The 81,469-nt window shown below is 61.5% G+C and carries 49 protein-coding genes; 32 read left to right on the top strand and 17 right to left on the bottom strand.

Features of this window, described 5'->3' with window-relative positions; all coding sequences use genetic code 11:
- The first annotated feature begins 685 nt into the window (after positions 1-685).
- From QRN22_RS09205 to QRN22_RS09185, 5 genes are all read left to right on the top strand, one after another.
- On the top strand, positions 686-2,827 hold the full coding sequence (locus QRN22_RS09205; protein ID WP_042556469.1) for a TonB-dependent receptor: 2,142 nt from the start codon (positions 686-688) through the stop codon (positions 2,825-2,827).
- A gap of 34 nt (positions 2,828-2,861) precedes the next feature.
- Entirely contained in the window at positions 2,862-4,445 is a 1,584-nt protein-coding gene (locus tag QRN22_RS09200; protein ID WP_042556468.1) for a flavin monoamine oxidase family protein, read from the top strand.
- 11 nt (positions 4,446-4,456) lie between these two features.
- Positions 4,457-4,954, top strand: a complete 498-nt coding sequence (locus QRN22_RS09195; protein ID WP_042556467.1) for a RidA family protein — start codon at positions 4,457-4,459, stop codon at positions 4,952-4,954.
- Positions 4,955-5,060: 106 nt separating this feature from the next.
- The gene (locus QRN22_RS09190) at positions 5,061-7,526 is read left to right on the top strand and encodes a TonB-dependent receptor plug domain-containing protein (protein ID WP_082045912.1); all 2,466 of its coding nucleotides are present in this window, start codon (positions 5,061-5,063) and stop codon (positions 7,524-7,526) included.
- Positions 7,527-7,591: 65 nt separating this feature from the next.
- Positions 7,592-8,209 carry a histidine phosphatase family protein gene (locus QRN22_RS09185; RefSeq protein ID WP_042556466.1) on the top strand — a complete coding sequence of 206 codons (618 nt, stop codon included), beginning with the start codon at positions 7,592-7,594 and terminating at the stop codon, positions 8,207-8,209.
- Here the strand turns inward: QRN22_RS09185 and QRN22_RS09180 are convergent.
- Positions 8,190-8,411 (bottom strand): hypothetical protein, encoded by a 222-nt coding sequence (locus tag QRN22_RS09180; protein ID WP_156152804.1) that lies wholly within the window; start codon positions 8,409-8,411, stop codon positions 8,190-8,192. The genes QRN22_RS09185 and QRN22_RS09180 overlap by 20 nt on opposite strands.
- Positions 8,412-9,060: 649 nt before the next feature.
- Here QRN22_RS09180 and QRN22_RS26460 point away from each other — a divergent pair.
- Positions 9,061-9,309, top strand: a complete 249-nt coding sequence (locus QRN22_RS26460) for a helix-turn-helix domain-containing protein (RefSeq protein WP_197077066.1) — start codon at positions 9,061-9,063, stop codon at positions 9,307-9,309.
- Here QRN22_RS26460 and QRN22_RS26585 read toward each other — a convergent pair.
- From QRN22_RS26585 to QRN22_RS09165, 3 genes are all read right to left on the bottom strand, one after another.
- Entirely contained in the window at positions 9,242-9,661 is a 420-nt protein-coding gene (locus QRN22_RS26585; RefSeq protein WP_042556464.1) for a bifunctional diaminohydroxyphosphoribosylaminopyrimidine deaminase/5-amino-6-(5-phosphoribosylamino)uracil reductase RibD, read from the bottom strand. The genes QRN22_RS26460 and QRN22_RS26585 overlap by 68 nt on opposite strands.
- Positions 9,662-10,082: 421 nt before the next feature.
- Positions 10,083-10,625, bottom strand: a complete 543-nt coding sequence (locus QRN22_RS09170; protein WP_042556463.1) for a nucleotidyltransferase family protein — start codon at positions 10,623-10,625, stop codon at positions 10,083-10,085.
- Between the two features lie 172 nt (positions 10,626-10,797).
- Positions 10,798-12,129 (bottom strand): LLM class flavin-dependent oxidoreductase, encoded by a 1,332-nt coding sequence (locus tag QRN22_RS09165; RefSeq protein WP_042556462.1) that lies wholly within the window; start codon positions 12,127-12,129, stop codon positions 10,798-10,800.
- A 387-nt stretch (positions 12,130-12,516) separates the two neighbouring features.
- Here QRN22_RS09165 and QRN22_RS09160 point away from each other — a divergent pair, with 387 nt between their 5' ends.
- The 22 genes from QRN22_RS09160 to QRN22_RS09055 all read left to right on the top strand — a co-directional run bounded on the left by QRN22_RS09160 (position 12,517) and on the right by QRN22_RS09055 (position 41,007).
- Positions 12,517-13,500 carry an ABC transporter substrate-binding protein gene (locus QRN22_RS09160; protein ID WP_042556461.1) on the top strand — a complete coding sequence of 328 codons (984 nt, stop codon included), beginning with the start codon at positions 12,517-12,519 and terminating at the stop codon, positions 13,498-13,500.
- Positions 13,501-13,519: 19 nt separating this feature from the next.
- Positions 13,520-14,854, top strand: a complete 1,335-nt coding sequence (locus QRN22_RS09155) for an LLM class flavin-dependent oxidoreductase (RefSeq protein WP_042556460.1) — start codon at positions 13,520-13,522, stop codon at positions 14,852-14,854.
- Entirely contained in the window at positions 14,851-15,537 is a 687-nt protein-coding gene (locus QRN22_RS09150) for a peroxiredoxin-like family protein (RefSeq protein ID WP_042556459.1), read from the top strand. Before QRN22_RS09155 ends, QRN22_RS09150 begins: the two co-directional genes overlap by 4 nt.
- A gap of 80 nt (positions 15,538-15,617) precedes the next feature.
- Complete coding sequence (locus QRN22_RS09145) at positions 15,618-18,170, top strand: TonB-dependent receptor plug domain-containing protein (protein ID WP_042556458.1); 2,553 nt, start codon at positions 15,618-15,620, stop codon at positions 18,168-18,170.
- An 18-nt stretch (positions 18,171-18,188) separates the two neighbouring features.
- On the top strand, positions 18,189-19,049 hold the full coding sequence (locus QRN22_RS09140) for a TauD/TfdA dioxygenase family protein (RefSeq protein WP_042556457.1): 861 nt from the start codon (positions 18,189-18,191) through the stop codon (positions 19,047-19,049).
- On the top strand, positions 19,049-20,383 hold the full coding sequence (locus QRN22_RS09135) for an LLM class flavin-dependent oxidoreductase (RefSeq protein WP_042556456.1): 1,335 nt from the start codon (positions 19,049-19,051) through the stop codon (positions 20,381-20,383). The genes QRN22_RS09140 and QRN22_RS09135 overlap by 1 nt, the downstream gene beginning before the upstream one ends.
- Before the next feature lie 131 nt (positions 20,384-20,514).
- Positions 20,515-21,621 (top strand): LLM class flavin-dependent oxidoreductase, encoded by a 1,107-nt coding sequence (locus tag QRN22_RS09130; protein WP_042556455.1) that lies wholly within the window; start codon positions 20,515-20,517, stop codon positions 21,619-21,621.
- Between the two features lie 15 nt (positions 21,622-21,636).
- Entirely contained in the window at positions 21,637-22,833 is a 1,197-nt protein-coding gene (locus QRN22_RS09125; protein ID WP_052493869.1) for an alpha-hydroxy acid oxidase, read from the top strand.
- 81 nt (positions 22,834-22,914) lie between these two features.
- Positions 22,915-24,273: an LLM class flavin-dependent oxidoreductase gene (locus QRN22_RS09120; RefSeq protein ID WP_042556454.1), complete on the top strand. Its 1,359-nt coding sequence runs from the start codon at positions 22,915-22,917 to the stop codon at positions 24,271-24,273.
- 459 nt (positions 24,274-24,732) lie between these two features.
- Positions 24,733-25,569 (top strand): class II aldolase/adducin family protein, encoded by an 837-nt coding sequence (locus tag QRN22_RS09115; RefSeq protein WP_042556453.1) that lies wholly within the window; start codon positions 24,733-24,735, stop codon positions 25,567-25,569.
- A 14-nt stretch (positions 25,570-25,583) separates the two neighbouring features.
- Positions 25,584-26,552, top strand: a complete 969-nt coding sequence (locus tag QRN22_RS09110; RefSeq protein WP_042556452.1) for an ABC transporter substrate-binding protein — start codon at positions 25,584-25,586, stop codon at positions 26,550-26,552.
- A 302-nt stretch (positions 26,553-26,854) separates the two neighbouring features.
- Positions 26,855-29,314: a TonB-dependent receptor plug domain-containing protein gene (locus QRN22_RS09105; protein WP_042556451.1), complete on the top strand. Its 2,460-nt coding sequence runs from the start codon at positions 26,855-26,857 to the stop codon at positions 29,312-29,314.
- A 49-nt stretch (positions 29,315-29,363) separates the two neighbouring features.
- Positions 29,364-30,692: an LLM class flavin-dependent oxidoreductase gene (locus QRN22_RS09100; protein WP_042556450.1), complete on the top strand. Its 1,329-nt coding sequence runs from the start codon at positions 29,364-29,366 to the stop codon at positions 30,690-30,692.
- A gap of 17 nt (positions 30,693-30,709) precedes the next feature.
- Complete coding sequence (locus QRN22_RS09095) at positions 30,710-32,308, top strand: ABC transporter substrate-binding protein (protein ID WP_042556449.1); 1,599 nt, start codon at positions 30,710-30,712, stop codon at positions 32,306-32,308.
- Positions 32,305-33,306 (top strand): ABC transporter permease, encoded by a 1,002-nt coding sequence (locus QRN22_RS09090; RefSeq protein ID WP_042556448.1) that lies wholly within the window; start codon positions 32,305-32,307, stop codon positions 33,304-33,306. The genes QRN22_RS09095 and QRN22_RS09090 overlap by 4 nt, the downstream gene beginning before the upstream one ends.
- A complete protein-coding gene (locus QRN22_RS09085; RefSeq protein WP_042556447.1) occupies positions 33,303-34,154 on the top strand; it encodes an ABC transporter permease in 852 nt (283 codons plus the stop codon). The genes QRN22_RS09090 and QRN22_RS09085 overlap by 4 nt, the downstream gene beginning before the upstream one ends.
- On the top strand, positions 34,151-35,776 hold the full coding sequence (locus QRN22_RS09080; protein ID WP_042556446.1) for a dipeptide ABC transporter ATP-binding protein: 1,626 nt from the start codon (positions 34,151-34,153) through the stop codon (positions 35,774-35,776). Before QRN22_RS09085 ends, QRN22_RS09080 begins: the two co-directional genes overlap by 4 nt.
- 134 nt (positions 35,777-35,910) lie before the next feature.
- Positions 35,911-36,735: an NADPH-dependent oxidoreductase gene (locus QRN22_RS09075; RefSeq protein ID WP_042556445.1), complete on the top strand. Its 825-nt coding sequence runs from the start codon at positions 35,911-35,913 to the stop codon at positions 36,733-36,735.
- A 157-nt stretch (positions 36,736-36,892) separates the two neighbouring features.
- Entirely contained in the window at positions 36,893-37,402 is a 510-nt protein-coding gene (locus tag QRN22_RS09070; protein WP_042556444.1) for a flavin reductase family protein, read from the top strand.
- A 113-nt stretch (positions 37,403-37,515) separates the two neighbouring features.
- On the top strand, positions 37,516-38,874 hold the full coding sequence (locus QRN22_RS09065) for an MFS transporter (RefSeq protein WP_082045909.1): 1,359 nt from the start codon (positions 37,516-37,518) through the stop codon (positions 38,872-38,874).
- A 73-nt stretch (positions 38,875-38,947) separates the two neighbouring features.
- Positions 38,948-39,949 carry an aldo/keto reductase gene (locus tag QRN22_RS09060; RefSeq protein WP_042556442.1) on the top strand — a complete coding sequence of 334 codons (1,002 nt, stop codon included), beginning with the start codon at positions 38,948-38,950 and terminating at the stop codon, positions 39,947-39,949.
- Between the two features lie 20 nt (positions 39,950-39,969).
- The gene (locus tag QRN22_RS09055; RefSeq protein ID WP_042556441.1) at positions 39,970-41,007 is read left to right on the top strand and encodes an NADP(H)-dependent aldo-keto reductase; all 1,038 of its coding nucleotides are present in this window, start codon (positions 39,970-39,972) and stop codon (positions 41,005-41,007) included.
- A gap of 51 nt (positions 41,008-41,058) precedes the next feature.
- On the opposite strand, the gene mntP is transcribed toward QRN22_RS09055, so the two are convergent.
- From mntP to QRN22_RS09030, 5 genes are all read right to left on the bottom strand, one after another.
- Positions 41,059-41,625, bottom strand: a complete 567-nt coding sequence (mntP, locus tag QRN22_RS09050) for a manganese efflux pump MntP (RefSeq protein ID WP_042556440.1) — start codon at positions 41,623-41,625, stop codon at positions 41,059-41,061.
- Between the two features lie 348 nt (positions 41,626-41,973).
- Entirely contained in the window at positions 41,974-42,930 is a 957-nt protein-coding gene (locus tag QRN22_RS09045; RefSeq protein ID WP_042556439.1) for a 2-hydroxyacid dehydrogenase, read from the bottom strand.
- A 44-nt stretch (positions 42,931-42,974) separates the two neighbouring features.
- Positions 42,975-43,739: an SDR family oxidoreductase gene (locus QRN22_RS09040; RefSeq protein ID WP_042556438.1), complete on the bottom strand. Its 765-nt coding sequence runs from the start codon at positions 43,737-43,739 to the stop codon at positions 42,975-42,977.
- 632 nt (positions 43,740-44,371) lie between these two features.
- A complete protein-coding gene (locus QRN22_RS09035) occupies positions 44,372-45,067 on the bottom strand; it encodes a fumarylacetoacetate hydrolase family protein (protein ID WP_042556437.1) in 696 nt (231 codons plus the stop codon).
- A 138-nt stretch (positions 45,068-45,205) separates the two neighbouring features.
- A complete protein-coding gene (locus QRN22_RS09030) occupies positions 45,206-46,552 on the bottom strand; it encodes an MFS transporter (RefSeq protein WP_042556436.1) in 1,347 nt (448 codons plus the stop codon).
- Positions 46,553-47,128: 576 nt separating this feature from the next.
- Between QRN22_RS09030 and QRN22_RS09025 the strand changes: the two genes are divergently transcribed.
- Positions 47,129-48,061, top strand: a complete 933-nt coding sequence (locus QRN22_RS09025; protein ID WP_042556435.1) for a helix-turn-helix transcriptional regulator — start codon at positions 47,129-47,131, stop codon at positions 48,059-48,061.
- On the opposite strand, the gene nhaA is transcribed toward QRN22_RS09025, so the two are convergent.
- A complete protein-coding gene (gene nhaA / locus QRN22_RS09020) occupies positions 48,058-49,425 on the bottom strand; it encodes a Na+/H+ antiporter NhaA (protein WP_042556434.1) in 1,368 nt (455 codons plus the stop codon). The genes QRN22_RS09025 and nhaA overlap by 4 nt on opposite strands.
- A 410-nt stretch (positions 49,426-49,835) precedes the next feature.
- On the opposite strand from nhaA, the gene QRN22_RS09015 reads away from it, so the two are divergent.
- Both QRN22_RS09015 and QRN22_RS09010 read left to right on the top strand, forming a co-directional pair.
- Positions 49,836-51,053: a glycosyltransferase family 4 protein gene (locus tag QRN22_RS09015; RefSeq protein WP_042556433.1), complete on the top strand. Its 1,218-nt coding sequence runs from the start codon at positions 49,836-49,838 to the stop codon at positions 51,051-51,053.
- 113 nt (positions 51,054-51,166) lie between these two features.
- On the top strand, positions 51,167-57,361 hold the full coding sequence (locus tag QRN22_RS09010; RefSeq protein ID WP_042556432.1) for a calcium-binding protein: 6,195 nt from the start codon (positions 51,167-51,169) through the stop codon (positions 57,359-57,361).
- 144 nt (positions 57,362-57,505) lie between these two features.
- Here QRN22_RS09010 and QRN22_RS09005 read toward each other — a convergent pair whose 3' ends face one another.
- The 4 genes from QRN22_RS09005 to QRN22_RS08990 form a co-directional block, all read right to left on the bottom strand.
- Complete coding sequence (locus QRN22_RS09005; RefSeq protein ID WP_156152803.1) at positions 57,506-66,136, bottom strand: calcium-binding protein; 8,631 nt, start codon at positions 66,134-66,136, stop codon at positions 57,506-57,508.
- Between the two features lie 582 nt (positions 66,137-66,718).
- Positions 66,719-68,134 (bottom strand): HlyD family type I secretion periplasmic adaptor subunit, encoded by a 1,416-nt coding sequence (locus QRN22_RS09000; protein WP_042556429.1) that lies wholly within the window; start codon positions 68,132-68,134, stop codon positions 66,719-66,721.
- Positions 68,135-68,191: 57 nt separating this feature from the next.
- The gene (locus tag QRN22_RS08995) at positions 68,192-70,342 is read right to left on the bottom strand and encodes a type I secretion system permease/ATPase (protein ID WP_042556428.1); all 2,151 of its coding nucleotides are present in this window, start codon (positions 70,340-70,342) and stop codon (positions 68,192-68,194) included.
- A gap of 205 nt (positions 70,343-70,547) precedes the next feature.
- The gene (locus QRN22_RS08990; protein WP_419761295.1) at positions 70,548-71,975 is read right to left on the bottom strand and encodes a TolC family outer membrane protein; all 1,428 of its coding nucleotides are present in this window, start codon (positions 71,973-71,975) and stop codon (positions 70,548-70,550) included.
- A gap of 369 nt (positions 71,976-72,344) precedes the next feature.
- Here QRN22_RS08990 and QRN22_RS08985 point away from each other — a divergent pair, with 369 nt between their 5' ends.
- Positions 72,345-72,986 (top strand): helix-turn-helix transcriptional regulator, encoded by a 642-nt coding sequence (locus QRN22_RS08985; RefSeq protein WP_042556427.1) that lies wholly within the window; start codon positions 72,345-72,347, stop codon positions 72,984-72,986.
- A gap of 28 nt (positions 72,987-73,014) precedes the next feature.
- Here QRN22_RS08985 and QRN22_RS08980 read toward each other — a convergent pair whose 3' ends face one another.
- From QRN22_RS08980 to QRN22_RS08970, 3 genes are all read right to left on the bottom strand, one after another.
- Positions 73,015-75,012: a MacB family efflux pump subunit gene (locus QRN22_RS08980; protein ID WP_042556426.1), complete on the bottom strand. Its 1,998-nt coding sequence runs from the start codon at positions 75,010-75,012 to the stop codon at positions 73,015-73,017.
- A gap of 2 nt (positions 75,013-75,014) precedes the next feature.
- Positions 75,015-76,163 carry a macrolide transporter subunit MacA gene (gene macA, locus QRN22_RS08975; RefSeq protein ID WP_042556425.1) on the bottom strand — a complete coding sequence of 383 codons (1,149 nt, stop codon included), beginning with the start codon at positions 76,161-76,163 and terminating at the stop codon, positions 75,015-75,017.
- 146 nt (positions 76,164-76,309) lie between these two features.
- Positions 76,310-81,469 (bottom strand): non-ribosomal peptide synthetase (locus QRN22_RS08970; protein ID WP_285402279.1); only part of this gene is annotated, 5,160 nt, incomplete at its 5' end.

Genomic DNA, 81,469 nt, shown 5'->3' with positions numbered 1-81,469 from the left:
GCCCGCGAGCGGGCTCCTACGGGTTAGAACTCCGGCCGTGTAGGAGCCCGCTTGCGGGCGATTGGTGATTGCACAGCTAGTCCTGCTGAATGGCCACGATCGATTTCGCGTTACGTGGGCGAGGCCACTGGTATGGGACCGGCAAATGGACACCACGCCTTCTGGGTGAAGTTAGTCCGCTGGTGGCGAATCGATTCGACGAGGCTTTCGGCGCGTTGTTCGTATACGCCAGCGTCGAGCCAGTCATTCGCTTGGCAGAAGATGAGTTATCACCCCATGGAGGCTTTCTCTTCGATGGCGACTGCCGTCCGGCACCGCCGACGTGGCGTCATTAAGAACGCCTCACCACACCCAGCTCGAGCCCGGGTGCCCGTCTTGCCCCCAGCACTACACAGGTTCATGCCCGTGATCATGCACCGATCCGCAGCAATCAGCGCACCCATTAAAATCAATTAATTTGATATTTTAAAAACCACTAAATAAGACAAATAAATAATTAGTTTAGAAGTAAATGTGCTTTCACAGACATTTTTAAAACGAATATCGTTTATGCAACCCGACCCCGACACGGTGGAGGCAATGGATTCCCGCTGCACTGTGTCCTGACGACGGGGTTGCTCCCTTGCCCGCAGGCGGCCGGTTTCCGACATCACGATCCTATCGATGACTGCCAGGAAAGCCTGCGATGCCAACCCTCCTCCACCCGTTGCACCCACTCGTGTTATCCATCGCGTTGAGTATCCCGGCACTGGCCGGTGCAGCTGATAACGATCGCCTGCCGACCGTCACCGTGACCGCCGAACACCGCTCGGAAAACCTGCAGAAAACCCCACTGGCGATCAGCGCCTTCGACGAGAACGCCCTGCGCGACGCGCAGATCAACAACGTACGTGACCTCTCGGGTCGGGTGCCGAACCTGACCCTCAATCGCCAGTCGATTTCCTACAGCGCGCAGACCTACGGCATCCGGGGTATCGGTGAAACCGACCCGATCCAGGAGGCTGCGGTGGCCGTGTATGCCGATGACCTGTACATCCCCCGGGCGATTTCCTCGATGATCGACTTCAACGATGTCGAGCGCGTGGAAGTACTGCGCGGCCCACAGGGCACGCTCTATGGGCGCAACAGTGCCGCCGGTGCGGTACGTGTCATCACCCGTGATCCGGATCAGCAGACGCGCGGTTTCTTCGAACTCGGTGCCGGCACCTACAACGCCCGCAACGGCCGCTTGCTGATCAGCGGCCCGTTGGTCGACAACACCCTGTTCGGCAGCTTCTCGGCGATCCGCCTGACCCGTGACGGCACGGTTCGCAACCGTACCCGCAACAAGGACGTCAACAACGTCGACATCCAGTCCTATCGCGGCAAGCTGCGCCTCGCGCCGGAGGATTCGCCCTGGGATGTACAACTGACCCTGGCCGGCACTTTCGACCGTGGCGATACCACCAGCTACTCGCCCTTCGATCCAGCGACCGGTCGCTACGACAAGTTCAAGACCTACAGCAGCCTCGACCCGAAGAACAAACTCGACCAGGGCAGCGCGGTGCTGCGTGCGATCTACACCCTGAACGACAACCTCAGTTTCAAGTCGGTCACCGCCTGGTCTGAGTTCGATCAGCCGGTGGACTACGACAACTCCGGTCAGGCCAACAGCGGCAACGCCGCACCGATCCAGAACAACCTGATCCTCTACAAGCAGCGTTACGCCACCCAGGAATTCCAGCTAAACGGCAGCCATGACGACTTCACCTATACCCTCGGACTGTACCTCTACAAGGAGCGCTTCCGCGCCGAACGCGACAGCCTGACCTACTCGGTGGCCGCCGACCGGGTCAACGCTTCCGGCCAGTACAGCACCACCGATACCGAAAGCTATGCGCTGTACGGCCAGAGCAACTACAAGCTGACCCCGCGCCTGTCGCTGACTACCGGCCTGCGTTATACCAGCGAGCACAAGAACTTCCGTTACAGCAATTACGCCATCACCCCGGACAGACAGATAACCGGCACCAACTTCAGTGCCGAAACCAGCGAATCCTGGGCTTCGTTCAGCCCCAAGGTCGGCCTCGAATACGCCTGGAGCGATGACCTGGTGCAGTACGGCTACGTGGCCAAGGGCTTCAAGGCAGGCGGTTTCGACAACCGCGCGCCGACCCGGCTGGCGGCCGAACAGGGGTTCGATCCGGAAAACGTGACCACCTACGAGGTCGGCTTCAAGGGCGACTTCGCCGCTGGCCGGCTGCGTAGCAACATCGCCCTGTTCTACAACGATTACGACGACCTGCAGACCAACGCCTGGGATCCGGCCATCAGCGCCAACCTGCGTACCAACGTCGGCAGCGCCCATACCTACGGCCTGGAGCTGGAGAACACCGCGCTGCTAACCCGCGACCTGCGCCTGACCGCCAACATTGGCTACCTGAAGAGCAAGTATGACGACTTCCAGAACGCCAGCGGCCCGGGGGTCAGCGCGGACGGCAAGGAAATGATCTTCGCCCCCCGCTGGAATGCCAGCCTGGGCCTCAACTGGACGGTGCCGGTCGCCCTGCCCGGCGCGCTGATCGCTGCTACCGACTACCAGTACCAGACCCGCTCCTACGCCAACGCCCTGAACGCCGACATCTACGAAGTCCCGGCTCAGGGTTTCTGGAACGCCAGCACCAGCTATGCCAGCGGCGACGGCCACTGGACGACCACGCTGTCGGTCAAGAACCTGCTGGACCGCGCCTACCCGCAAAGCGTCGCCTATTCGGCCGCCAGTCGCACCGCCTACTACTCGGTCAATGACCCACGCACCGTTCTGCTGAGCGTGCGTTACGACCTTTGAGCGAGCGCCCTTTTACCTTCAAGGAGAGATAGAAATGGGACTTACCCGCAGAGACCTGATTTCCCGCATCGCCGCCGTAGGCGGCTATTCCGCCGCCATGGGCGCCATGAGCGGCCTGGGCCTGATGCCGGGCCACCTGCAGGCGGCGGCGTTCGAGCCGCTGAACATCGCGGGCAGTGCCGGCAATGGCAAGCGCGTGCTGATCGTTGGCGGCGGCATCGCCGGCCTGGTGTCGGCCTACGAGCTGGCCAAGGCCGGCTTCTCGGTCAAGCTGCTGGAGGCCCGCGAGCGTATTGGTGGTCGTGTCTGGACCCTGCGCAACGGCGATCGCATCGAGCATAACGATGGTTCTCGGCAAACCGTGGAATTCGACAAGGGTTTGTTCTTCAACGCCGGCGCCGGCCGCATTCCCAGCCATCACCTGACCATTCTCGGTTACTGCCGGGAGTTCGGTGTCGAGCTGCAACCGCTGGTCAACAGCAGCCGCAGTGCCCTGGTGCAGCCGGATCTTGGCCGCCCGCCGTTGCAGCTTCGCCAGGTAGTCAACGACACCCGCGGCTGGCTCAGCGAACTGCTGTCTCGCAGTGTCAGCAGCCATGCCCTGGATCAGCAGCTCTCTGCGGATGAGCGCAAGGGGCTGCTGGATTTCCTGCGGGTATATGGCGATCTCGACGCCGAACACCATTACAAGGGTTCGGTGCGTGCCGGCTATAGCCGCTTCGCCGGCGCTGGCGACCAGACACCAATCACCCGGCAACCCGAAAAACTGACACGCCTGCTCGACAGCAATCTGCTGCTGCCGCAGATATTCGAGGAGATCCCGGAGTTCTCCGCCACCATGATGCAACCGGTCGGCGGCATGGATCGTATTCCCTATGCGTTCTATGAGCGGGTCAAACAGCACGTGCAGCTCAATGCCGAAGTGCTTGGCGTTGAAACCTCGGAACGCGGTAGCAAAGTGCTCTGGAAGGATCGCCTCAGCGGCAGGCAGCACAGCGAGGAAGCCGACTACGCCATCGTCACCCTGCCGACGCCCCTGCTGGCCAAACTACCGAGCAACTTCAGCAAGGACTTCAAGGCCGCACTGGGCAGAACCGAGGGCGACTACAGCAACAAGGTCGCCTGGCAGTCACCGCGCTTCTGGGAAACCGAGTACCAGATATACGGTGGGCTTTCCTACATCAACCACGAAGCGCGCACGCTCTGGTACCCCAGCGAGGGCCTCAACAGCGCCCAGGGCGTGCTGGTGGGCACCTACAACAATGGCGAGGTAGCCAAGACCTTCGCCGCCAAAACCCTGGAGCAGCAGATCGCCTCCTCGCGGCAGGCCGTGGAATCCCTGCACCCGGGGCACAGCAGCAAGCTCGGGCGGCCGCTGGCGGTCAACTGGTCGAAGATCGCCTTCAGTGAAAGCCCGTGGATCGTCCACGGTGCCGGTACCTCCAGCCCGTCCTACGACGAACTCAATCAGCCCCAGGGGCGTACCTGGCTGGCCAGCGACTCACTGGCCCATGGCGGCGTCGGCATCTGGCAGAACACCGCAGCCGAGTCGGCGCGCCGCGTGGTCGGGCTGATCGCCACCCATGCCCTCCAACAACGATCCGGCGTTGCCGCCTGAAAGGAATGACGATGAAAAACCCTGCCTTGCTACTCGGAGCCCTCATGACCCTGACCGCTATCAATGCCCAGGCCGATGCCATCAAGCGTATCGACCCACCAGGCTCCAACTTCCCCATCTCGCAACTGGTCACCGTACCTGCCGGTAGCTCGCTGACTTTCGTCAGCGGCACCTTGCCCGATGTCGCCGACCCCAAGGCCAAGCCACAGACCATCGCGGCCTACGGCAATACCGAGACCCAGACCCTCTCGGTACTCAACAAGATTCGCACGGCATTGCAGAGCCAGGGCCTGGATCTCGGTGACATCGTGCAGTTGCGGGTGTTCCTGGTTGGAGACCCGGCCCACGACGGCAAGCTCGACTTCGCCGGCCTGCAAGCTGCCTACACCCAGTTCTTCGCTACCGCGCAACAGCCCAACAAGCCCACCCGTACGGCATTGCAAGTCGTTGCATTGCCGCTGCCAGGCGCTCTGGTAGAGATCGAAGCGATCGCAGCCAAAGCGCCTTAGATACCCGTTCAACACCTGATAAGCCTTTTCCGCCGGGCCAGCCCGGCGGAGAGGCGGCGTGCACCCGAAAAAAGCTGCACGTTCGACTGCCTCATGGAGAGAGCACATGCCTTCATCACCCTTCGATCTGCCCACTGCCCGTTTCACACCCGCCCTGCTTGCCCTGGCAATCGCCGCTGCTGGTCTGGGTTCAGCGAGCGCCCAGGCGCAAACCCATGGCGGCCAGCCGGCTGCTTCGTCGCAACTCGGCACCGTGATCGTCACCGGCAACCGCGGTAGCGAAGCTCGCACGGTAACCAGCAGCCCGGTCCCCATCGACGTGATCAGCGCCGCTCAGTTACAGGAAACCGGCAAGCCCGGTCTGATGGAAGCGCTCAGTGCCAGCGTCCCCTCGCTGACCCTGCCGGAAAAAACCGGCTGGGATGCCAGCGGTATCGCCCGCGCGCCCAACCTGCGCGGCCTGAATGCCAGCCAGGTACTGGTGCTGGTCAACGGCAAGCGCCGCCACACCAGCGCCACGCTGAACATCAACGGCATCAACGCCGGTGCTGCGCCCACGGATCTCGACCTGATCCCCATCGGCGCCATCGATCGCGTCGAGGTGCTGCGTGACGGCGCAGCGGCGCAGTACGGCTCGGATGCCATCGCCGGGGTGATCAACGTCATCCTCAAGGCCGACACCAGCGGCGCTGCGGTGACCAACCTGGGTCAAGGTTACGACGGCAAGAAACAGACCGTGCAGCAGAGCCTCAACAAGGGGTTCGAGATCGGTGATGGCGGCGTCCTGCAATTCGCTCTGGATGCACGCAGCCAGAACGACGACAACAAGGCACGCGCCAACGGCTACACCTATGAACAGGCCTATGATCTGGCAGGCAAATCCACCTACGGCGGTTACGGTACACCCAAGATCAACCTGCTGACCCTGGGCTACAACGCCGGGCTGCCGATCAACGACAATCTGGAGCTGTACTCCTTCACCACCTGGTCGTATCGCAAGGGCGAACAGGGCCAGAACTTCCGCTTGCCGACCATCGTCAACACCATCACCACCGGGCCCAACGGACGCCCTGCCGGTTACACGCCAACCTGGTATATCGAAGAAGACGACCTGCAGGCAGCCTTTGGCGGGCGCGGCGAGGTGGGTGAATGGGGCTGGGATCTCTCCAGCACTTACGGACGCAACGCCGCCGAACAGGGCACCTGGAACAACCAGAATCCCTCCCTGGGCGAAGCCACCCCCAACTCGTTCGAGTCCGGTACCTGGATCGCCACCCAGTTGACCAGCAACCTCGACTTCAGCCGCAACTTCGAGGTTGGCCTCAGCAAGCCGCTGGACCTGTCCTGGGGCCTGGAGCACCGCAAGGAAACCTACCAGGTGCGTGCTGGCGACTGGGCTTCGTGGGCGGATGGCGGTTACTGCCGAGCCAACCCGGTCAGTGGCGCCCAGGAATGCGCATCCTCGGGCGCCCAGGTCACCAACGGCATCTCCCCGGCCGAAGCCACCAGCGCCAGCCGCAACAGCGTTGCCAGCTACGTCGACGTTGGCTTCAGCCCGAGCGAAAAGTGGTACCTGGGCACCGCCCTGCGCTATGAGCACTACAATCAGGGCGTAGGTGCCACGCGCAGCGGCAAACTGACGACCCGCTATGACTTCACGCCCGAGTTCGCCGTGCGCGCCACCGTCAGCAACGGCTTCCGTGCGCCGTCGCTGGCCAACGACCTGTTCAGTGCGCGCTCGACCAGCTACGCGGTGATCGACGGTGTGTATCAGTCATTCAACTTTGGCGTATTGCCGGTAGAGTCCGCCGCCGCCCGGGCGCTTGGTGCCAAGGCGCTGAAACCGGAAAAATCCACCAACTTCAGCCTGGGCCTGACCTACACGCCGACGCCCGAGCTGTCGCTTACCGCCGACGCCTATCTGATCGACATACGCGATCGCATCACCCTCACCGGCCGCCTGCTGGGCGAAGAGGTGCGCCAGACGCTGATCGATAACGGCATTACCTCGACCTCGGGTGGCCAGTACTTCGTCAATGGTGCCGACACCCGCACCAAAGGCCTGGACATCGTCGCCAGCTACAACCAGAACCTGCAACGCTTCGGCTCGCTGAAATGGACGGCGGCCTTCAACTGGAACGACACCGAGATCCGCAGCTACCAGCAGAGCACCGAGATTCTCGGCACCGCTTACGAGTTGATGAACCGCGAGGCCCGTAACCTGCTGACCAACGTACAGCCCAACACCAAGCTGATCCTCGGTACCACCTGGAGCCTCGACGACTGGACGGTCAACCTCGGCCTGACGCGCTATGGCTCTTATCGGGAGGTCAACGACGCCAATGACCGCAGCCTTGACCGTGTCTACAAGGCCAACTGGATCACCGACCTCGATGTCGGCTACAGCCTTACCGAGAACCTCGATCTGGCCATCGGTGCGAAGAACCTGTTCGACGTCTATCCGAAACGTCAGGGCATCGCCAGCGCGACCATGGGCTCCGGCTACGGCACCTATTCGCCATTCGGCTTCACCGGTGGCTACTACTACACCCGACTGAGCTACGCGTTCTGACGCAGCGATGCCCGCCAGCCCTCCACAGGCCTGGCGAGCATCGCCTTGGATGATGAGGAGAAGGCATGAACCTGTTGCTGGTACGTCACGGACAAACGGCTTTCAACCTCGAGCAGCGCTACCTCGGCGCCCTCGATCCCCCCTTGAACGACACCGGCATCGCCCAAGCGCAAAGGCTGCGGGCTCGGTTGCCCGAGGGCATCGACGTGCTGATCAGTTCGCCGCTGCTGCGCGCCCGCCAGACAGCGGAGATTCTGCGTGGTGAAAGCGGACCTGCAGTGGTTGTGAACGACGCGTTCCGCGAGCGCAACGTAGGCGTTTTCGAAGGGCTTACCCAGCGCGAGGCGCGCCTGGCGTTTCCCGGCCTGTGGGCGAGAAACATCACCCGCCAGTGGTCCGCAGCGCCCGACGAAGGTGAAACCATCGCCGCGGTATTCGCCCGCGTTCATGCAGGCCTGGCAGAACTGCTCCAGCACAATGCCGACGCGACCGTACTGCTGGTCGCCCACGGCTTCGTGGCCAAGGTCATCCGTGCCATCGCGCGGGGCGATCACCACGACCTGTTCGACTGGCAACTGGACAACGCCGCGATCTGTGAACTGCAAGTGAGCCCGCCATTGACATCCTTCACCGCCGAATACGGCAGTAACACACTGCCGCAGGTCACGCCAAACCTGGCATAGCCCCCTGCTCTCGCCCCTTCACCACGCCGATCGCACGGATATCGGAGAGGTGCACCTCGTAAGGGTCGCGGCGCTCGTCGCAGTCCAGCGCCACGATCAGGAAGTAGGCATGCGGGTTGATGCCGGCCTTGGGCAAGACCACAGCGATGATATGGGCGAGGTGCCCGTAGGACTCCGCCTCACCCTCCCAGTACAGTTCCATGAGGACGCTTTTGCCGAGATAGGAGATCGCGCTGGCGGCGTCCAGCCATGGAACGCTCCGCCCCATGCAGCCATTGCACGCATGTAGGAGCCCGCTTGCGGGCGATTGGTGGTTGCACCGCAAGTCCTGCTGGATGGCTGCAATCGATTCGCCCGCGAGCGGGCTCCTACGGGGTAGAACTTCATCGTTTGCGGGCGATTGGTGGTTGCACCGCAGGTGTTCTGGATGGCTGCAATCGATTCGCCCGCGAGCGGGCTCCTACGGGGTAGAACTTTATCGCTTGTGGGCGGTTGGTGGTTGCATCGCAAGTCCTGCTGGATGGCCACGATCGATTCGCCCGCGAGCGGGCTCCTACGGGGTAGAGCTCCGTCGCTTGTGGGTGATTGGTGGTTGCACCGCAAGTCCTGCTGGATGGCCACGATCGATTCGCCCGCGAGCGGGCTCCTACGGGGTAGAGCTCCGTCGCTTGTGGGTGATTGGTGGTTGCACCGCAAGTCCTGCTGGATGGCCACGATCGATTCGCCCGCAAGCGGGCTCCTACGGGGTAGAACTTCATCGGTTGTGGGTGATTGGTGGTTGCATCGCAGGTCCTGCTGGATGGCTGCAATCGATTCGCCCGCGAGCGGGCTCCTACGGTTAGAACTCCTTGGTGGCCAGCGGCAACTGGCAAAGCGCAGCCGAGCACCTGGGCATCAGCACCACCACGCTGTGGCGCAGGATGAAGAGAGGACCGGGGCTGCTTCGATGCCGCACGCTACGGCTGAGCAGGCGCCACCTCGTCATAGGGGTAGATGCGGCAGCAGTCCCATCCGGGTGCTGCCCTGAGCCACTCAAGCGCCGCCAGGCAGAAGATAGCCCCGCAGATCGCGTTCAGCTTCTTCACTACCTGTCCCGATGATCACCTCAATGCCGGCATCGACAAGAATCCGTGCGCCGGCACCTGCATTTCTCGGATCGGGATCCAGTATGGCGATGAACACCCGTTCGATGCCCTGCCTGACCAGGGCGTGAGCGCATGATGGCGTGCGCCCATGAAACGAGCAGGGTTCCAGGGTGACGTAAGCCGTCAGGCCCTGCTGACTTCCCGATGGCAGTTGGGCCAGAGCCATCGCTTCGGCATGATGCTGACCAGGCGCCTGGGTGTGGCCTCGGCTGACGACCCTGCCCTCTCGGACCAGCACGCAACCGACCGGTGGATTCGGCAAGCACGCCGGTAAAGCTCGTTTACCTTCCGCCAAGGCGAGCGACATGAAGTACTCAGGGTCTGTTGACGTTTCAGCACGACCGCGCCGGAGCCAGTTTTTGCGCGAGGCAAGGCACGAGGTGCGAAGTTTGGCTGGCCAAATGAGCCACCGAGAAACGCAGCATCGCGCTAAAACTGGCCCGGCCCTACGGGTTGCGCGGGAAATCTCGCCATGCGTCGTTGGAGGACTTGAAAAGGGAATGCCATTCCCTGCGCCCTCCGCCTCGCCTGGCGAGATTTCTCGCAGCAACGCGGCTCGCGCTGAGACGTCAACAGACCCTGGGCCTGCAGACTCTTCGAAAAACAGACTCTCCGCTGCAGGCGTCGATTGCGCGCCATCGCCAAGCCCAGGCTCTGGCGTAACCTGCTGCGTTCGTACCCGTTTGAACGACGCGCTTATCGCCCAAGTACGGAACCTGCCAACCCAGTTACCCGGCATCGATCACAGTGACCAACGGCCAGCGCTCCTGGTAGCGCTTCTGCTCGATCCGCTGACGGTAGGTCTGCTCGCTGACACGCGCCGGGTTGCGCTGCACGCGCATATCGAAGAGGTCATCCAGCCCATGTGGGGCAATGATGCGCAAAGCGCCATCGGCGTCCAGACTCACGGCAACCGAAGTGGCGAACTCGGGCCAGCTCGCCACCGCCTCATGGAGCGACTGCAACGGCTCGACGGCATGGCCGAAACATGACTCGAACCACAAGTGCACTGCCGCCTGGTTGGTCACCTCCCAGGGAAAGCGAGGAGCGAGAACACCCAGCATCGCCTGCAACTCGGTATCCGTCGCCGCAGACGACTCCAGCGGTTCGAAATAAGCCAGATCGATGTCCGCCAGGAACGACGGTTCGGTATGACCGTGCAGGTGATCCCAAACCAGATTGCGCACTGCCCCGGCGCCGATGCACCAATCGCTCAACTCCAGCTGGCGAGCCCCTTGCAACGCATCCATGAACCAGGAAGACTGCCGCATGATCGCTTCCAGCCGCTGCGTTAGCAGCCAGGTGCGACTCTGCTGCGCGGTTCGGCATAAACAATGGTTCATTGCCATGTGCTGCTTACCTATACGTCCTGGCGTGGAAGTCTTACCGGTGCAATCCCGTTTTTCTACGGCGCATTGAAAACCAACGTAGTGTATCTGCCGATCAGACGGGTAGCCGCCGATTGCGCGGAATCTCCAGCCCCAATCTCTCACGCAAGGTGCTGCCTTCGTACTGCCGACGATAGACACCGCGCGCCTGCAGGATCGGCACCACCTGTTCGGTGAAACGGCGAAATTGCTCCGGGTGACCCACGTAGATATTGAAGCCATCCAGCGCCCGCGCCTCGAACCAGCGAATCATCTCATCGGCAACGGTTTGCGCTGAACCGACGAACGCGTTGGGCCGCAGCGTGAGGCCGTTGGCGACCGCCTGGCGTAGCGTCCAGCCCTTGCTGACGGCCATGTCGGTGGCCGCCTTGGCGGCGGTGTAGAAACTGCTGCGCGCATGCTCCAGCGCCTCGACCGGGAATGGCGCATCGAGGTCGTATTGGCGGAAGTCATGCCAGCCGAAGGAGCGGCCGAACTCGGCCAGAGCTTGCTCGAAGCTGTGATCCGCTTCGTGATAGCGCCGCTCGATTTCTCGCGCCTGCTGGTCGGTGTCGCCGATGAAGATCTGCGCACCTGGGAGGATAAGCACTTCGTCCGGGTCACGACCCTGCTGCTGCGCACGACGCTTGATGTCCTGATAGAAGGCCTGCCCCTTCTCCACGCTTGGCGCGTGGGTAAACACCACATCAGCGATGCGCGCACCCAGTTCGCGGCCTTGCTGCGAATCACCGGCCTGGAAAATCACGGGCTGCCCCTGGGGCGAGCGCTGGATATTCAGCGGCCCGACCACCGAGAAATACTCACCTTTGTGGTGCGTGGCATGCAGCTTGGAGCGGTCAAGAAACTGCCCGGTCTCACGGTTGCGCGGCAGCGCATCGTCCTCGTAGGACTGCCAAAGCTTCTGCACCACCTGCACGTGCTCCAGGGCACGCCCGTAGCGAGTGTCGTAATCGTAATGCTCGTCGCGCCCGTAATTGCCGGCGGTACCGGCATCGCCACTGGTGACCACGTTCCAACCGGCGCGCCCCTTGCTGATCAAATCCAGCGAGGCCAGGCGGCGAGCCACGTTGAAGGGCTCGTTGTAGGACGTGGTCAGGGTGCCAACCAAACCGATATTACGGGTCGTCACCGCCAGAGCCGAAAGCAGCGTCAACGGCTCCAGCCGGTTGAGGTAATGGGGTGGCGAGTCAGGGGTGATGAATTGGCTGTCGACGATGAAGATCAGGTCGAACAGCGCCGCTTCGGCCTGTCGCGCCAGGTCGATGAACCAGTCGATATTGACGCTGGCATCACTTGGAATCTCGGGGTCGTGCCAGAGATTGTGCCGGCCCGGGCCACCGACGCCCATGGCCACCGCGCCCAGCTTGATCTGCCTTTTACCGCTCATATGAAAATCCGCAACGATCTACTCGTGGCAGGCATTAAATACTCATTTCTGATATTTAAAAACAGTTTAAATAATGAAATTACATAATTAGCTTAGAACCATAAAGACTTTCACAGCTGTTTATTAGAGGGATAAGGTCAGTTCCAGACCGACCCCTTTCCTGGTGGAGGCCGTCCCCACGAGCCATCCCAGGAGCGCAACGTCATGACATCCCACCATCATCTGCCAACGCTTATCGGGGCTGTATTGCCCGATAGCGCTCGGCCGCACGCTGCGCTCACCGCGACCGTGCCCTCTCTGCGCTCACGACCGCCACACGGCGAGCCCTTGGCACCCCACAAACACTCACCTTCCATCGGCCGATGAAGCCGAACCAGGAGCCATCACATGCTGATTCGTACCCTTATCGCCACCTTGTTGGGCAGCAGCCTGTTGCTGGGTGGCCAAGCTAGCGCTGCCGACCTCGAACCGCTACGCGTCGCCAATCAGAAATCCGGCATCAAGTTGCTGCTGCAGGCTGCCGGTGAACTCGACGACGTGCCCTACCGCATCGACTTCTCCGAGTTCCCTGCAGCGGCGCCACTGGGCGAAGCGCTGAATGCTGGCGCCGTAGACATCGGTGGTCTTGGCGATGCCCCTTACGTGTTCGCGCTGGGTGCCGGGGCGCCGCTCAAGGTGGTGGAAATCATCAAGCGAGATGGCCGTTACACCACCTCGATTCTGGTGCCCAAGGACTCGCCACTGAAAACCGTGGCCGATCTCAAGGGCCAGCGCATCGTCACCAACCGCGGCTCGATCGGCCACTTCCTGGTCATCCGGGCGCTGCGCGAAGCCGGTCTGAAAACCTCCGACGTGACCTTCGTCAACCTGCTGCCCACCGATGCCCGCAGCGCCCTGGAAAGCGGTGCCGCGGATGCCTGGTCGACCTGGGATCCCTACACCACCATCGCCATCACCCAGAACGGCGCACGCATCCTGCGTGACAGCGACGACCTGCTGACCAACCACTTCTACCTGGCTGCCACCCAGGACGCCGTAGACGGCAAACGCGTGCAGCTCGAGGATTTCGTCAAACGTGTCGAGCGCGCCTTCCTGTGGGCCAACGACCATCACCAGGCCTATGCAGAAGCCCAGGCTCGGGTCACCGGCCTGCCGGTCGCGGTGCACCTGGAGTCGGTCAAGGAAACCACCCACTCCCGCGCCGAGATCACCGACAAGGTGATCAGCGACCTGCAGCAGGTCTCGGACATCTATCTCGAAGAGGGCGTGCTGACCCGCGCCGTGGACGTATCCCAGGGGTTCGATCCGAGTTTCAACGCTGCCCGTGCCGAGCAGCCGGGCAAGGCGGTTGCCCAGGCGCAACCTCAGTAAATCGACAGGAGCATTTTCCATGAGCAAACGACAGATCAAACTTGGCGCGATGATTCACGGCGTCGGCCACGGATGGGGCGAGTGGCGCCATCCGAACGCCCTGGCCGATGCCAGCGTCAATTTCGGTTTCTACAAGCAGCAGGCACAGCTGGCCGAAGGCGCCAAGTTCGACTTCGCCTTCATCGCCGACAGCCTGCATATCCACGCCAAATCGAGCCCGCACTATCTCAACCGCTTCGAGCCGCTGACCGTGCTCTCGGCGCTGGCTGCGGTCACCGAGAACATTGGCCTGGTGGCGACCGTGACGGTGAGCTACACCGAGCCGTTCCAGGTCGCTCGCCAGTTCGCCTCGCTGGATCACATCAGCGGAGGGCGTGCTGGCTGGAACGTGGTCACCTCCTGGCTCTCCGGCACCGCCGACAACTTCGGCAAGGCCGAGCACCCGCCGCACGCCACGCGCTACCGCATCGCCCGGGAGCACGTGAACGTGGTCAAGGGGTTGTGGGATTCCTGGGAAGACGATGCCTTCACCCGCGACAAGCAGAGCGGCGAATTCTTCGATCCGGAAAAACTCCATGCCCTCAATCACCAGGGCGAGTTCTTCAAGGTCAAGGGCCCACTGAACATCCAGCGTTCGCGCCAGGGCCAACCACTGATCTTCCAGGCCGGCACCTCCGAGGATGGCCGCAACTTCGCCGCGCAGAACGCCGATGCGATCTTCGTCAGCCCGGAATCCTTCAGCGAGGCCCGCGCCTATTACGCGGACCTCAAGCAGCGTGCGGCCAAGGCCGGCCGCAATCCGGACGAGCTGTTCATCCTGCCGGGCATCCGCCCGATCATCGGCCGCGATGCCGAAGAGGTGGAAAGCCGTTACCAGCAGGCCGTCGAACTGGTGAGCATCGAGGATGCCATCGTCGCCCTGGGGCGCCCGTTCAATGATTACGACTTCTCCACACACGATCTCGACGCGCCCTTCCCCGACCTTGGTGACCTGGGCAGCAACAGCCAGAAAGGCGGCTCCGACCGCATCAAGCAGCAGGCCCGCGAAGAGAACCTGACCCTGCGCGAAGTCGCCCTGCACTTCTCGCGCCCACGCCGCGATTTCGTCGGCACACCGGAAGAAGTCGCCAACACCCTGCAGGACTGGTTCGAAGACGGCGCCGCCGACGGTTTCATCGTCAACTCGCTGCTGCCTGACGGCCTGGCCTATTTCACCGAGCACGTGGTGCCGCTGCTGCAAACCCGCGGCCTGCTGCGCCGTGAATACGAGGGCAATACCCTGCGTGACAACTTCGGCCTGGCCGTACCCACCAACCGCAACACGCTGCAACGCGCACAAGGAGAAGTGGCATGAGCGATTCCCTGAACGATCTGCTGGCCGAACTGCACGCCGAGCGCGAGCGCACCTGGGCCCCCGAGGCGCTGAAGGTCAATATCGAGCAACGCCAGAAGTTGGTGGACGAGGCGCGTCACGACGCCTTCATCAAGGTCGGCGACAACGTCGCCTCCTTCGAACTGGAGAACGTCGACGGCAGCACCCTGAGCCTCGAAAGCCTGGTCGCCGACGGCCCGGCGGTGCTGGTGTTCTTTCGCTTCGCCGGCTGCCCGGCCTGCAATATCGCCATCCCCCATTACCAACGCCATCTGCAGCCGGCCTTGCAGCAGCGCGGGGTACCGCTGGTGGCCGTCAGCCCGCAGGTGCCGGAGCGCCTGGTGGAGATCCGCGACAGGCATCGGTTGACCCTGCAGGTCGCCAGCGATCGGGACAACGCCCTGGCTCGGCGCTTCGGCATTCTCTACGAATTCGACGAGCCGTCGCGCCAGGCCGCACTCAGCAAGGGCCCGGGCATCGGCGCCGTGACCGGTACCGGCACCTGGGAGCTGCCGCAACCGACCGTGGTGGTGATCGGCAGCGACCACCGCGTGCACTTCGCCGAGGTCAGCCCGGACTGGCTGGTGCGCAGCGAAGCGCAACCGATCATCGATGCGGTGGATGAGGTGCTTGGGGTCACCGACAAGGTGGCGAGAAGCGCCTGATGTAGTTCGTCCCGGTCCACCCTACAAAAGCCGAAGCCGCCCTACAACACGACTCTTTCTCTCTAAAAAGGATGCGGCCCATGCACGCGCCAGGATTCGTTCGTCCCGAAAAACGCCTGCCTTATGCCCTGTCGCTACTCTGCCTGGCGTTACCGGGGGCGACCTGGGCCGCGGAAAAGGACACGGCCCTCGGTACGGTTTCGGTGATATCCACCGGCAACCGCAGCAATACCCTGACCGTGGCCGACAGCCCCTCGCCGATCGACATCATCAGCGGCGAGCAGATTCGCAAGACCGGCAAGGCCAGCCTGCGTGAGGCCCTGGGTCGCATCGTGCCGTCATTCAGCGCGCCCGCCCAGGCCGGTGGCGGCACCTCTTCCTCGGTACGCCCGGTGTCGATCCGTGGCTTGAGTGGCGATCACCTGCTGGTACTGGTCAACGGCAAGCGTCGCCACAACACGGCGGTCTACAACAACTTCGCGCGTATCGCCAGCGGCAGCGTGCCGGTGGATCTCGACCTGGTCCCCACCTCGGCCATCGAGCGCATCGAACTGCTGCGCGACGGCGCCTCGGCGCAGTACGGCTCGGACGCCATCGCCGGAGTACTGAACATCATCCTCAAGAGTCAGGACAATGGCGGCAGCGCCAGCGTGACCAGCGGCCAGCAGGAAGACAAACCCGGCGACCTGACCCAGACCGGACTCAATGGCGGCTTCGCGCTTGGCGACAACGGCGGCTTCTTCAACAGTTCGCTGGATATCCGCCTGCAGGGCCCCTCCTATGCGGCCGGCGATGCCCAGGGCGCCTGGTACTACCCGGTGCAAGGCGGTCAGTCGGTGCCGTTCGGCACCCCCGGCGCACAGCCTGACCCACGCGAGGGCTCGGTGGATCGGCTGCTGGAAAAGGGATATGGCCGGTCCAACCGCGACAAGGTCTACAACCTCTCCTACAACGCCGAACTGCCGCTGCGCGACGATCTGACGCTGTACTCGTTCGCCACCTACAGCGACCGGGAAATCGTCGACACCCGTGGCAGCTTCCGCGCCACCAGCCTGGCGTCGATACCCGAGATCTATCCGGATGGATTTCATGCCCAGCGCCTGATCGACGAGCGCGACTTCCAGGTGGCATTTGGCGGCAAGGGCGACCTGGCCGGCTGGGCCTATGACCTGAGCACCACCTACGGCAAGGACGACGTACGCCTGGGGGCACAGAACACGCTGAATGCCTCCCTGGGGCCGGCAAGCAAGACCTCGTTCTACCTGGGCGCGCTGGAGTTCGAACAATGGACCAGCAACCTCGATATCACCCGGCCTTTCGAAATCGGCCTGCCGAAACCGCTGCAACTGTCGGCCGGCATCGAGCATCGCTGGGAAAAATACCTGCAGACCGAAGGCGAACCCGACTCGTACCGCGACGGCGGCTATGTCTACCCGGTTGGCCACCCACGTGCCGGGCAACGACCCAGCGCCGGCCTGCAGTCGTTCACCGGCACGTCGGTGGCCGATGCCGGCTCGCTGGACCGTGACAGCTACGCCGTCTACCTCGACGCCGGCAGCAACCTGACCGAGCGCTGGTACACCAGCGCCGCCGTGCGCTTCGAGCACTACGACGACAGTTCCGGCAACACCGCCAGCGGCAAGCTCTCGACCCGTTACGAGCTGGCCCCGGGATTGGCCTTGCGCGGTACCTTCAACACCGGTTTTCGCGCGCCCTCGCTGGCTCAGCAGACCTTTTCCGTCACCCAGAACACCGCCGTGCGGCTGCCGGACGGCAGCTATCAGTTGCTGCTGGCGCGCTACCTGCCACCTGGCAGCACCGCGGCCCAGGCATTGGGTGGCCAGGATCTGGAACCGGAAAAATCGACCAATTTCAGCGTGGGCATCTCCTGGGAACCGACGCGCAACGCGCGCATCACGCTCGACGCCTACCGCATCGAGATCAAGGACCGCATCGTCAAGAGCGAGATCATCCGCGACAGCGGCTCTTCCACGGTGATCCGCGACACCCTCGCTTCGCTCGGCATCAACGACCTGTACTCGGCGCAATACAACATGAACGGCGTCGACACTCGCACCGACGGCGTCGATCTGGTCAGCGAAATGAACAGCGATTACGGGCGCTTCGGCCAGGTGCGCTGGTCGGCGCTGTACAGCTACAACCACACGACCATTCGCGACATCAAGCAGAACGGCACGGTCAGCAATCTGCTCGGCAGCGACTACGTGATCTTCGGCCACCAGGCACAGACCGATCTGACCCGCGGAACGCCACGCGACAAACTGGTTTTCGGCAGCAATTGGCGCATTGGCGACTTCATCACCGATGTGCAACTGACCCGCTACGGCACGTACACCGAAGCGGGCATCAGTGCAGCAGCCGACCGCGAGTTCGGCGCCCGCTGGATCACCGACCTCGACCTGACCTACCTGGTCAACGACAACCTCTCCGCCTCCATCGGCGCCAACAACCTGTTCGGCATACGCCCGGACAAGCAGGCCGCCAACCCCAGCGTCACCGGGCTGGGCGCAGCGAACCCGAGCGAAATCAACAACCCTGATGAATACGGCGGCTTCAGCCCCTACGGGCTAAACGGCGCGTTCTATTACGCGCGCCTTTCCTACGACTGGTAACGACAAGAGGACAGCCCCATGCCCGCAGAGAACGTCGTCGCGCTCACCGAAACCCTCGTGGTCACGCCACTGGAGCCCACCGTGGGCGCCGAGATAAGCGGCATCGACCTGAGCAAGCCACTCAACGCGCGACAGCGTGACGAGATTCACGGGCTGCTGCTGCGCCACAAGGTGATTTTCTTCCGCGACCAGCACATCAGCAGCGAACAGCAGATCGCCTTCGCCAGCCAGTTCGGCGAGCTGTACGTGCACCCCACCACCAGCCAGGAAGACCGCAACAAACCCCAGGCCCACCTGATTCTCGCCAGCCAGGCCAAGGAGGCTTACGGCGATGCACGCAAGGGGCGCTGGCACACCGATACCAGCTGGATGCTCAAGCCAACCTGGGGCGCGGTGCTGCGTGCGGTAGCGCTGCCGGAGCTGGGTGGCGACACCGTGTGGGCAGATGCCGGCCTGGTCTATCGAGGCCTTTCGGATGAACTGAAAGCGCGTATAGACAACCTCTACGTCACCCACAATTTCAAATCGTCGCTGGACAGGGTCGGCTACAGCTACCCGATCCTCGCCCATCCGCTGGTGCGCACCCATCCGCAAACCGGCGAGGACGCACTGTTCATCAACTTCTCGATGTCGCCACAGGTGATCGGCTGGTCCGTCGAGGAAAGCCGCGCACTGGTCGCCGAGCTGCTCAGGGAAGTCGGCAATCCGGAATATCAGGTGCGCTTCAAATGGACGCCAGGCACCGTGGCGTTCTGGGACAACCGCGCGCTGCTGCATTACCCGGTCTACAACTACGGCGACTTCGACCGGGTGATGGAACGGGTGCTGATCGCCGACGACGACATCCCCCACCGCGTGCGCGCGCAGGTAGCCGGTTGATGGCCCGGCAACTGCACCTGGCGCTGTTCGTCAGCCATGCCGGCAGCCACCTTGCGGGCTGGCGCCTGCCCGAAGCGGAAGTCGGCAATGCGCTGGACATCCGCTATTACCAGCGCCTGGCCGAACAGGCCGAAGCCGCCAAACTGGACATGCTGTTCGTGGCCGACAAGCTGGCCCTGGACGACATCCATGGCGGCTCCTTCGATGCCGCCGTGACCTGGCGACCGAGCGGTTCGCCCGAGCCCCTGGCGCTGCTCTCGGCGCTCAGCGTGCTGACATCGCACATCGGCCTCGGTGCGACCATTTCCACCAGCTATCACCAGCCGTTCCATGTCGCCCGTCAGTTCGCCACGCTGGATCATTTCAGCGGCGGCCGCGCGGCCTGGAATGCGGTGACCTCGGTGAACGATGGCGAGGCCCGCAACTTCGGTCTGGATGAGCATCTCGGCCACGCCGAGCGCTACACCAAGGCCAGCGAGTTTCTCGATGTGGTGCGCACCCTCTGGGACACCTGGGAAAACGATGCGCTGCTGGTCGACAAGGCCAGTGGCCGCTATGCCGATGCCAGCAAGCTGCATTACGCCAACCACCAGGGTGACTGGTTCAAGGTACGCGGCCCGCTCAATCTGCCGCGCCCGCCCCAGGGGCACCCGGTGCTGATCCAGGCCGGCGTGTCGCCGGCCTTTCAGTCGCTGGCGGCACGCAACGCCGAGGTGGTCTTCCCGGTGCAGTCGACGCTGGAAAAGGCCAGAGCGTTCTACCGCGAATTCAAGGAGCAGGTGGTCGCCGCCGGCCGCCAGCCCGATGACGTCAAGGTGCTGCCCGGCCTCTACCCGATCATCGCCGACAGCGATGAACAGGCCCACGCCCTGGCCGCCGAGCTGGACGAGCAGATCCTGCCCATCGCCGGCCTGGCATTCATGTCGGCGAGCATGAACTACGACCTGGCGAGGCATGACCCCAAGGCGCCGGTACCGGATATCCGCGAGCACATCCGCGGCAGCAAGGGGCGCTTCGACGTGGTGATCGGCAACGCCATCGAAGCCGGCTGGACGCTCGAACAGTTGGGCCGCTGGTACGCATCGAGCCTGGCGTTCGCCAAGTTCATCGGTTCACCGCAGACGGTCGCCGAGCAGATCCAGCAGTGGTTCGAACTGGAGGCTGCGGACGGTTTCGTGGTGATGCCGCCCTACATGCCAGGCGGCGCCGAGCGCTTTCTCGATCAGGTGGTGCCCGAGCTGCAGCGGCGTGGAATCTTCCGTATCGACTACCAGGGCAGCACCCTGCGCGAGCACCTCGGATTGCGCACCCCGGTTAATAGATTTAGAAAATAACATAAGCATATTTTTATACGTTCTTTGCATATTCAAAAAGCCTTTCCTAGTATCCGTCCATTGCCTTGACGTGCATCCAGAGGCCGCGCCAATCAACGCGGCACCCACCGAACAGACAGGAGTTCCCCGCAATGAGTCTCGAATTTATCGGCCTGATCGGCCCGCAGGAAGGCAGTGAATCGCAAGCGGCCCGTGGCCCCGCCGTCGACATCGAGTTCATCAAGGCATTCGCCCAGGCTCAGGAGTACGGTGGCTTCGACAAGGCGCTGCTGGCGGTCAACACCAGCGCGGCGGATTCGATGATTCTGGCCAGCTATGTCGCCGCCGTGACCGACAAGCTCGGCCTGCTGGTCGCGCACCGCCCGGGCTTCCAGGCGCCAACCTTCGCCGCCCGGCAGTTCGCCACCCTCGACCACCTCAGCCGTGGCCGTGCCTCGATCAACGTGATCACCGGTGGCGACAGCGGTGACCTGCAGCGCGATGGTGACTTCCTCGACAAGGACGCCCGCTATGCGCGCACCGAGGAGTATCTGGATATCTTGCGCAAGGTCTGGACGAGCACCGAGCCCTTCGATCATCAGGGCGAGCACTACCGTATCGAAGACAATCTGACGCTGGTCAAGCCGGTCCAGAAGCCTCACGTCCCGGTCTACTTTTCCGGCGCATCCGACGCTGCGGTGGAAGTCGCCGCCAAGCACGCCGACGTGTACATGATGTGGGGCGAGCCACTGGAACAGGTCCGCGAGCGCATCGCCAAGGTGCGCAAGGCCGCGGCCAAATACGGCCGCGAAAAGCATATCCGCTTCAGCCTGTCGCTACGGCCGATCCTCGGTGCCACCGAAGATGAAGCCTGGGCCCGCGCCGAGCGCATCCTGGCAGATGCCCGTGAACTGATTCATCTGCGCCAGGGCAAACGTCGCGACAAGAACTTCGGCACCAGCAACTCGGGCTCTTCACGGCTGGTCGAGCTGGCGAGCCAACGCAAGGTGCACGACAAGCGCCTGTGGACCGAGATCGCCGCCCTGAGCGGCGGCGCCGGCAACTCCACCTCGCTGGTGGGCACACCGGATCAGGTCGCCGATGCCGCACTGGACTACTACAACGCGGGCATCACCACCTTTCTGTTCCGTGGCTTCGAGCAACTGCGCGATGCGGCGGAATACGGCCAGGATCTGCTGCCACGCATTCGCGCCCTGGTCGAGCAGCAAGGCAGTGCGAAGAAAGTCCAGAACGCCTGAGCAGGAATCACCACGATGCCGCCAAGCAGACGCGACACCCTGGGGATGCTCACTGGAGGTGCCGCCCTGCTGGCGGCACAGTCGGCACTGGGCTCCGAGCACTCGCCACTCAAAGAAAGCCCACGCCGCGTGAAAGAATCATCGACTCCCCGGCAAGCGCCGAAAACCTACAACCTTTTGGAGCTGGAAGCGCTCGCATCAGAGGTCATTCCTCGCCCGGCCTTCGATTACATCGCACGTGGCGCCGGTGACGAGCAGACCTTGCGGGAGAACCGTACGGCATTTTCCCGAGCCTTCCTCGACCAGCGCATCCTGACCGGCAAGACGGTCAAGAGCCTGGAGACGAAAATCCTCGGCAGCCCACTACGTGCACCTGTCGTAGTGTCCGCGATGGCAGCGCACGGTCTGGCGCACCCATCGGCAGAATCCGGCACGGCAAAAGGCGCCGCTGCCTACGGAACACTGCTGGGTGTCAGCACCGTCTCGACCCAGAACCTCGAGCAAGTTGCTTCGGCCAGCAACGGTGACAAGTGGTTCCAGTGCTACCTGACGCGCGACAGCGGCTTCAACCGCGAACTGCTGCAGCGCGCGCACGCGGCGGGTTACAAAGCCATCGTCCTGACTGCAGACGTGACGGTCGGCGGTAACCGCGAGCAGGACCGGCGCAATAACCTGCGCATGCCAACCCCCGGCAACTTTCTAGATACCAGTAATCGACCTCGTAAGATCGAGTTCGCGTTCGACAGCAGTATTGGCCTGGACAGCCTGGATTTCGTGCGCGAGCACAGTGGTGGTCTGCCGTTGATCGTCAAGGGCGTGACCACTGCGCTGGATGCGCGAGCGCTGCTGCAACACGGTGTCGATGCCATCCAGGTTTCCAACCACGGCGGCCGCCAACTGGACGGCTCTCCGGCAGCATTCGACTCATTGCAACGAGTGGCCGCCGAGGTAAAGGGTCGCGTCCCGCTCATCTTCGACAGCGGCATCCGGCGCGGCCTCGATGTGTTCAAGGCCATCGCCGCCGGCGCTGATCTGGTCGCAGTCGGTCGTCCCGTGCTCTACGGCCTGGCCCTCAATGGCTCGCAAGGGGTGCAGTGGGTGCTCGAACAGCTCGAGCAGGAACTGCGCATCGTCATGCAACTTTCCGGCGCTGCCACGGTTGCCGACATCCGCACCACGCCTTTGCTGCACAAGCCGTTCTTCGACGCATGAAGCGCAGCGCTGAGCGACTGCGCCAGCGCTATGCACCGTGGCAACCCTCACTCGCGACTGGCATGACCAGGGGATAACAGCATGACTCAACGACAACTGCATTTCGGCGCCATTCTCACGGGCGTTGGCACCAGCCAGCAGGAATGGCTGAACCCGGAAATTCCCGGCAACGCCAGCATCGACATCGACTGGTACAAGCAGCAGGCACGCGCTACCGAGGCGGCCAGGTTCGATTTCGTGTTCATCGTCGACAGCCCCTACATCACGCCGGAATCGGCACCGCACTTTCTCAATCGCCTGGAGCCGCTGACGCTGCTCTCCGCCCTGGCCGGCGCCACCGAGCGGATCGGCCTGGTGGCCACGCTGACCACCTCCTACACCGAACCCTTCAACGTTGCGCGCCAGTTCGCCTCGCTGGACCAGATCAGCCATGGCCGCGCCGGCTGGAACGTGGTGACCACCGGCCTGGAGGGTGCGGCGGGCAACTTTGGCCGCGAGCAGCATATCGACCACGGCGAGCGTTACCGGCGTGCCCACGAGCACGTTGCGGTAGTACAGGGTTTGTGGGACTCATACGAAGACGATGCCTTCCCACGCGACAAGGCCAGCAGGCGCTTTCTCGACCCGGCCAAACAGCACCGCCTGGATCATCAAGGCGAGTTCTTTTCGGTTACCGGCCCACTGAACATCTCCCGCTCCCCTCAGGGGCAGCCGGTGATCTTCCAGGCGGGCGTGTCCGAATCCGGCCGCGGCCTGGCTGCCGCCATCGCCGAAGGCATCTTTGCTGGCGTGGACAACTTCGAGGATGCCCTCGAGTACTATGCGGACATCAAGCGGCGTACCGCCGAAGCCGGACGCAACCCCGATCATGTGCTGCTGTTCCCGGGTATCGAGCCGATCATCGCCGACACCGATGAGCAGGCCCAGGCCATCGAGCGTGAGCGCAAGGGCGAGCTGGACCTGCACAAGGCCCTGGTGCAACTGGGCCGCCCGTTCAACTACCACGATTTCAGCCAATACGAGCTGGACGCGCCCTTCCCCGATCTCGGCGACCTGGGCAGCAATGGCTATCGCGGCCACGCCGAACGCATCAAGCGGGTGGCCCGTGAACAGCACCTGACGCTGCGCCAGACCGCGCTGCGCTTCGGCCAGCCCTACTCCAGCTTCGTCGGTTCGCCGCTCACGGTGGCCAACGAAATAGAGCGCTGGTTCCGCGAAGGCGCCGTGGACGGTTTCAACATCCATGTTGGCGCCCCCAGCGAATTCGCCCGTTTCACCGACGAAGTACTGCCTATCCTGCGTGAGCGCGGTCTGTTCCGTGCCGATTACACGGCGCGCACGCTGCGTGGTCATCTCGGACTACCGGTACCCGGCAACCGCCATACCGCCAAGGACGCCAGCATCCAGCAGGCGCCGCGAGCGCAGGCCGTACCGGCCTGACAGCACGCCTTGGTCGACACGCTCCAGGCGCTGCTGTGGGCGTGTCGACAAGGCCTTCATCGGCCTCGCGCAGCCCCACACTGCGATTCGATCACCTGCAACTCGATGGCGCTCTTCGAGGCTATTACCGTGCGCGCGAATTAATTCCTGGCGCTATTTCTGAACCAGGACCAGTGCACATATAAAATTCAAAATAAACATAACTATCCATAATAGTAATTAATTAAAAGAATAATATGTTTAGACCAAAACAGTATTTATCAAGCCTGTTTAATTTCCGTAGATTTTAACCATTCCGACCCCTCACCCGGTGGAGGCTATCGACACGCATGACGTGACGACGAAGTCGGATAGTAACGTTGTACGCTCCGCTTCCCGTTATTGCTCTGCGTTCGATATAAGGCGAGACGTTGAATGATCAACGCCCGCATAACCTGATCGAGCCTGAGACCCACCGAAATGACCCGTCGCGAGATATTCCCGCCCGTTCACAGCATCCGCTCACTGCCCCACGACAATAACCGCCTGCTGTCCACCGAAGTGCCCAGGCTGTCCGATCCACACGCCGAGCGCCTGCACCGCAAACAGCGCCTCGCGGCCTCGTACCGGCTGTTCGCCGAGCTGGGTTTCGAAGTGGGAGTGGCCGGGCATTTCACGGCCCGCGACCCGATCGAAACCGACCATTACTGGATCAACCCACTGGGCGTACCGTTCTCGCAGATTCGTGTTTCCGACCTGCTGCGGGTCGATGGCGCAGGCCAGGTGGTAGAGGGTGACGGCCTGCTCAACACCAGCGCGCTGGATCTGCACTACGAGCTGCAGCGGGCGCGCCCCGAGGTGGTCGGCATCGCCCACCTGCATGGCTTTCATAGCCGCGTCTGGTCATCGTTCGGACGCCTGTTCGAGCCGATCACCGCCGAGTCTTCGGCGTTCATCGATGATCAGGTGATCTTCGCACGCAATGCCCTGCGCAGTGCCGATGGAGCGCTGGAGCAGGATCGCCAGATCGTCACCCGGTCATTCGTCGAGCACTTCGCCGCGAATAACCTGCTGGTGTGGCAGAACCATGGCCTGTGGGCCACCGGCGAAACCGTCGAGAGCGCCGCGTGGCGCTTCATCCAGGCCGATGACAGCGCCCGGGCACACCTGCTGGCCTATGCCGCCGGGCAGCCGGTGGTGCCAGAAATAGACCCTGCCGACCGTGCCCCCAAGGCACGCCGCGAGTTCTTCGCCTGGGTGAACTTCCTGCCGCTATGGGATCGCATCATCCGCCAGCAACCAGACCTTCTGGACTGAGCGAGAGCCAGCACATGCCTACCATCAACCGTCGCTCCCTGCTGCGCAATGGCGCCATTCTGGCTGCCGGCGGGCTGCTACCCGGCTGGGCTGCAGCCGATGACAGCCAGCCGCTGCGGGTCTGGCGCTACAAGGGCACCATCGCCTATTTCCTCGACGATGCCGGCCAGGCACAGGCGCCCTACCCTCTGGAGTGGGTCGATATCGCCGGTGGCAACCTGGTGCTCGAAGCACTGACCAGCAACAGCCTCGACTACGCCTTCATGAGCGAAATCCCGCCGATCTTCGCCAGCATCGCCAAGGCTCCGCTGGCCCTGATCGCCAGCTACAGCGGCGACAACAACAAGACCGGCATCGTGGTGAAGAAGAACAGCGGCATTGCCCAGGTCAGTGACCTGCGTGGCAAACGTATCAGCTACGTGCGTGCCACCAACACGCACTATCTGGTACTCAACATGCTGCGCCAGAACGGCCTAGCGCTGTCCGATGTACAGGCCATCCCGCTACCGGCCCAGGACGGCCTGAGTGCCTTCCAGAACGGCCATATCGATGCACTGGTGACCGGTGGCATCAGCGCGATTCATGCCGAGGCCAACCTCGACGGCGTATTGCTGCAAAGCGCCGAGGGCTATTACTCGGGCAACTACCTGATCTCCACGACCCGAACCGCCTTGGCCAAACCCGGTAAACGGGCAGCCATCGGTGATTTTCTGCTGCGTGAAAAAGCCGCCTGGGACTGGATCGAAAGCCACCCCGAACAGTGGGCATTGCGCAGTGAAACGCTCACCGGCATTCCCCGGGAGCTCTATTTGCAGCAATTCGAACAACGCAGCCAGCCGGCGCGAATAAGGCCTGTGGAAGATGCCGCCATAGAGGCCCAGCAGCAAGTTGCCGATGTGTTCTACGAGAGCGGCCTCATACGTCAGAAAGTCGATGTCCGCCCACTGTGGGACAAACAGTTCAGCGAACTATTGAGCGGCTGAACATGAATAACGAACCCTACTCAACAGCATGAAAGAGCACCTGTTCTAACGATACCGAGCCACCCATCAGACACAACTGCCCATTCATTGAACGGCAACGCGTCAACGTTGCCGCGACGGCAGCCCTGCTGCCTGCAAACAGCAACTAACAGTGCGCCAGCACGTGCACCAGAACTATCAGGCAAGACCCTCAGGGCAAACCCGGGATTGTCTCCATCAGGACGAAACACGCCGTGCAGCGGAAAGCACGAATACCGGGCTCCCAGATGCCTGAACAATTATCGAGAATGAGGGGCAAATGGATGAAATCCACATTGAATTACCCTGTGCTGTCATTGGCGCCTGCCCTGCTGGCCGGCTATCTGATCAGCCCGATCGCTGCCGTCGCCGCACAGACCGACGACAAGCTGGACACCGTGATCGTCACCGGATCACGCGGTAGCGAAGCACGCACGGTGACCACCAGCCCATCGCCGATCGACGTGATCGACAGCACGCAGCTGGAAAAGACCGGCGAAACCAACCTGAAGACCGCCCTGCAGAAAGCCTTGCCGTCGTATCAGGTGCGCTCGGTACGCAGCAACTCCAACGACTCCGTGCACCGTCCCGCCAAGCTGCGCGGCCTGGGTGCGGCCGATGTGCTGGTGCTGGTCAACGGCAAGCGCCGCCACACCAGTTCATCGGTACACCTGGGCGGCCTGGAGTCCAACGGCGCGACCTCGGTGGACCTGGAGCTGATTCCGGTCAGCGCCATTCACCACGTCGAAGTGCTGCGCGATGGCGCTGCGGCGCAATACGGATCGGACGCGGTTGCCGGGGTGATCAACATCATCCTCAAGGAGACCGACCACGGCGGCTCTGCCAGTGCCTACTGGGGCGAGTACTTCGAGGGCGATGGCGAGAACCTCAAGCTGGCTGCCAACAAGGGCTTCGCCCTGCCCAACGACGGCTTCATCAACCTGGCCATCGACGGGCGCTCGGAGCAAACGTCAGTCAAGTCGCTGGACGCCACCGGCGCCTTCTACCACCCGGTCAATGGCCAGCCGGACCCACGCGAAGCCACCGTCAGCCGCAAGGTCTCGAAGAACGGCAAGCCCAAGGTCAAGGGCTTCAACGGCTCCTACAACCTGGAGCTGCCGGTCAACGACGAGGTGTCGCTGTACTCCTTCTCCACCTATACCGAACGCGACTCAAGGGTCGGCCAGAATTTCAGGCGGCCCAACTCGACCAACATCATCGAGTCCATCTACCCCGACGGCACCGCCCCCTTCGTGACCTTCGAGGAAACCGACTGGCAGGTCGCGGGTGGCGTGAAGGGGCTGGCCGCCGGTTGGGACTGGGATCTGAGCACCACCTACGGGCGCAACGAGATCGACCACGGCTCGCGCGAGAGCCTCAATGCATCCCTCGGCCCGTCCAGCCCGACGAGTTTCTGGACCTACACCTCGGAATCCGAACAGTGGACCACCAACCTCGACTTCTCCCGCGCCTTCGAGGTCGGCCTGAGCAAGCCCCTGCAATTTTCCTGGGGTGCGGAATACCGCGAGGATGGCTTCAAGACCATTTCCGGTGACCCAGCCTCCTACGCGGCGGGTACCTATCAGTACCCGGTGGGCAACCCGCTCAACCCAAGCACCGGCTCGATCGGTGCCCAGGGTGCGATCACCCTGCTCCCGGAAGACGAAGCGGACGTGCAGCGCAGCAACTACGCCGGCTACGTGGACGTCGGTTTCTACCCGACCGAGAAGCTTTACGTCGGCCTGGCCGGGCGCTACGAGGAATACGATGACGCCGCGGGCGACACCACCAGCGGCAAGCTCTCGCTGCGCTACGAATTCACCCCTGACTTCGCCCTGCGCGGCACCATCAACAATGGCTTCCGCGCCCCGTCGCTGTCGCAGACCTCGTTTGCACGCAGCCAGAACGCCTACACCAGCGTCGGCGGCCAGGCGGTCTACGCGCAAACCAAGACGGCTGCCGTCGACAGCGAACTGGCGCGCGCCCTGGGCGCTACCGACCTGAAGCCGGAGAAGTCCACCAACATCAGTGTCGGCTTCACCTGGAAACCGGTTCAGGCCGCCAACGTGACGCTCGACGTCTATCAGGTGGAGGTCAAGGATCGCATCAGCGGCAGTACCTATTTCTCCGGCAGCGCGGTGAACGCCCTGCTGGCGAACCTCGGCTATGCACCGGGCTACCGCGTGCAGTACTTCACCAATGCCGCCGACACCACCACCACGGGGCTGGATCTGGTCGCCGATTACCGTTCCGACTTCGGCCGCTACGGCCAGGTCAAATGGAGCCTGGGCTACAACTACAACAAGACCGAGATCGACAAGCTGGCCTCCACACCGGGCGTGCTGGCGGCCATCGGCGTCAACCAGCCGCTGGTCGATCACGTTTCTCAGGGCTACCTGACCGACTCCTACCCACGCAGCAAACTGATCCTCGGCAGCGACTGGCGGATCGGCGATTTCAGCGCCGCGCTAACCCTCACCCGTCACGACAAGGTGACCGAGCGCGATACCGGCGGCCCGCAGTTCGACCAGACCTACGGCGCCAAGTGGATCACCGATGTGGAGTTCGGTTACGACCTCAGCGACAACCTCAATGTCGTGCTGGGCGCCAGCAACCTGTTCGACGTCAAACCGGACGAGCACAAGTACCCAAGCGGCAACACCAACGGCTTCCCGCCCTACGCCAACGCGCCCTTCGATGACAACGGCGCCTACTGGTACACCCGCGTCGCCTACAACTTCTGACCCTTCGAACGCCTCCGGCAGCGCCGCAGGCCAACCCGTGGAAAACGCCATGAGCACAGCAGACAAGAAAATCATTCTCGGGGCCTTCGTACCCGGGGTATTGACCGGTTCGGCCTGGCGCCTGCCGGAAGCGCCGAAAGACACCTTTCTGGACTTCGACCATTACCGCTACATCGCCGAGAAGCTGGAAGCCGGGCGCTTTCATGCGCTGTTCTTCAACGACGGCGTCAAGGTCGACCTCGATCCGGGCCTGGAGAAAGGCGCCAACAGCGTGCGCTGGGATCCGTTGATCCTGGCCCCGGCACTGGCCCTGGTCACCAGGCATATCGGCCTGATCACCACCGGCAGCACCACCTACAACGAGCCCTACAACCTGGCACGCAAATACGCGTCGCTGGATCACATCAGCAAGGGTCGAGCGGGCTGGAACCTGGTGACATCGCTGGGCGGTGGCGAGAACTTCAATCGCGCCGAGCACAGCCAGCACAGTGATCGTCACGAGCGCGCCGAAGAGTTCTTCGACGTGATCAGCGGCCTGTGGGACAGCTGGGGGGATGGTGCCTTCGTGCAGGACAAGGCATCCGGCACCTGGCTGGATCTCGACAAACTGCATGTGCTCGACCATCAGGGCAAGCACTTCCAGGTCAAGGGGCCGCTCAACGTGGCCAGGCCGATCCAGGGTCACCCGGTGATCGCCCAGGCGGGCTCCTCGGAGGCTGGCATCCGCCTCGGTGCTCGGGTTGGCGAACTGATCTTCACGGCGCAGCAGACGGTCGAGGAAAGCCTGGCGTTCTACCGCACCATCAAGGATCAGGCGGCAACCGAGTTCGGTCGCTCGGCCGAGCAACTCATCGTGCTGCCAGGCATTTCGCCGGTGGTCGGCAAGACGCTGGCCGAGGCCGAAGCCAAGTACGAGCGCCTGCAGGAGTTGCTCGACCCGAAATCCTTCCTGAGTCGCATCTCGCGTTTCGCCAGCCTGGATTACGACCTCTCCGAACTGCCCTTCGATGAGGTGGTGCCCCTGCCGCCCGAGCAGTTCAGCACCGACAGCCACCCCAGCCGGCAGAAGCTGGTCTACGACCTGATCCGCCGCGAACGGCCCACGGTCCGGCAACTGTTCAACAAACTCACCGCAGGCGGCCACCGCGTACTGATCGGCACCCCGCAGAGCATCGCCGACGACCTGCAGCACTGGTTCGACAGTGGCGCCGCCGACGGTTTCAACGTGATGTTCTCCGGCCTGCACGCCGGCATCGACGATTTCGTCGACGGGGTCGTGCCCGAGCTGCAGCGCCGCGGCCTGTTCCAGCGTGAATACGCCGGCACCACCCTGCGCGAAAACCTCGGCTTGCCCTATCGGCAGAACCGCCACCGCTGACCTGACTGGAGACCTCCATGACACGCCGCCCTCTCTTCTGGACGACGACCCTGGCATTGGCCATCGGCCTGGCTGGCTGCGGCGACCCGGCGCCGCCGAGCGACACCCGCTCGACGGCCAAGGCACCGGCACACGGCGGGATACTCAAGGTCGCCTTCGACGGTGACCCGCTGTGCATCGACCCGCACCAGGCCGGCAACAACACGGCGCTCAATGTGGGTCGGCAACTGACCGACTCGCTCACCGATCAGGATCCGCAATCCAGCGAGATCGTGCCCTGGCTGGCCGAGCGCTGGGAAATCAGCGAAGACTCGCGGCGGTTCACCTTCCACCTGCGCGAGGGGGTGACCTTCAGTGACGGCACACCGCTCGACGCCGCCGCGGTCAAGGCCAACTTCGAGGCGATCATCGGCCTCGGCGCCCTGGCCACCCTCGGCGGTACCTATCTGTCCGGGCTGGAAAGCATCGAAGTACCCGAGCCGTTGACCCTGGTGGTCAGTTTCAAGCAGCCCAACGCCCAGTTCCTGCAGGCCACCTCGACCATGAGTCTGGGCCTGTTCGCCACCAGCACGCTGCAACGCTCCAGCGAGGAACGCTGCCAGGGTGCTCTGGTCGGCTCGGGCCCTTTCGTACTGGACAGCTTTACCCATAACCAGAGCGTGAAGCTTTCACACCGCGCCGATTACACCTGGCCATCATCCCTGGCAGGCCATCAGGGTCGTGCCTGGCTCGATGGCATCGAGTTCGTGATCATTCCGGAGTCGGGGGTGCGCCTGGGCAGCCTGCTGTCACGGCAGATCGACGTGAATACCGGTGTGGCGGTGCAGGACGAAGGCATTCTCGAGGCGCAGGGCATCCCGTTCATCGCTCGTCCCAACCCGGGCATCGTCTTCAACCTGGCGCCGAACGAATCCCGCGAACTGCTCAAGGAAACCGCCGTTCGCCAGGCCCTCAACAAGGCCATCGACCGCAGCGAACTGCAGGGCATCATCTCCCGCTATCAGAAGCCCGCGACTTCGGCTCTGGCCAGCAGCACGCCGCTGTATCACGACCTGTCCGGGGCGCTGCAGCACGACGCGCAAGGCGCCGCACGGCTGCTCGACGAGGCCGGCTGGCAACTCGGCGCCGATGGTATCCGAGCACGGGATGGCCAGCGGCTGTCGTTCCGGGTCGATTACTGGCAGGCCTCGACGCCGGTGTTGGAACTGATCCAGCAGCAACTGCGCCAGGCCGGTATCGAGCTGCGCCTGAACAAGACCACCATCAGTCAGACCAGCGCGCTGCAAAGCGAAGGCGACTACGACCTGTGGTTCTTCAACCTCACCCGTGCCGACCCCGACGTACTGCGCACGGTGTTCTTCGCCTCCGGGCGCAACGTCAACAAGCGTCCGTTTTCAGAGGTCGACGAAGTGCTGCAGGCGTCGGCCTCGGTGCTCGATGCGGGGCAGCGCCGCCAGCTGATCCAGCGCGCCAGTCAGTTGCTCGTCGAGCAGGGCCACATCCTGCCGCTGTACGAATCGGCCACGGTGACGGCATTCGGCAACCATGTTCACGGCCTGCATTACGAGGCCTCCACCCGCCTGCAATTCTTCGATACCTGGCTGGAACCACGATGATCGCGAGCACTTTCTGGAACCTGTCTGCCGCCACTCGACGGCGCGTCCTCGCTCAGGGCTACGGGCTGCTCGCCCGCCTGGGCCAGGCGCTGTTCGTGCTGTGGGCAGCCTTCACGCTGTCGTTCGTGATCCTCTACGCGCTGCCGAGCGACCCGGTGACCATCATGCTCAGTCAGAGCGGGGAGATGAGCGCGGCGGATCAGGCGCAGATCGATGCCCTCAAGGCCCGCTACCACCTCGACGAGCCTTTGCCAGTGCAGTACGCCATCGCCTTGTGGCAGGCCCTGCAACTGGACCTGGGCATCTCGATCCAGAGCGGCAAGGCCGTCACTCTGACGCTCTGGCAGGCGCTGCCCGGAACGGCCGCGCTCACTGCTGCGGCGTTGCTGCTGGCGATTCCCGCCGGGGTTGGCTTGGCACTACTGGCCAGCCTGGTGCGTAATCCGCGCGGCCAGGAGACTCTACTGGCACTGCCCTCGGTGGCGGTTTCCCTGCCCACCTTCTGGGTCGGCCTGCTGTTGTTGCAGGGGCTTTCGTTCCGCATCCACCTGTTTCCAGCCATGGGCAACCAGGGCCTCGCATCGCTGGTGCTGCCAGCCATGACCCTGGCGATACCCACCGCGGCAGTGATCGCCCAGGTACTGTCACGCTCCATCGCCGGGGTGATTCGCCAGCCCTTCGTCAGCGCCTTGCGCAGCAAGGGTGTCAGCCGCCGCCGCGTGCTGTTCGGCCATGTGCTGCACAACGCCTCGATTCCGCTGCTGACCCTGGCTGGCGGCATCATCGGCAACCTGCTGGCCGGTGCGGTGGTCACCGAGACGGTGTTCTCCCGAGATGGCATCGGCCGCCTCGCCCAGGGCGCCGTGGCCAGCCAGGACATCCCCATGGTGCAGGGCGTGGTGCTGCTGGCGGCGCTGATCTACATCCTCGTCAACCTGCTGGTGGACCTGCTCTACCCCCTGCTCGACCCCCGCATCAACCTGAGGAGGACGCCATGAGCAGCCTGTCACCCGTGGCTCGACCGAGCCTTACCTTGTGGCCGTGGCGCCTGCGCCCCGTGCTGCTGGCCAGCCTGCTAATTCTGGCGCTGGTGCTCGGCTGGGCATTGTTCCCCAGCCTGTTCACCCGCATCGACCCATTGCTCGCGGTGCCGGCCAAGGCCCTGCAAGCGCCTTCCGGGGAGCACTGGTTCGGCACCGATCACCTGGGCCGCGACCTGTATGCGCGCACCGTGCATGGCGCCGGTCTGTCGTTGCGCGCCACCACCCTGGCAGTACTGATCGCGCTGCTGGCTGGCGGCGCCCTGGGCCTGATTTCGGGCTATTTCTCCGGCCGTGTGGACGCCCTGCTGATGCGCCTGATCGAGGTGTTGATGGCCATCCCTTCACTGCTGCTGGCCATGGCGGTGATCACCGTACTGGGTTTCGGCACCCTCAATATCGCCCTGGCCGTGGGCCTGTCGTCGGTAGCGACCTTCACGCGGATGACCCGCGGTGAAGTGCTGCGCTGGCGCGCCAGCACCTTCGTCGAAGCCGCCATCGCCAGCGGCGTCGGGCATTGGAGCATCATTGGCCGGCATATCCTGCCGCACGCAGCGGGGCCGGTGCTGGCGCTGGCGGCCCTGGAGTTCGGTGGCGCGGTACTGGCGGTATCGGCACTGAGCTTTCTCGGTTTCGGCGCACCGCCACCGCAACCGGAATGGGGCCTGCTGATCGCCGAGGGGCGCAACTTCATCGTCGCCGCCTGGTGGTACACCACCCTGCCGGGGTTGGTGGTAGCCGCCGTGGTGCTGGCCGCCAACCAGCTCGCCCGTGCCATGCAGAAAACCTGGGGAGAACAGCGATGAGCCGCCCACTGTTGAAGGTCAGCGGGTTGTCGATCGACTACCTGGGCGTGACAGGCGCGCAGTCCGCCACCCGGGACATCGACCTGCAGATCGGCCGCGGCGAGTTCATCGCCATCGTCGGCGAATCCGGCTCGGGCAAATCCACCACCGCCTCGGCGCTGATCGGCCTGCTGGCGGACAATGCACGCACCGGCGCCGGCACCATCGAGTTCGATGGCCAGGCGTTGGAGCAGCTCGACGACCGTCATTGGCGGCAGCTACGCGGCACCCGTATCGGCTTCGTGCCTCAGGATCCAGCGCTGTCTCTGGATCCGGTGAAGCGCATCGGCCAGCAGGTCATCGAAGCCCTTACCGTGCATCGCGTACCTCGCGACGCGGCGCAAGCACGCAGCCTGGAAGTGCTCGCCCAGGTCGGTTTGCGCGATGTCGAGCGGCTGGCTCGGCGCTACCCTCACGAGTTGTCCGGCGGCATGCGCCAGCGTGTGCTGATCGCCATCGCCATGGCCAATCACCCGTCGCTGATCATCGCCGACGAGCCGACCAGCGCCCTGGACGTTTCGGTGCAGCGCCAGGTGCTCGATCACCTGCAGAGCCTGGCCCGCGAACAGAAGATCGCCGTGTTGTTGATCACCCACGATCTGGGCGTGGCCATGGACCGTGCCGAGCGGGTGATCGTCATGCAGCAGGGGCGGATCGTCGAGAGTGGCAGCACTCAGGATATCTTCCTGCGCCCTCGTCACCCCTACACGCGTCGGCTGCTCGATGCCGCCCCCAGTTTCACCCAGGCGCTACCACACAGGCGCCAGGTTTCCGCGAGCGAGACGCCGCTGCTCAGCGTACGGGGGCTGAGCAAGCAATTCACCAGCTGGCGCGATGATCTGCCGCCTGCTGTCTCGCAGGTGTCATTCGACATCCAGCGAGGCACCACGCTGAGCCTCGTCGGTGAGTCCGGTTCGGGCAAGTCGACCACTGCACGCATGATCCTGCGCCTGGAACAGGCGACTGCCGGTACCGTGCTGTTCGACGGCCACGATGTGCTGACCCGCGACGCAGCCCGCTTGCGTGATTACCGCCGTCGCGTGCAGGTGGTCTATCAGAACCCCTATGCCTCGCTGGACCCGCGCTTCACGCTGGAGCAGATCATCTGTGAGCCACTGCGCGCCTTCGCGATTGGCGACCGTACCGCGCAGCGGCAACGGGCAGCGGCACTGCTGCAGCGCGTCGGCCTGCCGGTCACGCTGCTGGGCAGCCGCCCCGCGCACCTGTCCGGCGGTCAGCGTCAGCGGGTGGCGATAGCCCGGGCACTGGCCCTGGAACCGCAACTGCTGATTCTCGACGAGCCACTTTCCGCCCTGGATGCCTCGGTGCAGAAGCAGATTCTCGACCTGCTGGCCGAACTCCAGGGGGAGCTGGGCCTTAGCTACCTGTTCATCTCCCATGATCTGGCAGTGGTGAGGCAGATTTCCGATCAGGTGGTGGTGATGCAGGCAGGCCGGATCGTCGAACAGGGCCCAGCCGAGCAGCTGTTCCGCACGCCTGCCAACGCCTATACCCAGCGCCTGCTCAGCGACGTACCCGGGCAACGCTATCTGGACAGCCTGCATTTTCAGGTCGCCATATAACATCCTAAAAAAGCATATTACCAGCAATACAATATTCTTTATTTTGATTATTAACTTAGCATCAGCAGGTATTTCACAAGCGCACGGCAGGCCCCTAAGGTATGCCATCCGCGCTTGAATACAGGAGATGGGAAATGCCTGAAAGCACTGCATCAGCACTCTGGCAACAACGTTACGGTGGCAGCATCGATGCTGCCGACTGGCGGGCCAACCCGGTGATCGAGCACCTGCTCGCGCATCGCAGCGTACGTGCCTATCTCGAACAGCCGCTGCCGGCCGGTACTCTGGAAACCCTGCTGGCCGCCGCGCAGTCGGCCTCCACCTCCTCCAACCTGCAGGCCTGGAGCCTGCTGGCGGTCGAAGACCCGGCGCGCAAGGAGCGTCTGGCCGCGCTGGCCAACGATCAGGCGCATATCCGCAAGGCGCCTCTATTCCTGATCTGGCTGGCGGATTTCTCGCGAGCACAGCGCATCGCCGAGCAGCGCGACGTGCAACTGCAGGCGCCAGCCTATCTGGACAGCCTGCTGGTCGGCAGCATCGATGCTGCCCTGGCAGCGCAAAACGCCGTGGTCGCCGCCGAGTCTCTGGGCCTGGGTACCGTCTACATCGGCGCGCTGCGCAATGACCTGCAGGCAGTGATCGACGAACTGCACCTGCCGCCCCTGGTGTTCCCGGTGTTCGGGCTGTGCGTCGGCTATGCCGATCCGCAGCAGCCGGCGGCGATCAAGCCCCGGCTGCCCCAGGCCGTGACGCTGCACCGCGAGACCTACGGCGTCGACGGCGAGGCGGAACGGGTCGCGGCCTACGAAGGAACCGCTGCTGCCTTCAGCCATGCCCAGGGGCAGAACACGCCAGGCTGGAGCGAGCAGGTGATCAATCGCCTCAAGGGCGTGGAGTCGCTGCATGGCCGCGAGCGTATCAGCCATACGTTGAACGAACAGGGCCTGGCACTGCGTTAGTCGAGACTGCCCTATCTGTGGGAGCGGGCCATGCCCGCGTTTTTTCGCGCGCATGGCGCGCTCCCACAGTGGAGCGGCGAACGCCTGCTTTCGCCTTGTGACGCCCTTTGCCCTATTCGAAATTTGAGACCTGACAGCCAAAAAACGTGAGTCCCCCATGACCGTACTCGTTCTGGAAAAACCCCTCATCGACACCGTCGATGCTACCGATTTCAAGCAAGCCATGCGCAACACCGCCGCTTCGGTGAACATCATCACCTGCGCTGGCGACGATGCCGATTACGGGCTCACCGCGACCGCGTTCAGCTCGGTGACCGCCGACCCACCCACCGTGCTGATCGCGGTGAACAGCGGCGCCAGCCTCTATCCGCACCTGATCCGCCAGAAACGCTTTTGCGTCAACGTGCTGAATGCCGATGCCGAAGAAGCCGCCAATGATTTCGCCGGCCGCCTGCCGCCCGAGCAGCGTTTCGGCAAGCATGCCTGGCGGCGCCTGGACAGCGGCAATCCGGCGCTGATGGCCAGCACCGCGGGTTTCGACTGCCGGATTACCGACTTCCACCATGTCGGTACCCATCTGGTAGCGATTGCCGAGGTGCTGGACTGCTGGCACGACGATCAGCAGCCGCTGCTCTACGCTTCGGGCCGCTACGGCCGCTTCTCCTGAGCGGCGCGGTTTCCGAGCGCCGGGCGTCCCCCGACGTCGAGCTGCCGCACCCGGCGCAGGGCGACGGGCTCGACACCCGGGAGCCTGAGGCGGCATTCGATCGCAAGGTGCCGATGATCATCGGCTGCGCCCTGTTCATGGAGCTGCTCGACTCCACCGCCGTGCTCACGGCGCTGGCGAAGATCGCCGAGGATTTCGGCGAGTCCAGCGTGCACATGAACCTGATCGTGTCCCTGTACCTGCTCGCCGTGGCGATGTTCATCCCGATCAGCGGCTGGCTGGCAGAGCGCTACGGCCCACGGCGCCTGTTCATTGCCGCCATCGGGCTGTTCATCGCCAGTTCGCTGGCCTGTGCGCTGTCCACTTCGTTGCTGCAGCTTTCCCTGGCACGTTTCTGCCAGGGCACTGCGGGCGCGATGATGGTACCGGTCGGGCAGATCATCCTGCTGCGCTGGACCAGCAAGGCCAACCTGATGCGCGCCATGGCCTTCCTCACCATGCCGGCCTTGCTGGGGCCGATGGTCGGGCCGCCGCTGGGCGGCCTGCTGGTGACGACGCTGTCGTGGCACTGGATTTTTCTGATCAACCTGCCCATCGGCCTGCTGGGAATCGTCCTGATCCTGCGGCACATTCCGGACTACCCTGGGCACCGACGCCAACCCCTCGATCTCGCCGGGTTTCTGCTCAGCAGCCTGGCGCTGGCCAGCCTGGTACTGGCTTTCGAATCCCTCGGCCACGGCCGCTCACTGGCGTGGTTCTGGTCGTGTGCGCTGCTGGGCAATGGCCTGCTGTTCGGCCTGCTCTACATTCGCCATGCCCGGCGTTCGGCGGCACCGCTACTGGATTTCTCGTTGCTGCGCATTCCTACCTTCGCGATCGTCCTGTGGGGCGGCACGCTGTTCCGCCTGGGCAGCGCTTCACTGCCGTTTCTGCTGGTGCTGCTGTTTCAGGTCGGCTTCGGCCTCAGCGCGCTGCAGGCAGGCCTGCTGACCTTCGCCGCCGGCGCTGGTGCGTTGCTGATCAAATTCATCTCGGTACGCATGGTGAGGCGCTTCGGATTTCGGCGCATTCTGCTGTGGAACGCCGTCATCGGTGGCCTTTCCGTGGCCATCTGTGCGTTGCTGCGGGCCGACACGCCCGCGCTGCTGGTGATCGTCATGCTGTTCATGGGCGGCCTGTCCCGCTCCCTGCAGATGAGCACCATGGGTGCGCTGACCTACGCTGATGTCAGCAGTTGTCACGCCAGTAAAGCCAGCACCCTGTCCGCAATGTCCGTGCAACTGGGCATGAGCATGGCGGTGTGTATCGCGGCCCTGCTGCTCGGGCTTATCCAGCGTACTCGCAACCACGCGGTCCCTGACGTCGACGATATCGGCCTGACCGTCGTGCTGGTCAGCCTGTTCTGCCTGGCGTCCACCGCTGTGTTCCGCAAACTGCACAGGGAATCGGGACTGGAAGTATCACGGGGCTGATTCACCGAGCCGTTTCAGTAACGCTGCGGTCGGAACACTGACCAGCAGCAAAGCCAATTGGAGGAAATCACCGATGGATTACCGTTCACTGGGCAAATCCGGCCTCAAGGTATCGCCACTGTCCCTGGGCACCATGATGTTCGGCGGCGCCACCGACGAAACCGAATCGCGGCGCATCATCGATCAGGCGCGGGATCTGGGGGTCAACTTCATCGACACCGCGGACGTGTACAACGGCGGCATTTCCGAGCACATCACCGGCCGCGCGATCGCCGCCGACCGAGCCAACTGGGTGCTGGCCAGCAAGGTCGGCAGCCCGCGCTCGTGGTCCCATCCAGCCAATCAGGGGCTGAGCCGCAAATCCGTCTTCGATGCCCTCGAGGGCAGCCTGCAGCGCCTGGGCACCGATTACCTAGACCTCTACTACCTGCACCGCGAAGATCACGATACGCCGCTGGAGGAAACCATTTCCGCCATCGGCGACCTGATCCGCCAGGGCAAGATCCGCTACTGGGGCGTCTCCAACTTCCGTGGCTGGCGGCTGGCCGAGGCGGTGAACATCGCTCGCCGCCAAGGCGTCGACGATCCCGTGGCCAGTCAGCCGCTGTACAACATCGTCAACCGTCAGGCGGAAACCGAGCAGTTCACCGCGGCGCGCCACTACGGCCTCGGCGTGGTGCCTTACAGCCCGCTGGCGCGTGGCGTACTGAGCGGCAAGTACCAGCCCGGCAGCGAACCGGATGCAGGGTCGCGGGCGGCACGGCAGGACAAACGGATTCTGGAGACCGAATGGCGCCCGGAATCACTGGCCCTGGCGCAGCAGGTCAGCGCCCACGCACAGCGCCGCGGTAGCGACCCGATCAGCTTCGCCATCGCCTGGGTGCTGGCCAACCCTCAGGTCAGCGCCGCCATCGTCGGACCGCGGACGCTGCAGCAGTGGCAGAGCTATATCGGCGCCCTGGAGCTGCGCCTGGACGGCGAGGACGAGGCATTCATCGACGGCCTGGTCGCTCCCGGCCACGCCTCGACACACGGATTCAACGACCCCGCCCACTTCGTCAGCGGGCGCCACTGATCACCCTCACAGGAGTTTCCATGCAAAAGCGTACATTAGGCCGTACCGACCTCGACGTCAGCGTCATCGCCCTGGGCACCATGACCTGGGGCGAACAGAACACCGAGGCCCAGGCTTTCGAGCAGATTCGCCTGGCCAAGGATGCCGGCGTCAATTTCCTCGACACCGCGGAAATGTATCCCGTACCGCCCAACGGCAAGACCTACGGCAGTACCGAAAGCATCATCGGCAACTACTTCCGGCGCTTCGCCGATCGTGCCGACTGGGTACTGGCCAGCAAGGTCGCCGGCCCAGGCCGCATGGAACACATTCGCGACGGTAATCCGCGCCTGGACCGCAAGAACATCATCGCCGCCCTGGACGCCAGCCTGGATCGCCTGCAGACCGACTATCTCGATCTCTATCAACTGCACTGGCCGGATCGCAAGACCAACTTCTTCGGCCAGCTCGGGTTCAGCCACGAGCCGGACGATCAGTCGGTGGCCATCGAAGACACCCTCGAAGTGCTCGACGAGCTGGTCAAGGCCGGCAAGATTCGTCATATCGGCCTGTCCAATGAAACGCCGTGGGGCACCGCGCGCTTCCTGCACCTGGCAGAAACACGCGGCTGGCCTCGCGCCGTGTCGATCCAGAACCCTTACAGCCTGCTCAACCGCACCTTCGAGATCGGCCTGGCGGAAATCGCCCTGCGCGAGCAGATCGGCCTGCTCGCCTACTCGCCACTGGCGTTCGGTGTGCTGTCCGGCAAGTACCTGAACGGTGCGCGCCCGGCGAAAGGCCGGTTGACACTGTTCGAGCGTTTCCAGCGCTACAACAACCCCCAGGTCGAACGGGCGGCCAGCGCCTACGTCGACCTCGCCCGGGAACGCGGGCTGGATCCGGCACAACTGGCGCTGGCCTTCGTGACTTCGAGGCCGTTCGTGACCAGCAACATCATCGGCGCCACGACGCTGGAGCAATTGCGCAGCAACCTGGCCAGTGTGGAGCTGCAACTCGATGACGACCTGCTGGCTGCTCTGGAGGCCATCCACCGCAGCCAGCCCAACCCGGCACCTTGAGCGGGCATCGGGCAGCCCGGTTCAGGGTTGCCCGGATCGCCCCCGGATGAGTCAGAGCATGGTGTGGTCATAGAGGATCGCCGCACCCACGCCGATCAACACCAGACCACCGATGATTTCCGCCTTGTGGCCAATAGCGGTGCCGATCACCCGGCCGAGCATCACGCCGATGGTGACCATGGTCATGGTCGCCAGACCGATTGCCAGCGCGGCGACCCAGATATTGACGTCGACGAATGCCAGGCCGACGCCCACGGCCAATGCGTCGATGCTGGTGGCGAAGGCCGTCACCGCCAGCACCCAGAAGGAGTGCGACTTGGCTTTCTCGGCGGCGTCCGCGGCATCGGGCTGCAGACCAGCGTAGATCATGTGCAGGCCGAGCAGCAGGAGCAGCACGAAGGCGATCCAGTGATCCCATTCCTCGACGAAGCTGGCGGCGGCCTGGCCGATGAACCAGCCGACCACGGGGGTGATGCCTTCGATCACGCCGAAGATCAGTCCAGTGCGCAGGGCATCGATGAAGCGGGGTTTGTGCAGACTGGCGCCCTTGCCGATAGCCGCGGCGAAAGCGTCCGTGGACATGGCGAAAGCCAGAAGGATGAGGGAAATGGGATTCACGGTTACGTCTCGGTCGGGCTATGAGTCAATGACGGATACACGCGCCCGACCTTAGGCACGTATCTGTCATTGGTCTCACCAACCTCACGGTGTTCGCACCACGGCTTCTGCCGAGAATGTTGATACGAACGCTACCGAGCGAACTCGACAGCAGGCTACTCCCCAAAGAGGCCCGCACTTTACCCAAAAGTAACGACTGAAAAAACCACTTTTTCTGCCGGGAAAAGCCGACGAGTTGCGCGGTCGCAACTACCCATCAGCCGCAAAACAGGGGCCGGACATGCCGTCCGCGGCCCCAAGGGGCAGCTCGTCGAGAGCCACCATCCGCAAAGCAGTCAGGTAAAGCGATCAGCCCGTAACGCTACCGGCCGGCTTGCGCCCGGCGAACACGTCCACCAGGCTGGCAACCACCATCTCGCCCATGCGCGTGCGGGTCTGCACCGTGGCACTGGCGCGATGCGGTTGCAGCACCACCTGCTCGAGCTCGAACAGCTCGCCAGGCACCTGTGGCTCGTCGGCGAACACGTCCAGGCCAGCACCGGCAATCTGGCCGTTTTGCAGCGCAGCAACCAGGGCCGGCTCGTCGACCAGCTTGCCGCGGGCGATGTTGATCAGGTAACCGTCGCGGCCCAGGGCATGCAGCACCTCGGCGTTGACGATGGCTTCGCCCTTGTCGGCAGCGGCCGCCAGGATCAGCGCATCGCTGTCGCTGGCCAGCGCCAGCAGATCCGCCACGAAGGTGTACGGCACGTCACTCATCGCCTGCAGATCGGTGTAACTGATTGGGCAACCAAATGCAGCGGCGCGAGTGGCCACGGCTCGGCCAACGCGGCCCATGCCGACGATGCCGATGCGCATACCGGACATCTGTCGGGCCAGCGGCAATGGCACCAGCGGCGTGGCGCTCGTTGCCCACTGCCCGCTACGCACATAACGGTCACCCGTGCTGATGCCACGACATGCGGAAATCAGCAGACCGATGGCAAGGTCAGCGACGTCCTCGGTCAATGCCCCGATAGTGGCCGTCACCTGGATACCGCGATCACGGGCATAGGGCAGATCGATGGCGTCGGTGCCCACGCCATTGACCGCCACCACTTCGAGGTTCGGCAACTGCGCCATCACCGTCTGGGTGATGCCGGTGTGTCCGCCAGTGATCACGCCACGGATATTGGCGCCGTGTTGCGCCAGATAAGACGCTTTGTCGGCCTGCTCGTAGTAGCGGCGGATGGTGAACAGCTGGTCGAGCTTGTCGCGAATCTCGGGGATCAGGATGGGGCTAAGCTGCAGGACTTCTGGTTTCATGGGTACCTCGTTTATCTGTTGGGCAGGTCGTACCGGCCTGTCGATCAGCCGCGGCCAACGAAGGGCATGTTGGTGGCCATCACGGTCATGTTCAGCACGTTGGCCGAGAGCGGCAGCCCGGCGATGTAGCGCACGGCGTCGGCGACATGCTTGACGTCGACCATGGGCTCGACGGCGATCTCGCCATTGGCCTGGCGCACGCCCTTGGTCATGCGTACCGACAGTTCGGTCAGGGCATTGCCGATATCGATCTGGCTGCAGGCGATGCTGAACTCGCGGCCATCCAGTGCCAGGGACTTGGTCAGGCCCAGCACCGCGTGCTTGCTGGTGGTGTAAGCACTGCTGTAGGGCCGCGGCGTATGTGCGGAAATCGAACCGTTGTTGATGATCCGGCCGCCCTGTGGGGTTTGCTTGCGCATCAGCCGGAAGGCGCCACGCGCGCAGAGAAAGACACCATTGAGGTTGGTGTCGATGACGTTGCGCCACTGCTCGACATCCAGCTCGTCGAGGGTCACGGCGGGCGTGTTGACACCGGCGTTGTTGAAGACCACGTCGAGCCGCCCGTAGACCTCCTCGACGCTGGCGAACAAGGCATCGACGCTGGCCGGATCGCGGACGTCGGTAGGCACCGCGATGGCTTCCTGGCCACGGGTACGGGCAATCTCGACCAATGCCTGCAGCGGCTCGGGCCGACGCCCGGCCAGTACCAGCGAAAAACCGTCGGCCATCAGCGCCTCGGCGACGGCCTTGCCGATACCGCTGCCGGCACCGGTTACCAGGGCGACTTTTTTCAGGGTTTCATGGGACATTTTTTGTTCTCCTCGATGACCTGTTTACGACGTGCAGTCGGCTTGTTTAGCGGCAGCGAAGTGGCGACAGCGGACGTGCGTTGTGGGGCTCCAATTGGTGGGCTGAAGCCCACCCTACAGCCGTGCATCCAAGCGTAGAGTGGGCTTTAGCCCACCAAATCGAACGCCCGCGTTACCAATGCAGCCCTTGCTAGAAGTTACCAGAGCGACTTTTTTCGGGGTTTCAGTGGGGCTCCAATTGGTGGGCTAAAGCCCACCCTACAGCTGTGCATCCAAGCGTAGGGTGGGCTTTAGCCCACCAAATCGAACGCCCGCGTTACCAATGCAGCCCTTGCTAGAAGTTACCAGGGCGACTTTTTTCGGGGTTTCAGTGGGGCTCCAATTGGTGGGCTGGAGCCCACCCTACAGCCGTGCATCCAAGCGTAGGGTGGGCTTTAGCCCACCAAATCGAACCCCCGCGTTACCAATGCAGCCCTTGCTAGAAGTTACCAGGGCGACTTTTTTCGGGGTTTCAGTGGGGCTCCAATTGGTGGGCTGAAGCCCACCCTACAGCCGTGCATCCAAGCGTAGGGTGGGCTTTAGCCCACCAAATCGAACCCCCGCTTCAACAATGCAGCCATTGCTCAAAAATACTAGGGGCGCTCGCCAACGCGCATTTCCAGTTCGGCGACGCCGCCGATACCCGCATTGATCACGTCCCCCGGCTTGAGGGCGGCGACACCGTGTGGCGTGCCGGTCATGATGAGATCACCAGGGCGCAGCGGCACCAAACGCGATAGCAGGCTGATCACTTCACCGACCGTGAATATCTGCTCTTCCAGGCTGCTGCGCTGGCGCTCCTGGCCATTGACGCTCAACCACACCGCGCCGTGATCCGGATGCCCGGCCCTGGCGACCGGCACCACCGCGGTGATCGGCGCAGCCCCCTCGAAGACCTTGGCCATTTCCCAGGCCATGCCCGCACTCTTGACCCGCATCTGGATATCACGGCGGGTCAGATCGAGACCGGCTGCGTAGCCCCAGACATGCTCCAGCGCGTCGGCTTCGGCGATGCTGGCGCCGCCCTTGCCGATCGCCACCACGAATTCGATTTCATGGCAGAACTCGTCCGTCATCGGTGGATAGATCACCTCGCCCACCGCCTCGACCACGGCGCTGGCAGGTTTCATGAAGAACACCGGCGCGTCGGGCTTTTCGCTGCCGGCGCCCGGCCAGGGATAGTTGCGGCCAACGCAGAATACGCGGCCAACGGGAAAGCGCTGATCGCTGCCGGCTACCGGCAGGTCGACCTGGGGCTCGGGCGTGAAGACATAGGAGATGGAAGTCATTGTTGTTGGGTTCCTGTGTAGAGCGTTCAGCCTAAGGCCGTACGCTCGTTGATAGTTGGACGAAAGCCGCTTCGTATTGGACAAAACCGGTCAATTCAACGGCTGGCGTCGGCACGCTGGAGCGCCGACGCCGCAGCGTCAGCGTGTCTGCAACTGGATGCGGTACAAACGACCCAGCAACAGTGAGTAGGACAGCGTGCCCATCAGCGCGACGCCGCCGATGAACCAGAAGGCCATGGCGAACGAGCCGGTGGACTGCACGATGGCGCCGATCACGATGGGCGTGACGATGCCGCCGATGTTGGCCGCCAGGCTGGTGACGCCACCGGTCAGGCCGATCAGCTCCTTGGGCGCCACCTCGGACACCGCCGCCCATGACGAAGACGCGATGCCCTGGGCGAAGAACGCCAGGGTGAGAATGGCGATGCACAGCACGTTGGAGTCGGTGAAGTTGACCAGCACGATGGACATGCCGAGCATCGAGCCGACCACCAGCGGCAATTTGCGCGCGAAGGACAGCGAGTAGCCACGACGGATCAGCGTGTCGGAGACGATGCCCGCCAGCAGGATGCCAATCGTGGCGCCAATGAACGGCATGACCGCGAAGATGCCGACCTTGATGATGGTCAGGTGGCGCTCCTCGATCAGATAGGTCGGAAACCAGGTCAGGAAGAAATACAGCGCCGAGGTACTGGCGAACTTGCCGATGCAGATCGCCCACACCTGGCGGTAGCGGAAAAGTTCAGCGACCTGACGCCAGTTGAATTTGGTGCGCTGCTGGCTGCTCTTGGCCAGTGCACCGCCCTCCTCGATGTATTTCAGCTCCTCCTTGCTGACCTTCTTGCAGTTCATCGGATCCCGGTACAGATACAGCCAGATCACCCCGAAGAGAATCCCTGCCGCGCCGGTGGTGTAGAAGATGTGCCGCCAGTCATAGGTGGTCGCCAGCCACAGCAGCGCACCGGTGAACAGCGCGGTGCCCAGGTACTGGCCACAGACGTAGATGCTGCTGGCCACCCCACGCTCACGGGCCGGGAACCAGACCGTCACCGCGCGGCTGTTGGCCGGAAATGCCGGCGCCTCCATGGCGCCCACGGCGAGTCGCAGCCCGAACAAGGCGCCGAAGCTGCTGACCAGCCCCTGGCACACGGTGACCGCGGACCAGCCGATCAGCGACACGCCATAGGTAAGCCGCGAGCCGAAACGGTCGGCGACGAAGCCGGCAGGCACCAGTGCCAGGGCGTAGGTCCAGGCGAAGGCCGAGAAGATCAGGCCCATCTGAATCTTGTCCAGACCCAGGTCCTCGGCCATGAACGGCGCGGCGATGGAGATGTTCACCCGATCGACGTAGTTGATGATGGTGGCGATCAGCAGCAGCGACAGCATGAACCAGCGCCGACGGGTCGGCAGGCTCTGCGCCGAGACTGCCTCGGCAGCGCCGGTGTGCTCGGCTGCTGCAGCCTGGGAGGTAGGGAGACTCGACATGGGTGACCTCTTGTGATTGGAATTATCGAGATTCTTCGGGCGAAGACGTCCCGCACCCTCGGTTTCCGGGGGTGGGCGTTATCGTTGGAGTTCGGGCGTTATGACGCGGCGTGGCAGACGCCGTGCAGAATCAGCCGGCGCGCCTGAATGGCGTGCGGGGTGATCGGCGTGGGGGCGAGTTGGCGGTTGGCAATGAAACGAAGCGAAGAGTCATGGGCTGCACCTGAGATTGTTTTTGGATGAGATGTCGCTGTGCATGCCCACAAGGTGATCGTACAACTCTCGTAAATCAATATTTCCATTAGATCGTTTTTTGCTGTGCCCTACTCCCGTATTGAACCAGTCCAAAAAATCCTGCTGCCCGACCGGGAGTTATAAACACACGAAAAAACCCTGAAAGCACTGTTCTAGAGGGGTCACCCGATGTTTTGAGCAGCGTCCGTGATTTGGACAGAACGTAACGGCCAGCCTCGGCAACTATCGCACCCAGACGGGCCAATCATCGTACAACCGCTTGCCAGAGCCCTCCGTCAACGGCCAATATGTTGCGAAACATTCTTAACCCGAGAGCTGTAGATGTCTTCACTGAGTCGCGTTCCTACCTACTTGATGCAGCAGCGCAGCGAGCTGACGGATTTCTATATCCGCGATAAGAAGGGCCGTCGTGCAGAGACGGCGCCGCATCGTCACGAATACTTCCAGATCCAGATCAACCTTGGTGGCGACACCGTTCAGCACATCGGCAACGTCGAGCGGCCTTTTCCGCGCAACACCCTGGCGTTCATCCTGCCCCATCGGGTGCACGTGATTCCCCATCCACCGGAAAGCAGCTTCATGGTCATCAACTTCTCGCAGACCTTCCTGCTGCCCCATCTGCAATGCGACCCGATGGACCTGGAAGACGTGTCCATTCTGCTCGCACCGGAGCTGTCGCCCTTCCGCTTTCAGGAATACCTGGATTTCACCCTCGACGACGAGCATTTCGCACGAGTCTGCGCATTGATCGCACAGATGCGCGAACTGGACGTCAGCCGCCAGTTTGGCGTGCGGGAAATCCTCAAGGGCTTGATGCTGCAACTGATCGGCCTGGTGTGCATGCTCTACGCCGAGCCGCTCAAGCAACTGGCGGAAAGCAACGCAGCCCAGGCGAGCCGTCGTGATGCGCTGGGGCGGATGTCCGAATACCTGCGGCGCAACATCGCCGACCCGGACCTGAATCTGAAGAAGGTCGCTGCGGCCACTTATCTGTCACCCAGCTACCTGACCCACTGGCTGCGCAAGGAAGTCGGCAAGACCTTCAGCGATATGGTGCTGGAGCGGCGCATGCACGCCGCCCGCAACCACCTGCTCAACGGCAGCAAGCCGGTGGGCGAAGTGGCGCGGCTATGTGGCTTCGCCGACGAGGCGTACTTTTCGCGGCGCTTCCGGCAGATCCACGGCTTGCCACCTGGGCAGTTCCGTCGTCAGCAACTGGACCCGGACACGCCGCAGATCCCTTTCGCCGACTAACCCTCGCTGCCTGGCCGAGCGCTGCGCAAGCCCCTTACGTAGAGCACGCCCCAGGCCAGACCGACCAGCGCCGACGCCAGCGAGCCCAGCAGCACACCGAGCTTGGCAGCACCCAGCAGATTGGCATCGCTGAACGCCAGGTTGGCGATGAAGATCGACATGGTGAAGCCGATCCCGGCCAGCAGCCCGATCAGCGTTACGCCGCGCCAGGACACATCGGCTGGCAGGCGGCATATGCCGAGCTTGACCATCAGCCAGCTGACGCTGATCACACCAATGGGCTTGCCCGCCAGCAGCGCGATGGCCACGCCCATCATCACCCAGTGCGATGTGCTTTCGGACAGGTCGACGCCGCCCAGGCTCACACCGGCATTGGCCAGGGCGAACAGCGGCATCAGACCGAAGGTGACCCAGGGATGCAGCGCCAGTTGCACGCGCACCACCGGCGGCAGCAACTCACGCTGGGCCAGGCGCAGTTCACGCAACGACTGCGCCGCTTCGTTGGAGGCCACGGCGGTGCCGCTGTCGTCTTCCAGCTCACGGGCGATACGGCCCACCGCATCGCGGGGCAGCTCCCGGGTCGGCAGGCAGATCACCGGCGTCATCAGGCCGAGAATTACCCCGGCCAGGGTGGGGTGCGCCCCGGTCATCAGCAAGCCGCCCCACATCAGCGCGCCGGGCAGCACATAGGCGTAGGCCGAGCCGATGCCGATGCGCTGCAACCCCAGCACCGCCAAGCCGCCGACACCGGCCAGGGCGAAGCCGCTGTAGTCGAGCCCATCCGAATAGAACAGCGCGATCAGGATCACCGCGATGACATCGTCGATCACCGCCAGGGTCAGCAGGAAGATGCGCACGCCGGAAGGAATGCCCTTGCCCAGCAAGGCCAGCAGCCCCACGGCGAACGCGATGTCGGTCGCTGCCGGAATCGCCCAGCCATGTAGCCCGGCGCCCTGATGATTGAGGCTGGCATAGATCAGCGCTGGCATTATCACGCCACCGCAGGCTGCAGCGATCGGCAACGACGCCTGACGCAGGTCGGAGAGCGCGCCGTCATGCATCTCACGGCGAATCTCCATGCCGACGACCAGAAAGAACAGGGTCATCAGGCCGTCGTTGATCCAGAAATGCAGGGACTGGGAAAAGCCGAAGCTGCCGAAGCCAAACGACACCGGAGCGTGCCAGAGCGCGTGATAGCTGTTGGCATAGGGCGAATTGGCCCAGATCAGCGCGGCAGCGGTGGCAAGCAACAACACCACGCCACTGAAGGCTTCACGATGGAGAAGACGGCGAATGAAAGCGAAGACGCACTCAGCCAAATGCTGGGCACGGGGAAGATCCTGACGAGACGGGCGCGATTTCATGGGCGAACGGGCTCCGCGCGGCGGCCCGACCAACGCAACTGAACCTGTCTCACCGCACCATGCGGCTAACACCCGAGCGCCATCCTACACAGGGAGTACCGGCATGTGCCAGTCCGAAGCGCGGGCATTCGCACTGTCCATCCAGCATCGCCGCCTGGCAGTTCCAGGCTGGCGGCTCCATACAGGGTTAAGCGACCGCCCTACAGCCGCTGGCGTGGCGCCGGCCACCAACTATTCTTCACGTAATCGTGAACCGTATCACGCTCCCACCTTCCTTAGACTCCCGTCTCGGGTACATCCTTCTCGAAATGGCGCAATGCCATCGGAGCGCCTGGAAAGCGGCCCTGGCAGGCGCTTTCCAGACCTGCCCCATAGGGACATGGACGAAACTGCAAAGGAGTTGCTGCGCGATGCGCGTGCTTTTCATACACCAGAATTTCCCTGGACAATTCCGGCATATCGCCTTGAATCTGGCCGCTCGTGCCGACACCGAGATTCTGGCCATCGGTCGCGAGCAGGCACCTGGGCTACCGGGCGTAAAGCTGCTGCGCTACACGCCCCATCGCAAGGCGAGCCCGCAGACGCATCCTTACGTACGCAGCTTCGAAGACGGTGTGTTGCACGGCCAGCAGGTGCTGCGCCTGCTGCTGGACCTGAAGGGCAAGGGCTATCGACCGGATGTGGTGATCGCGCACCCTGGCTGGGGTGAAAGCCTGTTCGTCAAGGAGGCCTTCCCTTCGGCGCGATTGATCCACTTCTGCGAGTACTACTATCAGGCCCGTGGCGCGGATGCCGGGTTCGACCCCGAGTTTCCCTTCGACACCAATGGCGCCGCGAGCATCCGCAGCCGCAACGCCCTGCACCTGCTCAATCTGGAAAACTGCGACCAGGCCATTACCCCGACACACTGGCAGCGCAGCCTGCACCCCGCGGCGTACCGTGATGGGATTCAGGTGATCCACGAGGGCATCGACCTAGCCGGCCTTGGCAGCGATGCCGAAGCCACGCTGGAGCTGCCCACGGGGCAAGTGCTGAAGGCCGGGCAACCCATCCTGACCTATGTGGCACGCAACCTTGAACCCTACAGGGGCTTCCACAGTTTCATGCGTGCTTTGCCACATATCCTCGAGGCACATCCAGGCTGCCAAGTAGTGGTGGTAGGTGGTGACGACGTCAGTTATGGCAGCCGGCCGAAGGATTCAGCCAACTGGCGCAGCAAGCTACTGGCAGAAAACCCGTTCGACAGGTCGCGGGTACATTTCCTCGGCAAGCTGCCCTACTCCACCTACAAGCGGGTACTGCAGGTATCCGCCGCCCACGTCTACCTCACCTACCCCTTCGTGCTGTCCTGGTCGCTGCTGGAAGCGATGGCCAGCGGCTGCCTGATCATCGGCTCAGACACCGCGCCAGTGCGTGAGGTGATCGAAGACGGACATAACGGTGTGCTGGTGGATTTCTTCGACAGCGGACAGATCGCCGAAAAAGCCCTGCTGGCCCTGACGCAGCCTGAACGCTTCGAGCCTATCAGGCGGCAGGCGGCGATCAGCGCCCGAGAGTACTCGACCGAAAACGGTGTCGCCGGATACCTGAAGGTGCTGGGCATCGACCTGGCAGCGATGCCCGCCTGAACGCATTGGAGGCGGTGAACCTCCCTTTTTCAAACCACGCCCGTGCATCTGGCTGACATACCGGTCAGGGTCGCGAGCGTGTTCGCTTGTGGTGATCCATCAAAGGAGTGGGTATGGATATTCAAGGCACGAACGGTAACGACACACTGGTCGGCAGCGACACTGCCGACCAGATTCTGGGCCTCGGAGGTGATGACCTTCTGATCGGCGGCGCGGGTTTCGACACGCTATCCGGCGGCCTGGGCAACGATACGCTGCGCGGCGGCCAGGGGGCGGATACCTATCGCTTCGGTCGTGGCGGCGGCCGCGACGTGATCGAAGACGCGGGGGGTGACGGCTTCATCAATCGCCTCGAATTCGACGCTGGCATCATGCCGGAGGATGTCAGTTGCCGGCGTATCGATAATGACCTGGTACTGAGCCTTGTTAACTCGAATGACCAGATCGTTGTGCGCAATTACTTTTCCAACACAGGCCTGCCGGAAATCACGGAAATCATCTTTGCCAACGGCCCTCATTGGTCACCTTACGAAGTACGGATGAGAGTGGAGAACGCCCCTCAGGGGGCGCTCATGGTCGGTACCTCTGGAGCGGATGTATTGCTCGGTGGTGCCACAGCAGACACTCTGGACGGTGGTGCTGGCGATGATCTGCTCAACGGCGGCAGCGGCGATGACCTGCTGCTAGGCGGTGACGGCAACGACACGCTGGTAAGCGGCCTTGGATTCGACACCCTGGTAGGTGGCCAAGGCAATGATATTTATCGTCTGGCAGCCGACTGGGGCCAGGTACTCATCAACGAGCAGGCCAGTGGTGGCTTCGATGTAATCGAGCTATTCAATGTGTCGTCGATCAGCATGCAGCTGCAGAGAGTTGGCAATGACCTGATTTTGCTCCGACGAGATACAAGCGACAGAGTCACTATCAGCAACTATTTCAGCACAAGCGCTGACGGCCAAAGTGCCATTGAAGAGATTCGTTTCTCCGACCAGAGCTGGAACCGTACCCACGTTCTCAATCTACTGAGCGTTGGCACGCCCTACAACGACAACCTGACAGGCACCGATGCACCAGACTATCTGTTCGCAGGCATGGGCGACGATCAGCTCTCTGGCCTGGGCGGCAACGACCGCCTGGAAGGCGGCGCAGGTAATGACACGCTGTACGGTGGTGCGGGCGACGACACACTGATCGGTGGCGATGGTGACGACTGGCTCGATGGCGGCGAAGGCCACAACCAGCTCATCGGCGGGATGGGTAATGACACCTACGTAGTCGACCAACCCTCCAGTTTCATTCAGGAAGATGCTGACGGCGGTATCGATACGGTACGCAGCAGCACGCACCACTGGCTCAATTACGCCCTCGAAAACCTGATACTGACCGGCAGCGCGAATAGCGACGGTTTCGGCAATGACCTGAATAACGAAGTAACCGGCAATGCCGGCAACAACTACCTAGAGGGTAGAGAGGGCAACGACCTCATCAACGGTATGGACGGTAACGATGTCCTGCTAGGAGGCATGGGTAACGACACCCTCTATGGCGGCGCAGGCAACGATACCCTCAACGGCGGCGACGGCGACGACTGGCTCGATGGCGGCGAAGGCTATGACCAACTAATCGGTGGCATGGGTAATGACACCTACGTAATGGGTCGAAACTACACCTCCATTATCGAGAATGATAACGGCGGGATCGATACAGTACGCAGCAGCATGACCCACATGCTTGGTTACGCTCTCGAAAATCTTGTCCTTACCGGCAGTGCCCATATCGATGGCAACGGCAACGAGCTGGACAACGAACTCACTGGTAATACCGGCAATAACCGCCTCAAGGGCGAGGCCGGTAACGACCGCCTCTATGGTCTGGACGGCAATGACACACTGGAAGGCAGCGTGGGCAACGACAGCCTTTACGGTGGCTCAGGCGACGACGAACTGATCGGCGGTGATGGTGACGACTGGCTCGATGGCGGAGACGGTTTCAATCGACTGGTTGGCGGGATGGGTAATGACACCTATGTCATTGACCAAAACAAATCCTCGATTTACGAAACACCCGACGGCGGGCTGGACACAGTGCGCAGCAGCATCACCTTCGGCCTGGGTTATGCCCTTGAAAACCTGGTTCTTACCGGTACCGAGCATATCGACGGTTTTGGTAATGAGCTGAACAATGAGGTCATCGGCAATGCGGGCAACAACAAGCTCGAAGGCGGCGCAGGCAATGACTACCTCGACGGCGGCGCCGGTAACGACCAGCTCAGCGGAGGCGCTGGCAACGACACTTACTTCTTCAGCCGAGGCTGGGGGCAGGACACCATCGCCGATAACGGCAATGGGCTGGATGTCATTCGGTTCGCTACCGGCATCCTGCCAAGCGATATCAAGGCGCTGCACCAGAATGGAGACCTGATTCTCGACCTCAGGGGTTCGACAGACTCCATCCGCGTGGTCGGCTACTTCCTCAACAACGGCACGGGCAGCAATGCCATCGAAGAGATCCGCTTCGCCAATGGCCAGCTCTGGAGCTTCGGTCAAGTGCGCGCACTGGCCCTGCAAGGGAGTAACGCAGATGACCTGCTAAACGGCTTCAGCACCTCCGATACGCTGGATGGGGGAGCAGGAAACGACACCCTCAACGGCGCGGAAGGTAACGACCTGTTATATGGCGGCGACGGCAACGACGTACTGAACGGCGGTACCGGCAACGACACCATGCGCGGCGGCTTCGGTAACGACACCTATGTGGTCGACTCGCTTGGCGATGTGATCCTGGAAAACTCCAACGAGGGTATCGACACCATCGAGTCCAGCATCAGCATTCCCAGTCCGCTCAGCGCCAATATCGAGAACCTGCGTCTGACTGGCAATGGCAACCTGACCGGCATCGGCAACTCCGCGAACAATCTGATCACCGGCAATCAGGGCGCCAACTACCTGGTCGGCAATGCCGGCAACGACACGCTGAGTGGCGAAGGTGGCAATGACACCCTCGAAGGCGGTATCGGCAATGATGTTTACCGCTTCGCCCGAGGCTGGGGCGCCGATACGGTGCAGAACTACGAGTCACTCTCGAACGGTCTTGATGCCATCGAGTTCGCTGCGGACATCCAGCCAGGCGACATCCGCGCCTCACGAAGCGGAAGCAACCTGGTGCTGAGCCTCAATGGCAGCAGTGACCGCATCACTGTCACCAACTACTTCCAGAACGACGGCGCCACCTCCTATGCGGTGGACGAGATCCGCTTCGCCAACGGTACCCGCTGGAGCATCTCGACCATCAAGGCGATGGTCCTGCTGGGCACTAGCGGTAACGACACGCTAACCGGCTACGCCAGCGCCGATAGCATCATCGGCGGCGCCGGCAACGACAGCATTATCGGTGGCAGTGGCAACGATACGCTCGATGGTGGCGGCGGAAACGATTCGATCGCTGGTGGTTTCGGCGATGATCGCTTGGTGGGCGGTACGGGCAACGACCAGCTGCTAGGTGGCTCAGGTAATGACCTCTACACCTTCGCCCGGGGCTGGGGTCAGGATGTGATCTTGGACACCGAGGGTGCACTGGATGTGATCGATTTCGCGGCGGGGATCACGCCCGACGATATCACCGTCAGCCATGACGGTGACGACCTGCTGCTGAAACTGCTGGGCAGCACCGACAGCATCCGGGTCGTGGGCTACTTCGGTACCGAAGGCACTGGCACCGTGGAGCAGGTCCGCTTCGTCGACGGCACCCAGTGGCTGCCAGAGCAGCTCCGATCGCAAGTGCTGCAGGGCGATGCAAGCAACGACAGTCTGATTGGGTTCGCCAGTGCCGACGTGCTCATGGGCCAGGCCGGCAACGATAGCCTGTCCGGCCTGGCAGGCAATGACACGCTGTACGGCGGTGCAGGGAACGACCTGCTGGACGGTGGAGATGGCGATGACCTGCTGAGTGGCGATACTGGCGCCGATACGCTGATCGGTGGCGCAGGCGATGACCGCTACTGGGTGGATGCCGATGACGTGGTGATCGAAGCCGTGGATAGCGGTACAGACACGATCGAGTCACGCGCCTCTTGGATTTCGGGCGACAACATCGAAAACCTGATTCTCAGCGGGGCAGCGGTAGAAGGCATCGGCAATGCGCTGAACAACGACATCCAAGGTGGCTACGGCAACAACCTGTTGCGCGGTGAAGCCGGTGATGATCGTCTTAACGGTGGGCTTGGCAACGACACCCTGGTGGGCGGTACGGGCAACGATACATACGTATTCGACAACTACTGGGGACAGGACGTCATCCACAACCAGGACGATGGTGTCGGCAAGCACGACGTCATCGAGTTCGCGGCCTTCAACCCCGAGCACATCAGCTTCCGCCGTGTCGCTGACAACCTGGTATTCAGCCGCAATAACACTCAAGACACACTCACCGTCATCGACTTCTTCCAGGGCGATGGCACGGGCCCCGCCTCCATCGAGGAAGTCCGCTTTGGCAATGGCGTCGTCTGGACCGGCGACTATATCCGCAACAGCACGCTGCAGAGTTCTTCCGGCAACGATACCCTGCGGGGCTTCTCCACCAATGACGGCATCGCCGGGGATGACGGCCATAATGAACTGTACGGCCTGGGCGGCGATGACACCCTCGACGGCGGTGCAGGTGATGACAGGCTGTTCGGCGGCGCTGGGAACGACCGCCTGCTGGGTGGCCTGGGCAATGACAGCATGGAAGGCGGAGCCGGTGATGACATCTACCAGGTCGACTCCCTGGACGATGCAGTGATCGAGAACCCGGATGCGGGCATCGACACCATCGAATCCAGCGTAAGCCTGACCCTCGGTAGCAATATCGAGAACCTGCTGCTCACCGGTACCACGGCCATCAACGGCACGGGCAATACGCTGGACAATCTGCTCATCGGCAACGAGGCAGCGAACCTGCTCAGCGGCGGCGCGGGTGCTGATCGCCTGATCGGTGGCACCGGCAACGATACACTCAGTGGCGGAGCAGGCAACGACATCTATGTGTTCGAGCGAGGCTGGGGTCAGGACACGCTGAACAACTTCGACTCCAGCGCCGGTAAGCGCGACACCATCGAGTTTGGCATGGGGATATCTCCCAGCGACATCGGCGTCCGAAAGTCTGGGTCAGATCTGCAATTGACGCTCAAAGGCAGCGATGACCGAATCACCATCACCAATGCACTCGTCCTCGGCTGGAACGCTACTTACGTTGTGAATGAAGTCCGTTTCGCCGACGGCACCGTTTGGAACGCCGAGCAGTTACGCACCCAGTCGATGCAAGGCGGTGATGGAAACGATTGGCTGGGCGGATACAATTTTGATGACCTGATTGTCGGCGGCCTAGGTAACGATTCGCTGGGAGGCCTGGGCGGCAACGACACCCTCGATGGCGGGCCTGGCAACGATAACCTGCAGGGCGGTTACGGCAACGATGTCTACCTCTTTACCCGCGGCTGGGGCCAGGACACCATCGCCGACGTGGATGTGGCCTCCGGCAGTGCCGACGCCATTGTCTTCGGTGAAGGGATTACCCCCGAGGACATCGTATTCAGCCATGCGGATGGCAATCTCAACCTCCAGCTCAGAGGCTCGACCGACAGCATCAGCGTGTACGGCTACTTCCGTTTCAACACTCACGTGATCGAGGAAATACGCTTCGCTGATGGCAGTATCGTGACCTACCAGCAACTCCATCAGTCATTCCTGACCGGGGGTGATGGCAACGATGTCCGAACCGGCTTCCCTCTGAACGATCTGCTCTCGGGCGGCCTTGGCAATGACAGCCTACGTGGTGTTAACGGCAACGACACTTTGCTGGGCGGTGCGGGAGACGACTGGCTGCATGGAGGATTCGGTGATGACCTGCTTCAGGGCGGTGCCGGAAACGATACCCTCCTAGGTGGTGCCGGTTCTGACACCTACCTGTTTGGCCGCGGTGATGGTCAGGATAGGATCGACAACTCCGAAGCGACTGCCGATAGTCTGGACACCCTGTCGTTCGGCGAGGGCATATCAGCAGAGCAACTCTGGTTCCGCCAGAGCGGCAACAACCTGGATGTCAGTCTGGTCGGTGGCAGTGAGCGGATCACCATCGCGAACTGGTACAAAGGGAGCGCCTATCAGCTCGACCAGTTCAAGTCCGCCGATGGCAAGACCTTGCTGGACGGCCAGGTACAAGGGCTGGTGGATGCGATGGCCGCGTTCGGCGTACCAGCGGGGGCTGAGGGTAATCTCACTACGGCCCAACGAGATGAGCTCAATCTGGTGATCGCTGCCAACTGGCAGTGATCGAATGAATGGCTTGGCGAGCGATTCGCCAAGCCAACACAAGAGGCCGTCTAAGTTTTTGAACAACTAGGCCGCTAAATTCCCAAGCGAAATAGAAAAAGGGCCGTAGCCCCTGCCAAAGCAGGAGCTACAGCCCTTTTTGGTTTACTGCCAGTTAGCCGCTATAGCGACATTGAGTTGATCTCTCTGAGCTTGCGTCAGGTTGATCTCGCCTCCAGCGGGTGCGCCGAAGGCAGCCATGGCGTTGACGAGGTTATCGACCTGATTTGCATACAAAGAAGAGCTACCAGCTTGAATGACATCCAGACGCTGTGCCGAATCTGCATACCAATCCTGTACGGTGACGCTGTCACCTGAGCCGCGTACATCGACCACCAGGTTATTACCCTGGCGCGACAACCAGAGGTTATCTCGTGTGATGCCTTCGATGCTCAGAATGTCGTTGTCAGCAGGCGTATTGGAGAGGTTATTTATCACATCCTGGCCATCCCCAGCAGCGAAGTAGTAAGTATCACCTCCATCACCACCGAGCAGGTAATCATTGCCCTTTCCACCACGGAGCTTGTCATTGCCAGCGCCACCGTCGATGAGATCGGCATCGGACGAGCCAAGAATATTTTGATCTCCGGCCTGCCCAGCTAGAACGGTTCCGAAGGCACGCTCGTCAGGAACACCCTGATAGTTCGGCGAGCCTTTGGTATCCGGGTTACTCAGACCGAAGGCGCCGAACAGCTGAGCAGCGGTCAATTGGCCGCCCGAAGCGAAGCTGATTACGTCGACAACATGATCGCCACCCAAGAACCAGTTTTTCAGCGTGACTTGGTCGCTACCGCCGCTGACCTTAAGCACCAGATCGTTACCACTTTTCATCAGACCGCTGGAGACCTGGTTGAACGTAATGCCATCGAAACGCAAGGTGTCGAAGCCACCACCGATGTTGTCGATAACGTCCTGCCCACCGCCTGCCGCGAACACATAAGTATCATCGCCACGGCCGCCAACTAGCGTGTCATTACCAGTGCCACCGCTGAGGGTATCGTTGCCGCTGCCACCTTCAAGGCGATCATTACCCGCAGCACCAGAAAGCTGATCATTGCCGTTAAAACCTTGCAGCAAATCACGCTGAGCAGTGCCATTCAGTGCCGCATCATTGCCACTGGTACCCTGCACTACAGTGTCAAACGAAGCCGCAGATGTTGAAGGCACGACAAGGCCAAAGGCTCCGAAGATCTGCGCCGCAGTCAACTGCCCGCCTGTATCGAAGCTGATGGTTTCAACCAAGTTTTCACCACCCAGGAAGAAGTCTTTTAGGGTCACTTGGTTGGTGGAGCTGCCATTTACCTTCAGGACGAGGTCGTTACCCGACTTACCCAGGCCAGAAGCCACCTGGTTAAAGGTAATTCCATTGGCGAAGCGCAGAGTGTCGATGCCGCCGAGCTCTTCAAGCACATCCTGGCCAGCTGTGTAGATATAGGTGTCGTCACCAACACCACCCAGCAGCCGGTCGTTACCCGCCCCGCCATTGAGGGTGTCCTTACCAGCACCACCAATTAGCACATCATTGGCAGCAGTTCCGGTGAGGACATCATCACCACCAACGCCTGCAACCGGAGGCTGATCGCCGCCGCCTGGATTGGTGCCGCTGTCACCTGGCTCTTCACCATTACCAGGGCCTTCACCATCGCCCGGCTCGCCGGTGCCACCGCCGGGCATAGCTGTTAGCAGACCAGCAATCTGGGCGGTGGTGATGTAGTTACCACCATCGGGCTGAATGTAATCAATGGCGAAATCGCCACCGAGGAAGTGATCGGTAACTTTCAACTGCTGCTGGATATCGCCGTCCACCAGAACCAGCAGATCGTTACCCTCACGATGGAAACTCAATCGAGTTCGCGCGATACCGATGAAAAATGCACCGTCGAAACCACCGCCGCTGTTGTCGATGACATCGACACCGCCACCAGCACGGTAGTAGTACTGATCGTCGCCAGCGCCACCGGCCAGCCGGTCATTGCCATCCTCTCCATCGAGCACGTCGTTGCCATTACCGCCAATCAGTATGTCGCTACCCGAACCACTCTGCGATCCGTTGCCACCGGAAAGGTAGTCGTTGCCATCGCCGCCTTCGAGCTGGTCATCACCACCCATGCCAAATAAGGTGTCATTGCCAGCCAGACCGCGGAGTAAATCTTTACCTTGTCCGCCAGCGAGTTGCTCGCCCGTGGCTGTACCCTCAACCAGAGTTTCGAAACCACCCGGGATGTTTGCGGCTGCCACGATCTGCGCAATGCGAGCGGCATTGATCATGAAGCCGCCATCAGGCTGCACATAGCTGATGGCTTTGTCGCCACCCAAGAAATGACCTAGCACTCGTACTGACTGCTCAGCGTCCTCATCCACAAGGATCAGGAGATCATTGCCGTCACGTTTGAACGTTAGGCGCGCCTCGTCGATACCACCGCTGAAGAACACACCATCATTGCCACCACCGGTATTGTCGATCGTGTCTGAACCGCCGCCAGGGAAGTAAACGTACTTATCGTCTCCAACACCTCCGGCCAACAGATCATCACCTGCACCGCCCATTAGTTGATCGTTTCCGGCGCCGCCAAAGATGGTGTCGTTACCAGCCTCGCCATCCAAGTAGTCGTTGCCGTTTTCACCATGCATCGCGTCGTCGCCAGCGCGGCCCCATGCTTGGTCGTCACCGGCGCCGAGCCGCATGGTGTCGTTGAGGTCGCGATAACCGATAAAGCTATCCGCAGTAGCGGTGCCGTGCCAGATCACCTGGCCTTCGACTTCAGCCTGACTCAGTTCGCTACCATCGGCGAATACGAAATACTCCAGTTTGAAGTGATCATTGGGCTCCTTAAACCAGTTCTGTACCGTGATCGAGTCAGTGCCGTTGGCATGCTCGATAACCATGTCCAGACCACGGCGGTGGAAACTCAGATCACTGGCCGAAATACCTTCACCGAAGCTCAAGGTATCGGCAGTCGGCTCAATGTTGCTGTAGGCCTCATTGGCACGACGCTCAATCAGCAGGTCATGGCCATCGCCCAGATTGAAGATGTAGGTGTCCTCACCGAACGAGCCGTAGATGGTGTCGTTACCCGTGCCACCTTCGATGATATTGCTGCCCTGATTCCAGGCATTGCTGTATGCCTCAATTAGATCATCACCAGCACCGCCTTGCAGGGTGTCGAAGCCTTGGCCCTTGATGGTGTCGTGACCCTCCCCGCCAGCTAGCAGGCCTCTGCCTTCCAGATAGTCATTCCCGGAACCGCCATCAAGCACCCCATCGCCGTAAAGATGGTCATCACCGGAATCACCATGGAGATGGTCATAACCGCCGCCGCCATGGAGGGTGTCGTTGCCGTCACCACCATGTAACTGGTCATCACCCCACTCTCCGTTGAGTAGGTCGTCACCGGCATCGCCAAACAGGGTGTCGTTACCATTACCCCCATTTAGTGTGTCGTTGCCCTCGTTGCCATGAACTTCGTCGTCACCTTCGTGACTGTGAACGATATCGTCCCCCGCTCCGGCTTCAATCACGTCGTCGTCCGGGTGGCCGAAGATCTCATCAGCAACATCGGTGCCGGCCAATGCCATTTGCTTAATCTGAGCAATATCCCAAGATGTGCCATCGGCGAAGATAATCGACTCAACTGGTGTATGGCCATCTAGACCCGCCTGATAAGAAAACTGATCCTTGATTCGAATCTGATCACCAGTGGCGGTGCGGCTTATCACCAGGTCGTATTGATCACGACGCAAAACGACATCCCCAGGAACAGCATCAGTCAGTTGCAGTCTGTCGTTACCGCTTTCGTCCTGAATGAGATCGACACCGTTACCAACGGAGAAACGGTATAGATCATCTCCCTGACCACCTTGCAGCTGGTCGTTGCCGGAACCGCCCACTAGTGTGTCGTCACCTTGGCCGCCCTGAAGCAAATCATCGCCGGCGCCGCCACTAAGTAGGTCATTGCCTGCAAAGCCTTCAATGTGGTCTGCACCATCGCCGGAAGAAATCGTATTGTCTAGATCGTTAGCCTGGATATGATCGTCTCCCGTCGAGCCAGCCAGCGTTCTCGCATTAAGGCCCTCGGAATTCAATACTTCCAGATTTCCTAGCGCATCCTCAAGGATCAGCCCGCGCTGCGGACTGCTACCATCGAAGAACCTTTCAAACGTCAATGTGTCCTGACTATTACCTAGGAAAGAGACGACGAGACTGTCGCCGCTACGACGTAACAACAACTGTTCAAGGCTGTAGCCCTCAACCTTGATAGTGGCTACATCTGGTAGCCCGCTTACGCGGTCATGGTCACTACCTTGCCGGAAGATATAAGTGTCTTTTTCGCCGCCCCAATAGAGATCGTTGCCGACGCCACCGTCAAGTACGTTCTCGCCAGCCCCGCCAGAGAGCTCGTCACTGCCATCCCCCCCCAGCAAGGTGTCGTTACCACCGCCCCCGGTTAAATGGTCGTTTCCGGCCCCCCCCGATAGATGATCATCCCCGTCGTAGCCATGGAGCACATCATTGCCAGCACCACCGTCAAGGACATCATCTGTTGCATAGCCATAAAGGCTATCAGCCCCATCAGTGCCAACCTGTACAATCTGCTTGACCGACTCGACACTCCATGAAGTACCGTCAGCGAAAACGATTCGATCAATCTGATAACCGTCGGTGGCATCACTTTCGAAGTAGTGTTCAACCGTCAGTGTGTCGTCACTGCCTTGAATGCTCAAGATGAGCTTGTTCTGCAGACGAGTCAGACGAACATCGGCAGGTAAGACATCGGCAGCGAGCTGGATAACGTCCTCGGAACCAGCAGAACGGTCAAAGTTATTGATCACATCCTGCCCGTAACCGCGACCGAACAGGTAGGTATCTGAGCCTTCCCCGCCGGTGAGGTAGTCATTGCCGGCGCTGCCATCCAGAGTGTCACCGCCATCGCCACCCTCAAGACGATCATTACCCTCGCCGCCAATCAAATGATCATTCCCTTGATTACCAATCAAGGTGTCGTGACCCGCGCCGCCGTTGATCAGGTCATCTGACGCATAGCCGTATAAGGTGTCCGCCCCGCTTGTGGGCTGCAAAACTAGCTGCTTGATTTGCTCAAGCGTCCAGAAGCTACCGTCGGCAAAAACGATTCGATCAATAAAATGTCCGCTCGTTGCATCACCAGCAAAGAAACTCAGAATAGAAACAGAATCACCTGTATCAATGATGGTGAGTACAAGGTCATCGTTACCGCTGCGAGTCAAACGGATATCCGATTGAGCGATACCTGCGGAAAGGCTTAGTACATCTAACCTCCCAACCGTATTATCGAGGTTTAAAATTCGATCATTGCCGTCGCCGCGACCAAATACATATGTATCTGAGCCTGCACCACCGTTTAAACTATCACTCCCTCGCCCACCAACCAGAGTATCATCACCTACTCCACCATTCAGCGTATCGTTTCCCAAACCACCGAAAAGGGTATCATCCCCACCTTTTCCATCTAGCAGGTCATTGCCAATACCGCCTTCGATTAGATCACTACCTGAATAGCCTAGTAATTGATCATCAGCATCGGTTGAAGCAATTACAGCTACCTTGATCTCATCAACATTCCAAGAAGACCCATTAGAAAAATCTATGCGATCTATTTGGTATCCACCAGCACCATCCTTATAAAAGAATGACTGTATACGCAAACTGTCGAGCCCGCCCTCCAGATATATCAAAAGATCGTCGCTAGACCGGCGTAACGAAACCTGATGCTTCTCTAAACTGCCACCTAGTAATACACGATCTAGGCGAGAGGCGGAGGTATCATGGTTATAAATAACATCATGGCCTGATCCAAAACCAAATCGATATGTATCCGAACCAATTCCGCCATTTAAATAGTCATTTCCCTCACCGCCATCTATGACATCATTACCTGCACCACCCATAATGTTGTCATTACCACCGCCTCCCGACAAGGTGTCATTACCACCATTGCCCTCAATCAACTCGTGTGAATCAGAACCAGATATCGTATCAGCAGACTCGTAACCCTGCAGCCGAGTTAGGCCTTCACCTGGCGACAAAACCAATCTCATTATCTCATCACGCCCCCAGGATTGCCCGCCAGCGAACAAGATCTGATCTATCTGGTATCCGCCCTTGGCATCTAGATAGAAGAATCTTTCAACTTTTAAAGAGTCATTTTGCCCTTTTATTTTCAGTAGCAGATCATTACCAACGCGAGAGACATCAATATCCTCCTTGGTCAGACCGCCAGAAATAGAGACGACATCAAATCGACCTATGGATCGATCATAGCTATGAATAACATCGTTACCAGAGCCGATCCCAAATACATATGTATCCGCCCCCTCGCCTCCGTCTAAATAGTCATCTCCAGCCCCGCCGTTAAGAATATCGTTGCCCGCCTCACCAAACAGCATATCATTGCCGCTCCCGCCGACAATGATATCTCTCCCTGCGCCCCCATTTAAATAATCACTACCCTCTTTACCCAATAAATAATCGTCGCCGTTATTACCCTGTATTTGGTCGTCCGCACCCGAGCCAATAGCGAAATCGACTCCACCCTCTAAAGATTTATTCTGTCCATTCTGATCTAAGAAGCTGAATATTGTTTGCGGCCCTAGCTGAACCGCCACTGCTGACCTGTTCTCTGGCGTTAATGATTCAACCCATACCCCAAGCCTGTTAGACCACTCATTCAAAGGCCCCCTCAGCTCTTTCATGAGTTCAAACAAGTCCACAACTGCATTAACGGGATCGGCCTCGTAAGCAGCCTCCAGCTTATTTGAAACGCTGCTATAATCTAGGGAGACACCATCCGATGTCACACCAACCTGGATTTCTCCCAAGTACTTGGATAGCCGAGTTTGAAGGATTAACCCCTGATACACAGACTCTAACAGTGCCTCATATGCTTGATTGATAAACGCGGCTTGAGTACCATTAACTGCCAAATGCTTTTCTGTAATATAATACGTAGCGTCTCCTGATTCGATTCCACCACCGAACGTAGTACGCCCCCCCTGAATAGAACCAGCACCTACACTTGCACTAACAAACTCTTTGCCACTGCTATCTACAGTTTTAGTCGATATGAATTTGAAAAAATCTTGCCCGTTAAAAATCTCTAGAACTTTTATTTTTTCTAAAAGAGCTTTCTGAGCTAATTGTTCCGCCGAGGGCTCATTGAGACCTCCACCGATAGAGATAGACCCGACATTGTTTCCGTTACTCCCCGATGTTCCGGCGGCAAATTCGATGCTATCTGGCTTTTCCCAAGAGTAAGAAAAAACGAACTTTGCTTTATCAGTATTGAGGTCAGAGACCCGCTGATCGAAGGTTCTGAAATTCGAACTAGCAGCCCATTCCCTTACCACGCCAGCGATCATTCCTATTTGCTGGAGTCTGGTTCCACCTTGGGAGTAGTCAGACAATGCTCTCTTCAAATGCGGATTAAGCATAGTAGCTTCGCGCAGATCACGGACTGCTCCCGAGCCATACATATCGGGTAGTGATTTGGCCGATGCATCGAGCGTTATGGTATCGGTAAACTTCCTATAAAAAGGATTAGAGGCCAAGTCGAGGTTCGCCGCTTGGGGCAGGCTAGAACTGATATAGCTAGCGCTACCATCATTTCTAACATAACTCCCTAGAGCACTAATCAAATTGCCATTAGACTCCTGAGCGACACTATTAGAAGTTAAGTTAATCGCGACGATGCCGTGATCAGAAAGGGTTTTCAGTTCCCCTTGCTGAGACAGGCCGTCTTGATTAGCATCATTCCAGATAAGAACTTCGCCAAATCGATCATCTTGTATGTTAAAGATACCATCTGAGTTTGTATCAAAGTCACTTAAAGCGTCGAATCCATTTGCAGCCTTCGAGCCATCAATTTTTATAGTATCTACACCGAAGAGTTCCCCCCCATTATCTATTTGACGGTTTCCATTTCTGTCGAGCACCAGGAAGCCATCGTCACCGCCCAGCCATCCAGTGCCGGTTCTTACCCCATCGCCATCAAAATCAAAGACAATTCCGAGATTAGATGGAACAGTTTCAACTCCATCACCATCCAAATCGAGTGCTAAAGGATCCACTCGTGGAACAAAATTCATAGCAGACATGAAGCCGGAATTAGCCATTGGTGCAATTGCGCAACTTGCACCCGTGTCGTAATAGGTGATCAAATCTCTAATGATATCTTTACTGTCTTCACTCACACGATTATCATCTAGATAACCCTGCCACTTATCCATCAGGTCTCTAAGTGACTCTTTTAAGTTATCATCAATTGGCTGGGCATTTAAATTTTCAGGAAAATTTTCCGGGTCAGTTCTAGGATCATTCTGAGGGTCAGTGATCAAATCTCCGCGCTTCAGCTTATCAAGTACTGCATCACCGATGTCACCAGCACTAGACCAATCTTGCTGACCGAGTTGACGCCCTACGTCGTTATTGTACAAATCCCCATTCATATCGCGCTTGCCGCGCTCAGACTCGAAATTTCTCGAATTTCGACTTTCTATGTAATCACCACCCAGCCTTGATATTCCAGGCGTCGAAAGCCAAGACCAAACCGCATTGGTGTAGGCGTGCCTAAAAGCGTCAAAACTTGGATCAGAATCGGGAAAATCCGAAGTCCCTGTTCGGCTTTCGTACATGTCTCTAGCTTTATCTTGCCACCACTCTCGGCTTAACGGAGTTTTTTGCATCATTGATCTTTCAGCCATGACTCTTCCTTAACGTCATAAGTTAGTTATTTATTAACTTCTCTGTGAAGCATCCTAATCTTGGCGCCTTGAAATAAATAACCTCTGTTCTGGTCAAAGATTTTTGTGATATATGGAACACATACCAAACGCCATCCTCCGCGGGAAAGCTCTTCCCATTTAATATTCTCGAAAGCTCCGCATTCTGTTTCTCAATTCGGTCGATATCATAAGAGGGATAGATACAAACATGCTCCCCACTCGCGGTGAGCGGTGCCTCTTCGAATCTGCTTAGAAACTCATTCGTTTCATCGGCGATCAAGCGAGACTCTTGATAATCACCTAATTTCCAAGACCTTAAGCCCTCACCTAGCCATAAAAAAAACAAAGCCAAGATCAAAAGTACAGCCGGCAGCCAGACGAACCATGAGATTAACTTGAAATAAAGCTTTCTCCGCCTTTCTCTCTTAGAGAGCAGGTACACAACACTCCAAGCTAGTAAAAAAAACACATATAGAAAAAGCCATTTAACTAACATTTCCTCTCCGATTGAAAACTACGCTTTTTTGCTGGCCGATGTAATCCACTTTCAATGTTACCTCACTAACGCTCTATCAAACTTTCGTCTACGTATTGCTGTAGCGGGCTTAAGAAATAGTCGATCACTCTTCGCTTCTGCGTTTTAACCTCTGCCCTGACGGCCATCCCTGGAGAAAGCTCTACAAAGTGCCCACCTACAGCTATTTTGCTGTCTTTGAGTTGAATCCGTGTGCTGTAAACCAAACCTAGCTTCTCGTCCTCAATCGCATCACTGGATACGCTCACCACAGTCCCATCTACCACGCCGTATTTTGTGAAGTTAAAGGTCTCGACCTTCACTTCTACGGCCTGGCCAGGACGTACGAAACCGACGTCCTTGTTCTCCAGCATCGCCTCAACTTCCACCGGCTGATCGCTCGGGACAATGACCATCAGCGGCTGGGCCTGAGTTACAACACCGCCTTGGGTATGGATCGCCAGTTGCTGGACAGTCCCATCAACAGGAGCAGTGAGCTGCGTGAGTCGGTTACGTTGCTCAGCCTTCCGCAGTTCTTGAGTGAGGCTTGCAGCACGGACGTCCGCATCATTCTGCAGATCCAGCATTGCCCTGCGTGTCTGGGCTAACACCCCCATGCGCTGCTGCTGCGCTGCTTTTAAAGCGGCCTCCAGTTCGCTGATGCGCGCTTTTTGCTGTGCCAGCTCACGCTCCTGATTCAGGAGAATCTGCTCTTTTTCCAGGTAGGCATGCTTGGCGACGAATTGCTTATCGAGCAGGCCACGGTAGTCGGCTGCCAGCTCACGGGAGATAGGAAGCGTTTTACTGAGTGCAGTGATAGAAGCTCGAATAGAGCGTATTTCAGCCTCGCGCTGCTCGATCTGGGCATCGCTTTGATCGAGGGCTGCACGCAGTTCGAGATACTGACCTTGCACCCATCGCTGCAGGCTGTCTCGCTGCGCGGGAGTGGCGTCAGGAATAAAGCCGGAAACCGATGCGGGCTCGGTCTTATCGCTTATTGCCTGCAGGAGCAGCCGAGCTCGGGCGCTATCCACTTGGGCGGCCAGCAGCTCACTGGCGAGTCGCTCGACATCGGCAGTGGTTATCTGGCTATCCAGTTCAACGAGCAATTCGCCGGCCTTGACCTTCTGCCCGTCATACACATGGATGGCCTTCACCACGGCGACCTCATTGGGCTGTATCACCTTGGTCTTGCCGCTCGGCACGATCTTGCCGGTCGCAGTGGCCACGACATCGATCTTGCCGATACAGGCCCAGAGCAAAGCGAGCGCCGCGAAAATCATGATCGTCCACTGAATGTAACGTGGCGCTGGGTGCACGGGCTTCTCCTGTAAAGCCAATGCGGCAGGCAGGAACTGGATTTCGTGATTCAGCCGAGGAGGCGCGTCCATCGCCTTACGGTTACTCCATGAGTGCCGCCAGGCGCTGCGATAACGACTCATCAACTCACGTTTAGCACCCATGGCTGTCATCCTTTGCCGATTGCAATGGGTATGCTGCGCGCACGACTATCTCTGTACTCATGCCACATCCCCCTGCTGCAACCGATGCAGACGTGAGTAATGCCCCGCCTGGTGGGTCAGCAACTCCGAGTGACTGCCCTGCTCCACGATCTGGCCGCGATCCATGACCACGATGCGGTTGGCATCGCGCACGGCAGAAAGCCGGTGGGCAATGATGATCACCGTCCGCCCCTTACAGATGGCCTGCATGTTTTGCTGGATGACCCGCTCGGATTCGTAATCGAGGGCACTGGTGGCCTCGTCGAAAATCAGGATGCGCGGGTTGCCGATCAGTGCTCGGGCGATAGCCACTCGCTGCCTTTGACCACCCGACAGCGAGGCGCCGTGCTCACCGACGACGGTGTCGTAGCCTTCCGGCAACTCGAGGATGAAGTCATGGGCCCCCGCCATCTTGGCGGCCTGCATCACGACCTCGATAGGCGCGCCGGGATCGGTCAGGGCGATGTTTTCCCGAATGCTGCGGGCGAACAGCATATTGTCCTGCAGCACCACGCCAATCTGTCTGCGCAGAGACGACACGTCTGCCAACGCGAGGTCCATGCCATCGACCAGAACACGGCCCCGCTCTGGGGTATACAGGCGCTGCAACAAGCGTGTCAGCGTGCTCTTGCCCGAGCCGGAGCGGCCCACGACCCCGATTACCTCACCCGCCTGGATCTTCAAGCTGACTCCACGCAGCACTTCGGAACCATCCGGCCGGTAGCGGAACTGCACCTGGTCGAATTCGACATCGCCCTTGAGCGGCGGCAAGGCGCTGCGCGAGGCCTGGGACATTTCCGTACGGCTGTTGAGAATATCGCCAAGGCGCTGAACGGATACGCCCGTCTGCTGGAAGTTCGTCCACAGTTGAGCGAGGCGCATGATCGGCTGCGACACCCGGCCGGCCAGCATGTTGAAAGCGATCAACTGGCCAACACTCAGCTGCCCATCGATCACCAAACGGGCGCCCAGCCACAAGGTCGCCACCGTCACCAGCTTGCCAATCAGGCCGACGCTTTCGTTGGCCAGGTTCGACAGGTTCTGGGTCTTGAAGCTTGCAGCCACGTAACAGGCGAGCTGGTTATCCCACTTGCGGTTGATCTGCGGCTCGACCGCCATGGACTTGAGTGTGTCGATACCGTTGACGGTTTCCACCAGAAACGCCTGGTTCTCCGCACCTCGGGTGAAACTTTCGTTCAGCCGCGCGCGAAGTACCGGCGTAATCAGCAGAGAAACGATGAAGTACAGCGGCAGCGACAGGATGACCACCAGAGTCAGCCAGCCGCTGTACATGAACATCACGGCGATAAAGACCACCGAAAACAGTACGTCCAGCACGAGCGTGATCGCGTTACCGGTCAGGAAGCTGCGGATGTTCTCCAGCTCGCGAACCCGGGCGACCGAGTCACCCACCCTGCGCGCCTGGAAGTAGGACAAGGGCAGCGTGACCAGATGGCGGAACAGCCGTGACCCTAGCTCCACATCGATTCGGCTGGCCGTGTGGGCGAAAACATAGCTACGCAGCCCTGACAGCAGCGTCTCGAAAATCATGATGCCAAGCAGGCCGATGGCAATCACGTCGAGGGTGGTCAGACCGCGGTGCACCAGTACCTTGTCCATGACCACCTGAAAGAACAGTGGCGTCAGCAACGCGAATATCTGCAGCACGAAGGAGACGAGCAGCACCTCCCCGAGCAGCTTGCGGTATTTGACGATCGCCGGAATGAACCAGGTGAAGTCGAAGCGCGATAGCTCGCCGCTCATCGAGGCCTCGGAGCGGATCAGCAGCAGATCCCCCGTCCAGCGAGCCTCCAGGTCTTCCAGGGTGAGCACTTCAGGACGCTGCGCACGAGGGTCGTGGATCAGCGCCTTGCCTTCATCCATCCGCGCGATGATGAAAAAACGGCCCTCAGTGTCGACGGCTATGGCCGGCAGCGGCGTCTGCGTCAGTCGCGAAAGCGAACTGCGTGCGGACTTCGCTTTAAGGCCGAGCTTTTTCGCAGCCAGCAGGATTTCTGGGCGACCAAACAGTCGACCATCTTCGGCGTATTCGTGGGTGAGTTGTTCAGGGGAAGCGGCAACGTTGTGAAAACGCGCCAACATGACCAGGCAGGCAAGGCCTGTGTCCAGCTCAGGGGCTGGCTCGGGAGCAGCTGAATCGTTCAGCATTTGTGCATCCGTGCATGTGGGATGGCGAAGCGCCATAGCTCATGCGGATTCTACTCAGGCGCCGCAATAGAGCAAGATGCCGAACACCAACTGGATCACAGAATTTTCAGTGCAGCTGCGTCGCCTGCAAAGAACCAGGGTAGAGGCGTCGCCCTGTTGATTTCCGCCTGGCGCGATGCCTGTCTCCAGCTGCCCGAAGGGCGTATCAACGCTGATTCCCACCAGCGCCCGCTGCCGGCAGAAAATCGCGATCAGGATCGTAATCCGACTTCAGATAACCGGAGAATTCTTCGAGATCACCAACACCCAGGAGCCCCGCAGCCTGTTTGAGCTTGAAGTTATCGATGATGTAGTCATAGCGGAAATTGTTGTAGTCACGAACAGCCGCATACAGTTGGCGCTGGGCATTCAGCACATCAGCCATATTGCGAGTCCCTACCCGCAATCCGACCTCGTTAGCCTCCAGGGACATCCTGCCGGATTTGATGGCCTGTAGCCGTGCAGCAACCTGCTCCACGCCGGCGTTGATCGCCCGATGCGAGCTTCTCGTCACGAAAACGACCTCGCGCCTGGCGTTTTCGCGGTCATCCTCGCTCTTCGCCAGAAGCTCCACCGATTGCCGTACCTGGGAGCGAGTCATGCCGCCGCTATAGAGGGGAATGTTCAACTCGATACCGATGCTGCTTTGCGCCACGTCATCGCGGTAGTCGCTGCGGCCAAAGTCGGATGGGTTGTTGTAGCCGAAGCTGTCGTTGTCTCCTTTTCGGTAGGAGGCGACGACATCGACGGTGGGTGCAAACCCCGCCTTGCTTTGCCTGACCTTCTCTTCAGCGAAGCTGACCGCGTGGTTGCTCGCGAGCAGGTTGAGGTTCTGCCTGGTGGCCGAGTCGACCCATACCGCTGCATCATTGGGGAATGGCGGGTTTACCGGCATGGAATGATCTACGCCATCGATATAGGCATAGTCGCGCGTGGTCAGCCGGAACAGCACATCGAAGGCCTCATCGGCGTTACGTTGAAAGACCTTGCTGTTCGCCTTTGCCAAGTCATAGGCAGCCTGTGCGTCGAGCACATCGGTGATGCTCGCCACACCGCCCTCCAAACGTCCTTGAGCCTGTGCCTGCTGCTCCAGCAAGGCCGACTCTTCCGCACGGGAGGCAGCAAGGGCATCGAGCTGACGCAGCACTTCGAAATAGGCCTCGGCAACCCTCAGGATCAATGCCTGCTCCTTGGCTGCCAGCTCCATTTCCGCCTGGGCGACATCGGCCTGGGCAGCCTTGAGCTCGAACCAGCGATCGAGGCGAAACAGCGGCTGAGTAAGGCTTGCGCGAAGTGTCGTGCCACTGCGGGAGCGAATCAGTTCCGGCTTGTCCCTGTCCAGCCGGGTCGACTCGCTGACCATCCCGGCAGTGATGCTCGGCAGCAACCCAGAACGCGCCTGAGGGGTCGCCTCGGTACGCGCCTGATACTCATGGCGTGCAGCCGACAGCTCCGCGTCGTTCAGCGCGGCCTGGGTGTACACCGACAGCAGACTGGCCCGGGTAGCGGACTGCCCTTCGCGGCTTTGTGCGTGGCCGACCATCGAAACCAGCAGCAAGGACATCAAGCCCGCGCGCGCAACGAAATATCTCATCAACGATCCTTGTCAAATTGCCATCATGAGCGGGCATGGTGGCGAATCCTAAGAGATCGGTGGATTACGTCAAGATGAAAAATCTCGAGTCAGGAGCTGGCTCAAGTTTATGGCCCGTTTTTTAGGCGCCTGAACGATTCGCAGAGGTCGTCCTATCGTATTGTCGAGGCATCTCCAGGTGCCGCGTAACATGATTCGGTCACACATGGGCCGCTATCCTCACCAAGGCGCATCTGCACGCAGCCCCTATTTCCCGCAGTGATTTCTTCAGGGCTTCATCCTGCCAAATGCGTCGCAAAAAAATGTGACCGCACAGTCATTTAATCATCTAAAAGTAAATATGCGTTCTAACGTTATGGGTGATACCCAATGCCTCATTCGCTACTTCCGCAAATCGGCAGAACCATTGCCACCATTGGCAGCAATCAGTTCACCATTGCCCTTCACGGCCTGATTGCGGCGAAGCTCAGCGTGGATGCGATTCACTTCCAGTCGGAGGCCACCCTCCCCTCGGCCATCGAGTCGGCGCAGTCGCTGGACGATGTAATCACCTCCAATTGCGGTGAATCGGCGGCCGATGACGCCTCTAAGCTCTGCCTGGAAGAAACCACCGAGAACTTCCGGCATCGCATCGTGCTGTTGCGCAAGGCGCCAATGTTCAGCGAGCAGGAGAGCACTCAGTTGAAGCACCTGGCGCCGCTGCTTTTTTCGTTGCTCGAACAGCACCTGCAAGCCCACCGACGCCGCGTCGACATTTCAACGAGCATCGAATACCGCTTTCGAGAGCGCCTGCGTGAAACCGGCATGAAGCTTTCCGAGCGCGAGCAGCAGGTTTGTCTTGGCCTGCTTGCCGGTCACACCGTGCCGCAACAGGCCGAGCAACTGACACTCACGGTCAATACCGTCGGCAGCTACATGCGCAGGGCCACGGCCAAGTTGGGAATAAGCGGCCGAAATGCCCTGATGCGCTGGCTGTACGACTCGCCCGAGGACATGGCATCGGCCAATTGATGCCCCTTGCCTGCGCTGGCCAACGGCATCAGTCACGGGCCAGGGCGTTGATCGGATCGAGCCTGGAGGCATTGCGTGCTGGCACGAAACCGAACAGCACGCCGATCAGCGTCGAGCAGGCGAACGCCGTTATCACTGACAGGGGGGAAAACACCATTTCCCATTGCCTGAAGAACAGCGTGAACAGATAGCCGATCCCGTAGGACAAGGCGATGCCTATGACCCCGCCGATCAGGCAGACCATGATCGCCTCCACCAGAAACTGCTGACGAATGTCCGACTGCCTCGCCCCCACGGCCATGCGGATGCCGATCTCCCGGGTACGCTCGGTCACCGAAACCAGCATGATGTTCATCACGCCGATGCCGCCGACCACAAGCGAGATCACCGCGATCAACGACAGCAGCAGGGTCAGCGAGCGGCTGGTCTTGTCCACGGTCTGCATCACGCTGTCCAGGTTATTGGTGAAGAAGTCCTTGGTGCCGTGGCGCTGCAGCATCAGCGCGTTGATGCGTTCCTCCACTGCCTTGCTGGGCATGCCGTCCTTGACCCGTACACTGATACTGTCCAGGTGCCGCTGGCCCAGTACGCGCCCGGCAGCCGTCTCGTAGGGCATCCAGAAATTGAGGGTGTTGCCGGCGATGAACAGGTTCTTCTGGTCGGCGGTGACACCGATCACCGTGCACGGCAGTTGGCCGACCAGAATCACCTGGCCGAGTGGGTTCACATCGGCGCCGAACAGACGCTGCGCGGTGTTGTGGTCGAGCACCACGACCTGAGCCTGGCGTCGGGCATCCTCGTCGCTGAAGCTGATACCGGCGGCGAGCCGCAGGTTGCGCACCTGGAAGTAGCGGCTGCTGACTCCATTGAGCTGGGCGTCGACGTCCAGATTGCGGTAACGCAACAGCATGCTGCGGCCCACCACCGGTGTAGCGCTGTCGACGTAATACAGTTGATTGAGCGCCGTGACGTCGGCGGGCAGCAGCGTCTCGATCGACTTGGCCCGGCTATCGCCGAAGTTGCTGCCCGCATAGATATCGATGGTGTTGCTGCCGATGGCCTGGATGTCCTTCAGCACGTAGCGCTTGGCGCCTTCACCGATGGCAGAGATCGACACCACGGAGGTGATGCCGATGATGATCCCCAGCATGGTCAGCAAGGTGCGCATGCGATGCGAGATCAGCGCTATCCAGGCCATGGCGAAGGCTTCGCGAAACAGCCCCAGGCTCGCGACCCAGCCGCGCCGGGGCGCTGCCTGGATCTGCTGCAGCGGCGCCTCGCGAACGCCGGGAGCATGGCGCCGGTCGCTGACGATCTGCCCGTCACTGACCTCGATCACCCGCTCGGCGTGCTCGGCGATCTTCGGGTCGTGGGTGACCAGTATCACCGTGTGCCCGGCAGCGTGCAGCTCGCGCAGGATGCTCATCACCTCACGCCCGCTGGCGCTGTCCAGCGCACCGGTAGGCTCATCGGCGAGTATCACCTGACCGCCGTTCATCAGCGCTCTGGCGATGCTCACCCGTTGTTGCTGGCCGCCGGAAAGCTGGCTCGGCCGGTGCTCCAGATGGCCACCCAGCCCCAGCCGGGTCAGCAGCGCCTCGGCGCGCTGGTCCCGTGCCACCTGCGGCGTACCGGCATAGACGGCCGGGATTTCCACGTTGCGAACCGCGTCCAGATGGGGCAGCAGGTGGTAGCGCTGAAAGATGAAGCCGAAGTGGTCGCGGCGCAGTGCCGCCAGGACGTCATCGTCGAGCGAGCGCGTCTCCTGCCCCTTGACCTGATAGCTGCCTGCGCTGGCGTGGTCCAGGCAACCGAGAATGTTCATCAGGGTCGACTTGCCCGAGCCGGAGGCACCGATGATCGCCACCAGTTCACCGGCATGAATATCCAGATCGATACCGCGCAGCGCGTTGAATTCACGGTCACCGGCCATGAAGCGTCGACTCAGGTTCCTGAGCCGCAGCAGCGGTATGCCGGCGTCCACCGGAGGGTTTTCGAGCGGCAGCAGATCGACCTTCTGGTTCATGCTCAGCTCCCGGCCACGATCGCCTGTGGATCGGCGATCACCACGCGCTCGCCCTCCTCGAGCCCACTCAGGATCTCGACCTGGACCTTGTTGTTGATGCCGATGGTGACCTGGCGTGGCTGCGCGAAGCCCTGGGCATCCAGCACCCGGACGGTGTGGGTACCGTCGCCGGTGCTGGCTCCGAGCGCCGCGACCGGCACGTTCAAGGCATTGCTGGAGGTGTCGAGGACGATGCGCACCTGGGCGGTCATGCCGATACGCAGACGCTGATCGGGGTTGGGAACGTCGAACAGCGCGTTGTAGAAAACCGCCGCGTTCTTTCGCGCCGAGGTGTTGTTCTCGGTTTCCAGGTAGTCCTGGGGAGCCGGTTCGGTGCCGCGCAAGGTGGCGTAATAGCGCTTGTCTTCGCCCAGGATGGTGAAATACAACGGCTGCCCCGGGTTGATGTGGATGACATCGGCTTCCGATACCTGGGCCTTGATGGTCATGTTGTCCAGGTTAGCGAGCTTGAGCAGCACCGGCACCATTTGCTGGGCGATCACCGTCTGACCTTCCTGAGTCACGATGCCCACCACCTCGCCATCGATGGGCGCGACGATGCGCGCGTAGCCGAGGTTCACCTTGGCGGTATCGATCTGCACCTGCGCGCTCTTGATCTTCGCGTCGAGCGATCCGAGGTTGGCCTCGAGCACGTCGTAATCGGACTCGGCCTTCTCGAAATCCTGGCGCGACACGGCCTGGTCAGCCTGCAGTTGCCGATAGCGCTCGTACAGTCGCTTGGCCTGTTTCACCTGCGCCAGGGTCGAACGCCGTTCGGCCTGCAGTTGCTCCTCGTCGACCTCAGCCTGACGCAGGGTATTGCGCAAGACCAGCGGGTCTATCTGGGCCAGCCACTGGCCCTTTTGCACCTTGTCGCCCAGTTTCACCTTGAGCGACATCAACTGCCCGGAAACCTGGGCGCCCACATCCACCTGCCTGACGCCCTCCAGTGTTCCGGTGGCCAGCACGGCATCCTCGATATCGCCACGGCTCACCTCGGCACTGATGTAACTCGGCGGCTTGGCAGGTGAGCCGATGGCGTACAGCCCAACGCACCCTGCCAGCAGCAATGCCCCCAGCCACCCCATACGACGCATTCTCGATTTGCTCATGATTCCTTCACAGCCATGTGAGGACATCGCCCGAACAGGCGCGGGCGACGTCAGATTCTCGATAGCGGCCACCCTCGCCCTGCGCTGGATTCGGCGCAGGGCATGGGCAGGCCGTCCGCTCATTTGCCCAGCCCGGACTCACCCGGTCATGACAGGGCCTCCTCGATACCGCTGGCTTGCGTCTCGTACCACCAGGCGGCGAGGCTGTAAGCATCCGGGGCCTTGAGGATGCTGAAATGGTCACCCGGGCCGTGCCACAGGCTCAGCTGTGGCAGCAACTGCCCCCAGGCGGCTGCGGCGCCCGCCTGCGCGAGGCGATTCGCCAGCGCATCGAGGCTCGGGTCGGCCACCTGAACCAGGTTCACCGCGCCGCCGTAACCGCCAGGCTGTGGCCGATAGGCGCTACGCAGGGCACTGCCGAAGGTACGCACGATGCCCTGCAGAGCCTGGGCAGCGAATCGGGACGGCAACAGACCGACCCCGACCATGGCCTCTTCCAGTAGACGCATCTGCGTACCGTCGTCATGGCTGGCGAACGCCTGCGTACACAGGCCCAGGGACTTGCCGCTGGACAGCTGCAACGCTTCGATCAGGCGTTCCAGTACCGCCGTGCTGGTGTAGGCCTTGCTGTAGCGGGCATCGTCGTCCGGCGCTTCGCTGTCGATCAGCGTCAGCGAACTGACCTGCCGGCCCTTGGCCTCCAACTGGCAGGCCAGGGCATGGGCGACCCAACCGCCGAACGAGTGCCCCACCAGATGCAGCGGCCCCTGCGGGTAGTGGGCCTCCAGCGCCGCCAGGTAATGGCGAGCGGCAGCTTCCACCCGGCTGTGCGGCAGGCTGCGTCCGTCCAGTCCTCGCGCTTGCAGGCCATGGATCGGCCAGTCGCCGCCCAGTGCCTCGGCCAGGCCGATGAAGCTGGTCACGCTGTCACCGGCGCCGGGCACGCAGAACAGCGGGGTGCGTTCGGCCTTGCCACTCTGGATCGCCAACAGCGTCGCATGGGGCTCGCTATCGGGCCGTTGCTGCGATGCGCCGCGCAGCGCGTCGCCCAGCACCTGGGCGAGCACTGCGACGTGGGGCGCACGCATCAGGCTCATGTGATCCCCCGGCACGCTCAAACGCTGAAGGTACGGCGCAGGCAGTACCGTTTCCCAGCCGTTGCAGACGCTGGCCTGCGCCGGAGCCTGCTCGCGCTGCTCGGCACAGAACAGGTGTACGGGCAGAGCGAGTGGTTGCAGTTGGTAATGGGCCAGGGCATATCCGTGGGCCACTTCGCGCGCCAGGAAATGCCGCAGATCCCGGTCGCTGGCCTGAGCCAGCTCGTCGTAGAGCAGTTGCTCGTGGCGACACGCCTGCAGCAGCTCATCGAAAGCAGGCAGCACCGCTCTGGCCTGCCAGGCCGCCAGGCGTACCTGGGCAGCGGCCCCCGTCTCGCCCTGGGCCTGCCAGTGCGCCTGGCAATGGGCGAGCAGATGGCGCTGCAGCGCATCCGGCCCCTGCCAGCGCGCCTTGCCCTGATCGGTCAGGCGCGGAATGTAGCTGTCGATCAGGCCAACGAAGCCGACCTCTTCGTCCATGCCAGCCAGTTGGCTGGCGACCTCGTAGGCCAGCACGCCACCGAACGACCAGCCGGCGACGCGATACGGGCCCCTGGGCTGCACGCTACGCATCAACTCGATGAACCGCGCGGCCAGGCATTCGATGGTGTTCAGCTGCGGGGCGCCCAGGGCGATGCCCGGCAGGCCGTAGATAGGAAACTCACCGCCCAGATGCTGACCCAGCACCGGAAAATAGGCGTCCAAGCCGGTGAAGTCGTGGAACAGGAACAGCGCCGGCTCGTCACCGCCAGCCCGTACCTCGATCAGCTCACGCACCGACACCGCGGCCGGGCGCTGTTGCAGCAGTTCGGCCAGCGCCGCGATATCAGGCCGCTGGAACAACTCGGCCAGGGTCACTGGCAGCCCAGCGTCCTGCATCAGGCTGACCAGACGGATGGCCGACAGCGAGTGCCCGCCCAGTTCGAAGAAGTTGTCGCGACGACCGACCGGGCCGACCTCCAGCACTTGCGTCCAGAGCTCGGCCAGACGCTGTTCGAGTGCGCTGCCCGGTGCCTCGTAGCCACCGGTTGTCGCGTTGCCCGCAGCCAACTCGGGCAGTGCGCGACGGTCGACCTTGCCGTTCTGGGTCAGCGGCATGGCGTCCAGGCCCATGTAGAACGCTGGCACCATGTATTCCGGCAGGCGCTCCAACAGGTGGCTGCGAATCGCCGAGCCCTCCAGCGCCGGGTCACGACGGGTGAAGTAGGCGACCAGGCGCACCGCGTCGTCCTCCATCTGCTGGGTCACGACTACGGCCTCACCGATACCGGGGCACTGCGCCAGGTGCTGCTCGATTTCGCCCAGCTCGATACGCACGCCACGGATCTTCACCTGATCGTCGTTGCGTCCCAGGTAATCCAGGGTGCCGTCATCCAGCCAGCGCACCAGGTCGCCGCTGCGGTACATCCGCGCGTCAGGCTGCGTGACGAACGGGTCGGCGAGGAAGCGCTCGGCGGTCAGTTCCGCGCGGTTCAGGTAACCCCGCGCCACCCCCGCACCGCCGATGTACAGCTCGCCCGGAACGCCGACCGGGACAGGCTGACAACGCGCATCGAGCACATACAGGCGCGCATGGAACACCGGCTTGCCGATGTGCAGCACGCCACCAGGCGCCATCACTCCGGAGCTGGCCACCACCGTGGCCTCGGTGGGCCCGTAGTTGTTGACCACCGCAAAACCGGGATCACGGGGGAACTGGCGCAGCCGGTCACCGCCGATCAGCAGGGTGCGCAGCGTCGGGTGACGCAGCTCGCGACTGAACGCGTACTCGGCCACCGGGGTGGGCAGGAAGGCCACCTGCAGCGGCTGCGCCTGCCACCAGTCGAGCAAGGCGTCGAGCTGTTCGTTGCCGATGTGCGCTGGCGGCAGGTGCAGGGTCGCCCCCGCGCACAGCGCTGGCCAGACTTCCCAGGCCATGGCGTCGAAGCCGAAGCCGGCGACGCTGGCGGTGTGGCTGCCAGCCTTCAGGTCGAAGGCCTGGCAATGCCAGTCCACCAGGTTGTTGAGGCTCTGGTGCTCGACCATCACGCCTTTCGGCTGGCCGCTGGAGCCGGAGGTGTAGATCACGTAGGCCAGGTGACGGGCATTCAGCCCCGGCACCTGCGGGTTGTCCTCGCGGGCGCTCCAGCTCGGCTGGTCGAGCAGTACGACAGGAGTCTCCAGTGCTGGCAGACGCTCGATCAGACCCTGCTGGCTGAGCACCGCCACGGGGGCGCTGTCGCTCAACAGGTAGGCGATGCGTTCGTCCGGGTGCGCCGGGTCCACCGGCACGTAACCGGCACCGGCCTTGAGCACCGCCAGCAGCCCCACCAGGGTGTCCAGGCCGCGACGGGCGACCACTGCCACGCGGTCGTCCGGGCGCACGCCGAGCGCGATCAGGCGGTGAGCCAGGCCGTTGGCCTGAGCGTTCAACTCGGCATAGCTCAGCGCCTGCTCGCCAACCGCGGCGGCGACGGCGCCTGGCCGTTCAAGCGCCTGGCGCTCGATGCGCTGGTGGACGGTCCAGGGCTTGGCCGACAGCGCCCCCGGTTCATTGAAGACCTCCAGCAATTCGTTGCGCTCGCTCTCGGGCAATATGCTGAGGCTGTGCAGAGCCTGCGTGGCGCCCTGCTCCAGGGCCAGTGACAGTTGCTGCACGGCGCAAACCAGATAACGGCATACCCGCCGCGCATCGATACCATTGGCAGTCAGTGCGGTCACCTCGAAGGCCTCGCCCAGGTCGTCGACGCTGAGGGTCAGCGGGTAACTGCTGCGCTCCGTTGCCTGGAGCAGCTCGATACCCTGCCAGGCCTCGCCTGCGCCCTCCTGCCGCGCGCTGTGCCGGTAGTTGAGCAAGGCGTTGAACAGTGGCGCACCGGCTGGCAGGGCACTGGCCCGTTGTGCCAATGCCAGCGGGGCATGTTCGTGGTCCAGCAGGCCGGTGAGACGCCGATGGGTCTGCACGAGCGCCTCTTGCACGGATTGCCCGGCCAGGTCGATGCGTAGCGGCAGGGTATTGATGAACACGCCCAGGGTGCGTTCGATGCCCTCGCCGCCTTGCAGGCGGCCCAGCAGCACGGTGCCGAATACCACCGTGTCACGCCCGGACAACTGCCCCAGTACCTGCGCCCAGGCCAGGTGCATCAAGCTCGCCGGGCTCACGCCCGAGGCGCGCACCTGCTCGCGGATGCGCTTGCACAGCGCCGCATCGAGACGCTGACGGGCCTCGCCCAGCGCACGACTGCTGTGCAGCGCCGCAGCCCCGTAAGGCAGGGTCGGTTCGTCGATGTCGCCCAGTTGCTCGCGGAAGAACGCCTCGTGGGCTGGCTGCCCCGCCCCGGCCAGGGTCTGGGCGATATAGTTGCGATAAGGCACCGGGTCAGCCAGAGAAGCGCCCTGATCCAGCAGCAAGGCGTGCAGCTCCTGGCCCAGCACCTCCAGGCCGAGGTGATCCATGATCAGGTGATGGAACGACAGCACAGCGAGAATGCGCCCGTTGTCCGGGTCTTCGGCATAGGCCAGCCCAAGCAGCGGAGCCCGCTCGAGGGCCAGCGCTTCGAGGTCGTCCAGCTCAGTCGGCGCCACTTCCTGCGGTACCAGTTCGGCATGCCGCCAGACCACCTGCACTGGCGCCTCGAGCCCCTCCCAGAACAGCGAGGTACGCAGCGCGTCGTGGCGGGCAATCACCTGTCGCAGCGCTTGGCAGAAGGCCTGCAAGCGCGAACGGTCGGCAAATGCGAAGCGCGCCTGCAAGCGATAGGGGTCGTCGTCGGGGCGCGACAGGTAGTGGTAGAAGATGCCAGCCTGCAAGGGCCCTAGCGGATAGATGTCCTGCACATTGCCTGCACCGCCAGGAATGGCGGCGACGATCCGCTCGATGCTCGGCTGTTCCAGCTTCACCAGGGTCAGCATGTCAGGCGTGATGCGCTGGCAACCGGCAAGGATACGGTTTTCCGGCAACGTGGCCTGTTCGGCGCCCTGACCAAGGTTCGTGGCCAGCGCCGCCAGGGTCGGCTGAGCGAACAACGCCCGCACGTTCGCTGCCAGGCCCAGGGTACGCAGACGGGCGATCAGCGTCACCGCCAGCATCGAATGGCCACCCAGTTCGAAGAAATGGTCGTGCCGCCCTACCCGCTCGACCTGCAGCAATTCGCACCAGATCGCCGCCAGGGTGATTTCCAGTTCGCCCTGGGGTGCTTCGAAAGTGCGCTCCGGCAATGCCTCGCGATC

This window comes from Pseudomonas sp. MEJ086 (assembly GCF_030209025.1).
In the GTDB taxonomy this organism is placed as follows: Bacteria; Pseudomonadota; Gammaproteobacteria; order Pseudomonadales; family Pseudomonadaceae; genus Aquipseudomonas; species Aquipseudomonas fulva_A.
Note: the sequence above shows the minus strand (reverse complement) of the source record. Positions and strands in the feature narration are given on the sequence as shown.

What these genes read in the sequence shown, in the direction of transcription:
- QRN22_RS09205 (WP_042556469.1), top strand. Translation starts at nt 686, where the DNA reads ATGCCAACCCTCCTCCACCCGTTGCACCCACTCGTGTTATCCATCGCG.
- QRN22_RS09200 (WP_042556468.1), top strand. Translation starts at nt 2,862, where the DNA reads ATGGGACTTACCCGCAGAGACCTGATTTCCCGCATCGCCGCCGTAGGC.
- QRN22_RS09195 (WP_042556467.1), top strand. Translation starts at nt 4,457, where the DNA reads ATGAAAAACCCTGCCTTGCTACTCGGAGCCCTCATGACCCTGACCGCT.
- QRN22_RS09190 (WP_082045912.1), top strand. Translation starts at nt 5,061, where the DNA reads ATGCCTTCATCACCCTTCGATCTGCCCACTGCCCGTTTCACACCCGCC.
- QRN22_RS09185 (WP_042556466.1), top strand. Translation starts at nt 7,592, where the DNA reads ATGAACCTGTTGCTGGTACGTCACGGACAAACGGCTTTCAACCTCGAG.
- QRN22_RS09180 (WP_156152804.1), bottom strand. Translation starts at nt 8,411, where the DNA reads ATGGAACTGTACTGGGAGGGTGAGGCGGAGTCCTACGGGCACCTCGCC.
- QRN22_RS26585 (WP_042556464.1), bottom strand. Translation starts at nt 9,661, where the DNA reads ATGTCGCTCGCCTTGGCGGAAGGTAAACGAGCTTTACCGGCGTGCTTG.
- QRN22_RS09170 (WP_042556463.1), bottom strand. Translation starts at nt 10,625, where the DNA reads ATGCGGCAGTCTTCCTGGTTCATGGATGCGTTGCAAGGGGCTCGCCAG.
- QRN22_RS09165 (WP_042556462.1), bottom strand. Translation starts at nt 12,129, where the DNA reads ATGAGCGGTAAAAGGCAGATCAAGCTGGGCGCGGTGGCCATGGGCGTC.
- QRN22_RS09160 (WP_042556461.1), top strand. Translation starts at nt 12,517, where the DNA reads ATGCTGATTCGTACCCTTATCGCCACCTTGTTGGGCAGCAGCCTGTTG.
- QRN22_RS09155 (WP_042556460.1), top strand. Translation starts at nt 13,520, where the DNA reads ATGAGCAAACGACAGATCAAACTTGGCGCGATGATTCACGGCGTCGGC.
- QRN22_RS09150 (WP_042556459.1), top strand. Translation starts at nt 14,851, where the DNA reads ATGAGCGATTCCCTGAACGATCTGCTGGCCGAACTGCACGCCGAGCGC.
- QRN22_RS09145 (WP_042556458.1), top strand. Translation starts at nt 15,618, where the DNA reads ATGCACGCGCCAGGATTCGTTCGTCCCGAAAAACGCCTGCCTTATGCC.
- QRN22_RS09140 (WP_042556457.1), top strand. Translation starts at nt 18,189, where the DNA reads ATGCCCGCAGAGAACGTCGTCGCGCTCACCGAAACCCTCGTGGTCACG.
- QRN22_RS09135 (WP_042556456.1), top strand. Translation starts at nt 19,049, where the DNA reads ATGGCCCGGCAACTGCACCTGGCGCTGTTCGTCAGCCATGCCGGCAGC.
- QRN22_RS09130 (WP_042556455.1), top strand. Translation starts at nt 20,515, where the DNA reads ATGAGTCTCGAATTTATCGGCCTGATCGGCCCGCAGGAAGGCAGTGAA.
- QRN22_RS09125 (WP_052493869.1), top strand. Translation starts at nt 21,637, where the DNA reads ATGCCGCCAAGCAGACGCGACACCCTGGGGATGCTCACTGGAGGTGCC.
- QRN22_RS09120 (WP_042556454.1), top strand. Translation starts at nt 22,915, where the DNA reads ATGACTCAACGACAACTGCATTTCGGCGCCATTCTCACGGGCGTTGGC.
- QRN22_RS09115 (WP_042556453.1), top strand. Translation starts at nt 24,733, where the DNA reads ATGACCCGTCGCGAGATATTCCCGCCCGTTCACAGCATCCGCTCACTG.
- QRN22_RS09110 (WP_042556452.1), top strand. Translation starts at nt 25,584, where the DNA reads ATGCCTACCATCAACCGTCGCTCCCTGCTGCGCAATGGCGCCATTCTG.
- QRN22_RS09105 (WP_042556451.1), top strand. Translation starts at nt 26,855, where the DNA reads ATGAAATCCACATTGAATTACCCTGTGCTGTCATTGGCGCCTGCCCTG.
- QRN22_RS09100 (WP_042556450.1), top strand. Translation starts at nt 29,364, where the DNA reads ATGAGCACAGCAGACAAGAAAATCATTCTCGGGGCCTTCGTACCCGGG.
- QRN22_RS09095 (WP_042556449.1), top strand. Translation starts at nt 30,710, where the DNA reads ATGACACGCCGCCCTCTCTTCTGGACGACGACCCTGGCATTGGCCATC.
- QRN22_RS09090 (WP_042556448.1), top strand. Translation starts at nt 32,305, where the DNA reads ATGATCGCGAGCACTTTCTGGAACCTGTCTGCCGCCACTCGACGGCGC.
- QRN22_RS09085 (WP_042556447.1), top strand. Translation starts at nt 33,303, where the DNA reads ATGAGCAGCCTGTCACCCGTGGCTCGACCGAGCCTTACCTTGTGGCCG.
- QRN22_RS09080 (WP_042556446.1), top strand. Translation starts at nt 34,151, where the DNA reads ATGAGCCGCCCACTGTTGAAGGTCAGCGGGTTGTCGATCGACTACCTG.
- QRN22_RS09075 (WP_042556445.1), top strand. Translation starts at nt 35,911, where the DNA reads ATGCCTGAAAGCACTGCATCAGCACTCTGGCAACAACGTTACGGTGGC.
- QRN22_RS09070 (WP_042556444.1), top strand. Translation starts at nt 36,893, where the DNA reads ATGACCGTACTCGTTCTGGAAAAACCCCTCATCGACACCGTCGATGCT.
- QRN22_RS09065 (WP_082045909.1), top strand. Translation starts at nt 37,516, where the DNA reads ATGATCATCGGCTGCGCCCTGTTCATGGAGCTGCTCGACTCCACCGCC.
- QRN22_RS09060 (WP_042556442.1), top strand. Translation starts at nt 38,948, where the DNA reads ATGGATTACCGTTCACTGGGCAAATCCGGCCTCAAGGTATCGCCACTG.
- QRN22_RS09055 (WP_042556441.1), top strand. Translation starts at nt 39,970, where the DNA reads ATGCAAAAGCGTACATTAGGCCGTACCGACCTCGACGTCAGCGTCATC.
- QRN22_RS09045 (WP_042556439.1), bottom strand. Translation starts at nt 42,930, where the DNA reads ATGAAACCAGAAGTCCTGCAGCTTAGCCCCATCCTGATCCCCGAGATT.
- QRN22_RS09040 (WP_042556438.1), bottom strand. Translation starts at nt 43,739, where the DNA reads ATGTCCCATGAAACCCTGAAAAAAGTCGCCCTGGTAACCGGTGCCGGC.
- QRN22_RS09035 (WP_042556437.1), bottom strand. Translation starts at nt 45,067, where the DNA reads ATGACTTCCATCTCCTATGTCTTCACGCCCGAGCCCCAGGTCGACCTG.
- QRN22_RS09030 (WP_042556436.1), bottom strand. Translation starts at nt 46,552, where the DNA reads ATGTCGAGTCTCCCTACCTCCCAGGCTGCAGCAGCCGAGCACACCGGC.
- QRN22_RS09025 (WP_042556435.1), top strand. Translation starts at nt 47,129, where the DNA reads ATGTCTTCACTGAGTCGCGTTCCTACCTACTTGATGCAGCAGCGCAGC.
- nhaA (WP_042556434.1), bottom strand. Translation starts at nt 49,425, where the DNA reads ATGAAATCGCGCCCGTCTCGTCAGGATCTTCCCCGTGCCCAGCATTTG.
- QRN22_RS09015 (WP_042556433.1), top strand. Translation starts at nt 49,836, where the DNA reads ATGCGCGTGCTTTTCATACACCAGAATTTCCCTGGACAATTCCGGCAT.
- QRN22_RS09010 (WP_042556432.1), top strand. Translation starts at nt 51,167, where the DNA reads ATGGATATTCAAGGCACGAACGGTAACGACACACTGGTCGGCAGCGAC.
- QRN22_RS09005 (WP_156152803.1), bottom strand. Translation starts at nt 66,136, where the DNA reads ATGGCTGAAAGATCAATGATGCAAAAAACTCCGTTAAGCCGAGAGTGG.
- QRN22_RS09000 (WP_042556429.1), bottom strand. Translation starts at nt 68,134, where the DNA reads ATGGGTGCTAAACGTGAGTTGATGAGTCGTTATCGCAGCGCCTGGCGG.
- QRN22_RS08995 (WP_042556428.1), bottom strand. Translation starts at nt 70,342, where the DNA reads ATGCTGAACGATTCAGCTGCTCCCGAGCCAGCCCCTGAGCTGGACACA.
- QRN22_RS08990 (WP_419761295.1), bottom strand. Translation starts at nt 71,975, where the DNA reads ATGAGATATTTCGTTGCGCGCGCGGGCTTGATGTCCTTGCTGCTGGTT.
- QRN22_RS08985 (WP_042556427.1), top strand. Translation starts at nt 72,345, where the DNA reads ATGCCTCATTCGCTACTTCCGCAAATCGGCAGAACCATTGCCACCATT.
- QRN22_RS08980 (WP_042556426.1), bottom strand. Translation starts at nt 75,012, where the DNA reads ATGAACCAGAAGGTCGATCTGCTGCCGCTCGAAAACCCTCCGGTGGAC.
- macA (WP_042556425.1), bottom strand. Translation starts at nt 76,163, where the DNA reads ATGAGCAAATCGAGAATGCGTCGTATGGGGTGGCTGGGGGCATTGCTG.